The sequence below is a fragment of the Psychrobacter sp. CX18 genome (assembly GCF_057396215.1).
On the sequence record NZ_JBXYJH010000008.1, the window covers coordinates 115,344 to 230,686 of the forward strand.

Sequence of the window (115,343 nt, forward strand, 5' to 3'; positions counted from 1 at the left end):
ACTTAACGTACAACCCAAAACCATGCTTTTATTAGGTCCAAGTGCACTCTATATATAATTCCTTTATAGCTAAGGATAGTGAACTGTTCGATGTAAGTAAAGCAATTAGTGACTAAAATTGAACCCTTAATATTTAACCATTTAGTGGGATTAAATTTGCCGTTTTTGAACACTTGTTTTGTCGTTTAAGTACCGTGGTTATGTAGACCCTAATTTTAGATTTTAAGAAGACTATTTATGCCTAAGCCAGATTTATCTCGTCTTGACTCGACTTTATCCTCAAGTTCAGCCTTTGATGCAACTGATTATGAAGACGAGGAACTGATTGACCCCATTGATGATGAGCTTGAAAATACAGTACTCAGACTCAGTGATTATCTTAATGCCATTGAGCTTGTGGTAAAAGAAACCTTTCGCCATAGCGTGTGGGTAAAAGCGGAAATTCGCAATCTTTCTAGCAAAGGCGGTCATTATTATTTTGAATTGGCAGAAAAAGATGACAATGGAAAAGTCATAGCCAGTTGCCGTGGTAACTTGTGGCGTTTTAAGGCGACTCGTGTACTCACTAAGTTTGAGCGTGCCACCGGCATGAAGCTTGAGAGAGATGTGACGGTTTTGCTGAACGTCAATGCCACGTTTCATCCGCTATACGGCTTTTCATTAGCAATTAACGACATTGACCCAAGCTATACTCTAGGGGATTTGGCCCGTCAGTATGCTGCCATGCTTGAGCGTTTAAGCGGAGAAGGTCTTCTTGAGCTTAACAAACAACTGCCTACTCCATTTGATATTGAGCATGTATTAGTCATCGCTCCTGAAAAAGCAGCGGGACTGGGGGATTTTCGTGCCGATGCCGATAGGCTTCAACGTACCGGTGCTTGCAATTTTCATTACCATCATGCCACTTTCCAAGGCAATCATGCTCCAAAAGAGATTCGTCATGCTATTATCAAAGGTATGTTGACCTTTAAAAAGACATTTGATCGTCTACCCGATGTGATGGTGATTATTCGCGGCGGGGGTGCTGTCGGAGATTTGGCTTACCTTAATGATTATGAGCTTGCCGCCTTAGTTGCCGAGCAGCCGATACCGGTTTGGGTCGGTATCGGACATGAGCGTGATAATGTCATTTTAGATGAAGTGGCGCATACCAGCTTTGATACTCCCTCAAAGGTAATTGCCGGAATTACCAATCATCTAGCAAGCTTAATGCAGCGTACTCAAGGTTATGCTGATCATATCAAACAAGCCAGCAAGCAACAGCTTTCGCAAGCGTCACTGGCAACGGATCGGCAATTTACTGCTATTCAAAGTTCTAGCACTTATAATTTGCAGCGCTGGCAGCACCTTAGCGACAATCATTTTAATACCGTAAAACAATACACTAGGTTTAAATTACGCGAAGTCTCATTGACGACAGAAAGCAATATGCTTAGTATTCGCAAGCTGAGTTATAACAACTTAGGCCGTTTGTCCTCTGATATCGAACACAAATACCTCTCTATTCAAGACAATAGCTATAAGCAACTCAATGACATGTCTAAAGAGATACGCCACTACCAACAAATTGTGTTAATTCAAAATCCTGCACGTTTGCTAGATCAAGGCTATGCGTTTGTTAAGAATGAAGTAGGTCGTTATCTTAATTCGATGAAAACCATCGAAAAAGGAGATATGGTGAATGTTGAGCTTAGTGATGGGGAGCTCAGTGCAGTCGTCACAAAAGTTAAGCCCAAAGATGATACTAAAACTAATAATGACGCTACCTTATCACCATTATTGGATTAAACTCTAACTTTAAATTTTAATCTTATTTGTAATTTAATTATTATTTTCTAAGTCTTTTTTTTAATTTTCATTTTTAGTTCTATAGAGGATATTTTATATGGCAACCCGCAAAAAATCTGCTCCGAAATCATTCAAAGCCGCCTATCAGATTTTAAAAACCAATGCAGAAACATTGCAAAATTCTAATGAGCCAGACATCGATAACTTGATGAATACGGTTGAGCAGTCTATCGCTGCTTATAAGGTATGCCAAGCACGTATTGAAGCCGTGCAACAGGCTTTAGACGCCGCTTTTGACGAAGAAGTGGCAAAAGATCTAACAGATGACAACGAGCAATTAGCAACTAAAAGCGAAACCACTGCAAATAACCAATAGTATTTAGTAAAACCTATAAGTCAGCATAATGTCAGACGGCGTAAATCTATTAATCGTTTTGTGCCAAGTTTAGCTAGATATAGTCAAAAAAGTCTAAAATGGATACTAGGCAAACGAATGCAAGTAAATAGTAATAAGTGAGTAGGCTTAACGAGGTTAACGCCGTCCCTGTTTAGTAGTTCGCTAACTATAGTGCACAAACTAGTGCACAAACTGGCTTTTGGTTGGCTTATGTAGTGAAAATAGGGCAAAATGTTAATATCTAGATTTAAATAATCCTACTCAATATGTCAATAAACTATTGACCACGACAACAAACTGTCTACCACAAGGAAGTGAGAACTCTTATGATAAAACGCACGCAACACTCAAAATCAGCAAATCACTCTCATAATAATCCAATGAACTCAACAACTTTGAATATTATATACGGTCAAATATCAAATACGCGCAATAAATACTCAGCGCAAAAACAATATTCAATTCCAAGTAGCATTGGTTTGAAACGATTGTGTGTGCTACCTCTATCTGTTTTATTAGGTCTTAGCATAAGTAGTCTGACATTTGCTGAGACAACCACGATTCAGCAACCTACCGAAGTTTTGCCAACATTTGAAATTTCTGAGTCAAGGATTTCTGATCCTAATCTGATAACTCAATCTACACCTTCAGATTCGACAACAACAAATAATAACGCAGCTGACAGTAATGATGCAGCTATTTTTTCGGCAGATGCCATCCACCACCCCTTATGGGCTGAAAAAGGGATGGTTGCCACGCAAGAAGCTCTTGCCTCAGATATCGGTCTTCAGATCTTAAAAGATGGCGGCAATGCCGTTGATGCAGCGGTAGCGGTTGGTTTTGCATTGGCGGTCACTCTACCCCGAGCAGGAAATATCGGCGGTGGTGGATTTATGCTCATTTATGATGCCGACACCCAAAAGACAGTAGCGCTAGACTATCGTGAAAAAGCCCCTATTAATGCCTATAAGGATATGTATCTGGATAATGAGGGTAATGCAAATAGCGAGCTGTCACGCTTTCATGGTCTTGCCGTGGGTGTGCCAGGAACGGTAGCAGGACTAGTCCTTGCTCTTGAAAACTACGGAACCATGCCGTTAGCTGAGGTTATGGCTCCGGCTATTAGGCTTGCCGAGGACGGTATTGAAGTCACACCTGGATTATCAGAATCGTTGAAATCCCTTGAAAAGAGACTGAAGAGATGGCCAAGTAGCGCTAAGATATTTTTCAAGCCTGACGGTCGTGCTTATGAGGTTGGTGAGCGATTAAGGCAGCCAGAGTTAGCCGCATCCTTACGCCTTATTGCTGAACAAGGTGCTGATGGTTTTTATAAGGGAAAAACGGCAGAACAAATCGTCAAAGCGGTCAATAAAGCGGGCGGTATTATGAGCATGCAAGACTTTGAAGGCTATGAGGCAGTTGAGCGAGAGCCCGTTTGGGGTAATTATCGAGGGTACGATATCGCTTCTATGCCACCGCCTTCTTCTGGAGGGGCTCATATCGTACAGATTCTAAACATCTTAGAGGGTTATCCGCTAAAAGAGTATGGACATAATAGCGCACAAACCATTCATTTAATGTCAGAGGCCATGCAATTAGCTTACGCTGATCGATCGGAGTACTTAGGAGATTCGGACTTCGTAGATGTGCCACTATCTGGGCTCACGTCAAAGGATTATGCACTGCAACTTCGATCCAAGATTAACCCTAATCGGGCCACTCCAGCAAGCCAAATCAAACCCAACAATCCTCTACCTTTCACTCTACCTTATGAGAGTGATGAGACGACACATTTTTCTATCGTGGATAAATATGGTAACGCCGTTGCCAATACCTATACCTTAAATTTCTCATACGGCACTGGTCTTGTTGCTGAAGCCACAGGCATCTTACTAAACAATGAAATGGATGACTTCTCTGCCAAACCTGGCGTTGCTAATGCTTATGGTCTACTTGGTAATGAAGCCAATGCAATTGCTTCAAGGAAACGTCCCTTATCATCGATGAGTCCGACCATTGTGTTTAAAGACAGCAAACCTTATATTGTCACAGGCAGTCCAGGAGGTAGTCGAATTATTACGACAGTGACTCAAATAATTTCAAACGTTATTGACCATGATATGAATATTGCAGAAGCCACACATGCCCCTCGCATTCATGATCAATGGATGCCAGATGAAATTCGTATTGAAAAAGCGTTGAATATTGACACGATTCGTAAGCTTGAGTCTATGGGACACACAGTGACACCTAAAGCGACCATGGGATCAACCCAATCTATTATGGTGACTCCAAGTGGTAAGTATGGTTCGACTGATCCTAGACAAGTAGATTCTGCAGTCGTAGGCTATTAGTTGTACTGTAATAGTCGTGGGCAAACTAAAGAGCTACAACGTTAACCTCAAAGGCTACTAGTATAGTACTTCCGCTCGGTTGGCCTAGTACCTCATTTATTTGCCTATAACTATAGTAGTTTCGTGTGTTAATGAGAATAAGTAAGCTAGCTTGCTAGTAATTGTTTGTGGATGGCGGATAGTGGTTATATAGATGGATAGATAGGTGGGCGGATAGAAAGCTAAGCAGCCATCTATCCGCTAGTGACTTGAATGATTGTTAAAAAAAGCTCGCCTACTTATGCGAGCCCCCGGAACTATAACCCGTGCGTCCGCTACTACCGCTATTGCTATTGTTACTACCTCCACCAAAACCACCTGGTATGATAATAATACCACCGCCACCTCGAGTTGCCTCTTCTTGAGACGCTGGACCAGTAGGTGATGGCGCAGACACCGCACCCATCATCATACTTACGATTAGCGATATAATAATAATGATAATTGAAAAGCCTTGTACGCCCGTTGAGTGATAATTAAATGGGCCAACAGGCACCTCATCCGAAACATGGGCTTTTGCAGATTCACTGGCTTTGAAATAGGTAATAAATATAAGTATCGCACCAATAATACCGACCACAATTGAGCCGCCACTGAATAACCACGCGACAATTTGTAGGATGACATGCCACCCTAGCATTTTCTTTAAGCTGCCTTGTTCTGAGAAGCCATAACCTACTGCGACACTACTAGCTTCAAGATAAGGGCCAAACCACTCTTGGAGCTTAGCGAAGGGTATCGGCTTGGCATGAGTATAAGTAATCTCACGCTCTGTTTGCTCAGAAGTTATAAGCTCGTCGCCATTGAAATAGTCAATCAGCAAATCACTGTCATCTGTCTTAACTTGCCAATTAAATGCCCCAATAGCAAACATTACACGGTTACGGTACCCCGAGTCAACCTGTTGCCATTGCCGGTTATCATATATCAGATACCCCCTTTCAGAAGTTGGCATCTCACTAAGGACCCGCGCCACGAACCAACCTGAGGACTCCTCAGATAACCATAAGAATCCATCTGTTAAACTATAAAGCAAGTATTCAGTCCACGTCGAAAACTCACCCACTTCATTTAGCCGCATAATACCAATCACCACATAATCATGATGGGTATCTCCTACGGCTATAGCAGCTTTCTCGTCCTCATCTAAGGCAAACTCACTCACCTCTACGATATCGGAGGCTAAAATACGAGCTTTCGCACCCAAAGGTAGCGTACTGTCGAAATGCTGCATCGCTGAGTGCATTTTAATCAGCTCAGCTTTACTACCTGTCAGCTTACTTTCACTATGACACGCTGGACACATTAAGTAGTCGGTAGCACCTTCAACATAGGGTATAGGGCTACCACAGTTCGGACATTCAATCTTACTAATGTGAACAAAGTTATCCGAGTCTGCCAGACTAGATGGACTGCTGACCTGTTCGCTAACTTGCTGATCATTTTTAAGCAGTTGCATTTGCAGAGCATCTAGAGGTACAGACTCACCTATAAATACCTTTGGTGAACTATCGGGGCCGTTTTCGGCATAGTCTAAAGTAATAAACTCACGTTTATATTGCGCATCTATTACCCAAGTCTGCCATCCATCCCCCATGATGAAGGGCAACTCACCCTCACCTGCGATAGCATAGGCCTCACGGCGGTCATTAACCTGATAGATGACGCCTTGGTAGTCTACAGCATCATTAATCGCTAAGTTATCATACTCAGGAAGATTGGTTTCTTCGCTTTCTCCCAAGCTAATACTATACTGACCCAGTGCTTCAGAAAGCCATCCGTTTTTACCATTTGAAAATTGTAAATACCACTCGTTCCAGACGCCTTGACCATACTGCAACTGAATGCGACCAATTACCGCAAAGTCATCACCTGCAAAGCGGCCAATACTACCTATCTGTAAGGGTGAGTAGTCCTCAATCGTTAAAGACTGCTTACCCTGTGCTTTAAGCGCGTCACCTTCACGAAGTACTGTGGTTTGGCAGTATTCACATACCGCCATCACCGAACCCGGTGACGCGAACTCTACTAGAGCACCACAAGAGGGGCAAGCTGCTGTAAACGTCAAGACATCAAAGTTACTTGGTAATTTTGGCGCTGGCTGTTTTGAGCCCTTGTTTTGAGACGTATGGGTGTTTTCTATCATTGAGTCAACTGGGTTAGGATCTTGGTTTTAGCGTCATCATAATCAGCTTGGCTAATAAGACCTTGATCTAATAAGCCCTTAAGCTGAGTCAGTTTTGCCGTAAAGTCAGTCGCACCTGCATTCTGAGCATCCGTTACTTGATTTGAAGACTGAGGCTGTGATTGCTGGTTTTGCGGCGCTTGCTGATTTAGATTGTTTTTAGGCTGCATCGCCTCACTCATCACAGTACCCATATTCATGCCAACGCCTAGACCTGCGCCAATGCCTGCCATACCGCCTTCATTTTTGGCAGCATGCTGGATTGCTTCAGCCGTTTGATAGCGGGTATAAGCATCCATATCACCGATCATGCCCATTGAAATACGTTTATCCAACGTTTTTTGTAGCTCATCTGGCAAGGAGACGTTTTCAACAACAAACGACTCAACTGATAATCCGTACTTGGCAAAGTCAGGTTGTAATTCTTTTTTGATTTCATCAGCCATAATGCCTTGATTAGCAGCTAAATCAATAAATGGAATCTCGCTGCCACCAAGACCTGAAGCCAGATCTGAGATGATTAAATTACGTAACTGCGGCTCAATCTGCTCAGCACGGTAACTGTCATTCATACCAGTGATGGTCTGATAAAACTCAGTCACATCATTAATTTTGTATGAATACATACCAAAGGCACGGATACGTACCATACCAAACTCGGCGTCACGTACGGTTACTGGCTGAGCAGTGCCCCATTTACGGCCTTGTTGCAAACGCGTACTGAAAAATAGCACGTCAGATTTAAATGGTGAGTCAAAGCCCATTCGCCAATTTCTTAAATTGGTCATTACTGGGAGTGTTTCGGTGTTCAAAGTATAACGACCCGCGGTGAATACGTCAGCAATTTGACCTTCGTTAATAAACACTGCCACTTGCCCGTCACGAACGGTTAATGTGGCCCCATTTTGGATTTCATTATCCGCCATAGGAAATTTCCACATTAGCACATCATCATCTTGCCAATCCCATTCAATAGCATCAATAAATTGCTTTTTTATAAAACTTTTAAGTCCCATAATTGTTCCTATTTATGTTAGTTATGTTTACGTTAATAAAGGGTATGCTGGTAGTATTCGTACAATAATTGATGGTCAATTATTAATAAACATTCCTGATTTAAACCTTTACACGGTTAAATCTTTCGATGTATATTTATGAGTACCATCACTTTAAGAGCACTGTATGGTTAAGAGTACTAAGACAAGATACCTGCATTGATAATACCAAGTACCAAGCCGCTAACACCGATTAGTCCACCTACCGCCATATTATTGAGTCTGATATGCTCAGGTACATTGCCTATAATTTTAACCATGATGAAATATCCAACGATTTGGACAATCATTGCCACGGCGCTCCATATCAAAAACGCCATAAATCCTGTGTTATAAATGGCACTGGCCGCTAAAGTTAATGAAAAACCAATGACGGTACCGCCAAAGCTTAGAGCCGCTGCGCCTGAACCTTTTCGAATGAGAGCAATTTCATTGTAAGGGGTGATTGCCATATAAAGAATCGAAAATAATATCAACATTACCACACCCCCACCGAAATAGAAGGCATAGTAAAGTAATTCTGACTGCAAACTGTCTAGATTTTGCATTAATCTTATCCTGAGTTAAAGGGTCTTTAAAGTAGAGTTAGGTTGAGGGTCTGTTAAAACCGTTAATATAAACAGCTTAACATCGTCGTTTCATTTTTAGCAAATGAGTTTAGCGATAGTTTTACAGTTTTTTGTGATGCCATTTGTCAAGCAAACTAAATGTATACCGTGTCTAAAAATCAACCTGTGAGTGTAAACAAACCCAATGTCGTCAAAGTACTACCCCATTTGAGCTAAGCAGCTTTGATAAATTTACGTTTTATTATAGATACGTTTTATTATAGAAAAAATATTACTTGTTATTTGATGCTATGGTCTTGCTTAGAGGCAACGCTTGGTAATTGATGCTGACGAGACACACTATTCATATGATGCTGTTTTGGTTTGAATATTTGCAAACAAGACTCAAATATCGCCTCTGCTTTCATGCTATTGTCATGAGTTACATTACACACATACACATCCAAGGTTACCGTTTTATATTCGCCCCAAGTATGCAAACAAAGATGCGACTCGGCCAGAAGTAACGTTAAAGTAACACCGCTAATCTGCTGCTCCGCGCCATCTGCACCCTCTAATTCATTAAATTCATGAGCGGCTTGCCCTACAATAGTAAGACCTGAAGTATGTACAGCATCAGTTAATAAGCTTAAAAGGGGGTCTGTGCTGGTTAAAAGCTCTGAGTCGCACTCACACTCCCAGAATTCAGCCAAAATATGCTTACCTGCCATCGTAGAGGTCACCTTAACTGTTGAACCACCTTTCAATTGATTATAGTTATACGTGCTATTTTTACCATTCGTGCTGTGTATCATTCAATCACTTATTTACTGAATAAAGGGACAGGATGTGATGTATAGGATAGATTTATTCATCAGACCAATCTTCTAAATAATAATGAACCAGTATTTGCTGATCTAAGGTATTTGGTTTGACATCGATCGGTGTCATGTCAGGCGGAAACGTAAACATTTCGCGACTAACCGATGGGGTCAAAAACTTCATAGGTAGATCATACTGTGTGGGGGGAACAAATGGCGTGCCTTTATGTTGCCCCTGTGTCGGACTACCCACGATAAAGCCCCATTCGCCGAATGACGGTACATAAGCATGATACGGAGTGGTTTGAAACCCTGATATCTGCATGGTTTTATTGATTGACCAAAAGGATTTTGGTGCGTAATAAGGCGATGTTGATTGTACCACTACTAGACCTTCGGTGGTTAAGTGATCACGCACCAGATGATACATTGGCTCAGAATATAGTTTTGCTAAGCTATAATGTGACGGATCAGGTAAATCAATAATAATCGCATCAAAGGCATCATGATCATTTTCAAGCCACTTATAAGCATCTGAATTAATTACGCTTACTCTTGGGTTATTAAGTGAGTTGTCATTGAGTTTTTTAAACCTTGGGGTATTCGCAAAAAACTCGGTCATTTTCGGATCTAAGTCAACCAAAGTAATCTGTTTAACCGTTTTATATTTTAAGACCTCTCGCGCTGCCATACCATCGCCGCCGCCTAAAATCAGCACATTTAAATCAGGCTTAGTGGCACGAGTGCTATCGGTCAGCTTTTGCATTATCGGATGTACTAAAGCCTCATGGTAACGGTATTCATCACGTGTGGAAAACTGTAAATTACCATTTAAAAATAATTGTAGATACCCATTTTTCTCAGTGACTATCAATCGCTGATATGGGGAGTTAGTGGCAAAAATAACCGGGGCTTTAAATAGCTTTTGTTCTGACAGCCCGACCAATCGATCAGCAAATAGCCAACCCATCAATAATAGAACCAATGCCGTCAATATTCGCACAATCAAGCGGTTACGTATGACGCGGTGTTTACCACGCAATACTTTTTCTTGTTTACCGCTCAATGTGGTGTCGGTTATCAGCGCCACTTTAGGATAAAAATGCCACGCCGTCCAGCCCGCTACCAGTACATTTAATATACCAAATAGCACCGCAGAGCGAGCTAATCCTAACAGCGGTGATAATACGAGCGGAAACAATAACGACACAACTAATGCGCCCAAGTAATCAAACGTTAGCACCCGACTCACTAACTCATGAAAGGCTTGTTTTTGTGAGTTAAAGATTCGCATCACTAGCGGTATCTCCATACCCACTAGGGTACCGATACAAATCACCACGGCATACAAAATGGTCTTAAAAGTCGGCAACCATGCAAAGGCCAAAAACAGTCCTATGGCAGACAAACCGCCAATCAAGCCGACTAATATCTCAATTTCAACAAAGCGCTGTAGTACTTTATCTTCAGGCACATACTTCGACAAATGAGAGCCGATACCCATTGCAAATAAATAAGTACCAATGATAGTTGAGAACTGTAGCACCGAGTCGCCTAGTACATAGCTGGCTAGTGCACCGGCAATGAGCTCATAGGCAAGGCCGCAAGAGGCAACAATAAAAACGGACAGCACTAAAAGCGAGTCCGTTTGCAAACGTTTAAATGACAATTTCATACATGAGCTTCTCAGGGTCTGTGAAATATTCAAACATGGTACTGGCGGAGATCATTTTTTAGGCAATATGCAGTGAAATTTTAGACGCTTAGTCATTCTAAGTTAGATAATTTTGCAATATATTGGCAAAAAATAGTCCCGCCCTTGAGAACGGATTAAGCAAAGCAATGCTTTGCCTGTTCGCAAGGCGAGAGCTATGCTCAAGTTAGGCTGATGCTAAAACTGTCCCAGACAGTGTTATAAACCTAGCTAAGGTCTAGACATTATCGTCGGTTTACTCCTAGTCTGGAACAGTTTTAGCTATCAGCAGTCCTAATTTTTGAATGTTCCACAGACCCTATTTAAGTTGTAGTATTGCTCATAGTCATAAAGGGGTTGTTGGAGCATTAGAACCAATATTAACAACCTTTAATTATTTGACCATATCAACGAACACACCATAACCTGATTGCTTCATTTTATCCACTGGAATAAATTGTAACGCCCCGCCGTTGATACAATAGCGAAGACCTGTTTTGTCTTTTGGTCCATCATTAAAGACATGACCTAAGTGCGAGTCGGCCACCCGTGAGCGTACTTCAGTCCGTACCATATTAAAGGCGTTATCCGTATGCTCAGTAATCACCTCTGGTGCAATAGGTTGCCAAAAGCTTGGCCAACCACATCCTGAGTCATATTTATGGGTCGATAAGAATAAAGGCTCACCACTAACCACATCGACATAAATACCGGGTGCAAAAAGATGATCGTATTCATGACTAAATGCACGCTCAGTGCCTGCTTTTTGAGTAATTTCATACTGCGACTTGGTCAGCGTGTTTTTCAGAGCATTTTTATCATAGTTCGCATAGCGCTTTGGATCTAACGCTTCTTTAATAGTATTTGCAGGAGCAAGTTTGCTGCTACTGCGTACCACTGACTTGGGTTTGTCATCGGCTAAGCTTAGGTCAATATGACAATAGCCATTGGGATTTTTCGCTAGATAATCTTGATGGTACTCTTCCGCTAACGAAAAGTTTGATAAGGGTTTATTTTCAACCACAATAGGCTTGGTATACTTCGATCCAACCCCTTGGAGCGCCTCATCAATGATTGCCTTATCACTGGCATCCGTGTAGTAAACGCCAGTACGATATTGCACGCCTCTATCATTACCTTGCTTATTAAGACTGGTAGGATCTATCACCCTCAAGTAGTACTTAAGCAAGGTCTCTAAGTCTGTCTTATCCGCATCATAGACCACTTTGACGGTCTCGGCATGTCCAGAGCCGGCAATCACTTGCTGATAACTTGGATCTGATATATTAGGGTTGCCATTGGCATAGCCTGAGATGGCATCCACTACCCCATCAACCCTTTCCATATAGGCCTCAAGACCCCAGAAACAACCGCCTGCAAGATAGATAGTCTTGGTGTTTATTTGCGCACCATCTGAGTTATAGTAAACACCGTCTTTGCTTTTAGATCCAGATGGTTTTGCAGTCGCTGTTGCAGTATTCTCAGTGCTCGGCTTAGCTTTACTATTTTTTAAGTCTGCAAAGTCATTATCGGCATTTTCAGCTAACGCATAAGCTTGCTCTGGCGTTAAATTGCCTTTAATCAAGCGGACCAAATTGCCTTTTTTATCCAATATCGCCCAACTTGGGTACACCTGCACCCCTAATTGATTAATCAAACTTCCTGACTCATCAATCAGTACCGGAAGCTGTGGATAGTCATCTTGAACACCCGCATACCACTGTTTAAAATCAGCCGTTTCTTTTTCATTTAAGTGACCTGGACTGGCAACGGTAATCACATTCAAACCAGCAAATGCTTTATCAGTACGCCAGCTTTCCGTCTCCTCGAGTGTCCCTAGACATAAAGGGCACCAACTCGCCCAAAGCTTAACTAAAGTGGGTTTATTACTGTCTAGGACAGTACTGCCATTATTGCCTAAACGAGTATTAATCTGAGGTAGTGCGTTAAGTTGATTGAGCAAATCAGTGGGTAACATATCACGGCTGTTGGTAATGCCTGTATTTTGACTGTCTGATTGACTTAATGTATGCCCACTATCGTTAACCTCATTACCGCTATCGGCATTACTCACTTGACCGCACGCTATGAGCAGTAAGGTCGCTATGCTCAAGACACCTGTACGGTATATGACTTGACGTGGTGACTTGCTGTCTAATATTGACTCATTTTTGATATCTTGAATGGACTTGTCTTGAGCGCCTTGTGTGTGCGTACTAGAATATGCAGACGTAAGGTTAAATGTGGTGTTGATTTTGTTGAACATATAGATCTCGATAATAAAAATTGTCGTACTAACAGCCTAATCTTAGACCGTGTTATTCATATCTTATAATGCACAATTATAAAAGTCAGTTGCAAAAGCTTTACGAACTGGAATTATAAGAAATGCAATATTATATCATAACGTAAATAATCATTAATTCTACATTAATGTAATTATTTTAGAGCTAGGTAACATTAAAGATTATGCTCATATAATGTAACTTATTCATACTGCCTGAATTTTTACTACCTGAATCTACATTGTCTAAAGTCTTCTCTATATTAATAGTGACATATCTCGAAATGATAATTGAACTAAACAACTTAGGAGTTTGACACGATAAATCGTCTTACATAATCATCAGCAGGATTATCACGAAGCTCATCTGGAGTGCCGGTCTGTACCAACCGCCCCCCATTCAAAATACTAATGCGACTGCCAAGCTTAAAAGCCTCATCAATATCATGAGTGATAAAGACAATCGTTTTATTGAGCTTTTCTTGTAAAATTAGCAACTGGTCTTGAAGCTGGCTACGTATTAAAGGGTCTAACGCTGAAAATGCTTCATCCATAAGTATAATCGGCGTATCAACCGCTAGCGCACGGGCTAAACCGACACGCTGCTGCATGCCTCCAGAAAGTTCGTCAGGATAACTGGACTCAATACCCTCTAGCCCTACTTCATTCAGCCAGTGCCGAGCTATCTCATGACGCTCAGATTTTGACATTTTCCGAACTCGAAGCCCGTACGCTACATTTTGAATAACCGTCATATGTGGCACTAAGCCAAAGTGTTGAAATACCATACTCACATTATTTTGACGGAACTGTTGTAGCTGCTTGTCATTTAAAGTAAGGACGTTTATCACATTTTGTTGACCTGATAAATGCTCTACATTATTGGCATGAACGACATCATCCGGAAGATGCGCGTTATTCATCATATTAGCGCTATTCTCATGAGTACTTTTATCATAAAGGTTATTGTGACAATCTATCCAAATTTTCCCATACGTTGGGTCAATAAGCCTATTAATGTGTCGCACTAAAGTAGACTTACCGGAACCCGATAGACCCATAATACAATGGAGTTCACCGGTTTCAATACTCAGATTTACATCATATAAGCCCACTGAATAACCCGTTTGTTCACGCACTTCACTACTGCTCAACCCTTGTTCAAGAAGCTGAATTGCCTTACTCGCTTCACTAGGAGACACATCAAATATTTTACTAACCTTTTCTAAACGTATATGAGTCATAGCAAGATATCTTTAAGTAATTGAATTAAGTTGTCTTTATTTGCTTAGGCTATTTATTAATGGTCTAATGTATTGATAGACTTATTTATCATTGGCTCTGATATGTTGGGTTTTATTTAATAGCTTATTGCGAGCCCTACGACCTTTACCAAATGCCTGAGTAATACGGTCAATAATAATAGCCATGATAACAATAGCCGTACCTGCTTGTAATCCTTGACCGATGTTTAAGGTTTGAATAGATTGTAATACGTCTTCACCGAGACCTGGCGCGCCGATCATTGACGCCAATACCACCATGGATAAAGACATCATGACTGCCTGATTAACGCCAGCCATGATACTGGGCAAAGCCTGAGGCAACTTAATCCATAACAACAGCTGTTTATGATTACTACCAAATGAGCGTCCCGCTTCTACCATTTCGTGTGGAACTTGATTGATACCCAACATCGTCAATCGGATCAGAGGCGGTAGCGCATAAATAACCGTAGCAAATAAAGCGGGTACCTTGCCAATACCGAATAACATCAATACAGGGATCAAGTATACGAAGCTTGGCATGGTTTGCATCACATCCAGTATGGGAGTTACTACTCGTCGTAGCCGATTACTCGCTGACATCAAGATACCCACAGGGATGCCGATTACCATAGTCACCAATACAGATACGATCAGTAATGCTGTGGTCTGAACCAATGCAGGCCATAAACCAAAGGAACCAATTAAAAATAGCCCTAACCCGCAAGCTAACGCAAACCAAATACGGCGGGTTGCAAGCCAGCCTAATAGTCCAACGAGGGCTATTAGTAACCACGGCGGCGCTATGCTCAACACACGTTCAATTGGTAATAATAAATAGGTTAACGTGATATGGCTGATAGATCTAAAAATCGTACCATAGTGTTGAACGACATAGCTAAGGGAGTTATTTAATTGCTTTTCGAAGGACCATTCGGGGAACCAAGCCATTCCTTTTATCGCATTACTTTCAGTAGAGGCTGTACTATTATTTTGATTCTGACTGCTCTCTAGATCGCTCTTATTTTCAGAGTTCAATGTTTCATCTAAGTTAATATTTAAGGCTCTGGCTAGATTATCTGACGCATCAGGGGTTAACCATGCTTGCCAAATGTCAGGGTGCTGTTTTAAAAATAGCTCAGCTTGCACCTCGCCACTGCGCTTGTTTTCAGTCATTTCAAGTATTGCACCGTTCAGTGCATCGGGCGTAAACTGTACTTTCTTAAACGCATCCGCCAACTCAGGATGACTGTCCATAAAGGGTGTCGAAACGGCTATGCCAAGCTCTGATACTGGGAAACCTGAGACACAATCAGTTTGGCTATTGGCATCTAGCAGTTTATCCCAACACTCACTGTTATGCTCTGGGAAGGGTATTGGCGCGAAATCATACTTTGCCATTAGTCCGGTGGGTTGCCAGTAATAAAAAAGCAACGGCTTATGTTGCTCAAAAGCAGAAGAAATTTCTGCATCTAAAGCAGCACCAGTACCAGGGTGTACATTATTGAATGCAACCCCTTGAGCATTAGGACTGCTAAAACCCAAATTTTTAAGAAGATGAGTGTTAAATACCTCACAGGTCCAGCCTGTTGGGCAGTTTAGAAAGCGGGCGTTACTTGGGTTTTCAGGATCCGTAAATAAAGAGGCAAATTTGGGTAAATCTTTGACGCTATTAAGATCTGGATTATCATCTATTACATATTGAGGCACATACCAGCCTTGAGTCGCACCACCTTCAAGGGTACTGCCAATCACCGCAGCTTTATTAGCATTAATGGCATCTTGCATAATTGGCGAGCGTCCGACCCACTGCTCTCCAATGACTTGTATATCATCTTGCGACAACGCAGTCTCTAAGGCTGGGCCTGCACCGGGCACTAAGGACGTCTCACAACCGTACCCTTTTTCAGCTATCGTTTGAAGGACAGCAGAGATAAACTGACCACTCTCCCACGTCAAAGACCCAAATTTAATCGGGTTATTTTGACCGTCACCACAGGCTGCAAATACTTGTGAGGACACAAAAATGAGGCTAAGTAATAACCATTGTCTAAGCTTTAGTAGTAAGTGCACTTGATAGCCTGTTTATTATCATTATTTAGTTAGGGAATTATCTTTTCAAACTTGAGAAGTTTTGACTATAATTTATTCTAGCGTTATATGTATACATTTACCAATAAAAAACCCCTTTAATTTATTTAAAGGGGTTTGATTTTTTAGCCTGATATTTAATGAGTTTATTATATTAAGGTATTTTAAACTTAGTGAAAATAAAGAGCTTTAACCTACTCACGACATTAAAAGCAGTGTATTGAGTTAAACAGCCTACTTCATTAAAAAGTTTAATCCCTTTTTAAAGAGCTTACTATAAGGAGGTAACATCAGACCCATGCCATTAAACTTAGACTGCACAAATACCGCCTTCATATGACTCATACGCTCAAAGCCCCATTTGCCATGATAGGCACCAATACCTGAGTCACCGACACCACCAAAGGGTAAATCTTGTTGCGCAACGTGCAATATCACTTCATTGACAGCTACACCACCTGATACTGTGTATTCACGTACATAACTAATATCTTCTGCATCATCACCAAATATATATAAGGCCAGTGGACGTGGACGACTGTTGACAAATTCGACGGCATCTCGCAAACCATTGACATGCACTAAAGGTAAGATTGGTGCAAACAACTCATTTTGCATGACATCGCTGTCCGTATCTGGATTAACCACAATCACCGGCGGCAACAATCGCGTCTCTGGGTTAGCGGACACGGGCGTCAGAGGCACCACTTGCTCTTTAGGAAGTTGATCTAAATAGCCTTGTAGACGCTTAAAATGTTTATCGTCAATGATACGGGTATAATCTTTATTGCTTTCAATATTTGGATAATGCTTAAGTACCCACTCTTTAGCCAGTTTGACAAACTTACTGTGGTGCGCTGAGTCTATCAATACATAGTCAGGCGCGATACAGGTTTGACCTGCATTAAGTGTTTTACCCATCATCACACGATTGACCGCATTTTCTAAATCGGCATCATCCAGGACGATAACCGGAGATTTACCACCAAGCTCAAGCGTAACGGGTGTTAAATTTGGGGCAGCAGCTGCCATGACCTGCCTGCCAACTTGGGTTGATCCTGTGTATAGCAAATGATCAAAAGGTAGACCACTAAATTTAATCGCAATATCCACCTCACCTACCACAACAGATATCATATCGGGCGAAAAATGTTTTGCTACTGCTTGGGCAAACGCTTCAGCGAATAACGGTGCTGATTCACTCATCTTTACCATAAGGCGGTTACCGGCAGTGATCGCATCTATCATTGGACTAACCGCTAAAAACAAGGGGTAATTCCACGGCACCATAATACCAACAACACCTAATGGCTGTGGCTGAACTTCATTATGGGCTGGGCGGTAAATAGCAGATATGCCCATTCGACGTGTTTTCATCCAAGACTTACCATGCTTTTTCGCATGAGCAATGGCTTGAAATATTGGAAATAACTCTGCAAAATTAGTCTCATCCTGACTACGATTACCAAAGTCTTGATTGATTGCATCCGCAAATGTTTGTTTGTTTTCGGACAGCATCGCCTCAAGACTATCAAGCAACGCTTCTCTATCTATCCAAGAGTTAAGCGGTTTTTTTCTTGACAACGCATGCATATGGTCAAATTGAGACTTAAGTTGATCGGCCGTAGTTATAATACTTTGACTCATTCAAATTTCCTTATAATGATATGGATAATAGATTCTAGCTTTAAAAATTCCAAGCTTTCTAACTTTAAGCTTTTAAACTGTAAGCTCTTTAACGTTGACCCTAAGTGTTTAAACTTAAGATAAATGGTTTTTATACAAAATTTTATCATAACTGGCTATATTAGCATTTGCTTAAAACTTTATGGTAAAGCTTTTGCTAATAAATTTAACCAGTGAGTAAACAATACCATCTTACCTATAAATTGGGCATGCCAAAGCAGATAACAACCTACATTTAACTCTTCATGATTACTGATCGCTTAGTTTGATGTTTAATTATTTAAACAATTTATTTGTAAAATCAATTTATTTAGGCATTTTATTTAGATTTGCACATCTTTTGATTCAATGTTTATAGCTATTAATAGACACAATATACGGACTACGAACTTATACACACAACCTATCAACAATCTATAGCGAGCACTCTATCCACATGATATGCTATATCTAACCTAGATAACAACAGTAGATTATGAATTCCACCACAAATAGTTCTAATACCGCCACCCCATTATTAGACTTTAAAAACAGCAACTTAGTTGTCCATACCCTCATCAATGCAGACTATGAAAAAACGCATGCGCAAATGCTACAGCATACCTTGGCACGTATTGACAAAAAAAAGCAAGGTATTGTCACTCCTGATGAGTTATGGGTTGTTGAACACAACGATGTCTACACTTTAGGGCAAGCTGGAAAAGAAGAGCACATATTACAGCGTGGTAATACGCCTATTATTCATACTGATCGTGGTGGTCAAGTGACTTGGCACGGTAAAGGCCAGCTCGTCGTTTATTGGCTCATTGATTTGAATAATGTGGGCTGGGGTGTTCGAGATTTAGTGTCCCATGCCGAACAAAGTATTGAAGATGTTATCAATCATTCGCTAAATAGGCGCATTAATGACAACCAACAGGTTAACACTGTTCAGCATGGTAATGATAACGCTCAACAGCAAACGAAAGATATTAGCAAGCAAACCACCTTAGGTTATTATGCCAAAGCTCGTCAAGATGCTCCTGGTGTCTATATTTATAATCAGGATGGGCTAATGCTAGGTAAAATCGCCTCCCTAGGCTTTAAAATCAAACAGGGGTTTAGCTACCACGGCATTGCGGTTAATTTAACCTGTGATTTAAGTGCTTTTAATGCCATAAATCCTTGTGGTTATGCAGGTATGCAGATGCTGAAACTGGCTGATTTTGTTAACTTAACTACCCTTAAACTGAGTACAATAACTGAAGAGCAGCTTTGTGCTGGTTTAAATAGCTCTGATCTAAATTCTGCTGATTTGAATAGTACAGAACCAAATCCCCAACTTACTCACGTTAATAACTCTTATGCTAAACCGGCTAACATCGACGGGCTTGATATTGTTCAAGACTCGATTACACAGCTAGATGTTACTCAGCAACTGCTAATAAACATTATGCAGCGACAAGCAGGAATGATTAAACTACGTCAATAGAGTCTGTGGAAAGGGCTGAGGAATATCAAATTTTTAATATATGATTTATGACATTTGATTTATTCCCTTGTATTTATTGCATAAGAATATCGAGACGACATTCATGATTTCAGAACACACAAACATCTCAGAAGATACTAACATTGCTAACGTTAGCGCTATTTTAAAGGATACGATGATAGACCCTAGTAGTGTCATTTTGGACATCGATAAAAGGTCTGTCGTTGACACCAATAGTATCAATATTGAAGCTGAGCGAGTTGCTAACGAACTTATCGCTCACCCCAATCTCCTAACGCTGAATCATTTACTATCTAACAAAGACACCACTTGGCAAATTCACAATTGCAAAATTATTGACAAACGAGTGACTCAAGATGAGAAACTTGCGTTTATATACCATTACGATGCACTGCCTGAAGATGTAAAGAATCAACACCCCTTAAACCCAGCACTTTTAAAGCAGTTTCAAACCCCCATGTATAGTAAAGACGCAGCAGAGCTACTAAACCTTGATCCCAAGTTATTCAAAACGCCTTGGCAAGTAAAAGTAACCGGTACCCTTGTTATGTTTTGTGAGCCACAACAAATTGCCTTACGTTTGAAATTTACTAATACTGCCAAAGCGCTCGATCCAATATATACCAAAACTAAAGAAGATGCTTTAGCAGCATCAATGGATAACTGGCATTTTTATGGGGATGTTTTTATACTCAATAAAAGACGTGATCCTCTCATTATGACGCTCGGTGAACAGTGGATTCATATTCCACGTCTTGATGACTATCAAGTATTTCCTAAGGCGTATGCTATCGAAGCACTTGAATTGTTAGAGGAAGCCAAGACTGCCCTCCCCCAACTTAATGAGGCTATAAAATTAAGACTGATTTAAACCTCATAATGTGACTGCATGTGACTGCGCCTCAACGCTTTTTGTTAAAAATTTATTGCTATAACCATAAGCGTATTTATACGTTACAATAGCTAAAGTTACCTATCCGCTAAGTTAATAAAAGGACGATGTATGCAATACCGCTCTAAAACCTCTACTTCTGGACGTAATATGGCTGGTGCTCGCGCGCTTTGGCGGGCAACTGGCATGACAGATGGGGATTTTGATAAACCCATCATTGCTATTGCTAACTCATTTACCCAGTTTGTGCCTGGTCACGTCCATCTAAAAGACATGGGGCAATTGGTTGCTCGTGAAATTGAAAAAGTTGGCGGTGTTGCTAAAGAGTTCAATACCATTGCAGTCGATGATGGGATTGCGATGGGTCACAGTGGTATGTTGTATTCACTACCCAGTCGTGACCTGATTGCAGACTCAGTAGAATATATGGTCAATGCCCACTGTGCCGATGCATTAGTCTGTATCTCAAACTGTGACAAAATCACACCAGGTATGTTAATGGCTGCTATGCGCCTTAATATTCCCGTTATTTTTGTCTCAGGTGGTCCGATGGAGGCCGGTAAAGTGCTGGCATCAGACCTTGCACCCAGTCATAACCTAGATGCACCCGTTAATGCCGACGGCAAGGAGATTCGTAAACTTGATTTAGTGGACGCCATGATTGACGCTGCTGATGACAATGTCAGTGATGCCGATGTCTTAGAAATCGAACGCTCAGCCTGTCCGACCTGCGGCTCTTGTTCAGGGATGTTCACTGCTAATTCAATGAACTGCTTAACCGAAGCTTTGGGTCTATCGTTACCAGGTAACGGCTCTTTGCTCGCTACACATGCTAAGCGTGAAGCACTGTTCCTTGAAGCCGGACGCCGAATTGTCGATTTGGCCAAACGTCGCTATGAGCAAGATGACGAGTCAGTATTGCCACGCTCCATTGCAACCAAAGCCGCATTTGAAAATGCCATGAGTCTCGATATTGCTATGGGCGGCTCTACCAATACTATTTTGCATTTATTAGCCGCAGCGCATGAGGCCGAGGTGGACTTCAAAATGGCAGATATCGATCAGCTAAGTCGCCGTGTGCCTTGCCTCTCAAAAGTAGCACCTGCGACTCAAAAATACCATATGGAAGATGTGCATCGCGCTGGCGGTGTGTTTGCCATTCTCGCCGAGCTAAACCGTGCTGGACTATTGACGACCGAGATTCCTACTGTACATGCAAAATCCCTGCAAGAAGCATTAGAGATGTGGGATGTTATGAATACGGACCATCCAAATCATCAGGCAACTCGTGATCTATATATCGCGGCGCCAGGAGGGGTGAGAACCACTCAAGCCTTTTCTCAAGATAAAGAGTGGTCGAATCTTGATCTTAACCGTGAGTCAGGCTGTATTCGATCTGTAGAACATGCCTACTCGACGGATGGAGGCCTTGCAGTATTGTTTGGCAATATCGCTGAGCGGGGCTGTGTTGTTAAGACTGCTGGCGTCGATGATAGTATCCTAACCTTTACAGGACGTGCCCGTGTTTTTGAATCTCAGGATGCCGCGGTTGAAAGTATCTTAGCGGATCAAATAGTAGCTGGTGACATTGTTATTATTCGTTATGAAGGGCCAAAAGGCGGGCCAGGAATGCAAGAGATGCTCTACCCGACTTCTTACTTGAAGTCTAAAGGCTTAGGAAAAGAATGTGCACTACTGACGGATGGTCGATTCTCAGGGGGTACTTCTGGGTTATCGATTGGTCATGCTAGCCCAGAAGCAGCTGAAGGAGGCGCCATTGGGTTAGTTGAAGAGGGCGATACCATTCACATTGATATCCCAAATCGTAGTATCAACCTTGATATATCTGATGAAGAGCTTTACATCCGACGTGCCGAAATGGAGAAGCGTGGCAGTAAAGCATGGAAACCGGTAAGCCGAGATCGCCATGTTAGTGCGGCCTTACGTGCTTATGCTGCAATGACCACCAGTGCAGATACTGGCGCTGTTCGAGATGTTAGTCAAGTTGAGCGCTAATTAGTTAACGTTCGCATTGAATTTATTAAATGAATTCAAATCAATAGACTATGTGTTCTATTTGAACATTCAATGTTAAAAAGCTAGCTTCGGCTGGCTTTTTAATGTCGTTCTATTTAATAATATTCAATTCAGTTTCCTTGTATTGCAGTTTCCTTGTATATTAAAAAATTCTATTTTACTGCTTTCCTAGCTATTAACTTTTCGCGTACGAATTATCGTCCAAAGCTGAGGCTTTATTATATAGTCAGCCAACTACTAAACGGTTACAGTGTTAACCTCGTTAAGCCTACACTAGTAGTACTTGCACTCGGTTGTCTTATAAACATTTTAGACTTTTTTGACTTTTTTGACTTTTTTGACTTTTTTGACTTTTTTGACTTTTTTGACTTTTTTGACTTTTTTGACTTTTTTGACTTTTTTGACTTTTTTGACTTTTTTGACTTTTTAGATTTTAAATAGACAAACTGAGTAAGCATTTGAAAGTAAATCAAAATTTACTAAATTATAACGTTTAATAAATCTTACTTACCTAAATTTTATTTTAAATTTTTTAAAACTACGGCATTATCTCTGTTTTGTAATATCCAATTTGTAATAGCTAAACGATTCGTTGATGTCTTAATTTTTGCATTTAACTAAGTGTTCATACTCTTTAACTTGTGCTATGTGCAGTCTTAATTATTCATACCTATTCTAAAATTACTATATTCTGAAAGACAAACAATACTATTTCTGACAATTAATATAACGTAGAAGATAAACCCAACTATCGGATAAGTTATTTTAAAAATGGGATAACTGCCACTTCATTGAAGAAACACCCTAGCCTATGATTGAAAACTACAACCAACTTTTATTAGTCAGTGGCATCGCATTTGCTCTTGGAGCGTTTGCGCCATTTATACTTAAGCGAGTACCTGTGTCATTACCGATGTTACAGGTGAGTTTTGGTTTGATTATGGGCTATTTTTGGACCTCTCTTGAGTTTTTGAGCCCTATAGAAAACGGCACCGTTGTTGAGAAGTTGTGTGAGCTGGTTGTTCTGGTCTCATTGGTAGGGGCTGGTATTAAGATTGATACCCCATTTAAATACAAGTATTGGCGACCGACCCTACGACTGTTACTCGTTACGATGCCTATTTGCATTGCTGTTATGGCCGCACTTGGGTACTACGTATTTGGTTTTAGTCTTGCCGTTTGTATTTTGCTTGGGGCAGCCCTAGCTCCTACAGACCCTGTCCTAGCGTCCAGTATTCAAGTTGGACCCCCTAATACCGGCTCTGAGGATAAACCTCGTTTTGCACTGACGTCAGAAGCAGGATTAAACGACGGATTGGCCTTCCCTTTTGTATATTTAGCTATTGTTCTTGCCGAACACTTTGGTAAGGCTAACGGCTTTACATGGGGTCTTATATTTGAGTGGTTCTCTTTTTATGTCCTTTGGAAAATAGTTGCTGCACTTGCAGTTGGTTTTATTATTGGTAAGTTGATGGCTAAGCTAGTCTTTGCAGAAAACATAAAAAATACTACCATATCGCAGGGCTACGTCGTCATATCTTTAACGTTGCTGTCTTATGGAATGGCTGAATTCATTCATGCTTATGGTTTTATATCTGTATTTATAGCAGCGTGTGCCTTTAGACGTAGTGAGCTTGGACACAAGTATCATACCGAATTACATGACTTCTCTGAGCAGTCTGAAGGGCTACTGATGTCTCTAGTATTGGTGTTTTTTGGGATTGTGTTAGGACAGGCGGTCAGTTCGGGTATCGAACTTAAGTGGCAAGTTTATGCGGTTAGTTTATTATTCTTATTTGTGGTACGACCCCTTTCAGGCTGGATAGGATTAAGTGGACTAAAGTTACCTAATAAAGAACGTTTTATTATCTCAAGCTTAGGTATTAAAGGTATTGGTTCATTTTATTACTTAGCTTACGCCCTCAATAAGGATGTATTTAGCTTAGATGATGCTACAGATCTCTGGTTAATTACGGGCATTATTATTGTGATATCTATTTTTATACATGGGATAGTCGCACCATTTCTCATTGATCAGACAAAATCTGAGTAATGGGATCATGTCTGTCTTTAAAAATGTCTAATTGAAAGCAACATTGATAGCAACTATGAATCGATTTTGTTATCAGCCATCTCTAGTATGGCTTCAGTAATAGCAAACTGACGCATATCGGTACTCATGGTTACATCATAATTATGAACATACGCCACAGCGAGATCTCTATCCGTATCACACCAGGCAACCGAACCATTGTATCCCATATGACCAAAGGCATTATTCATATTTGACAGGTCTTGACATATGCTAAAAATACGATGATAGCCTAAACGCCAGAGCATGCTATTTGGATTTGCCGCTGGCATGATAGCATCACTACCCTCGACGTATATTTTTGAAAGCTCATCAAATACTTCTGGGCTGATTAACTGTCTTTGATTCCACATACCTTTATTGGCTAGCATAGCGTACATTCTAGCCAAAGCATCTGCTGTCGCCACATTATTTGCAGCCGGTATTTTAGACATGAGTGACTTGGCGGTATAATAATTAAAGGAGGAACGACCTTGCGGTAGAAGCGCATCTTTGAAGTCATGCAAATCAATATTTCTCATATCAAAATATAGATTAACGATATCTAAAGTTTTAAGTAAGTTATCAGAGTTATCCTTTGTTTTGACAATGTGTTGCCAACACTGATAGCTCGGTAGAGATTTATATGACTCTAATACAGAGGGTGTCTCTACACGAAGTTTTGGTTTACGGTTTCTTTGATTAGACTCTGGCGACTCAGAATTAGCCTTAGCCTTTAAACCAATTAAACTATCGAAATGATCAAAATTCTTTGCAAGCGTGGCCACTTGACTTAGTTTGGATTCTGGCACACCAAAATATACATCTCCTTTGATATCAAGAGGCTCAGCTAAGTAGGTGTCTAAAGCCGCGTTTAAAGTCATACCCGTCGCTCTTTCAATTAGACCACCTAGGACCCATCCAGACACCAACGCACTATAAGCACTTTCCACCTTTTTATTAAACGGCTGCTGGGGCTGCATCTGCTCTACTCTATTAAGCATTAAAGCCCAGTTCGTCATATCATCAGCATTATCTGTAATAGCTTGAATATTAAATAGCCCTGAACGATGCGTTAATACGTCTCTTAGGGTAATATATTGTTTAGCTGAGGTAGCAAACTCAGGCCAATATTTAGCAATAGCGTCATCATAGGCTAATATTTTATTTGAAACCAAAATATGAATTAAGGTAACCAATACCCCTTTACCCGTTGAGAAGTTTAACGATAAGGTGTCTTTATCCCATTCTTCATAAGGTGTGGCATTACCAACATTTGCCGCAGCAATGCGCTTGCCTTTATGATAAACAACCAAAGACCCACCGGCTGGCGCATCGTCAAGTTGCAAGGTTTGCATTATTTGGGTTAATTTTGTTTGAAGGTTGTGCATATGGTCACTCATTCTGTATTAGGGTCTACTTGACTTGCAAAAGACAATTAGCACTGAATGCTAGCGAGGTACCAGTAAACGCATTCGCACTTCTTCTTCCAGGCTATCTAAGCCATGGTCTTTACCCCGTTGAATAGCAGTATCCAGCTTTCGCCCACGCAGCCAGCCTGCTCGTAAGGCCACACATGCACCAACGCGATTTCCAGTGCCACAATGGATTAAGGTCTTTTTCCCATGATACGCACGTAATGCTTTATCAAACTCCAATAAATTAATCTGCTTTAAATCCTCAGCACCACTGATGGGTATATGGGTGTAGACAATTCCTTGAGCCTCAACAGCTGCTTTCTCATCAAACGTTAATTCTGACTCGGGCTGAAGATTGATAATGTGTTGTATTCCAACTTCTGCCGCTTTAACTACCATTTCTGGGTTAAGGCGTCCTGTAACCACTGTATTGGCATCTGGAAATCTAGCCCCTTCGAAAGCAGTTGCTAATGCCGCCTCAAGAGACTGGGGTTGATTGCTGTTATGCTCAATATTTTGGCTTTTATTATCGGTTGCAGTCGTAGTATTAGGTGTCTTCACCTGAACTTCATTCAGCGTACTGCTATGATTATTTTCTGCCATTATGGCTCCTTAATAGACTTAATAGCTTAACAAAACATATCCAGTTGATGACTTATATAGCCAAGTTAAAAACTTGATAGCGTAGAGTACTGCGATATTTAAAAGATACAGTTACTTAAGCCGAGACTAATACTCGGCTTAAGTAACTAATATTAAATTAATAAAAACGAGAACGTGTAGCGCTCACTAAGACTATAGTTTTTTGATAGTGCCTGCTAAATGCGGTTTATCATTTTTTGCACTATATAAATCAAACTCAACTAACTTAGAGGCATCCAGTTGGTTTAAATTTTCACCAATCAATTCAACTTCTGATGGCAGTAATATAGGCAACTTAAAGGCGACATCTACGGTGTATGCATCAGGTAAATCCATCAAACTTAAGCACTTGGCTTTAGACCACATTCCATGAGCGATGGCTCTAGGAAAGCCGAATGCTTTGGCAGTGAGAAGATGGATATGAATGAGGTTAAAGTCGCCTGATATCCTTGCATAGCGACGACCGATATCCTCTGGAACTGCAAATATACTGTGTAAATCGTCCTTTTGAGCCTCTGGCTTTTGATTGACGGTTTTAGGCTTGCTTGATTGGGTAGCTTTATCCGTTTTTTGGCGTGAAAGGTAGGTCGAGGTTCCCTCCCATACTAACTCTTCACCACTGTAAACCTTAGTCACAAAATCAAACTGTTTACCTTTATCATGATCACGAAGATTATCAAAGCTAACACTCATGTCAAACGTTTCAGTATCTGCAATACGGCGATGCTGAGTTACTGAATTTTCAACATGAACCAACCCTAACATCGCGAACGGAAAGTCCTCATCAACCATCATGTTCATTTGCAAGGATTGTGATAATACGGCAAAGTAGGTAGGCGGCACTTGTCCATTATCCGCAAACCCACAAATTCGACGATAGTCTTGTAGATTTGCTTTGTCGATCTTAAGTTCACTCACCCGATACGTAGCATCAGGTAAGGTTGATTTTTTTGCTTTTGCACCAGATTTTGACTTCTTACCTTTATTACCAATAATAGGGAGTAGAGACTTGATAACTTTGGGGTAGGTCTTTTTTGCTTCTGGCAAACGTTTAAATTCACGGGCTGAAGTTGTCATTTTTATTCCTTTATTAAAGTTATATTTAGCTTAAATTTGAGGACACGTTTAAAAGCTAATCTGTAAATCATACTCTTCAATGACAAAAAGAGCCATCGATGTGATGGCTCTTAATTGTAGGTGGTTGTAGTATCCGTAGTCTATGCCGGCTTTTTACTAGCTAGCTATGTATAACAGCTTATATACCAGCTATATAAAAAGCTTTCCATAAACTAAGTTAAGCGAATGCACCACGTCTACTCTTTAACAATTAAGCACCTAGTAAGCTTTGACCACAAACTCGTACGATGTTTCCATTAACACCGCCAGTGGCTGGAGACGCTAACCAAGCTGCAGTTTCCGCAACGTCGACCGGTAATCCGCCTTGACTCATTGAGTTCATACGGCGACCGGCTTCACGAATCGCCAATGGAATAGCAGCTGTCATTTGAGTTTCGATAAAACCAGGCGCTACTGCATTGATAGTAATACCTCTACCCTCGCCTTTAAGTTTCTTAGCAGTTGCTTGTACCAGACCTATGACACCTGCTTTAGAGGTTGCATAGTTTGTTTGACCCATATTACCTGCAATACCTGATATTGATGATACACAGACAATTCTTCCATTGTCATTTAGTACATTATGATCATCGAGATAATCGTTAATCATTGCAATACTTTGCAAGTTAATATTGATGACCATATCCCACTGTTTTTCATCCATCTTAGCCAATGTCTTATCGCGGGTTACCCCTGCATTATGTACGATGACATCTAGACCGTTTCGTTTTGCAGCAGCTTCTGCGATTTTTTCACCAGCGTCATCAGCGGTAATATCGACGGCTAATGTAGATCCCCCAATTTCGCCCGCTACTTTTTGCAAATCAGCTTGTTGCTGAGGAATATCGAGACAAATAACATGCGCACCATCACGTGCAAATACACGCGCCATTGATTCACCGATACCACGACTTGCACCGGTGACTAATACTGTCTTGCCGGCAAAAGGTTTTGACCAATCGATATCAACGTTAGTACCCGCGCTAACACGTACTACTTGACCCGATACATAAGCGGAACGAGCCGACATAAAGAAGCGAAGTGTAGAATCTAACTGTGCTTCTTCACCTTCACTAACATAGATAAGCTGTGCTGTGATACCTTTTTTGAATTCTTTACCGACTGATTTAACAAAACCTTCTAAAGATCGCTGCGATAACGTTTTACCGATGCGATCACATTCTTCAGGGGGACGTCCAATCACGATTACGCGACCAGACTTCTCCACTTGACGCGCCACAGGATGAAAAAACTCATACATCTCTTTAAGATCAGGCGCATGGGCAATATTACTAGCATCAAAAATTAAAACTTTATAATTTTCAGAATGACCCTCACTGTCTTTTGCTTCTAGGCCAGCATCCGTTAATGATGCTTTATGAGCATCAGAGCCGCTGGCATATACCTCAGCATGTAAGTCATTAAGTGTCGTTGCGATAGCATCACTAATGCTGCTATCCTGACCTGATGCTGAGCCAAACAGCACACTTCCACGTACAACCTTCTCTCCCGCTTCAAATCGATCTAACTTAACAGGTAAAGGTAGTCCTAAGTTTTTAGCAACTTTTTTTCCAAGGGGTGATTGGACAAACTCTCCATAACGATCTGACATAAAATCTCCTAATAGTTAATTGGTTAGAATTCAGGGTGGGTGAACGAAAATTAAGCCTTCTACCTTCTTATTAAACCTTCTAGAAGTATAAAAACTTCTTTATAATTCGATAAAAAACGGAGTCATAATCGATTCTAATTTAGTTTATTGTTTCATTTACAGTATTGATGGTGCCAATAAACACTAGTTTCAATTTAAATGCGTTAAATAGCGTCAAATATAACGACTCATCAGTTCATTTATTGCTTTTATTGTTTTTAAGCTTGTTTAGGAATTGACTATATAAACTACTCCTAAATTTATTTCAAATAGTCTATAAGATTATTGCCTTATATCAATGCCGACAATTTGGAATAGCCATTTAAATATAATTAATAACTCACTCTCAACTCTCAACGTAGCCTGTGGCTTTAATCCAGAATTTTTGATTAAAGGTCTTGATTTGCTGGGCTAAAAGCACCAGCCTACATTCCTACATTGAATTTCAATAAGTTGAGAACAGGTTTAAACATTCTCTTTTTCTAATGCTATATTTTGCGAAACATTTATATCATAAGTGAGCATGATATAGGATTGTCAATTATTAATGATATGATAAAATTAAACAGAAGGTTATGAATGTTCTTTTTAATGATAACATTATATTATTATAGAACAACTTTTGGCATATTGCTTGACCTACAATATTAAAAAGTAACGATGTTAAAAGTAACAGTGTTAAAAGTATCAATACTCAGTTACCATTGTTAAAATAGATTTTACCCTATATATTTAGTAGGGTTTTGAGTGAATATACTAGTTAAGCTTAAGATAGTTATATTGAACATACTTATTGCTGCTAAATAGCTAAAAAGCAGACAGTTATTCAACAATTATTTTATTTAACCTTTAGAAGTTTTGACTGCCCACTGCAGTAGACTGATAAAAACCTTCCATATTTCAAAGGATATAGATTTAATGAGCAACTCTAATAAAACAAATACCAATAAATCTGCCGAAACTTCTTCAACAGTAACATCAACTGTAGTTAGCAAACGTGGTGAGGCGTTACTTGAAGAAAATACGTCTCAATCAAACAATAACGATGCGGCTGTAGACTTTTCAAAACTTCAAGAGGATGTGGTTGATTCTCCTAAGTCAGAAGCGGATGCCGTCATCAGTGAAGATAAAGCCCGTAAACAAAAAATTCTTCAAGAAGCAAAGGCACAAGCAGAACAAGATGATAATCTTACGGCTACTGACGATCAGCCTAAAGCTAAAGATGAGTCAGAAACTGAAGTAAAAACTAAATCAGCAAATAGCGACAAAGCAGACTCATCTACTGATACCCAAGAGTCTTCCCCTAAAAGTTCTGAATCTACTCAATCAGACTCATCTTCTAAAGAAAATGCGTCTCAGTCTGCCAGTTCAACTCAGAAAGACACCCCTGCTAAGCCTTCTGCTTCAAATACAGAAGACTCATCTGGTGACAATAAAAAAACTGAATCATCACATTCTAACGACAATATTGCCTCTACCAATACTAAGGATAAATCTATGTCAAAATCATCTAACGAGTCAAAACTACCACGCCGTGTTGCAATCTTAGGGGGCAATCGTATCCCATTTGCACGCTCTAATGGTTCTTACTCAGATGCCAGTAATATTGATATGCTTAGTGCCGCCTTAAATGGTTTAGTAGAGCGTTATGAACTTCAAGGTGAAAGAGTTGGGGAGATCGTCGCTGGTGCAGTATTGAAACTTAGCCGTGACCTGAACTTGACTCGTGAATCAGCATTAAACACTGCACTTGATACTCATACACCTGCATACGATGTGTCACAAGCGTGTGGTACTGGCTTGCAAGCAACCTTTGCAGCATCTAACAAAATCGCATTGGGTATTATTGATTCCGCGATTACCGGTGGTGTTGATACGACTTCCGATGCGCCGCTTGCTGTTGGTGATGGCCTACGTAAAGCCCTTATTAAACTTGGCGCTGCAAGAAATAATAAGCAACGCTTAAGCGCATTAACCAGCATTAATCCAAAAGACCTTATCGAAGCGCCTCAAAACGGTGAACCTCGTACTGGATTATCCATGGGTGAGCATCAAGCGATTACCGCTTTAGAGTGGAACATTAGTCGTGAAGCACAAGATGAATTGGCGGTTAAGAGTCATCACAACCTTGCACGTGCTTATGAAGAAGGCTTTTTTGATGACCTAATTACGCCTTATAAAGGTTTAACTCGTGATAATAACTTACGCCCTGATACTTCATTAGAAAAGCTGGCCTCTTTAAAGCCTGTGTTTGGTAAGCGTAATGCGAATCCTACGATGACGGCAGCCAACTCTACCCCACTTACTGACGGTGCGTCATGCGTACTATTAGGTACGGATGAGTGGGCAGAAGCACATGGTCTAAAACCATTGGCCTATATCACTCATCAAGAAACTGCCGCTATAGACTTCGTTGGCAAAAGTGGTCCTAAAGAAGGCTTATTGATGGCGCCAGCTTATGCTGTACCTCGTATGCTTGAGCGTGCCGGCTTAACCCTTCAGGACTTTGACTTCTATGAGATTCATGAAGCCTTCGCCTCTCAAGTATTATCTACTCTTGCTGCTTGGGAAGATGAGACTTTCTGTAAAGAGCGTTTAGGTCTTGATGCTCCATTAGGCTCTATAGATCGTGACAAATTAAACGTTAATGGTTCTTCGTTAGCCGCAGGTCATCCTTTTGCCGCCACCGGTGGTCGTATCTTAGCTACGGCTGCTAAACTACTTGATCAAAAAGGATCTGGCCGTGCCTTAATCTCTATTTGTGCCGCTGGCGGTCAAGGTGTAACCTGTATCGTAGAAAAATAGGCATTTTTTATACTTTCTAAGATAGTACTGTTATTAGAAATAGTTAATGTTTCTAATACAAGTTACTAAGAATAAAAAAAGAGTCCAATTGGGCTCTTTTTTTTAGTTTAAAGGCTTTGATTTGCTAGGCTAAAAGCACCAGCCTACAATGAGTTTTAATAAGTTGAGAACGAGTTATAGGTTATTAAATGGCTGATATTAAAGTATAAGAATCTTAAATTAAATTATAAAGCCGCTAATATAGACATTAGCTGATCGAACACCATTTTATCTTGTACATTTTGCTGAATAGCCAATTTATTATCTTCTATCGCCGACATAACGATTTGAATATCGTCTACTTTAAGTTTAGAAATTGAGTCATACTTTTCTAGTCCAATATCTTGTTGCAATGGCTGAATACCGACACTTTGACGACTAAAATCCATTAGCATAAACTCTGATAGCTTCAAAAAGTCATCCAACGATAACGTTTTTTGCCAATAATCACTGGCAGCGATACTGCTTCGTTTACCCGCCCGTAGCGCCAACCAAGCTTTGATCCAAGTATCACGATACTGATACCACTCACTACTTAGCATATCAAGTGCTGCCAAAGGCGCGCCATTGGAAAGCTTTAATGCTTGTTCAATGTTAGCAGCTAAGTCCTCTCTATCCCTAAATTCAATTCTTGAATCAATGCGAGTGTCTGATGTAATAACGTTACTTAAATAGCCAATGACTTCCTCACGATTTATGCGATCTAGAGTCACTTGCTGTACTCGACTCTTAATAGTGGGTAGCAGTTTAGCGGGCATATCGGATATCAGCAGTAGGTGAATACCATCACGCGGCTCTTCAAGCGTTTTCAGTAAGGCATTAGCAGCTGCCACGGTCATCGTATCTGCATTATCAATGACGCACACTCTTCTACCAGTACTGCCCTGGCTTATAAAAGGTTGCAGCTCTCGTATATCATCAACTTTGATTGACGTTTTCGGGGTTTCTTTGGAATTTTTCTTAGCAGGTTTACTTTTAGTCGGTTTTTTCTTGGAATGAGCATTTTTTGAGCCTTGAGGCGTGTCCTCAGTAGACTGCATAGGCAAACTAGATTGGGGGAGAACTTTAAGATCAGGATGAGTTCCTGAAGATAACCATAGACAGCTTTGGCAGTGACCACAAGCACCTTGCTGGGCAGTTAGTTGATGCTCTTGCTGAGTATGTTGTTGGGCTCCTTGTAATGTAGTGTGTTCTGTAACACTTTGACTGTTCACATTTAAAGACTGCTCTCGATTATCGCAAAGTAGCCACGCCACAAATCGCCAGACAAACGCGCGCTTACCGATACCTTGCATTCCTGCAAATAAAAGTCCATGTGGCAAACGATCATAGCGCTTTAACAGATCATTCCATGATGTTTGCTGCCAAGGTAATACAGGGGCGAAGTATACTCCTACATGATTATCTAATTCCTGATTCATATTTTCTCTACTGCCCAGCCTGTTCAGATATTCAAATTTATTATTCGATATTAATGTTTTTAAAGCCCTATTAAGCCCTATTAAGCATAACACTCTGGGTCACTCAACACCCTAAAATAATGCCTATTAAGGTTAAACTATAACAACTCGCTAATAGGAAGTGCGTTCAATCGATCTAAATCTTGTTGTAGATCGACACCGGGTGGTAATCGTAGCGCCGCTTTGGCTATTGCAATCTTACCCCCATTTTCCAATACTCTTAACTGCTCAAGACTTTCAAGACGTTCCAAAACTCCTGGTGACCAGCGAACAAAGTTTTGTAATAATTTCACCCGGTAGGCATATATTCCCAGATGTCGATAAGCATTTTTAGGCAAACCTAAATGGTTATCTTGTTCGCTACTCTGGCTTTGTTCAAGTTCACTTTCATGAGTTTCTTGAGAGTTTATTGTTGTCATTGCCATAGCTTGGTCGCGGTCGCATGGAATTGGAGCACGACTAAAGTATAAAGCATGTTGCTGATTATCTGTCACTACCTTGACGACTGAAAGTCTTATAAACTCCTCATAGTCTGCAATAGGCTCATATAAGGTTGACATCACACAGTCAGGTTTTTCGACTAATAAATCATGGACTTGTTGTAGTAGTTGCGGGGGAACGAGTGGCTCATCGCCTTGCATATTGACTACTATATCAGACTCACCCCAGCCTTTAATCTGAGCGACTTCACTTAAGCGATCAGTACCTGACGCATGACTGGCATCTGTCATGACTACTTCATAGCCTGCTTCCCTGCATACTGTTGCAATTCTATCATCATCGGTTGCTATACACATGTCATCAGCAAACATCGCTTGGCTTGCCTTTTCTGCCACCCAAAGTATCATAGGCTTGCCATGAATAGGTAATAAAGGCTTCCCGGGTAAACGGCTACTTTGATAGCGTGCGGGAATGACGATATGTACTTTAGCATTTGAAGATTGAGCGTTTAAAGATTTAGTATTTGGTGACATAGTATTTGGTGACATAGTATTTGGTGACATAGTGTTTGGTGACATAGTATTTGGTGACTTATTTTATGTTATTTATTTTCTTGCGATTTATTTTGGTGAGCGTTCATTGATTTTTGATATAGTAAAAGAAGTCTAAAATGGTTACAAGGCAACCGTGTGCAAGTACTACTGCAGTAGGCTTAACGAGATTAACGCTGTAACCGATTAGTAGTTCGCTGACTATAGTTCACTGACTATAGTTCGCTCACTATAACTTAAAACCTGTATTCATAAGCTTAGGTTTTGAATACAGGCTCTTAAGGTTTAAGTTAAAGGGAGGTGACACCTAATTTATCCAATTGAGTTAATAAGGTAGCATAACAATTTTCAGATAATATAGCACGAACAGGAAGCACCCATATTGACAAACTATGAAGCATAGGATGTGCAGCCACCAAAGGGGCAACTTTCACCGCATCTTTGCTAGTAATCACAATAGGATAATCACTCAAAGATATAAAATCATTGACTGTAAACTGATGATGATCAGGCATCGGCTTTTCAATGACGTTATAACCCAAGGTTTTAAGCGTATTAAAAAAACGCTGTGGGTAACCTATGCCACTCATCCCATAAACTGTTTGTGGGCTTGAGTTAGTCTCTTTATTGACATTGCCACTGGTATTAATATTACCGCTTGCAACATTGTCATTTTTATTTTGATTAAAAAGAGGGACTAACTGGTCAGGTATAAGCGTCATTGTCAGTTTATTACTATCATCACTTGTATTTTTATCGTTTTTCTGTGGCGATTGCAAATGAGATAGGTTTGAAAAATGTGATGTCTTATCTGAAACAACTGTTTTAGAAGGGACTTGATTAGAAGAAGCATGACTAGAGGGGGCTTGATGATAAATAACAGTAGCGCCATTTAAGCGACTGATGGGCTCACGTAAAAAACCGGTTGGCAGAAGCTGCCGATTTCCAAACCCTCTGATGCTATCTACCACTATCCACTCTAGATCTCTTTGCAGTCTGTAGTGCTGAAGTCCATCGTCCGCTATTATTAACTGTGTCTCAGGGTAGTTTTTAAGTAAGCATTCAATCGCTTGTTGACGATTTGGACAGACACTCACCGGAGCCGATGTCTCACGAGCAATAAGGCAAGGTTCATCTCCGACATCTCTCGGTACGCTATTGACAGTTACCAATTGCGGCATCAAGACTGGATTACCCCCGTAACCACGGCTAATCACGCCGACGTTGATATTTTGAGAATTAAGATATGTCACCAGTTCAATAATTAGTGGGGTTTTGCCACTACCCCCTACTGTGATATTACCCACAACCAATACTGGTATAGGTGCATGATAGCTTTTAAACAGTCCGGATTGATACCCTATACGCCGAATATAGGTGACAAGCCCGTACAACCAACTCAGCGGCAGCATCAACCACAACCACCCACTCTGAGAGTGCCATGACTTAATCAGTCCCATCTCTACTTTTGAGCTGTGTGGTGATGACTTATCTTTCATTAGATTTATTTAGCATTAATAGCGTTATATTGTGCATCTGAGAAGTCTCTGGCATACATATGCGCATACTGACCTGACAACGCCATAAGCTCTTCATGACTACCTGATTCAATAATACGACCGCCATCCATCACTACGATTTTATCAGCCGATTCGATGGTGGTGAGACGGTGAGCAATGACTAAAGTGGTTCTATTTTGCATAACATTGTCTAGCGCTTGTTGAATATAATATTCAGATTCATTATCTAGTGCGCTAGTCGCTTCATCAAGCACTAATATAGGCGCATCCTTTAGTAAAGCCCGCGCTATTGACAATCTTTGACGCTGCCCACCAGACAATTGCAAGCCTTCTGCACCGATTGAGCTATCGTATCCCTCAGGCAGTTTCATAATGAAATCATGAGCGAATGCCGCTTTTGCAGCTTCAATGATTTGATCATCACTTTTATGTGCTAAGTCACCATAAGCAATATTGTGCCGTACCGTATCATTAAACAAGATGACTTGCTGATTTACCATAGCGATTTTAGATCTCAATGACGTCAATGAAATCTGATCGATGGGTATACCATCGATAAATATATTGCCGCTACTAGGGTCTAAGGTACGTGTTAATAAATTAACAAGAGTCGTTTTACCTGCCCCACTTTTACCCACAAATGCGACTGTCTCACCCGCTTTTATTGTTAGATTGAAGTTTGACAATGCTTGAGTACCATCTGGATACAGCATGGTTATATTATCAAAACGAATGTCGCCGTCTACCTTGTGTAAATTGCTTCCCGTATCTTCTTCTTCAGGCTCATCGAGTAATGCAAAGATAGAGTCTCCTGCTGCTATTCCCTTTTGTAGCTTCTGGTTAACATCTGTCAAATTTCGAACTGGCTTACTGAGTAAGCCTGCAGCGGTTAAATAGGCAATAAACTCACCGGCAGTGGTATTCGAGATAACTTCTGGACGTAAGGCTAGCCAAATAACGATAGACATGGCTGCTGCCATTAATAACTGTACAGCTGGCGTATTAATGCTGTTAGTCACAACAATTTTCATACCCTGCTTTAAGTTTTTTAAGGAAGCTTTCTCAAAGCGTGCTTGCTCATAAGATTGACCCCCATAATTTTTGACGACTTGATAGCCACCTATAATTTCATTAGTGATATGACTCACATCACCCATGGTCTTTTGAATACCTTTTGACAAATTCAGATAGCGTGACGATGCTTTTTGAATCAACCACAGTATAGGGGGCAACACTAAAAATAAAATTAACGTGAGACGCCAGTTTGAATACATCAAAAAGCCAAGTAATCCGAAAACCGTTAATCCATCGCGCAATATAGTTTTAACAGAGTCTGTGCTGGCCGCAGTTACCTGTTCAACATCAAAGATTAATTTGGATGAGATAGTCCCGGAAGGATTTTCTAAAAAAAAGGCGCTAGGTAGCTTTAAAAGCTTATCAAAAACTTCAACCCGCAATTGATACACTAAATTTCTTGAAATTAATGCTGAGAAATAGTTACCTAAAAAAGACCCTACTCCTCGTATAAAAAATAGAAGGATGATTAAAAAGGGGAATAAATTTCGTTGTTGTTGAGTACCGTTATTAATGGCATCAGTAATAAATTGAATTAACTTTGCGATACCAATTTCAGTTGCTGAATTGATTGAGAACCCAATAACTGTTAATCCAATAGCCCACCAATATTGTTTTACATAACCTAATAACCTAATATAGGTTTGTAAACCACTTGGCTTATCTAGACGATTCACAGCATTCGTAGATGGATTGCTTGAATTCTGATTAGAGGAAAACGTGGGCGATGCATCTGTGTCTGATGGTTTACTCATCATATGCCTTTTTTAGATTGCATTCTTAAAGCTATAGTTGCAGACGTTTATATTGACTAATATCGTTATGCTAGATAGATCAAACGCAGCAATTGAGGGTGATACTTGTTTAGAAAACAGTTATGATTCAAAATACTTTAAAAGGGCTTCTAACTCCTCAGGGCTGTGGAAAAATATTTCCATACTACCTTTGCCTCCCTTTTTTTGCTTTAACTTAACTGTCGCCCCTAAGTACTCTGATAGCTGCTGATTTAGTTTCTCAATTTCGATATTTGATGATGAAGACTCACGCTTATTATCTTTCTCTGGGTTCAAAATAGACTTAACCAATTTTTCAGCTTCACGAACCGTCATTGAGGCTTCGATAATTTTATGCGCGATAATAGGCTGTTGCTCTGAAGATAATGATAATAAAGCACGAGCATGCCCCATATCTAAATATCCATCATTTAATTGGGTTTTAACATCCTCATGCAAGTGGTTCAGTCTCAATAAGTTTGACACTGTGGTTCGCGCCTTCCCAACGACTTCAGCAATCATGGCATGGCTCATGCCAAATTCAGTATGAAAGCGCTGCAATGCGGCGGCTTGCTCAATAACCGAGAGATCTTCACGTTGTATATTTTCGATCAAAGCCAATGCGATGGCCAGCTCATCAGACAAAGCCCGCTCAATAGCGGGTATAGTAATCTGACCTGCCATTTTTGCTGCACGCCAACGCCGCTCGCCAGCAATAATCTCATGGGTTATTCGGTCCGAAGCTTTCTCTTCAGTTGCCAATAGTGGACGAATAACGATTGGCTGCATAACCCCATGTTGTTTAATAGACGACGCCAGTTCGCTTAGCGCCGTTTCACTCATATCCCGTCTAGGTTGATATTTTCCGGCTTGCAAACGCTCAACATCAATTTGCACCAATGTCATTTCATCTTCTGCATCGTCGTCATTCACTATCACGGAGCTAGACTCAAGATCACTATTTACAAGCTTTTTTCTAACGGGTGTTTTTTTCTGAGTATTAGCAACTTTAGTACTGCTTTTTTTGTCAGCCTGGTTATTATTAGCAGTTGGGGACTGAGCTGACGTTGAGTTGTCATCTTCAATACGCACATCATCGCGTAATGCAACCGCTGTAATTTCTTTTTCCTTTTTAATAGACCCGAGTAGAGCATCTAACCCTCGGTTTGCAGCTAATCCACGCTTTTTTGCCATGTCGGTTATCCTCTACTACCTGCTTACCTGATCTACAAATTTAAGTCTACAAATTTAAGATCACAAATGATGTCAATATTATTAAAAGAATAATTAAAAACTTAAAAAATATTTAAAAGCTGTTAAAAAAAGATGAGGTTAGATTATCATTCACTCATAAAGCGTATAACTATAGAATAAAACTAAAGTTAAAGAGTACAACTCGAACTAAATAGCCTTTAGATAAACGCTAATCTAGGGTCTGTTGAACACTCTAATGAGCCACCCTATTTAAGGGTTTATCATTTTAATGAATTGTGCAGCGCTTGCAAGCACAAACCTTGCTTATTCCATGAATTTATAAATCTGTACTCTATATAACCTTTAAGTCAATAATCTATTACATGAAAAAGATAATTAAAAGACGATAATTGAAAGGCAACAATTAAAACAACACCATTAACTATCCAATTTTAAGGATAATTGTCGACTTTGATTAACTATCTCCGTTGCCAACTTGCGATAAGCCTGAGCACCTTTTGAGCTTTTTTCATAGTCAATGACAGACATACCATGTGCGGGAGCTTCCGCCAAACGAACATTTCTTGGAATAATTGTTTTAAACATTAAGTCGCCAAAATGTGACTCAAGTTCAGCTGACACATCATTTGCTAAAGTATTGCGCGCATCAAATAACGTTCTTAATACGCCACGAATATGCAAGTGCGGATTGAGTTCTTTTAAGCGATCGATTGTTTGAGACAAATCTGCTAAGCCTTCAAGCGCATAATACTCACACTGCATGGGAATAATAACCCCTTGCGTGGCAACCATAGCATTGATGGTTAGTAAGTTTAAACTTGGCGCACAGTCAATTATAACGTAGTCATAGCCACCTAGGGACGTCATTGCCGTACTTAGCAGTAAGTGACTGTCACTTTTACCCATCAAAGTAATATCAATGCCCGATAGATCACGGTTTGCGCCAATAACATCGAATCCTGAAGGGCTAGAATAAATAGCTTTAGTAATATCAACACCATCTAATAAAACATCAGCGATACTAATTTCAAGACTTCTTTTCTCAAGACCGGTGCCTGATGTGGCGTTACCCTGAGGGTCTAAATCAATAAGTAATACTTTTTTGCGTCTGGCGTATAACGTTGCAGCCAGATTTACCGCTGTCGTAGTTTTACCCACACCGCCTTTTTGGTTTGCAATAGCCAGTATTTCCATAGGGGATACTCTAATACCTCAATAAAAGCAGGTTGTTTAAAATTATTTTATTTATCTCAGATTTAAATATGTCAGATTTATTTATGTCAGAATTTGTCGCAAATTAAACCAACGTATTCGGGGCCGATTTATTTATTTCAGTCTATACAGTTCAGTAATATGTCTGGTCTCATGCAAAAACGGCACCGTTAATGGTATATGACTGATCGCCCAATTTGTCTCTAAACTTTGAGTTTCCTTCTCATCTGGTACAAGCCCTTTCATTGCTTGCAAACAGCCATCTATAGCCATTCTAGGTGCCGCTGCTTCGACGAAGTCGTTCAAGCTTGCAAAAGCTCTTGACGTCACAACGGCAAACTTATCCGCTTCTTCAGGATTGAAGTTTTCAATACGGCTAGCGACAGGTGTTACATTACTGATATCAAGTTCTGTAATCAACTGTCTAATAAAACGAATCTTTTTTTGATTGCTATCAAGAACCGTCACTTCTCGATTTGGTTGACAAATTGCCACAATGACACCAGGCAATCCTGCTCCAGTACCGATATCTAGAAGACAACCTGTCCTAAGATAAGGTAAGATAGCCAAACAATCAAATACATGCTTGATTAAGGCCTCTTTCGGCTGCTTTATCGCAGTTAAATTATAGGCTTTATTCCAGAACAGAAGCTTATCTAAATATAATAGTAGCTGACGTTGTTGCTCAAAGTTGATATCTATCTTTAATTCTTCAATGGCCTGTAATAGCAACTCATTAAGCTCATTATATTGACTATGTATTACTTTAAATTCAGAGGTGTTCATCATTTATCGATACCATACTGTATTATAATATGGGCAAACTTTAAAATAATTTAGCCCTTTAAATTAGCAGGGCATTATAGCACGTTCCATATTTTTTGAGACGCAATCCCTACTTTATCCTGCGACAGTTTAGAATGAGACTGCGTAGCCATAACTCGGCTATTACTCAAATCAATGAGCGGTTCCCGAATCCACAGTTTGTATCTTAATTTGAGCCAATTATGCCTACCCCTAAATATACGCCTATTAAAGCGCCACACTCTAAAGACGCTACTAATAAGCAATTAAACAAAAAAACAAAGCATAAGTCGAAGCAAGTCCGCTCAACTCTTAATCCTGATATTGCTATCAATGAAGCACCCAGTAAAACGACATCGACTAAAAAAGCAATAGATATTCAAACGGTACAGCAAATCAAGCATAGCTGCAAAGTTATGTTTAAAAAACTAAAAAAACATACTGATGGTTCATCGTTGCCAACAACAACAGAAACGGCACCGAAATTAGATATCAGTTTTGGTCAAACCCGTGCCATTAATGCCTTAAAAACAGCGTTTGAAATTTCTGCAAATGGTTATCATGTTTTTGCAGTGGGTGAAAATGGACTTGGTAAACGCACCTTTATTACACAATATTTATCAAAACAGGGCCATAAACAAGCATCGATAGTGGACTGGATATATGTTTACAACTTTGCTCAGCCTTTAACCCCCCTTAGTATCGCATTAAAAGCAGGTAGCGCCGAGCAATTGGCTCAAGATATTATTGATATATGGCGAGAGCTTACTCAGGCTTTCGATCAGTTAAAAATACAATCACCTTTTATCTTTCAGTCAGTACATTTAAATTATTTAAACCATACCCATAGTGAAAAAATATCTATTTATAACGGTAAATACGGTGATAAGAATGATGATAACGAAACCAACTTAATACCGCTAAATCAAGCTGATATGACTCAAGAAATTGAGCGACTTCAACGCGTTGCCACCACTACAGCACAAGAACTTATTATACCTTTATTTGATAATTTAGTGGCTACCCATTTCGACAACCCCTCACTTATTACTTACTTAAATCAACTCAAAGATGACATGATTGCACATGCTTTCCCAATTTTGATGGGCAATGATGATCGTTTCCGTGTCAATACTCTTCAGTTGATCCCTGATCGCTACAATATTAATATTATTAACAGTCACTCTGCTTTTTATAAACTTAATGACCTTAATACCCTTAACAACCAGAGTTCAAGCAATTCAGTCACTCATTCCAAACCGCTTTACACCAAAGATGGGGCACCTATTATATTCGAAAATAACCCAACCATTAGTAGACTACTGGGTAATATTTATCAGACGACACAGTCAGGTACTGACATTTGCAATCATATGATGATTCAACCGGGTGCTCTGCATAAGGCTAATGGCGGCTATATCATCATTGATGCCCATCACTTAATTGAGCAACCAAAAGCATGGCATGAGCTTAAACTCATTATTCAAGCTGGCATCCTTTGTTTAGCCAATTACAATCAAAATAAAGAACAGACAACAATCCCTCTATTACCAGAACCTATTCCACTAAATGTAAAAGTTATCTTACTTGGTGATCCCGACTTATATGATCAGTTTGCTGAACATGATCCTGACTTTACAACTGTTTTTAAAATAAGAGCTGATTTTCATAACGAAGTGATTCGGAGTGCTGACAATGAGTTGAAAATGACCGGTAAAATGGCAGATATTATTCATAAATATCGATTAAAACATTTTGAAAATACTGCCCAAGCGTTAGTGATAGAACATTTGAGCTTGCAATGTGAAGATCAAAATAAACTGAGCCTGCATACTGATAGTATGATTCAGCTCATGCTGGAATCAAACCGGCAAGCCGATATTGACCACTCTACATTAGTGACTGCTCAGCACGTAAAGCAGGCTCTGACTGATATGCGCTATCGTTCAAGTTACCTAAAAGAGCTTTATTTACAAGAGATTACGAATGGTCAACAGCTGATTAGCACCTCAGGCACTGCCGTAGGTCAAATTAATGCGCTCACTATCATAGACTATGCAAATACTGAATTTGGCATGCCTGCGCTTTTAACAGCGGTCGTTCAACATAGTGTTGGTTCAGGAGATATATTAGATATTGAACGTGATGTTGAGTTAGGGGGTAGCTTACACGCTAAAGGAATGCTCATTATGAACAGCTACTTGCGTGCGTTATTTAGCCCTTACCAGCCTTTAAACTTTACAGCGTCATTGGCGTTTGAACAGAGCTATGCCCATATCGACGGTGACAGTGCAACGCTTGCCGAAGCTTGCGCCCTATTATCAGCTTTAGCGGACACTCCAATTACTCAGTCGTTAGGTATCACCGGCTCGATGAATCAGCTCGGTAGAGTTCAGGCGGTGGGCGGTATCAATGCGAAAGTAGCAGGATTTTTTGATGCCTGCTCCCATCAAGGGTTAACGGGTAACCAAGGCGTCATACTGCCCTATGCAAATATTACGCAATTGATGCTGCGCGATGATATTATTAAAGCTGTAGAAGCTGGGAAATTCCATATTTACGGGGTGAAAACGTTAAGCGAAGCGCTGACTATTTTGTCAAATAAACCGGTAGATACTACCAATAAAAAAGGCCACTATCGCAAATCCAGCCTATTTGGGAAGATTATTAACAACCTTAAAAAGTGGGAAGAGCAGCTCAACCCTCCTGAAGCACAAGAGGAGTCTGAACACGGAACTGAGGCTAAAAATAAGCGTTAAAATTAGCGTCTTTTGAGCAGATTGATAATAAGAAAAAGGACTAATTTCACATTTAATTTAATAAAATTGGCGTCAGCTATCGTATGCTATTGTAAAATGTGCTATTTTTTAGCTGTACTGTAATCACTATTACGAAATAGTCTATAAATTGATAATTATTCTTTTTGACAATGGGTAAGATATGGTCAGCAACATTAGAGCGGCAAATAAAACTACCAGTGCTACCAAAAAGGTTTCAAAAAAAGGAGCCAGTCAAGCATCAAGTAATAGTACTGCCACTACCGCTCGTCAATGGGAACTTCTTAACCAGTTGCAGCGAGGAAGCTGGCGAGGAACCCATCATTTGCATGAACAGTTAAGGTTGGCTAACTTTGATGTCAGTTTACGTACTGTGCAACGTGACCTAAATGCCTTAGCACAGCGCTTCCCCATTGAAAAAAATAATGCCAACCCACAAGGGTGGCGCTGGAAAGATGATGCGCCTGTCCAAAGCTTACCTCACATGAATTTGTCACAGGCAGTGGCATTTAGTATGGTTGAGGCCAATCTTTTACAGCTTTTACCGCCCGCTATATTAGATGAACTTAGACCTTGGTTTGATCTGGCACGGCGTCAACTAAAAAATAGTAAAATCACCCATAACTGGCTAGATCGCGTTCGTATCGAGCCTGCCACACAACCGCTAATCGCACCAAAAATACGCCGAGAATGTCAAGATTCTATTTATCAAGCTATCTTTTATGAACACCAAATTACCGCCAGCTATACCCGCCGCAATAATGATAACCCAGGCTTATACCGATTAAATCCCATCGCTATTATTCAACGTGGTGTTGTAATATACCTTTTAGCGACTAAAATTGGGGATCCTAAAGAAATAATTCGCACCTTTGCTTTGCACCGCTTTACAGACGTGACAGTAGAAAACTCTACCACTGTTATACCCGATGGCTTTGATTTAAACACATATCTGGACTCTGGAGGCATGGGATTTGCCCATTTCTTATTTAAAGACCTGCCTGATCACGGCAAAAATACCAAAGTTAAATTAGTGTTTGAAGGAAAAGCCGCTACCAGTTTAATTGAAAGTCGTCTCAGTGAGGATCAGGTTGTGATTGAAAATGAAGACGACAATACTCAAACTATCACGGCTACAGTCAATCTGACATCTCAAATAGTCTGGTGGCTTCGTGGATTTGGCAAAAAATTAATTCACATCGAACCCAAGATCTTAGCACAAGCTGTTAATGAGGATGATCCTGAAATCTAGTTAGGGCGTGTGGAACATTCGACCATGGCACTGGCGGAGACTATTTTTTAGTCAATATGCAGTGAAATTTTTGACGCTTAGTCATTCTAAGTTAGAAAATTTCGCCATATATTGGCAAAAAAGAGTCCCGCCCCTTCGGGCTGATACTAAAATCGCCCCAGACGTTGTTACAAACCTAGCCAAGGTCTAGACATTAGCGTCAGTTTGCGCCTAGTCTGGAACGATTTTAGCTATCAGCAGTGCTAATTTGCGAATGTTCCACACGCCCTAGTTTTTAACGTACTATTTTTTCACTCATCACTTATCTCGTAATTATTTTAGTATATTGATATGTCTATCTAAGACGGGTTAAAGCCGAAGACTTTGACGACGATTGATATATCTTAAATGACTCTTTGACAACTTCTTAACGGCAGAGATTAGGTGCAAAAATACTGTTTGGTGAATAAAATAGTCTCTAAGCTATTATTTAAATCACTTCTATAATGCTATAATCTTTAGCAGCCCCCTATTTACAAACTCATACTATATCAAATCTAAAATTAAACCCCTTATTATATTATTATTAATACGACATCTCATTGGTTTAGCGTGTCTGACCTAACTTAGCGATGAGATAGTTTTATTTCAGATTTGATATGTTTTAAGTCATTAACCACTAGGAGTTTCATTTGGCCTCTACATCCACCTCTACAGCTAAAACGGTTGACCTTAGTGATCCTAATCCCCCCTCTTTTGTAGATAACAGTATCGCTGAATCAAATCTACTTAGTGAGTTGCCGATACAAGGCAGCACATTATTATTTGGACTAAATTTTAAATATACTAAAATCCAAAAAAAGGGGTTAATTAACCGACTTAAAGGTAATAAACAAACGCTCGATATAGATTTATCATGTGTGCTTTATGACAAAAACCGACAAGTTGTAGATACTGTCTGGTTTAAACAACTAAGAGATGAGTCTTCCGCTATTCGCCATCAAGGGGATAGCTTAAATGGTAAAGACAGAGGCGCCTCTGCTGAATTAGACCGCAATGTAGATGTGGAAACGATCGAGTTACGATTATCACGCCTGCCAAAAACTGTCTCTCATATTGCGCTATTACTCTCTTCGTACTATGACTATCCTTTAAAATCTGTGGAACGAGGCAACGTCTATATCAGCGATGATGAAGGCAATGAAGTATTTAGCTCAGATTTAACCCTCCTAAATCACGATAGCTCTGCTTTATGTTTGGCGATATTAAGTCGAGAACTGGGTGAATGGCGACTAACAATAAAAGAACTTCGTTTAAACAGTCCTAAAATGGAAGAAATGACGCAGCAAGTATCGCATGAGCTATCTCGTCTATATGTATAACACCAATATGTATAACGACAATATGTTTAATGCCTTAATGTTAAATCGTCATTGATTTAAACAACCCATACTTAACATATCTGCTGAACGACTTCATTTCGCCCTACCTAACCAGTTGTTTCTAACATAAAATGAGACTACATGGGGCACCTTTAAGCTAAAAGATAAGGTAAAAGTTAATCTAAAAAAATAGGAATAAAAATAGGATTAAACACACCTTCTGTTTAATCCTATTTTTGTATAGCACTGTTCCAATAGAGGGTTTATTTAAGCAAAACATCCAAAGATATGGAGTTAATACAGGTTCTACGCTTGCCAACTATAGTTTTGAAGACTGAAGTTTTAAATACGGTCATTTAAGCACTGCTATTACAAATGTTCACCACAGTGTGGGCAATAATTCTTCTTATCAATTTCAGCGATTCTCTCTTCATACTCTTTTTCTCTGAGTAACTGCAAAATTACCTCATCTGCTTGTTCTTTCGTGAGTCCCAGCTCACGTCTAACTTTATCCACTTTGTATCTATCCTTAATAAGATCCATGTGTTCATCCTCAAGCAGTAACTCAAGAAATCTTTGCTCCATCTGCTCTCGTCTTTGCTCAAGCTCAGACGCCAATCCTGACGCTAAGATACCAGCAGGTAACGCCGCTAAACCTACGCCTAATATAGTAATCACGGCACCCAAAAACTTACCTAAGGTCGTTACTGGAATCACGTCTCCATAACCTACGGTGGTTAAAGTGACGACTGCCCACCACATAGACTTAGGAATAGACTCAAACACTTCTGGCTGAGCCTGATTCTCAACCACATAAATACCGCTCGAAGCCGTTACTATCATAATTATAAGAATAAAAATGACGGCTTTGAAAGATTCTTTTTCTTTATGAAGTACGACCAGCAAAATTCGCATCGCCGCAAAGTAGCGGGTCAACTTCAGCAGTCTGAATAGCCTTAATACCCTTAAAAAACGCAGATCGACTGTCAAGAAGAAATTTAAAAAAGCAGGTACGATTGATATTAAATCAATGATTGCACCAGGACTTCTCACCCAAATCCAACGCTTTCTCCAGTTAGATTTGTTTTGATACACTCCTGTGTCACGTTCCGCAATGGACCAAAGTCTTAATATGTACTCTAAAGAGAAAATCACAATCGATAAATCTTCAAAGGCAGCAAATAAATGCTGATTTGGAAAATACCATCGATCTACAGACTCCGCTATTACCGCAGAGACATTTAGTATAATGAGAAGAATTAAAAACTTATCGACAAATTTACTTAAATGGGATTGATATAACTCATTCTCAATAATATCGAAAGTCTTTGCTCGAAGTTGCTTATATATCTTACTATTAATCATAATGGCTTTTATTTCTTAAAGACTCAGGTCATATTATTATAGAGTACAGTTTATCGTTATACTATTCGGGTTTAAAATAATTAAAATAACAGGCGTGGTAAAACTAAAAAAGCTTTCAACCTGATGGACAGTTGAAAGCTTCATAGTATATAGGTTAGGGTTTATTATCGTTTATGAATTAAATCATAACCTGTCTATAACTCAGAATCTGACTATCAAATTAAAATACGTCTAGGATCTGCCAACAGCTTAGCAATGTAGCGTGTAAATACTGCTGCATCGGCACCATTGATGACTCTATGATCATACGATAGGGACAAAGGTAACATCAATCGTGGTTCAAAGTTTTGTGACTCTTCATTCCATCGAGGCTGCATAGAAGCTTCAGAAACGCCTAAAATGCCAACTTGAGGCCAATTTACCAAGGGTGTGAAGTATGTCCCACCAAGGTTACCTTGACTTGAAATGGTAAAGCTTGCCCCTTGAAGATCCTTAGTACCTAGTTTCTTATCCCGAGCCTTAGCAGCCAACTCGCCAATTTCAATAGCGATTTGCTTAATACCTTTATCTTGAGCATTTTTAATAACTGGAACTATCAACCCATCGTCTGTGGCCACCGCAATACCCATGTTGACAGTTTGTCTGATATGAATCTGAGTATTATCGTCACTAAGATGACTGTTAAACCTTGGATATTGCATTAAGGCATAGGCGGTTGCTTTAACAATAAATGCTAAAATCGTTAAACCAATACCTTCCGCCTTAAACTCTGCTTTAAGCGCTTTTCGTAACGTTTCAGTTTCAGTTATATCAGATAAATCAAACTGAGTAACTTGAGGAAGATAGGTATTGTAGTTTAGCTGAGGGATAGAGACCTTTTGTAGACGGCTTAAATCTTGAGTTTCAATATTGCCCCAAATCTCCGAATTACTCATGTCAGGTAAGTTAGGTAGACCAGAAACTGCTGCTTTAGAGGGAGCACTTGAAGCACTAGACACTGCACTCAAACGTGATTTTACAAAGTCAAAAATATCTTCTTTAACAATACGTTGATTAATCGCTGAGCCTTTGACTTGGGAGATATCAACCCCAAGTTGACGCGCCATTTTACGAACTGCAGGACCTGCATAGACATCAGCTAATTTAGAATTTACCTCAGACTCACTTAATTTAGATGAATCTTGGTTATTTGCACCATGATTATCCGACGATTTTGCATTAACTTTATTCGTATCACTTTGCGAGGCTTTAGCTTGACGATCACTTTGTTGGTCAGAGCTATTATTACCAGAAGTAGCATTGTCATCGTCGTTGTTGGACGCGGCGCCATCGTTTCCTTGTGACTGCTTTTTAGAGCGGGTATTATCACTGCCCTTAGTACCCTTAATCACAATAAAATCTTGCCCATTAGCAACCGTATCACCCGCTTTTACCAATAGCTTTTCGACAATGCCTGATACCGGTGAGGGCACTTCAACGGATGCTTTGTCTGATTCAATCAAAAGTAGGGACTGTTCAGCGTCAATTTCATCACCCACTTCGACCATTACTTCAGCGACTTCAGCCTCCTCTACCCCTAAATCAGGTAATGGGTAGGTTGTTGAGGTGGACTCTGATTGACGAGATTCTGAACGGTCATTAGACGACTCATTTGAAGTTTGGTCACTATCATCCTGTTGCTGTTCTGTTGCTTGACGCTGTGCTGCATCAGCATTGGATTGTTGGTTGCCTAACTTTTGATTGTCTGACTTTTGGATGTCAGACTGTTGAGATTGAGAAGACTCAGGATTGGCACTGTTAGCAGCAGTATTAGATGAGTTGTCCCCCTCTACATCAGCGTCAAGCTCAATCAATACGGAACCTTCTGATACTGTATCACCCACTGAAACCGAAATTTTAGTTACGGTACCACTGGCTGAACTAGGGACTTCAACTGACGCCTTATCAGACTCAAGCAAAACTATATTATCATCTTCAGTGATCTTGTCACCTACTGAGACCATTATCTCACTGACTTCGGCGCTTTCAACGCCTAAATCTGGGGTTTTAATTTCCATGTTTATTCTCCAGCTTTTATTATTTTTAGATTCGAGATTCTTAGATTAGTATTTATTTGAATATTGATTCTTAATTTACTGATTATTAATTGATTGATTGAAATAGATATCATCGTTTACAAAATAGTTTCTATTCATCAACATCATTGTCATTTAAGAACTTAGCATCAAATGAATCTTCAGCGCGTCCTTCATCTCTAATCTCGTCATCATCTTCTTCATCAATCTCTGGTACTGGATTTGGATTAATATTATCTGGAGCTGGAGCATCAGGGAAATGATCATATTGAGGCTGGGGCTGCCAAGCAGGGGGTTGATCAATATCAATACCGAGACTGGTGATGGCATCCTTAACCAAACGCATTTCAACTTCCCCTTCATCTGCCAGACGTTTTAAGGTCGCTACAACGATATGTTCAGCGTTGACATGGAAAAAATTGCGTAATTGAGCACGGCTATCAGAGCGTCCATAGCCATCTGTACCTAATGTAGAATAAGGACGATTGTCTGGCAACCAACCTCTAATTTGCTCAGAATAATTGCGCATATAATCTGTCGCAGCTACGATAACACCATCGTGCTTAGCCAACTGCTCAGTTACCCATGGCACCTTTTCTTCATCCATTGGGTGTAAGCGATTGTAGTCATCACATGCCATTCCATCACGAGTGAGCTCATTAAAGCTGGTGACGCTCCAGACATTTGCACTAACATTAAACTCTTCGAATAATATCTGAGCCGCTTTTTGTACTTCGCGTAATATTGTGCCTGAACCTAATAGCTGAACATGAGCGCTGGCTTGATCTTGACTATTGTCTTCTAACAAATACATACCCCGTTTTATACCTTCTTCCACACCTTCAGGCATAGCAGGCTGTTCGTAATTTTCATTCATTAAAGTAATATAGTAATAAATGCGCTCACCTTCAGCATACATACGGCGTAAGCCATCATGCATAATAACAGCCAATTCATAGCCGTAACATGGGTCATAACTAACACAGTTGGGCACTGTGCCGAATAGTATATGCGAATGACCGTCTTGATGTTGCAGTCCTTCACCGTTTAAAGTAGTACGACCAGCAGTCCCGCCTAATAAGAAGCCTTGAGCCTGACAGTCGCCTGCCGCCCAAGCAAGATCACCGACACGTTGAAATCCAAACATTGAATAGTAAATATAAAGCGGTATCATCGGCAAAGCGTTGGTCGAATAGCTGGTGGCTAGCGCAATCCAAGCACTCATAGCGCCTGCTTCGTTAATGCCTTCTTCAAGCATATGTCCATCTTGGGCTTCTTTATAGCCCATCAAAGCCTCATTATCCTCAGGGGTATATTTTTGGCCAGCAGACGAATAAATACCAAGCTGACGGAACAACCCTTCTAGACCAAAAGTACGGGCTTCATCGGGTACTATCGGCACGACGCGATCTTGAATATCTTTATTTTTGAGCATAGCAGCAAGTAAGCGAACAAATACCATGGTAGTAGACTGCTTCTTACCGTTACTGCCTTGCAATACCTTATCAAAAATAGATAAATCAGGAATATTTAGCGGAATATGTCCACTACGTCTATTCGGTAAATGACCCCCCAATGACTCACGGCGACCCCGTAAATACTTCATTTCAGGCGAGTTTTCAGCGGGTTTATAAAATGGTAGGGTTTCTAATTCTTCATCACTAAATGGCAAATCAAATCGATCGCGGAAATACTGCAATCCTTCTTTATCAAGTTTTTTAATTTGATGCGCTTTATTAACCGCTTGGGCCTGAGACGATAGTCCGTATCCTTTAACCGTCTTAACCAGAATAACTGTCGGCTGACCTTTGGTTTTCATCGCCTCACTAAATGCTGCATATACCTTGATCGGGTCATGTCCACCGCGGTTAAGTCTTTGTATGTCTTCATCCGTTAACTCTTTTGCCATGTCAGCCAATTCGGGATACTTACCAAAAAACTCTTCACGAGCAAAGCTTCCATCCCTAGCTTCATACAGCTGATATTCACCATCAACCGTTTCAGCCATGCGTCTTTTTAGGGCACCTGAATGATCTTTATCCAATAGACTGTCCCATCGACCGCCCCAGATGACTTTTATGACTCGCCAACCAGCACCACGGAATACAGACTCAAGCTCTTGAATAATCTTACCATTACCACGGACTGGACCATCAAGACGCTGTAAATTACAGTTGACGACCCATATTAGGTTGTCAAGTTTTTCACGACCTGCCAAGGAGATTGCCCCTAGACTTTCTGGCTCGTCAGTTTCGCCATCTCCTAAGAACGCCCAAATCTTACGACCTTCCTCCTCAAGCAGACCTCGGTTTATCATATAGTTATGGACGTGAGCATGATAAATTGACATGATAGGACCTAAACCCATTGAAACAGTAGGAAACTGCCAATAGTCAGGCATTAAATAAGGATGGGGGTAGCTTGATAAGCCCTTACCACCCACTTCTCGACGAAAGTTTTCTAATTGCTCTTCAGTAAGACGACCTTCTAAATAAGAACGGGCATAGATGCCTGGAGCTGAGTGACCTTGATAATAGATCATATCGCCGCCGAAATGATCACTTGCTGCACGAAAAAAATGGTTAAAGCCCGTTTCATACAAGGTAGCACTAGAAGCAAAAGTCGCTAAGTGACCGCCTAAGTCATCTTCATTTTTATTTGCACGCATCACCATGGCCAATGCATTGTAGCGCACTAACGCTCTAATTTTTCTCTCTATACCTAAATCACCTGGATAGACAGGCTCATCTTCCACAGGAATTGTATTTATATAGGCAGTATCTAGACGGTTAAAAGGTAATCCTTCTTGTACTGCCATGTTATACAATGCTTTAAGCAAAAACTGGGCACGTTCCTTGTCCGTATGCTTAATAACTGATTCAAACGCATCAAGCCACTCTTGAGTTTCAGTATGATCAGCATCATTATAATAATTCATATTTTATATCCTTTAATTTTATTTTAGATTCATTTTACCTTGCATGTCTTTAAACTCACTTATATATAATATAGACTTAACGTCTTTAATATGAGTTAACACTTGTAGCGCTTATTATAACGTTATTTATAATGGTTACCTATCTCTCAAATAAAATGGGGTTGATATCTGTATTTATATACTAAATAGTGCACGGAAAAATATGAAATATGGTATTAATATTGCACTATTGAGGTTAGGTTGCCCTAATACACTGCCAACTCTTTTTATTAAGAGGACGTTTTATTAGGGCGTGTGGAACATTCGACCATGGCACTGGCGGAGACTATTTTTTAGTCAATTTGCAGTGAAATTTTGACGCTTAGTCATTCTAAGTTAGAACCCTAAATTTTTAAAAGCCGCCATATATTGGCAAAAAAAGTCACGCCCTCACTCGAGCATAGCTCTCGCCTTGCGAACGGGCAAAGCAGTGCTTTGCTTAATCCGTTCTCAGGGCTGATGCTAAGTTGCGAATGTTCCACACGCCCTATTGTAATATCCTGCAGGATCTAAATAATATTTTTAATTTAGAACTGGTATATATTTTCGAGAGTTAGAAGATTATTAGTCTAATATTTAAACCTATATCAAATCTAAATTTGACCTATCGAAGATAGTCGAGTGTGACGACTATGACTACTGTGATATGAATAGTCGGTGCAGTGAATCTGACCGAGTCTAACAACGATAGGTTATTTTGTTGAAAAGGTATTATATAATCAGTAGTAGATGCTTATTAGTGTAAAGGGTCTAATGAATATTTTAAAAATGAGAACTCCACCAGTAACAGGTTTAAATACTCATTAGCGCTAAGCTCACAACAAGTCTATTAAGGAGTTTATTTTGACCCTAGTCAATTCAAGCAAAGTCTTATTTATTAAGGCACTATTTTGCAAGGCAATGCGGCTAAGTTTATCGCTAACTATGGCAGTTGTTATTAAAACCTGTCTTTTGGATTCGAGTGTTGTAAAAGAAAAGCTGCTAAACAAAGGGCTGCTTATTAAAATGTCATCTATTAAAATGTCATCTATTAAAATGTCATCTATTAAAAGGACACCTATTAAAAGGGCATTAATTAAAAGGGCTCCAAAATCATTGATAAACTTCGTACCTCTTTCCAGTCATATTTTATCAAGAGCGCTGCCCGTCAAGTGTTTTTTTCAAACCATTGTTTTGGGTAGCACCTTTTCATTGTTCATTCTTCCTTTGCCAGCAATGGCTGAAGATGCTTTAAAAATGACACTAACTGCCAGCAAAGTTATGGTGGATAACCAAGGTAATCAGGTATTTATTCCTGTTAATACTGCAAAAGTTGGCACACTTATTCAATATAAAGCAACGTATAGTAATACCTTGGATACCTCGCTTCAAAACACGATGATTACCTTACCGATTCCTGCCAATACTCAGTTTACAGGTGAGGCCTTCCCGCCAAGCGCTCAAGCTTCAATTGACTATTACAACTACCAAGATTTACCTTTGATGCGGAAGATCAATGGCAAGATGGTTGCTATACCTCTTTCAGAATACAAATCTCTGCGTTGGAACATTAAATATATACCGCCAAAAAAATCAGTCAAGGTAGCGTTCAATACCATTGTTAACTAGTCATTATTTGCTTAGCGTTATTAACTATGAATGGTTAGCTAGGAAGGTTAATATTTAGCGTTTTGGTTTCTTATACACAATCTTGAAGTTAACCTATCTTGAAATTAACCTATATAGGGAAATAATTATAAACGCTACAGACATTAGATGTGATGAACCTGATCGAACCTGTTATGGATAAGTCATGTATTAAAAGGGTTTATCCAAACAAAAATGACCTATCAATAAAGTCAATAGGTCATTTTCATGGGAATAAGTGATAACAATTTATTGAATATGATGATTTGAACATAATATAAACAATACACTCTAATCAAGACGATGCTCAAGCTTTAAGTAATCCTCAGATTGCATCTCTAATAATCTTGAACGGGTTCTCTCAATTTCAAAGGCAAGCTTCTCACCCTGATACAACTCCAAAATACTTTGTTCCGCTCTCACCAACAGCTTCACACGGCGATCATAAAACTCATCGACTAAATAAATAAACCGACGAGTAGGATCTCGCAGCAGATCAGATAATGCCGGTACATTATCGACCAATACCGTTGTAAAATTATTGGCAATTTCAATAAAGTCGTTTGCTGATCTGGGTTCCATACACAGTTGGCGGAAATCACAATAGAGTACGGTATTGGTTCGAGCATTCACTTTAATTTCACGACCATTAATAATAATAGGCTCTTTGGTGATCTTCTGATTATTGACAATAGTAGCAAAGCGGTTAGCAAGCCAATGACTGTTCTCTTTAGTTAGCGGATAGATATAAAGCTCTGCCTGTTGCAACAAACGTAAGCGATAGTCGATACCCGAATCTATATTCATTACCGTGGTATGTTTTTCAAGCTCTTGAATGGCTGGCATAAAACGATCTCGATGCAGACCATCTTTATATAATCCTGAAGGCTCGATATTTGATGTAGCGACTAGGGTAATTCCTCGTCTAAATAACATCGTGAACAAGTCACCTAAAATCATGGCGTCGGATACATTTGATACGAAGAATTCATCAAAACAAATAAGTATTGCTTCTTCATGAATAATATCAGCCACTTTTTCTAAAGGATCACTACTGCCCTGTAATTTGTTTAACTCTTTATGGACACGCTGCATAAAATGATGGAAATGCATCCGCATCTTGCGCCTTAAAGGAATAGACTCGTAAAACATGTCCATCATCCATGTTTTGCCACGCCCTACCCCGCCCCACATATATAAGCCTTTTGGGGGGACTGGGTCTGACTTTAAAAAACTAAATATCCCTTTTTTTTCTTTATTATTTTCGAGCAATTGGTGATACACGCCATCAAGATAGGACATGGCTTCATGCTGAATAGGGTCAGCGTTAAATTCATCAGTATCAATAGCGGCTTCGTATCGCTGTAACGGGGTTTTATTCATATTCGATCAATCACTTTTAATAGTATTTTTAATTGTATAAGGTCAACAAGTAACGTCTCTAAATTAAATCTAGGTGTATAACTTGTTGTTATTTATTTAAATTTTAAAATAATTTTTTGCACATTAGGAATGATATAACGTTTAACGGGCATATTGCTCTAGTAAAGATTTTATTTCCGTTAACCGGCCATGAAAAAAGTGACCAGCACCTTCGACAATATGAGTCTCTATATCTTTACTCTCTGCAAACTGTTTCATCGCACTTGGCTTAATGACATGGTCTTCATCGCCATAGATTTGAAGTGTTTTTATAGTTGGTAACATGACATCTGACGCATCATTATTCTCAACGGAAGGCGCCATAAGAACCACTTTGGCAATTTCCATATCACTAAGCCCCCATATATGAGGAGTCACTAATACTTGCTCAGCCACACGTGCTATCACATACCCCCCAAAAGAAAAACCACCTAACCATAATTTTCTAGCTGGCGTTTGCGCACTGATCCATTGTAGTACTGCCATGGCATCGTCAATTTCACCCTTAGCATAGTCATGCTCACCCGTAGACTTGCCTGCCCCTCGAAAGTTAAAGCGTACAGCATGCATACCTTCGTCTCGAGCAAACTGAAATAAGGTTGTAACGACTTTATTGTTCATCGTTCCATCGTAAAGCGGGTTAGGATGACATAATAAAGCAACCCCTTTAGTATTAGGGTCTTGTGGATCACCATTTTGCCATAAAGCTTCGACTTCAAGCTTACCAGCGGGCCCATCGATAAGTAATTTTTCTGTTTGTTTGGTCATATAGTAGTCACATCTGAATTATGGATTTTTTTAAGTCATAAAAACTGTCAAGCGTATGAAAGTGCGCTAAAAGGTGTCGCGCTCATATTAACAAAAGTAAGCGCTATAATCGGTTAACGTCTGTTATTTTAATAACATTTTAAAATGATTAAGTCGGTTAAACATAAGTAAGTAGGATAAATATAAATAAGTAGTTCAAAAATAACTAAGCACGTTAAACTTAATGAAGCATGATATAAATAACTAAGCATGTTATCCCATTAGAATTAAATAGGATAAATTTAAAGACCGGATTTCATTTATACTTTTGTTGTAATATACGGGTAACAAGATCAACATAACCCTTTTAAACGGTATAAGCTTTAGTGACACTACTATTTTATACTAAGTACTACCATTTTATACTAAGATAGCGGTGCCCACCTTCTAAGTAGTCGTATTTTTCGTCATTATCATGATATCTTAGTACTTAATGCTTAGTTAACCATTAGGTACTGATGGCTAACGACATAATTTTATATATTTAGAGGTTAAAAATGACATTATCACTTTCTCGTAAGGCAATGCAATCTTCGGCTCTAGGAATTTTAATATCTGCAACTATCGGATTAACAGCATGCCAATCAAACCCGTCTGGTCCTGTCATTCAAAGAGCGGACTCTACTTTTGAGACGACGGGTATCGGCAAAACTAAGGTTGAAGCGCAGCAAGGTGCATTAGACAATGCTAAGAAAACCTGTGGTATGCGTCAAGTTATCGTTATCGAAGATGATCTTAAGTACAATGGTGTTTTCGATGAGCGTACGGGTCGTATGATAGATCAAGTGGGTTCCATTGCAGGGGTAGTCCTTGGAACTGGAAAACCGAATTTATCCCGTGAAGACGATTTTGAATATGAGATAAGCTTCCGCTGTCAGTAGCTTTCTTAAATATAGATTAGGTATGGATCTAATATATATAAAAGTAGACAGTAATTAAGTTTGTTTACAATAATTAGCGTCTTGGATCAAAAGCATCACGCAATGCTTCTCCGATAAAGATTAATAATGATAAAACAATGGTTAAGCTAAAAAAGGCAGAAAGTGCGAGCCACGGTGCATCTAAGTTATTTTTACCTTGATTCATCAATTCCCCTAAGGAGGGTGAACCAGGGGGTAGTCCATATCCTAGAAAGTCCAGTGAGGTTAAGGCAATAATATTGGCGGTTAAGATAAAAGGCAACTGCGATAAGCTTGATGCTAAAGCGTTAGGCATAATATGTCGTAGCATGATACGAGTATCAGACACACCAAGGTTCCGAGCCGCTCGCACATAATCGAAGTTACGCGCTCGCAAGAACTCTGCCCTTACCAATCCCACCAAACTCATCCAACCAAATAGTAGCATTAACCCAAATAATATCCATACACTTGGGCTAAATAAGCTGACTAAAATAATTATCATAAAAAGCTGTGGAAGGCCTGACCATACTTCCATCATCCGCTGACCAATTAGATCTAGCCACCCGCCAAAATACCCTTGCAATGCTCCTAATATGATACCTATTAAAGACCCCGCAAAGGTTAAAGCTAAGCCGAATAAAAGTGAAATACGAAGCCCATATAAAATACGGGCTAATACATCACGTCCTGTATCGTCGGTACCAAGCCAATTACTTGAGTTAGGTGGCGCAGGATAAGGCATGCCTATTTCAACACTTGGCGTCTGATCAGCAAACTCAATCAGCGGCATAACCATATAACCGTGCTGGTTAATCAGCGCCTTTACAGCGGGATCTTTATAATCGGCTTCTGTCTCAAAGACACCGCCAAAAGCAGTTTCTGGATACGCTTTTATAACAGGAAAGTACAACTCGCCTTCATAGCTCACCCATAAGGGCTTATCATTCGCCACAAAATTAGCGGCGATACATAAAAAAAACACTAAGCCAAAAAGTATTAGCGATATAACCCCTAATTTATTTTTTTTGAACCTGTTGAGTCTTGCCTGCCAAATAGGATTTAATGATGGGATAGGAGAGAATGACATACTTTATCGCCCCTCAAAGTCAATACGAGGATCGATAAGATGATAACTTATATCGCTAATAAGCTGTAGCAATAATCCAACCAGTGTAAATATAAATAAAGTACCAAATATGACAGGATAGTCTCGTTGAACAATGGCTTCGAAGCCCAGTAGACCCAGCCCATCTAGTTTAAAGATAATTTCAATTAAAAAATTGCCAGTGAAAAATATACCCACTATAGCCGCAGGAATACCAGCAATAATAATGAGCATGGCATTACGAAAAACGTGACCATACAATACTTGATTGCCACTCAGCCCTTTGGCTCTTGCTGTTAATACATATTGTTTTGATAATTCTTCCAAAAAACTAAATTTAGTTAAATAGGTCAATCCCGCGAAGCCCCCCACTGTACTAGCCAATAATGGCAATGCTAAATGCCAAAAGTAGTCTTTTATTTTTGCGAGTGTGGAAAGTTGATCAAAGTTTTCCGATACCAAGCCTTGCAATGGAAAGATTTGCCAATAGCTACCGCCGGCGAACAACACCAATAATATGACACCAAATACAAAGACTGGCACGGCATGACCAACTGCTAATAATAGCGCTGTTAATTTATCTATCCCAGACGCATTGTGCATTGCTTTGTAAATTCCCAAAGGTATGGCGATTAAATAAATGAGGAGAGTGCTCCATAAACCGAGGGATATTGAGACAGGCAGCTTCTCAATGATGAGCTCTGTGACAGGTTTACCCTTAAAAAAGGACTCTCCAAAATCAAGTACGGCATAGCTTTTTAGCATAAGCCAAAAGCGCTCAGCCGGGGGTCTGTCAAACCCATATTGCGCCTTGATAGCCTCTACCATCTCCACTGATAAACCCCGCGATCCACGATATCCACCCTCTGTTGCAACGCCATTGCCACCACTTGCTACAGGGGCTTCACGACTAATCCGAGACTGCTCGATTTGAGCAATTTGCTGTTCAACAGGGCCGCCTGGTGCTGCTTGGACCAATATAAAGTTGGTCAGTAGAATCAAAAATAACGTCGGAAAGATAAGCAATATACGTTTTAATATATAACGACCCATGACGCTTATCCTTATCTATTAGAGGCTATCAGCTATTAAAATCTTCTTTTAAAATGCCTATTAAAAGTTATCTTTAAGTGTTCTTAATGCCGTAAATACAGTTAGTGGTTTCGTATCTGGCAACTCTACCTTACTTGTCACCCCATCAATGACAGTGCCCTCTTCTGTGCGCAAAAATACATTGACTGCTCTTTCATGCGCCAACGTAACTGGTAAAGTAGGTTTTTTCATGTCCCTTAAATAACTGACTTCCACTAACGTTTGTTTCATCACACCGTTTTCAGGTTCAATGGTCAAACCAAACTTTAGATTATTTGCTGTATATTCATGCGCAGGATAAAATAAGGTTTTTTTAGGCAGCTCATTCAGACGTTTAAGGCTATCAAACAGCTGCTCCATTGTGCCACTTAATACGCGTCCACAGCCGGCACTAAACAAGGTGTCACCGCAAAAGACGTGTTTATCTCCGTCAATGTCCATAATATAGGCTAAGTGCGACTTAGTATGTCCTGGTACAGACCATACCTGAGCAGCACAGCTCCAAGCATTCACTGAGCTCCCCTCTTTCACAACCTGATCGGGATCCACACCATGCTCAGAGCTTGCGACGACATGAGTCAGAGGATAAAGCTCTCGCAACTCACTTACCCCTCCAACATGGTCATGGTGATGATGGGTGATCCATATTGCAGTCAGTTCTAGCCCATGTTTTTGTATATAAGTATCTACAGGCTCTGCTTGACCCGGGTCAATCACTATGGCTTGTTTATTTTTATCATTAACCAATGCCCAGATATAATTGTCTTCAAAGGCTGGTATAGGGGTAATCGTTAAACTCATTTAATTTCCTATAATGATAAATTATGAATTAAAACTTTAAGTTAAAATAATTATAGTCACGTTTGTAGACTCAAAATTAACTGACTTAGGACTTTTATGAAAAAACAGACTTCAATGGTTTGTGCGATTGGGATTATTTATACAGCCTCAACAACTTATTTAAAAGAGACTAATAAGTGATGCCCAGTCATGATAAATATAAATAGGGTTAAGTCCTATTGCTTTTTGACAGTCTTACCGTTTTAAATATTTGAGTATTTTTGTTTCAGCTGATTTATCTACCCACCAATAATCCGTCCCTAAAGCATTATCAGGTAAGGTTTTCACATGACGGTAATGGTCCCAATAAACCACGCGAGTTTGAGTGGTCCCATACATAGGTACCATGTAATAACCTGCGCGTAGCAACCGATCTAATACCTTAGTGTACAGTACAATCTCATCACGATTTTCAGCCAAAATAATCTTGGAAATAAGCGCATCTACTGCTTCATTTTTGATACCACTGTAGTTTTGGTTACCCTGCTCATCAGCAGCTGCACTCCCCCACATATAGCTTTGTTCAGCACCAGGAGATAAACTTTGTGGATATCCTGCGACAATCATGTCATAGTCAAATCGGCGCAAGCGTTCTAGATATTGCGGTGAATCAACCTGACGAATAGAAGCGTCAAAGCCAAGTTTTTTTAAATTTCGCACATAAGGTAGCAGCACACGGCTCATTTTGTCATCATAAATCAAGACTTCAAGTTTGGCACGCTCACCATCAGCTTGATACAGCTGCATATTGTCATAATAAAAACCCGCGTCTAAAAGCTTTTGGCGAGCCCGTAAGAGTGCGTCACGGTGATAGCCATGACCATCCGACTTAGGCAGATGCCACTCCGTAAGGGCCGCTTGCCTTTGGATAGGATTAAGTTTAGCCAACAAGGGTGCTAATACTTGTTTTTCTTTAGCAGACGGTACGCTAGTTGCTGCTAACTCAGATCCATGAAAGTAACTCTCTAACCTTTCGTATTGTCCATAAAATAATGTTTTATTCATCAACTCAAAATCAAAAGCGTCTGTTAACGCTTGCCTAACCCTAATATCTTTAAACAGCTTATGCCTTAAGTTCATGACCACAGCCTGCATAACCACAGGATTTTTCATAGCGATCGATTCTTGTCTAATCATTCCTGCTTTCGCTGCAGGAAAGTTGTAAGCAGTTGCCCATTTTCGAGCTGAACCTTCTTGCCTAAAATGGTACTGCCCTACCTTGAAGCCTTCTAGCGCTACTTCGTCACTGCCATAATAAACGTACTTGATAAAATCGAAGTTAAAGCGCCCTTTATTGGCCATGACATTGCGTCCCCAATAATTTGGATCTCGCTTATAGAGCACACTTCGGCCCTGCTCTACATGGGCTAACTTATAAGGTCCACTCCCCATTAATGGTTTTAAACTAATCGTTTCAAAATCTTTATCAACGGACTCTTTTTTAAAGATAGGAAATTGACCGACGGTTAAAAGAATCTCTTTATTATCATTAGATTTGAAATGGAACTTTACACGATGTTTATCTAATACTTCAACACTATCAATGGCCGCAAGATAGCTGCGTATGTGCATCACGCCCTTATTCAATAAAGCATCAAATGTCGCTTTTACATCTTCACTTGTGACAGGCGTTCCATCCCAAAACTTCGCTTTTAGATTGATATCATAGATAATCCAACTGGTGTCTTCAGGATCAAAGGTAACCTGCTTGGCCAATTGTGGATACATGACAAAAGACTCATTTAATGAGCCGGTCATCAAGGTATCGTATAAAAACTCAGTTCCACGCATCGGTACACCAGTCGTCATCCAAGGATTGGCACTATTAAAGGTACCTGTCGCTGATAATGAAAAAGTCCCACCCTTTGGCGCATCTGGATTGGCATACGGTAAATAAGGTGACTCTATATAACTGGCTTCTACATTATGTCCTAAGGCTGTCACTGTAATGGGCTTGGCAGTCGCATAAGGCGTCACACTGACAAACACAGTAGAAAGTAAGACACTAACTAGACCTAACTTAGGATCTAATTTTCTTAACCATACTTTCATTCATTGCTCCCATGACACCTTAAGATTTTACCACTGATAGACAAATTAAGGAAAATCCTAATATGACCTAGCGATTTTTATTGGCAAAGTCAGTCATAAAGCGACATAGCGCCTGTACTGAATCGAGACTAACCGCATTATAAATACTGGCGCGCATTCCACCAACATCACGATGACCTTTAAGGTTGAGTAAGCCTGCCTGCTCAGCTTGCTCCAAAAATTGATCATCTAAATCACTGTCTTTTAAGGTAAAAGGTATATTCATAATTGAACGGTACTTAGGGTCTACATTATTGATATAAAAATCGCTTTCATCGATGGTGTGATAAAGTAGCTCTGCTTTTTGACGATTAACCTTAGCCATCTGAGCCAGCCCCCCTTTCTCCTCTAACCATTCAAACACAAGACCTGCTAGATACCATGAGTAAGTAGCGGGAGTATTTAGCATAGAGTCTTTTGTGACCTGATTTTTATAATCCAACACTGCCGGACACCATTCACTAGCCTTCCCTATAAAGTCTTCACGGATAATGACGATAACTAAGCCTGCGGGTCCAATATTTTTTTGTGCGCCTGCATAGATTAAGCCAAACTTAGAGACATCAATAGGCTCAGACAAAATACATGATGACATATCAGCAACTAAAGGCGCATTTACTTGTGGCGGTTCAAATATTTGTACACCATGAATGGTTTCATTCGCACAATAGTGAAAATATCGAGCACCTTGAGTCAATTGCCAATCACTTCGATCAGGTACTGTCACAAAGTTAGACTCTTTACTACTTGCTACCTCATTAATCTCACCTAATCCAAGAGCAGCATACCGCTTTGCTTCTTTTATAGCTTTGCTTGACCATGCACCGGTGGTTAAATAATCAGCCTTGATCTTTTGTTCAGGATTAGAGGCATCCGATGAATTAGCGAGTAAGTTTAGGGGGATGGCCGAAAACTGCAATGTCGCGCCACCTTGTAAAAATAGAACTTTATAGTTGTCGGGTATTTGCATCAAACGACGTAGACTTTGCTCCGCTTTTTGAGCCACTTTGACATAATCCGAGCTTCTATGACTCATCTCCATGATTGAAACACCCTTACCATGCCAATCTAACATTTCAGACTGAGCTTTAATAAGTACTTCAGTTGGTAATGACGCAGGGCCTGCACAAAAATTATGTAAGCGATTTACTTGAGTGTCTATAGTTTTAGCTTTTTCAGCAAATGAAGATGTCTGATTGTCGTTCATATACTTTCCTAATAAGACGTAGAGAGGGATAAGGAATTTAGATATGGTTATGTTGAAGTAATCTCTTTGGCATTACTTTTTGCGTCATTTTTGGAATCATTTTCGGCATAATTAATCCTGTGCCATAATTCTTTTTTGAGAAGACTATTGTCTAACATTTCTATTAAATAAGGTACTCTTTGAACGTTGCTGTGTGACGTTCCTTGAGGCATAGGGGTTAGTGCGGCCACGTTCACATGTTCACTTTTTGACAAACAAAATATAAAGCCCGCTACACTGGCATTGGCTGACTCTTGATCGCTAATACCTTCACATATAGGGAATTTTAAACGTTGAGGCGTGAGCGAAAGCGAATTAATTATATTTTCCCACAATTTTAAGGCCGCTTCATTCTGCAAGACCTTCGTATCGATTAATACGACCCAATCATGATAATGTGCACCAATAATTTCAAACGCTTCCACCTGTTTCAAAGTAGAATTAGCGACATAGTTAGGTTTGTCAGGTTCTGATACTAACCTTCCAGGCTCGTTGATCCTTCCAGGCTCGTTGATGTCGTTGTTATCGTCGTTATCAAGGTTGTCGTCATCAATATTACTATCATTAATGTTCAATGTTTGCTTTAAAACTTTTATAGGATTATGGCGCAACTCTTGATTTACGATAACAGGCTTGTCAGCAGAAATAGGCTGTTGTGGGTTTGATGTGTTTATCTCATTGCTGATATCAGTGTTGATATCAGTATGGTTAACAGTATTATCATCCAAACCTTTGAAAGCATTTGCCTCGAAGTCTTTATTAGACACTTGATCTAAAGTACGCCCACTATTCTCGTTATTTGTTTGCTCTAAGATAGAACTATTATGATGATACTCAGCAAACTCATCATAATTTATCACTCGTGTAGCGCGTTCTCTATTTACCCATATATCCAACCCCATTAATGCCAATATTTTTCTTTGTTGCACCACCACAGGTGAAATTTCAGAGGCTTCTAAAGCGTCTGAATTTGGGTTAGTAACAACTTCTCTACTGGCGTCTTTTACAGAGGTCATAATGATACAAGTGCTTTATGAATGGTAAATTGAATTTCATTAACGAACATGCAGATATAAAATGGACAGGTATAGAATAGTGTAACAAAGTTTGGCGGACAACTCGATATATTATCTTAGGACTAAAATATAGTCAGCGAACTACTAAACGGTTACGGCGTTTACCTCATTAACCCTACTGCAGTATCACTTGCACTCGGTTGCCTTATAACCATTTTAGACTTCTTCGACTATAGGATTAATAATAAACCATCTTATACAAAAAATCCTAGCTCTCCGGTTTAAGAAAGCTAGGATTTAACACAGTCAATCAAATGTCGGGGTAAACCATAAGTTTATATTTATCAAAGTTAACAATGCTTAGTTTTCTATTAGTGAGTTACTTTGACTCTAGTGGGTTACCTAAAGACTAGTTTGCAGTAGCCTCACCTTCTTGGTTTTCACCCCAAATTTTAGGGTATTTATAACCTGGAAAGGTTTCATGTGCATAGGTTTTGAATTCAGGTGAGTTATAAGCCTCTGTGACATCTTTTACCCATTTTGCATCTTTATCCGCCGTCTTAACGGCAGACCAGTTAACATAGGCAAAGCTTTTTTCTTGATATAAAGCATCCGTCAGCTTTATACCAGCATCAGTCGCATAGTTGCCATTGATCACCGCGAAATCAACTTCGTCGCGGGCTCGTGGCAATTGCGCAGCTTCTAGCTCTACAATATCAATATTCATAGGGTTAGAGGCAATATCAGACTTAGAGGCAGTCAAAGGGTCTACGTCATCTTTAAGGGTAATCCAGCCCAGATCATTCATCATTACCAATGCGCGGGCAAAGTTACTAGGGTCATTTGGCGCCGATACTTTCATACCATCGTAAGCCTCATCTAATGACTTCTTCTTACCGCTATAGATACCCAAAGGTGCTGTGGGTACTTGGAACACTTCAGTTAAATCAAGATTGTTTTCAGCTTTAAAAGTGTCTAAATAAGGCTTATGTTGAAACACGTTAATATCCAAATCACCTTCTGCTAATGCCAAATTTGGGCGAACATAATCCGTGAAGGTAGTAAGTTTAACCGTATAACCTTTCGCTTCAAGCTCCGCTTTTACTTCATCACGTACCATATCTGCGAAGTCACCTTCAGTGGTACCAATGACGATGGTTTTTTTATCTTCAGCCGATGCTTGATCTCCTGAAGTTGCTTCTTGCGCATTATCGTTACAGCCAACCAATACCAGTCCTGAAAGACCAGCTACTGCTGCTGCCGCTAGAATTTGTTGACGAATTTCGAATAGCTTCATTTAATTTTCCTTTAAACCTTATTGCAAATTGTGAGCACATTCTAACTTATTTTAGAATAATGACATCATGAAACTTTTAGCAGAGCTTATGAGTAAATTTCATTAAGCACTTGTAACTTGAATTTGATTATTAATCGTTTTTAAAATAACGCTTTTCAAGGAGCTTAGACCTAATCCCCTGAAAACTTAAACATTTAAACAGCAATATTTGAAAACTTTAAATAGTATCTGAGAGTTTATACACAAAACACTATAAAATTAATAAGGTCTCATTTAAAATTCAATTAGCGCTTATCCAGCTTGGTTGCCAACCAATTCCCAATACCCTGAATCGCAATGACCATTATGGACAACATAATGACAATAAAGATCATCACTTCGGTTTGATAGCGATAATAACCATAACGTATGGCTAGATCACCCAGTCCACCACCACCAATCATACCGGCAGCAGCAGAGTATGATAAAAGGCTGATACACAAAATAGTCACTGACAGCACTAACCCTGAACGCGCCTCGGTCAATAAAACCTTGATAATGGTCATTGGGCTTGCCCCCATTGACTCACTTGCCTCAACAATACCGCGTGGCACTTCACGTAAATTTTGCTCAACCAAACGCGCAAAGTAAAAGGAGCCTGCGATTGCCAACACTAAAGAAGCAGCAATTGGCCCAATACTGGTACCAATTAATGATTTGGTAAATGGGCTCATCGCGATCATTAAGATGACGAATGGGAACGCACGCATAAAGTTAGTAAAACCGCCTAATATCGCATAAACCGACTTATTTTGTAGTAGCTGTTTATCACTTGATAAAAATAAAAATACACCAAACAGTCCGCCAATAATAATAGCCGCAGTCGTTGAAATACCTAGCATGATAAAGGTATCTATAGTTGCTTGCCATATTTCTTTGCGTAGTTCCCAAAGGCGGGCGCTAGCACTGTTAAAAGTCATTGCAAACATCCCTTAATCCTCCTGAACCAATTCACGCCCAATATCAGTATTGGCCTCAATTTGACCCTCAGTTATTTCTGCCACTTCTAACAAATGCCCATTGTGCAATAATGCAGCACGATGACAAATACGGCGAATCACATTCATTTCATGGGTAACGATAACTATGGTTACACCTAATTTTTCATTCACTTCTTTTAAAGTTGTTAATAGGGTTCTAGTCGTAGCAGGATCTAATGCGCTTGTCGGCTCATCTGCAAGTAGTACTTTAGGGTTTGGTGCGATAGCACGGGCGATACCTACCCTTTGTTTCTGACCCCCTGACAACTGTGCAGGATAATGATTGGCTCTATCCGTTAGATTAACTATTGCCAAACACTCCATTACCCGCTCGTAGATATTATCCTTTGCATAGCCTGACACTTTAAGGTTAAATGCCACGTTTTCAAATACGGTACGGTTTGACATTAAGTTAAACTGCTGAAAAATCATGCCAACATTGTGACGGGCAACACGCAGCTGTTTTGGCGTAAGATCTGTCAATACCTCACCATCAATAGTCACTGAGCCACCATCTGGACGTTCTAACAAGTTCATAAGACGCAACAGAGTCGACTTGCCAGCCCCTGAATAACCCATTAAGCCAAATATCTCACCTTGTTTAATAGTAAGAGATATAGGCTCGACAGCAGTAAACCATTCGGCCTTACCATCTTTATGGGTCTGGAATTTTTTGTATACCTGATCTAGGACAATCATATCGGTCATGGCAGTCATCTTGAATAATAGTTAGCAGATTATGAAGGTGTCAGAATGAAAATTGATGACAGGAAAATCTTAAGAACATCATCTTTTGGGAAAATACAGATTAAGAACTTGCCTAATAAATATATCGAAATTACGAAAGGCGGTAATATAGCACAGTGCACTATTTATCGCATCAACTTATGGCTAATAAACTTATGCCATGACACGATATAAATTCGTCTTAAAGCTTAAAGGCTATCTCCAATCTAATAGCCCTTAGTGGCTAGTAAGTGGCTAATATAAAAATCAACTTAATTCTAAAGGTGTCGTGATCCCCTCTAACGACGAAAGATATTTAACAATATGCTTAGGGCAATACTAATAATAATCATGGTCACAATGGGAAAATAAAATCTTGTATTCCCGGACTCGTAACGAATATCTCCTGGCAACTTACCAAACCAAGTCAACGCATTTGGGAATAGGGCTAGAACGACCCCAATAGCAACAATGAACAACCCAATGGCTATCAATATTTTAGGCATAATTAAGTATCCTTTTTTTAACTACTAAACAGATTTCAAATATGATGTCTAATGGGTCATCTAACTGCCCCATTTTATTAGAATTTGGTAAAATAGATGAACTTTATCCAGAACTTTACCAAAGAACTGCTAAACCTTAATTTAAAATAAAAAAATTATCAATCATTCGAGTTAGCGATTGATGCATTTTGAATTTTTAAACGATATTTATGTCTTAACTCTATATAATGGCATCATAATAGAATAGATAGCGCATTATATTAAGCTATTTAAACTAGGGTATGTGACTATTATTTATGAAGCTACTTTCATTTATGGCTTGCGAATACATAATGCTTGCGAATACATAATGCTTAAAAATACTTAGTTCTTACGAATACATGTCGCTTGCCAATGAATGACACCAATAGCTATGTGTTTAATTGTGCATAAAGTCTATAAACACCATACTATTTGGTTTTATAAATATTAACTATTAAAACGGTCAAGTTATAAGCCTATAAACTCACTTGAAATCTATCAACAAACAAGGGATATCTATGAATATTTTAATTATTGGCTCAGGGGGTCGTGAACACGCTTTGGCATGGCAATGTGCTAAAGATGACGACGTTTCAACTGTCTATGTAGCAAATGGAAACGCCGGCACGGCTATTGAACCAAAATGTGAAAATATTGATCTAGATACCTCAAATCATAATGCTGTCATTGAATATTGTAGAGCCAATGATGTTAAGCTGATTATTGTGGGACCGGAAGCACCTTTAGTTGCGGGTTTAGTCGACGATTGTCAAAAAGCGAATATTGCCACTTGGGGACCTACTAAATTCTGTGCGCAACTTGAAGGCTCTAAAACCTTTGCCAAACAATTTATGCAAAACAATCACATTCCGACGGCAAAATATGAAACCTTTACGGACATTGAAGCAGCTAAGGAATATGTTAAGAATAACGGCGCGCCAATTGTCATCAAAGCGGATGGATTAGCGGCAGGCAAAGGCGTCATCGTTGCTGAAACTGTGGAGCAGGCTTATAGCGCCATTGAAGATATGCTCGGTGATAACAAGTTTGGTGAGGCGGGTAGCAGAGTCGTTATTGAACAGTTTTTGCAGGGTGAAGAAGCCAGTTTTATTTGTATGATTGATGGTGATAATATTTTGCCGATGGCGACCAGTCAAGATCACAAACGAGTTGGTGAAGGTGATACAGGTCCTAACACTGGTGGTATGGGTGCGTACTCCCCTGCTCCTGTGGTTACTGATGAGGTACATCAGAAAGTTATGACGCGGGTGATTCAACCTGTAGTGAATGCGATGAAAGAGGCAGGACATCCCTATACTGGCTTTTTATATGCAGGATTAATGATAGATGATAATAATGATCCTTATGTCATCGAATTTAACTGCCGCTTTGGCGATCCTGAGACTCAACCTATAATGATGCGCCTCAAATCGTCTTTAGTTAAATTAATACAACAAGGTCTGGAAGGCAAGCTACCTAACCAAGCTGAGTGGGACAATCGTGCAGCACTAGGAATTGTTTTGGCATCAAAAGGCTATCCTGAAAGCTCATCTAAGGGTGATATTATTACAGGACTTCCTCCCTTTGATGCAACAGAGACGACTAAAGTATTCCATGCTGGGACTAAAAAAGAGGGCGAACAAGTATTGACGAATGGCGGCCGAGTGTTATGCGTCACGGCACTAGGAGATACTATTGCCGCTGCCCAGCAGAGTGCATTGAAAACCATAGCTACTATCGAGTTTGATGGCGCACACTATCGTCGTGACATTGGCTACCGAGCCATTAAACGGCTGTCTTAATTTTATTGTTATTGCTTAAGTACAGAAACTTAAACTTAGAACCGATATTCATACGCTAAAGTGAGGTAATTTGTAGAATAAAATGCGACAATACAAGTCATCATTAAGTAAAAAGCTTGCGATGAACAGTCATTTTATTGAATCAAGTTATTTTATTTAATCCTAATGCTTATGACGTTTATTACGTCGTCGCTTATTTTAAGCAATTATAGCCTGTTATAGATTTTGAATTCAGGTTCTTAAGATACAGTATCATTATCAAATATGGTTAAAACATGGATAATTCTTCACCTTCTATACCTCAACAACCTGAATTACAAAATAGTAGCTCAGAAAATGAGATGAGTGAGCTTAAGACTTCTCGTTTAGATCGCCGTCTTTCTATGGCGAAAACATCTCTTAATTTGGGGAGACGTTGGGCTGGAAATAGTTTCAGTGGTCTTTTCTTAAGTAAAGAAGAGAAAGCCTCCCGTAATCAGGCTTTTATGAAAGAGCAAGCGGCCTATTTAGCAGATGAATTGGGTAAGCTTAAGGGGTCTGTGGTTAAGATTGGTCAGATGCTGGCTCTGTATGGTGAACATTTTTTGCATCCAGAAATTACAGAAGCCTTACATCGATTAAATGACAGTACCGCAAGTTTGTCATGGTCTGTTGTTGAAAGAGCGCTGATTACAGAGCTTGGCGAGCGCTTAAATGATTTAGATGTATCCCATACACCAGTAGGTACAGCTTCGCTAGCGCAAGTTCATCGCGCGACTATTAAATCAACTGGACAACAGGTTGTCTTAAAAGTCCAATACCCTGGGGTGGCAGATGCTATAGACTCTGACCTTAGCTTGTTTAAACATCTTTTGAAGGTTACCAATGCCGTACCCCAAACCAAAGCGCTAGATGAATGGTTTACAGAAATTAGTGATCTTTTGAAAGTTGAAGTCGATTATAATGCTGAAGCTCAAACGACTAAAAGGTTTTATGAGCGCTTAAAAGATGACGAGCGTTATATCGTACCCGAGGTAATAGAAGAGTTCTCAACTCAAAGAGTTTTATGCTTAAGCTTCGAAGAGGGTGTGCCCGTTACCAATGTTGATTTACAAACCCTTCCTCAAAGTCGTCGGGATATCCTAGGCAAAGCGGCTATAGATATTATGCTCAATGAGATATTTATCTGGGGTGAAATGCAAACTGACCCAAATTTTGGTAACTATTTAATCCGCTCCGAGCCAGCAGACAAACCTGATGGTAAAGATAAGCTCATTTTATTAGACTTTGGTGCAATGCGCCAGTTTGACGATCATCTGCTTAATATAGCTCGCAAGCTAATGTTAGCCGGTTTTAATTACGATAAACAGCAAATGATTGATGCTATGCAGGGTTATCCTTTCTTTGACTCAATGAGTCCAGAGGTTAAAGCTAATATGGCAGATGTGTTTTTATTAGCCACTGAGCCCTTTAGATCTCCGCAATTACAAAATAATTTGCAACAGTCGTCAGAGGATGTATTGGTTGATGAACAAGGCTACTATCATTGGGCCAATAGTAATTTGCATAAACGTCTTATGGAAAGCTCGAGCAGTGCTATGCAGTCTAGAGAGTTTAGCTTACCGCCAAAAGAGTTTATGTTTATAAGTCGCAAGTTTATCGGAGCATATACTTTCTTAACGGTGCTAGATGCACGCACCAATACTCATGATACCATTAGTAAATTTGTGCCAATCAATATGACGGCACACCGTTAAGAATAAGCTTCAGAATGAGTTAGTGTTGTGGGAACTATTCGAGCGTAACCAACGCAAAACATTTCAAACTTAAAATCTGGCGAATTTAAATAGTTTAAAGATATTAAATTTTAATATATCGGGGTTTAGGAACTAATGATTGTTTTTTAATATGGCATTCTGTAGCGTTAGCTGCTATTGGGTAATATCATTTAGCGATCGTACCAAGCAGCGATAGCACTCTAATGGATCACAACTGCACTACTCAAAGAGTAATTTGATTAATTAGTGTGTAAAGTTGAAGAATTCCAGTTGTCGAAGTTGGTAATATAGTCTTTAGGCTTCGTTAACTCAAGCTCCCAACACCTCTCTCCACGTGCTAAATATTTGACCTCAAAATGGGTACGCTTACTGTGAGTAGGTATAAGATACTTTTTGGTCGCTAAACCCCAGGTATTTAAGGACTCATCATAAGCAGAGTCTATATACTCTTGAATGTTACTTGCTAATACAACCTTCCCTTCAGGCTTTAGTCGGGATAATAAGAACTCAAAGAAAGGCATATTTAACCATTGTTGATTTGGATTTTTTGGTTCAGGATTTGGATAAAGAATAAAAAACTTGTCCACGCTTTGAGTAGTCAGAGCATAAACACAGTAAGGTATCGCATCAGCGTGAACGGCCAATAAGTTATTTAAAGGGGCACCCTCTTTATTAATAGAATCAACCAATGAATTAAATGCAGTAAATTTATTTTGAGTACGTTCTATTGCAATTAAATCGTGTTGGGGATTATCTTTAGCATATTGGCAAGCATGCAGCCCCTTCCCTGCGCCAATCTCAACAATGAGAGGGCGTGATTTATGCGGTTGTTGAATAAACTGAGGAACAAGAAAATTACGTGGCGCCTTAAGCTTTTCAGGTTTAAAAATTCTTGATTTATTGTGACTTAGTTTGTTTTTAGTCGATGTTGACATTGTTTACAACCACTTGTTGGATTAAAGGTTAACCATCTATTAAGAGCTGATTACTTGCTTATGCAAGCCCTTACATGAGCAAGTAAGTACTCGTGCTATACTCTAATAAGCAGCCTAATTTAACTTTATTGTTTTAAACCTTTGTAAATAACGTTATTTTAAAGCATACATCTCAGTAGTATATACCGGAAGTTCTTATTTTAAAGGTAAAACCTTTTCTTTAAAACAACCTATCTTTGTTGACTACGATTAGGTTAAATAAACCTACTATTTGGAAAGTTTGCATTCGCCTTCCTCGATAGGTTTATATCTAGATTTAGTATAAAATTTTCATAACACATTATAGTCAAAGAACTCTAAAATGGTTACAAGGCAACCGAGTGCAAGTACTACTGAAGTAGACTTAACGAGATTAACGCCGTAACCATTTAGTAGTTCTCTGACTATATAATCAATACGTTCCTAAAACTTATCATGACAGCCTAAGATACTCATATGACTCAGTCAAAATCAGATTCACCAAAACCTTCCGTCAGCAAAACTTACCCTTGCCCACAATGCCAAAAGCCCACGGTATGGCAGGACAACCCTTATAAACCATTTTGCAGTGATCGCTGCAAATTAATAGACTTAGGGGCTTGGGCTAATGAAGAGTATCGTGTTGCTGCGAATGATACCCCCTTTTCATCCAATTTTGACTAAATTATTAACTAGTTCATTTCATTAAAATCGTAAAATTAAAATAACTATCAATGTAAACATAACCTAATTAAGAACCTGATTTTAAAGGATTTATTATGTCACACTCCTACATCATGCCTACGTATAGCCCACAACCCATCAGCTTTATACGGGGACAAGGAAGCTGGCTATATACTGCTGATAATACGCCATATTTAGATGCTTTAACGGGTATCGCTGTTTGTGGATTAGGTCATTGTCATCCAAAGATTACCGAAGCCATTCAAGATCAAGCGGCTACTTTAATCCATACCAGCAACCTTTTTAAGATCGATTGGCAAGAAAAGGCCGCTGAGTCAATTTGCACCGCAGCAGGTATGGACAGTGTTTTCTTTGCTAATAGTGGCGCAGAATCAAACGAAGCTGCTCTTAAAATGGCTCGACTGTATGGACATAATAAAGGGTTTAAAAAGCCTAAAGTCATCGTGATGGAGCGTGCCTTCCATGGCCGCACTTTACTTACGGTTTCTGCAACCGCCAATCCTAAAGCGCGTGAAGGTTTTTATACGTTAGATGATGAATTTATTCGGATTCCGTTTGGCGATATCGAGGCTATAAAACAAGCCGCTAAAGACTATGATGAGATTACCGCTATTTTGGTTGAGCCTATACAAGGCGAAGGTGGTCTTAATACTGCAGAAAGCGGTTTTAGTTATTTAGAGCAAATTCAAGCTATTTGTGATGAGTATGACTGGCTATTTATGCTCGATGAAGTTCAAACCGGAAATGGACGTACTGGTAAATACTTTGCTTACCAACATAGCAACGCTCAGCCAGATGTGGTCTCCACAGCAAAAGGGTTGGGCAACGGATTTCCGATTGGCGCCTGTATGGTTCGCGGTCGTGCTAAGGATTTATTTCAAGTGGGTAGCCATGGTTCAACTTATGGCGGTACACCTTTAGGTAGCAGAGTCGTCCATAGCGTATATGACATCTTAACGAATACCAACGTTATGAAAAATGCAGTAACGGAAGGTGACTATATCCAAAAGACTTTATACGAAGAGCTCAAACCGTTAGGTATAACAACGAGAGGCTACGGAATGATGATGGGTATTGTATTGCCTGAGACGACTGACTGTAGCACATTGGTTGCAGACGCTAGAATAAATGAGAACCTTATTACCAATGTAACTGGTGGCCATGTTATACGTTTACTACCGCCACTAAATTTGTCTCGTGAAGAAAGTAATCAACTCATAGAGAAGTTAATTCGTATCGTTAAAGCTAAGTTAAAAGATTAAATATTTTTATATAGGAATATAAGAATATAGAGATTTGTCTTTAAAAGGGCTTATCTTCAACAGATTTTTGCTTCTAGAGACAAGATTATTAACAGCATATCTTTAAATTAACCTATCAAGAATAGCGGATGCCAACGAGACGAATAGTAGGTTAAGTGAGTCTGACCGAGGCTAAGATGGATAGGGTATTTTATAGAAAAGGTACAACTAGCGAATGAGTCTAATAGGTTCACTAAATAGAGTCTGCTATTAGACTATTCTATAAAACTAAAACGCCACAACACTAACAGTATACTAAAAGCTTGATAATTGCTGCAATGTCAGCTTTAATAAGCTTTGCGTATCGACAATTGTTTGTCCCGCCTCAGTATCCCGTGCTGCTTTAATGGCCTTCTGCGCTTCTTTATCTCGATATCCCAGACTAATTAAAGCAGACTCTACTTCTGCAAGTATTACGCCTTCGCTACCAGAAGCGTTCATTGGCATAACGTCACCACTTTCAAATAGCCCGCCTTCACTACTAATATGATCAAACTTGCCTTTTAGTTCAATTAATAAGCGCTGTGCGGTCTTTTTTCCGATACCAGGCACACGTACTAAAGCAGCCTCATTATCCGACTCCACATTGAGTTTAAGCTCGGAAGCTGAAAAAGTAGACATCATAGCGAGCGCCATTTTTGCCCCTACCCCATTGATGCGAATCAACTGTCGGAATACATCACGCTCACTTTGCTTTGAGAAGCCAAATAGTAATTGGGCATCCTCACGCACATGTAAATGAGTCCAAAGTACCACATTGCCCTCAAGTTGCAATTGACAAAAGTCGGGCAAAGGTAGCTCAACCTCATAACCTACACCTGATGCTGTCATAATACAGGCTACCGGAGCTGACAAATGACACACTCTTCCTTCAAGTAATCCAATCATAAATCTTCATCTATCACAAAAGTTAAGGGCTCTATTATAACAAAGTTCATTTTTTAAATTAGGCTATTCTCCTAATTAGCATTTAGAAAGTCTCATTTTTAATTAAACGCTGTATAGTTATATTTTAAAAGTTGAAGTATAAAAAAAGCCCTGAAATATCAGGGCTTAAATTGAACTGTCAAAATTTTAAACTTAATACTATGTAATTTAAAGAGGCTAGTAAATTATCCTGCTTTTTAAAGTTAGATAGTGTTCAAATTAGTATTGCTGATCAGCGTCTTTAACTTCAGCTTCAGCACCATCAGTAGCCTTTGAGGCCATATCTTTAGCACCATCAACCATTGAGTTTGCACCATCAGTAACAGTTTTAGCACCATCAGTAACTGCATTGGTAGTGCTATCAACAGCAGTGTTTGCGCCATCTGCTATAGATTCACCAGCGCTAGTTACAGCACCAGAAGCAGCAGCACCGGCATCTTTCGCACTGTCAAGCATAGACTCACCAGCATTTTGGGTAGTTTCAGCAGCGCTATCAGCAGCATTAGTAGCAGTTTCACCTGCATTTTCAGCAGCGGTATCTACAGTATTAGCATCAGTAGTATCATCAGCTTTTTGATTACAGCCTGTGACAGCGAATACACTAGCAACTAGACCTGCAACAACAAGTTTACGGTTTAACATAAGAACTCCTCACGTAATGTGGTATTAATTAACACTCAGCATTCTAAAGACATATTAAGGAAATAACAACTATTAATTTAAATAAATTTATAAAACTTAATTAAACCATTAAATAGTTTTAAATTTCCAAATACATCTTGCTAAGACGGGGTTGTAAAGGCAGCAAAACCTTAAAATCTAAGACACCAGCAACACAAAATAAAGGTCCAGCTGCCCTATTTGATAAATATCCGAAATATTTTTTACAAATACATTTAGGCATATTTTAACATTAGTGACTATTATTAACTTCTAATGCCGCAACAGCAGGCAAGGTTTTGCCTTCAACAAACTCTAAAAATGCACCCCCGCCTGTAGACATATAGCTCACACCATCTTCTACATTAAATTTATGAATCGCCGCTAGCGTATCGCCACCGCCTGCAATTGAAAACCCTTTACTCATCTTGACAGCTTCTGACAATAAACGAGTTCCTTCACTAAAGGCATCAACTTCAAACACCCCGAGCGGTCCATTCCATAAAATAGTAGCAGCATTTTTGACAGCAGTCGTAATATGTTCTGTGCCTTCAGAGGCGATATCTAAAATCATTTCACTATCACCTACTGCATCAATACTTCTAACAATAGGGGTCGCAGATTCTAATGATTTTAGAAAATTATCAAAATCAATCTGTGACTTATCAGCAACGACCACTTTTTTAGGCAATAGAATCTCAGTTTTACTCATAATATTAGTCGCAGTATCTATCATTTCTGCTTCATATAATGACGCACCTACTGAGTGACCTTTTGCCGCTAAAAAGGTATTAGCAATACCACCACCAACGATGATTTGATCACAAATTTCAGCCAAACTAATGAGTACATCTAATTTTGTAGATACTTTAGAGCCGCCGACTATAGCCACGACTGGCTTATTGGGTTGGTATAACGCTTTTTCTAAGGCATCGAGCTCAGCTGATAATAACGGACCAGCACATATAGGTTTACCCGCATTAGCTGCTGCCTTGATGACGCCTTCAGTTGATGCTTGAGCCCTATGCGCAGTACCAAAAGCATCCATCACAAATACATCACACAGTTCAGCATAATGCTTAGATAGTGTCTCACTATTCTTCTTTTCACCCTCATTAAAGCGAACATTTTCAAGAAGAATAACGTCTCCTGGCTTAACGCTGACATTCTGGTTAACATATTCTTTATTTAACACAACCGTCTGATTTAATTGTTCAGATAGATAGTCAGCTACTGGTTGTAATGAATACTTCTCTTCATAATTACCTTCGCTAGGTCGACCCAAGTGCGAGCAAACCAAAACTCCTGCACCTTTTTCTAAAGCCAACTTGATAGTCGGAATACTTGATCTTAGACGAGCATCGTTAGATATTTTACCATTTTGGATAGGTACGTTTAAATCTTCACGTATTAATACTGTCTTACCCTTAAGATCTTGGTTTTCCATTCTAGCAAAGTTCATGCAATTACCCTTTCAAGAGAAATATGGTTAAAATTTAAGTTTACGCTTACCATAAAATAATGTCTGTATTCGCCCGTTAATATTTTCGGACGCTATAAAATTTTAACCGATTTTATCATATTTAAAACCAAGGGCAGTACACAATTTAATAATGAATCGTATCATTCACTATATTTGACAGTTCATCACAACCATCCTTTAAAAGGTTTATAATGCTATTATATGATGAATCAAATTTCCTTTGAGAAATATTAAAGTAATTCCGGTTATAAATTTTATTAATAATAGGAATTAATGATTTAATTATTGAAAACACATACCTTAATATCTTAATCTTTGTAATAAAATTTAAATATGACATTAAAACACAGACAGTCATCAAGACATATTTATTAAATAACTGTTATTAAATAATAGTTATCTAAGAACAGTTATCTAATAACAGTTTTAAAAGTACAGTTTTAAAAGTACAGTTATCCAGCCTTGAATCAACACAAACAGAAGGATACCCTTTATGAGCAACGATTATTCAGAAGCTAAAACACGTCTTTTAGAGTTACAACAAGAATATCAAACTCGAATCGATAAAATTGAAGACCACATTCAACATCCTCAGGATGAACTTAATGAGCATTGGGACGATCAAGCCATTTCAATGAGAGAAAATGAGATGCGCAAATCACTTCTTGTTGAAGCTCAGCAAGGTCTAACCTATGTTAAAAATGCGTTAAGCCGCATTGAAAATGGAACCTATGGAGAATGTGCGGTGTGTGGTGAAGAAATTGAAGAAAAAAGATTACAAGCTATACCATATGCGACCTTATGTATGAAACATGCCTCGTAGAAGCTACGTTTATACCCTACTTTAGCGAGCTTTAAACACTATCAATAAAAACAAAAAAGATTGCCTTTATTAAAGGCAATCTTTTTTAGACTCAAGTCTTACACTAAAGTTAGAAAATAACCTAACGAAAAAGGCGAATGCAAACGCGACAAAAGTTAGGTTCAGTCAGCATGATAAATATACGCTATGTTAAAAATACGCTATGTTAAAAATGTACTACAAATTGATTAATACTCTCTTTAGAAGGTTATACCTATACCGATCGGCGCATCGCTAAGTTGGCTAAGATAGTTTCTGCATCATTCCAGCGTGTGCTTGAGCTATTAGCGCCTAAAATAACAATGATTGCCGGGCGGTTATTAACTCTAGTTTCCATGACGACACAACGTCCTGCTTCATTAATAAAGCCCGTTTTTGATATACCAATGGGATAATCCCCACTTCGTACCAATTTACTCGTATTATTAGCAGCATACTGGCGGTTTCCAACAGCATAATTAGCAACGAAAAAATCATAACTTTTGGTAGTGGAAAAACGACGAATGACTTCGTATTGCCCTGCTGCTTGTACCATTTTTGCCAAATCAACTGGTGACGCTACATTTCGCTTATCAAGACCTGTAGGATCTCCAAAATAAGCACTATTCATACCCAGTGCCCGTGCTTTTTGGTTCATTGCGTGCATAAAGGCATCATAACCACCTGGATAGTTTCGAGCTAGAGACTTAGCCGCTGGGTTTTCAGACTTCATTAAAGTCATTAGCAATAGCTCGGCGCGATTCATGCGATCGCCAGCTTTTAGACGTGAACTTGCACGTTTAGGACCGACGAAATCTTCAGGATCCAACTTGATTTCCTCACGCATATCAAGTCCAGCATCCAATACGACCATCGCGGTCATAAGCTTTGTAATTGAAGCAATTGGACGAGCAACATTCGCATTCTTTTCGTATAATGGTTTGCCAGTTTCAACATCCAATACTAGTACGCCACGTGATCCTGTAGTTATCGGTAGTGTTTCGTAAAAGGTTGAGTTATTGTAGTTATTGGTACTATCATAACTATAGCCATTTTGATTTGAGTACATAATAGTACGTGCTTCATATAACCCACCTGCACTACCCCATTGAACTTGTGAATTACCTGTCTTACTAGGTTCGACAATTGTTAACGCAGCATTTGATACTGAACTAACAGTGCCCAGACCCAATGCGATGCAAACAAAGATATACGATTTTTTAAAAGAATTGTTTAAGCTCATAAGTCATCTCACTTGAGTCAAAATTAATAGTATTAAGGTATTATATAGCGTTAAAAAGGCGAAGGTTTACCAACTCAGTTGCTTTAGCACTGGTAAATCATTTATATTTATTGGTCCATTTTATTAAAATATTTCAAAATTATTATTAAATAATATTTTACAAATGCACAAAGATCAGACTATCGAACAATCAAAAATTTTAGACTTTCAATTATTTTAGTAGTTGCTTACTTACCTAAATAGTTATTAATTAAGATAGTTAGTCATTTTGAAAATTATGTATTTAGTCAGCTGTATCTACAAATTAAGTTAACAAGTCAATTAGTAAATTTTTTTATTTAATGGTTTAGTTAGTTAATAATCGATAAATTACTTACCTAACTTTTAAACCTAACTTGTAAATTTATCATTTACTAAGAAGATATGCTATTTACATTTTTAAATATTAAAATAAAATTTTTACTTACTGTTTTTGACATTTATAGTGTCTATGTTATTTATCTTAACATCATTAACGCATCAGGTTAAGTACTAATTCCTTTGTTTTATAACGGGTTAAGATATGTTGTCAATTCAAAACATTAGGTTTACGATACAGTAACAATTAAATACTGTTATGATTGCTTTAACGTTCTATTGGGAAGTTGATATGATTAAAATAATAGTAGTTGATGACCATGACCTAGTTAGAATGGGTATCAGCAGAATGCTATCTGATGATCCAGAAATCGAGGTGATTGGTGAAGCAGATAGTGGGGAGTTGGCAATAAAAATGGTAAAATCGTTGAATCCGGATGTCGTGCTATTAGATGTTAATATGCCTAATATAGGTGGCGTAGAGGCCACAAAGCGGTTACGACAATTCAATAATACTGTTAAAATTCTGGCGGTTAGTAGCGTCTCTACTCAGCCATACCCTTCTATGCTACTTAAAGCTGGGGTAAATGGTTATATCACTAAAGGAACCCCTCTTGCTGAGATGATTAAAGCCATTAAAAAGGTGTACCAAGGCAGTAAATACTTTAGTAGTGATGTGGCTGAGCAACTAGCAGATATGCTCCTGACCGATAATGAAGAGTCACCTTTTGATAGACTGAGCGAACGCGAAAAACAAGTAGCTATGATGGTGGTTAACTGCCAAAGTCCTCAGCAAATTGCCGATCAATTATTTGTCAGCGTCAAAACCGTTAACACCTATCGTTATCGTATCTTTGAAAAGGTAGGGGTAGATAGCGATGTCAAATTAACCCACCTTGCGATGAGACACGGTCTCATTACTCCCTAATATTATAAACACGTCAACTTAACTTAACCCTTAATACACCTAACAAGATGAGTGGCATTTATCAACTTCACTGAGACTAAAAAGACTGGGAATATAAAAACTTGGACTATAACTATTAAATTAAACTGTTAATTATCTCCTATACACAGCTCTTAATAGTCGTAAATCTAATAGTCGTTAATCACTGGAAGACCTTCCAAGTTATTATTAAATTTAATACCTATAGGGCGATCTTGCGCTAATATTGTATTAACCGCCTGCTGCTGCCAATCAGAACCGTCATGCATTAGGGTTATGTCAGGCTTAACGCCAATACCATCGATCATGTCTCCTTTAATACTACGATACTCTGCAACCGTTAGTTTAACTGCGCCACCTGATTTTAAGGGAATCACCTCTTGAACCGTTCCCTTACCAAAACTTTGCTCACCTATAATTTTAGCGCGTTGATTACTTTTCAGACTACTTGCTAATACCTCAGCGGCTGAAGCAGAGTATTGGTTTTGCAATACCACAACGGGTAAGTCTGATAAATACGGGGTGCCATTGGGTTTAATAATCTGACTATGATTGGTCCTGTTTCTAACTTGTATCAACCCTTTATCAGCAATGAATAAACTAGCGATATCAATAGCCGCTGAGAGAACCCCGCCTGGATTATTCCTAACATCTAAAACCACTCCAGTGATTGGCACGCCTAGGTCTTTGAGTGCTTTGATTAACTGATCTTTTGACCCATTTTGAAAAACAGGCAATCGAATAATCGCAATGCTATCTTGCACGGTCACATCCAGCCTATTATTAGAGGCTAGATTACGTTGAAGAATGACATTGCGTTTCTGCCCAAAGTTGCTAGCGACAGTAACCTGAACTTGCGACCCTGCAATACCTGATAGGAGCTGAATAACATCTTGAGGCGTCATGTCAGAAGTCAGATCCGCTTTTTTAATTTTAAGTAGTCTATCACCAATATTGATACCCGCTTCCTTCGCAGATGAACGGGGTAAAACCTCAGTCACAATCCAAGCAGATTTTAAAGGATCAAAGTTAGCAATAATACCAACATGACCAATCTCTCCATCAGTGAAGTTTCGCAGACGCTCATAATTTTCTGGAGTTAAATACTCAGCATGACTATCTAGTTTCTCAAGCATTCCTGCAATAGCATACTGGAACAAGACTTCATCATTTACAGGTCGAACATAATCATTTCTAATAACATCAATTACCTCAACGAAGGTTTCAATGGTTTCCGGAGATATTGCATTTAAAGGAACATGTTCAACGCCTAAGCTTAACTCATTGTCATTAAGCACATTGTCATTAAGCGCATCATTTTCATCACGTTGACTACCATTGCTATCAAGGCTATCAATGTCACCATTATCAACGACCTTGTCTCCCTGACTTGCTTTCGCAATCATAATATCGCTAGAAGTGGCACTTTTATTAATATCATCTACACTAGGGTCATATTCAATGATAGCAGCTTCGTCGATGACGTCTAGATTGGCATTTGCATCGATATCATCACAGTCATCAGAACAAAGACTCTCATAACCTTCTATTGAATCAACGTCATCCTCAGAATTTTGAAATAAAGATGGTACAGACTTTGACTGCTCTTGACTGGCGATAAGTATTTTAGATTTGATGATAGGCTTAGGAGGTGTGCTTGATTTAGGAAGATAGGAGCACCCTACTACACTCAGGCTGACTGACAAAATGCTGAGATAAATGACGTTAGTTATTCTCATAGTAGACCTACCATCAGTCCTTGTATCCAACAATGACCCGTTAGATTGAGATTTCATAAGTGGGTGCTTATAGCTCATCATTTACCTACCGATAATAAAAATCTTCGCGAACTTTGATTAAGGTCTACAAAAAACTATTTATAAAGAAATTTTAAAACACCAACATCCTAAACACTAAAATTATGACCACTAATTATTTTAGTCGACTATTTTTCGAGAATAAATTAACCAACTCTTTCAATACTAACTTACTCAATACTTATTGAACACTTATGCAATAGCAGTTGTTTGGAAATACTACTTTGATTGTAACAAGGTTGTACCTGTCATCTCATCAGGTACTTTCAATCCCATCAGATCAAGTATGGTTGGTGCAACATCACTTAATTTTCCACCATCTCGAACAGTAACTTTATTATTTCCCACATAAATTAAGGGAACTAATTCAGTAGTGTGCTGGGTATGAACTTGACCACTTTCATAGTCTTGCATTTGTTCTACATTACCATGATCTGCCGTGATTAGCATATGCCCATTTGACTGAATTACTGCTTTCGAAACCGCGCCTATTGCATCATCTAAGCACTCTACCGCTTTGACAGCAGCATCAAAGTTACCTGTATGCCCTACCATATCACCATTGGCATAGTTGACAATTAGGACATCATATTTTCCAGAGTCTATCGCCTCAACTAACTTCTCGGTGACCTCAGGTGCACTCATTTCAGGTTTTAAATCATAAGTGTCAACATCTGGAGAAGGAATTAGAATACGAGATTCACCCTCATATTCATTTTCTTCTCCCCCACTAAAGAAAAATGTGACGTGTGCAAATTTTTCAGTCTCGGCAATTCTAAGTTGAGTTTTATTATTATTTTGAAGGTATTCGCCTAATGTGTTATGAAGCGCTGTTGGTTCATAAGCCACTGAAGTTTTTGGATTAGCCGCTAACTCGTCTGAATAGTGGGTCATCATTACAAACGCTGATAAATTGGGTTGTTTCTTACGGGCAAATCCAGCGAACTGATGATCTGGCAAGACAAAAGCCTGACTTAACTCGCGTGCTCTATCTGCTCTAAAGTTCATAAAGATTACCGCATCGTTGTCATCGACAGTGATCGGAGTTTCACCATGCTCGATGACATTAGTGGGACTCACAAACTCATCTGTCTCGCGGGACTTATAGGCCGCTTGTACAGCGCCATCTGATCGTGTCGCCATACGCTCAGCTTTACCCAGTGTCATTAAGTCATAAGCTTTCTGAACTCTATCCCAACGATTATCACGATCCATCGCAAAATAACGTCCAATAATACTAACAATTTGAACCTTACTTTCGTAATAAGCATTTAAATTATTTATATAATCGCGTAATCGCTTGATATATTTATCTGCCGATTTTGGCGGCGTATCTCGTCCATCTAAAAAACAATGCACATAGACACATTTAGCTCCATGAACGACTGCAGCGTGGCACATAGCTTCGATATGGTCTTGATGCGCATGGACACCTCCGTCAGAGAGTAACCCCATAATATGGACATTCCCATCAGCTTCGACAGCGGCTTTGATACCATTGACAATAGCCGGATTCTTATAAAAATCACGGTTTTTTATGTCACGGGTGATACGAGTTGAGTCTTGAAATAACACACGTCCAGCACCCAAGTTCATATGTCCTACTTCTGAGTTACCAAATTGACCTTCAGGTAAGCCAACATCTTCACCAGAGCCTGAGATAAGACCGTGTGGATAGGTATTCAAAATGCGGTCAAGATTTGGAGTGTTTGCAGCAGCAACTGCATTGTCCTGCTTATCCTCACGATAACCAAAGCCATCTAATATCATTAGTACGTGTGGAATCTTTTTATTACTTTCTGCTGCTACCATTGACGTTTTCTCCAAATATGTTTCTAAAAAACTTCTAAATATTATCCGATTATTAGATAGTTATATCTTAATCGGTAATTTCAATACTCTATATTTTAAAATAAAAATTAGGAGGTAATTGTACCACACTAGCGAATTTAACTATAATCAAGGTTAAATAATACATGGTTGTTTAATACATGGTTGTTTAATAGATGATTGTCTTATAAATGGTATGAATGGCTAATTCGCTATGACTACAGTTAATCTTCAATTAAAATTACTGTTCTACCACGCTTGCTAACTATCTACTACGCTTGTTAACAAACTTACTTAGCTAAGCATTTGCAACTAAACAGAATTTTAGTTATTATCTAAAGACTCTGAAGTGTTCGCCAGTGGATGATATTCCCTGAGCCGATAATGCACTAAATGGATGTGATATCTACTGTCTTATTGTGTATGCCTGCACTGCTTGCAGTGACTCAGGAAACCTTAAGAGACAGTGACACATCCGCCCTGAACTTGACGGTTCATGGGTTCCCATCTTACAGCGGCACTTCGGTCTTTAATTTTGTATTCAACTTTATAACATTCTATTTTAGTCTTGCTAAGCTGTCTTATAATTTTAGACTACTTATATTTTACATTAAGGGTTTAAATTATAGTTTTACAGTTGAAGATAATTTCATATCACTTAATTTGATTGACTAATATAATTGTCAAATTCGTATATTACAAAGTACTCTATAGAAAAAACCCTTTTATCTAAATAGATAAAAGGGTTTTATTTATTTGATGATTGAAATAACTTAATCTATTCATCATTTGCCGGTTTTTTTAACTTTTTAACATCTTTTATAACCGCTTTCGCAGAACCATCTACGGTAGTGTTATGCTTAAAACCATTCCCAAATGGATTACGCTTAGCGCCTTCAGACTGGGTATCAAACGGATTTTGATTGCCAAATGGATTCTGACCGCCAAAGGGATTACCCCCTGTACCGCCCATGCCGCCAAAAGGATTTTGACCACCCATTTGCCCGCCCATCTGCTTGGCCATAAGCTCCATCATTTTTTGCTGATTATTCATCACATAATTATTAGCCATATCTTTCAATTTCTTTTGAACCGGAGGCAATATCACTAATAGTGCTAATAAGTCGGATAGCAAGCCTGGAATCAAAAGCAATAACCCCCCTACTGCCATCCCCACAGTTTTCATAATTGTATTTTCTGGAGGACGCATAGCAGGGTTTAGACCTCCTGCTTTCATTTGTTGCGCCATTGGATTAAGCGTTGTCATTCCTCGACGAATTAAAGTTAAACCTATCACTGCAGCAACAATAAACCAGCCAAATACCCACCAGCCGCTTATGAACTGCGCAACTAAATACCATAGTAGCATTTCAATGATAAACCAAACGATGGCAATGCCAACTATCTGACCCATAATGTGTCATCCTATTTTGTTTACAAAGAGCTTTGAATATAAAAATTTAAATGTTTATTAGACCAACAAAGACGAGCTCTGTTTAATTATTCAACCTAAGTGCAAGCATGAAGGTTAAATCACCTTAGTACCTACATCCTAATTACTACACCATTCTTTTGAATAAGAGGTAAAAAATTAACAAACCCAATTTATTAATCTCGTTATATGTTATCTATATGGGGATTGCTTGGTATACTATCAAATCTTAATTTGGTTTTCTAAACAATTATTAGCGTCAATGTGACATATATAAGCAGCTAAACGATTTAACTAAATTTAGATTTGACAGGTTAACAATAATACAATCGGACTTAAAATTAAATTATGGCAATTATTATTGGTATAGATCCGGGTTCTAGATTGACAGGCTACGGAATTATTCATCAAAAAGGCGATACTCTTCGGTATCTTGATGCAGGCACAATTCGCACAGAGACGAAAGAGATGCCAGAACGTTTGAAACGTATCTTCAATGGTATTACTCGAATCACTCAATACCATCTAAAATATGCAGATGAGCCAATACATGCCGCAGTTGAGCAAGTATTTATGGCTGAAAACCCTGACTCTGCACTAAAGCTAGGTCAAGCACGTGGGGCTGCCATTGCCGCCTTAGTATCTTTAGATTTAGAAGTATCGGAATATACGGCAAGACAAATTAAGCAAGCCGTTTGTGGATATGGAGCAGCGGATAAAAATCAGGTTCAAGAAATGGTTTGTCGCATATTAAAATTAGACATCGCACCTCAACAAGATGCAGCAGATGGCCTTGCCTGTGCTATTTGCCATGCTCACTCAAGCCACTCAATGAATAAGCTGCTCATGAATACGACCTTACGTGGTCGTGGATCCTCAAAGAAAAAAGGGCGCTGGCGTTTATCTGAAGAGGACATTGCAGGTCTTAAGTAATGGTATAAAGATTTAAACTCTTACAATCAGTGCGAACCTTAGTTTACAATAGAGCTTTCGATAATACCGCCTAGGACATAAACGTACTGTTTCCCTTTGACGTCTATTGGATCTACGCTAAACCGTTTTAAACGTATAACTTGGTTAACATTATTATCATGGGTATAACCTTCAATCTCATCTACAAATAGATGCCATTCCCCTACACCAGTTTTCATACCTTTGAAATCATAATAAACGGGTCTGACTTCTAGACACCCTCCATTTGTACCATCGGGGCAAACGGGTTCTTTATTGCTGATTTCCCAATATACGATGTCCCCTACTTGTCCATATTTGACTTCAGGGGTCAATGTACCTTGCCAAACTAATGTATTGCCCTCCGACGTTTTTTGAGTTAACAAAGGCTTTTCAATAGCTAAATAACTTAATTCACTACGCCCTGCCATAGCTCTAGCAAGTAACTGTTCAACATCATACAGCTTGCACCCAATTTCAGTACTCATTATATTACTAACAATTAAATGATTATTACTAAGTGTATAATTACCGCCAATACTATTACAGCCTAGTCCAAAATACACGCTATCTAGTCCATTATCATCCAAAAAGCTTAAAGATATCTGATTCTTGATTGAGTTTAAACGCTTTAATGGATGATTGTTAGCATCTAATGCTTCAACTAATTCCCAAGAATAATTAACAAGATCCTTTTTTTTAATTTTTTCGAAGGTTGCCATTTCGTTACTGGTATTGTTAACTAATTCTATTTGGGATTCTTTTTGAATTCCAGCTTCTTGAGCGCTATTGTGACATCCTGAAAGTATCGATGCACCATTGATAATAGCAAGTGTCATCAGTAAAGTATGCGTTAAAGTTTTCAATGTCTACTTCCTTTGCCAATGTCATTAAATTATCAGGTATAATTCCACATCAGTATCTTTAAGTAATTATTACTATCTTAGCGACTATGTCATATAGACTCATTTTTTATATCCAATTATCTAACTCTAGACATCAATGAAACCTATAACTTACTTTTTGAACCCAAACCGTTCGTTCATATTCTTATAAAACCGAGCAATACCGTCACCATGTGCAGTCGGGTCAACTTTTAATAAACGGCCAAAATCTAAACCAATATAAAGCACTATATCAGCATAACTTAGCTGATTACCTACTAGGTAATCGTGGTCTTTTAGAATGTTATCGAAGTACGGCAAGATAGAAATAGCACGTTGAATAGATTTTTCGCTAAATTCTGGTACTTGATCGATTCTATCGGCCTTAGAAGGATGACTGTGTTGAAAAGCTAACATGAAATTATATAGCACCTCAAATTCAGCCGTTCGGCGTAGTGAACATACTTGAGCACGCTGAACCACATCATTGCCCATTATAGAACGCTCACCGTATACCCGATCTAAATATTCACAGATTGCTTGAGAATCATTAAGCACAGTACCATCTTCTAAGATCAATACAGGCAACAGCTTGAGTGGATTGATCTTCGCAAACTCCTGATTTAATTGCTCTCCCTTCATCATATCTATGTCAATAACTTCGATATCATCAATCTCGTCGATGTCTAAGCCTTTCGCTTGCATCAATACCACCACTTTACGTGGATTAGGGGCTTTACGTGCTAAATATAACTTTTTCATAACAAATTCCTTTTGCTGATTCTATCACTTCGAAGGTAGCTTAAATCATACCAAATTGTATACAATACGCCACACATATATTTGTTATTAGTTTTTAAAGCGCTTCACAATGAAAAACCTTCATAGTTATTAAGCTATGAAGGTTTACGCTGTCTAAAACCAGTGCAACGTTAATTGCCATAATTTTGAACTATTTATTAGGCTGAGGTGTCATACGTAAATATGGCTTAATTTCTTTAAAACCTTTTGGATAATCCTTATCAGAAATATCTTCAGTTTTAATACTTGGTGGAATGATCACATCATCACCATCTTTCCAATCTACTGGAGTCGCAATATTATACTCATCAGACAACTGCATGGCATCAATCACACGGATGATTTCATCAAAGTTACGACCACAGCTGGCAGGATAAGTTAGTATAAGACGAACCTTTTTGCTTGGATCAATAATAAATACACTGCGAACAGTACTGGTAGCGTCAGCATTTGGATGAATCATATCGTACAAGGTTGCGACCTTCCTATCTGGATCTGCGATGATTGGGAAATTCAAATCTGTCCCTTGTGTTTCACCAATATCTTTAGCCCAGCCGTTATGATCTTCTAAAGTATCTACTGAAATAGCAATTGGTTTAACACCACGCTTTTGAAACTCACCATTAAGCGCTGCTGTACGACCTAATTCAGTAGTACAAACCGGTGTGTAATCAGCTGGATGGGAGAATAAAACAACCCAATTATCTCCAGCCCAATTGTAAAAATTAATATCACCTTCCGTCGTAGGGGCATCAAAGTTTGGTGCAGTATCACCCAATCGTAAATTTGTCATAGTAAATCCTTATTTATTGTTAGTTAATGATGGTTAGAGGTAGTGAATTATTCTTTTATCCATTGACGAATTTTTTCACGTTCCTCAGGGCTAGCCTGTAACCAAATCTGCATAAACTTATCTAAGTTACTAGCCTGCGATTGATTGGTTGATGGGCTACTCACTGGTGCAATAGCACCTGAGTTAGAGGTTGTATTGGGTTGAGAGTTAATTGCTGCAATCGCTCTCTGATTGTCAGCCTGAGCATCATTTCCACCGAAGATTGAGGTAATACCTGAAAATAAACCACCACTGCTTTCTGAACCACGAGCTTCAGCGATAACACTTGACCCTTTTACAACTGCTAATGTTGGGGCTTTAGCATACTCCCTAGCCTCTTCATATTTCTCAGGTTGCCCTGGCATAGTCAAACGATAGGTTTGATTGTCCTGCATATCAGCTGTCACAGTGACGTTCGCTGAGTGCAGATAATCATGCTCATCATGGCGCAGCTCATATAACCGATCATACTTTGCTGTTATGACGTGTTTACCAGGCTGTAATGTATAGTCCTTTTTAATGGCTTGAAACGGACTTGAATTAAAGGTTTGTCCATTTATGGCAGTAACTTTAATATTTTCATCCACTTTTAAGGTAACTTCTGCATGTGCTACTGCAGCCGTTAGAATACTGATAGTACAAAATACTGATAATTGTTTAAACATAGTTTTATTTGCTTCGTTTATCATAATTAAAGACCTTAGGTTTCAATAATATTTGAGTCATTCGTTTATATGGCGTGTTTAAATAGCTTACTTATTTATAAATTTTGATTAAATTTTATTTATCTATAATAAGTTAAAATTAGTATAAAAGGAATAAAGCTGGCATTGAAGAAAAATATTAAAAGTTAAAGGTCATATTGTTCGGATAGGCACTGTTTTCTTCAGATTTTGATAATAGATCTTCTTGAGCCTCTTGATGTATATCCTCTAACTCAGCCATAAGAGTGTGTTCATCAATCATCGCTATTGCCTGACTAATCACTGTCTTAGAAATATAGGCACGATTTAAATTAGAAAATAGTGGTTGAATCACATTTAAGATATCAAGCATTCCGCCAATACGATGAGGACCTTCTTCAAGTAGGTGCTCGGTAATTCGAGGATCAAACTGCCATCCGCGTCGACGCATTACAGATTCAAGCATGGCTTTTCTATCCGCTATATCATGACCTTCAGGTACACGAAAAGCAGGTGACTGAATCAAGCGAGTCAATAAATCAGGTAATTCAAAAGGTAGCTCGGTAGCAGGAGTTTTGGCGGCAAAAATAAGCTGACCTTGACCCTCTTTACTTCGATTTATTAAATGAAAGATGGCTTCTTGCCAAGCACGGCTATACCGGATTGATTCTAAATCATCAATAGCCACTAAATCGAAGCTTTCAAGTGACGCCAAAACGCCCACATCAGTATTAACAAGCTCTTTTAGAGATAGACTTATCGCGGTCTTCTCCATCTCCATGTAGGACTCACAAATAGCAGACAGCAAATGTGTTTTGCCCGTTGCTGGGCTACCATAAATATACATCTGTCCGATGAGACCAACATGAAGTTGACGTACAGCGTCGATCAAAGTCGACCACCCAGGACCAGAAAAATCACTCAGGCTGGCATCTTTCCTTACTTCAAGATTTAAACTTAATTGATTTGTCATCAGGCTAGTATCTCGGCTCGATATAACTGTATAACGCTTATTTATACCACAATTTTAATGACAATAATATGGCATAAGTATCAAAGCTCATCAAAAGCCCTTTATCGAGAAGAATCATCAGGTATCAGACTGTGCCAAACATCTATATATGAATGATATGGACGCTAAAACACTCTCTATACCCCATTCTCAACTCTTAACGTAGGCTTTGGCTTTAGCCCAGCATTTTTAATGAGAGGTTTTGATTTGCTTGGCTAAAAGCAGCAGCCTACAATGAGTTTTAATAAGTTGAGAACGGGGTAATCTATTTTTACTGACATCATTACTCCTACTTAAATAATTTATACTGCTTACGGCCTTTATAAAAATCAGTTTTAGTATAAGCGTCATATGCATGTTGGAACAGAACATTTAAGATAGCTGAAACGGGTAACGCAATAAGCATACCGACAAATCCCATCAATGCTGCTCCTGCAAGTACCGCAAATATAACCCATAGGGGGGATAATCCAATCTTATCTCCCAACAATAAAGGCTGTAAAACATAACCTTCAATAGCTTGACCAAGCAGAAAAGCACCAACTATCAAACTCAGTTGTAACCAATCTAACCCAAACTGGAATAATCCGGCACCTATTGCCGCTATAAAACCGATACCAAAACCTAGATAAGGAACAAAGCTTGCCAATCCTGCTACTAAACCAATAATCAGACCCAGCTCTAACCCAATAAGCTGAAGTAAAACAGCATAAATAATACCCAATAAAATCATCACCAATAACTGTCCTTTAACAAACGCCATAAGGGCGTCATCACAGTCATGAGTGATCTCTAAGACTTTAGGGGCTATTGAAGCGGGTAAGGCATTCGACCATGTTTTAAGACGTTGATCCCAGTTAAATAAGAAGTAAAACGTTAAAATTGGCACTAATACCGCCAATCCTGCATTGTTAATCACTGTCATACCTGAGCTCATCAGTTGTATGGCTAAAGATTGTACATCCTCAACATTATAATTTTTGTTGAGATACTCAAGAAAAGTATTGGATACAATCTCGCTGTCAAGCGGAGGCAGACTTATCCGATCAAACTGATTTGCCCATGTTCTTATGTCTTCATTGTACCAACTGACCAGCTTAGGAACATAATTCCACGCCGCTTGTAGCTGAGACCAAATGGTCGGAATTAACCACCATAGTAAAAGCCCTAATACGCAACAAATGACAATATATACGAATATTATAGACAGCCATCTTGGCATAATTTTGGACATTTTAGTCACAAGCGGGTTAAACAAATACGCCAAAATAAAGGCACAGACAAACGGTATCATGACCGGGGTTAACAAATAAATAACATACAGTAAGAGGCTTACTCCTAATACGATAAGTAGCCGCTTGAAAAATGGATCTACATTTGCAACCTGCATAGAGACTCTCTTATTTGATACTAATGAATTTGAAACCAACTCGATTAAATTCATTATTGATAATAGTTAAATGGATACCAATCGTTGAGGGTGCTTAATCACTAAACAGACTCTATAAATTTATGACTATATTATGGCTTATTCTGACAAATATTTAATCATTTTTGGTCATTTTTTGTTCTATTGATATTTTATTATCACTTTTATTATTTTATTATCACTTTTATATAGAGGCTTAACTCCCTTTTACTACATTTTACAGTCTTTAAAGGTTAACTATCTTTGCGTATAATGCCCGTTTTTGCGTATAATGCACGCAAACGCTTAACATCACGTTGATACAGTAGTGTCGTCAGTTACCTTGAAGTTTTAACTTTCATTAATCCGAATGCTACTTAAGTAGAACGTTATTTTATTTGATAATTAGTATAATCGTTACTAGTTTAAAACATATACCTAATTCTTGTCTTTATACACTCGCTTAAAAGGTCTGCTTCTAACATGAGCCATCCAAATTCTAATGCATCCTCCAACCCATCAACTTCTAGCAAACCAACCTCGCTAAGCTATAAAGATGCAGGTGTGGATATTGACGCTGGAGATGCCCTGGTCCAACGCATTAAATCTGTCGCAAAATCAACCACTCGTCCTGAAGTTGTCGGGGGCCTTGGTGGATTTGGGGCATTATGTCGAATCCCTACAGGTTACAAATCGCCTTTATTGGTTTCAGGTACGGATGGAGTTGGTACTAAATTAAAACTAGCATTACAGCTAAATCGTCACGATACCATTGGTATTGATCTGGTCGCCATGTGTGTTAATGATCTTTTGGTCTGCGGTGCAGAGCCGTTATTTTTCTTAGACTATTATGCTACTGGCAAGCTTGATGTAGAGACTGCTGTTTCTGTTGTTAGCGGTATTGGTGAAGGTTGCAAACAATCAAACTGTGCGCTAATCGGCGGAGAAACTGCTGAAATGCCTGGTATGTATCAAGACGAAGATTATGATCTTGCTGGATTTTGTGTCGGTGTTGTCGAAGAGTCGGAGGTCATAACGGGTGAACAGGTGGCTGAAGGTGATGTGTTAATTGGTATCGCATCCAGTGGTGCTCACTCAAATGGGTATTCTTTAATTCGTAAAGTAATAGAGGTCAGTGGCATTGATATAACGAACACTGATGATACCCTTGATGGTCAGCCGATTGCTGATGCGTTGATGGCGCCTACCAAAATTTATGTCAACGCTATTCAAGCGTTGCAAAAAGAGCTTGGCAATGACAACTTACATGCGATGTCGCACATAACGGGTGGTGGATTTACTGAAAACTTACCCCGTGTATTGCCTGACACACTCGCTGCTAAAATAGATACCAATAGTTGGGAAATGCCAGAACTGTTCACATGGCTGCAAAAACAGGGCAACATCGAACCCTTGGAGATGTATCGAACTTTTAATTGTGGTGTCGGCTTTGTTGTAGTCGTGCCAGCCGATTTAGCGGATCAAGCGACTAAAGTCTTGAATAATACAGGTGAAAAAGCCTTTAAATTAGGCGAAGTAGTCTCACGTAACTCAATTAACTCATCTAACATGGATGCGGTGGTTTATTCATAATATGTTAGCATCTACATCAGTATTAAAAAAACCCCATACTGCGCAAGACTGTGTACCCAATAAGCCTTTAAAAGTTGCGGTACTCGTATCTGGTAGTGGTAGCAACCTGCAGGTGCTAATCGACGCCATGCGTGTGGGAAGCTTACCTATTGAAATCGTTGGTGTGATTAGTAACGTAAAAGAGGCGTATGCGGTCACTCGTGCGCAGCAAGCGGGAATTGAAACGGCTGTCCTTTCGCATATTACCGAAGGTGATAATGCAGGTAAACGGATGGGGATTAAAACGTTTGAACGTCATGCCACTACTAAGCTGAATGAATGGCAACCCGATTTGATCGTGCTAGCTGGTTTTATGCGGGTACTAAGCGCTGATTTTATCAACGCAGCTCCGGCGCCTATGATAAATCTGCATCCCTCGCTACTTCCTAAGTATAAAGGTTTAGACACGCATCAAAGGGTATTAGAGTCTGAAGACAAATACCACGGTTGTAGCGTGCATGTGGTGACAGCTGAGCTGGATGCAGGTCAAGTATTAACTCAGGCCTTACTGGCTGTAGATAGCACTGATTCAGCTGACAAGCTTCAAGGACGTGTTCAAAAATTAGAGCATCAAGTGCTTCCTTGGACGATATTACTCATTGCGCAGGGCGTGCTTGACCTAAATGAGATCGCAATTTCTGCTACTAAGCTTAACTCTACAGATCCAGAAACAAGCTTAGGTACAGAAACAGCCTCTTATCTGCCTACCCTGCCTCTAAAGCTATGGTTGGACAGTCTATAAAGGCATCCTTAAAGTAAACCTTAGATCTCTTCGAATTAAACCCCATAAGTTGCTATAACGTATGGGGTTTTTTGTTAAGCAAATTATATTTTTAATTTTGAATAGCAGACAAGATTTGTTTTTTCAATACTAAGAATTGTTGACTCTCTAAAAAACCTTCATATTTTGGTATGCTAAATTGATCGGTTAATTGAGCAGGCGACCCTTTTAGTACGTAGAGATAATCAGACAGATAAATAGCCTCATCGATATCATGCGTGATAATGAGACAGGTTAATTGAAGTTGCTTCTGCAGCTTATTAAACCACTGATACATCTCATCTTTGGTCACAAAGTCCAGAGCAGAAAAGGGCTCATCCAATAGCATAATTGGCTTATCACTTAGGTACGTCCTTAATAAAGCAGCGCGTTGTCTTTGTCCGCCAGAGAGATTTTGAGGATACTGTTGCTCAAGACCTTGAAGCCCAAAGTGCACCAATTGGGGCTTTACGATCTCAGCAATTTTTGACTTGCTATACCCTTTTAATGTGAGTGGCAATGCGATATTGTCAAAGACAGTTTTGAAGGGTAACAATAGGTCCTTTTGCAGCATATATCCGACAGTACCTGCCTGCCCTGTCGTGTTTACGCCATTGATCCATACCTGTCCTGAGCTTGGAATAAGCAGACCTGCCGCAATATTAAATAGCGTCGTTTTGCCAACACCACTTGCCCCAACGATGCTGACCACACTATTATGCTCAACTGTCATATTAAGATCTTCAAATATGAGGGTAGCATCAAATGCGTGAGAAATATTTTTTAAAACAAGCCGCTTTTCCATAGTGTATATTGCTCAGTCATTATCATCGTTAACGTCATCGTTAGCTATAGAATGTTGACTTATAGAAAGTCGTTAGTAACACCTGCTTGAGGTGGTAGAGGGGCTTCGATCAATCCCTGCTTATAAACCCAATCATAAAATCTATCCCAGCGATCATAATCAAACTTGCCCCATTCTCCATTATCATCTAAGTAGTAAGAGGAAACATATTTTTGACTTTCAATCGCCAATTCTTTATTCGTTTCAGGGGCATATTTGACTAAGATTTCAGCACTCTCTTCAGGGTTATTAGCGGCATAGACATACCCCTTTTTAATGGCGGCTAGTGCTTTTTTAACCAAATCAGGCTGATCTTTGAGAAGATCGTTATTGGCTATAATGACAGGGGAATAATAATCAAAAGCAGGCTCATAGTCCTTCAGATAGAAAAATTCTGTATCGACCCCTTGAAGGTCAGCATGTATGCCATCCCAACCATAAAACGCCAAAATGTAATCAAACTGATTCATACGTAGTGCTACGCTCGCATCGGTGGCTTCGCCTGGGATTTTCACTAAGTCATTACCCACAATATGCGCTACTGTCGCATCATCGATTGGGTCTTCCCAAGTCGAATAGCGTTTTCCATTTAAGTCCTTAGGAGACCGCGCCCCTGTCGATTTTAAGGCTAATAACCCTGCAGTATTATGTTGAAGAATCGCAGCAACGGCAGTTATAGGGACATCCTTTTCAAGACGCTTAACCATATTCGGCTGAAAATATATACCTAAATCAGCCCGCTTATGGGCTACTAGTGACGACGCACTGTCCTCACTTGGCTGCACAATTTTCACATCTATTCCCTGCTCTTTAAAGTAACCCTTATCTTCTGCCACATATAGACCGGTATGATTGGTATTTGGCACCCAGTCTAATGAGATAATAAGTTCTGTGAGCTGCTCGCCATTTTCTGCAGTTTTGGTTTCTGAATTGGGCTGACAGCCACTAAGGCCAAGTAGTGCAATAACGGCCAGTAATAACATAGCCATACCTATATAAGTACGGCTGTGCTTTTGCTGATTAAAAGAGATAAATGTCACAGTAAACTACCCTTATGAATGAAGAAAAACTATAAATGAAGAAAAACTATAAATGAAGAAAAACTATAAATGAAGAAAAAAGAAAAACCTATAAAAAATTATGTTTAAGTACCCGCTTCTCAAGCCATTTTACTAGGCCAATGAGAAGCACAGTCAAAAAGCTTATTAAAAAAATGACAGCGAACATGCTGTCCAAGTCATAGGACTTACGAACGCGGGTCATATATACCCCTAGACCATAATAGCCGCCTAACCATTCCGCGATTACCGCAGATATTAGAGCGTAAGATAACGCAACCTTTAACCCCGTAAAAAAAGAGCCCATTGCTGTAGGTATTTTTAAGTGTCGATAAATCTGATAATTGGACGCTTGCATAGATTTAAACAGATTTAAATGCTCACGGCTAACAGACTGATAACCATCAATCAAGGCAATGGTAATCGGAAAAAAGACCGCTAATATCACGAGCACAACCTTGGGCGTAATACCGTAGCCAAGCCAAATTATAAGCAGCGGTGCAATAGCAATGGTTGGAATGGTTTGATTAAGCAAAATAACCGGATAAACCAGCTCTTTTACCGTTTTTGATAAATCCATACAGACCGACAAAACAAAGCTTATAATTAGTCCGATGGCGGTGCCGATAAAGGCCGTTGCCAATGTATATTTGGCATGCTCCATCAATAAAGGCAAGTCTTCTACAAACGCCTGTGCAATCTGCAAGGGCGATGGTAATAGATAGTCTGGGATGAGCTCGAACTGCACACAAAGCTGCCATCCTAACAATATTAGGATCACTAAAATATAATTTCGCAGGGTACTGAGTAAAGTACGACTTACATAAGCTGTTTTTTTGATTAGATTACTCATTACCGCTATTCTCAGTTTGTCTAATAATCATTCTTTATAATGCGTTGAGTGATGGTTGTTGAGATTCTAGCAAAATTAGCACTAGGAGTTGAACTTAATTCACTGATGCCCATTTTAATGGCAAACCACACGAACTTACACTGAGTGATAGTCTAGAGATTATATACTTTACCCCATTCTCAACTTTTAATGTAGGCTGTGGCTTTAGCCCAGCATTTTAGATCATAGGTTTTGATTTGCTGGGCTAAAAACACCAGCCTACAATGAGTTTTAATAAGTTGAGAACGAGGTAAATTTTATAAAAAAGCCCCCGATAATGAGTATCGAGGGCTTTGCCGTCAAGAACTTTTATAAATCAATAAAGCTAAACCGAATGATTAAACAGGGGCTTTGTTAATCACAAACAATGTTTTCTCATTCACAAACTCTTTCATACCAGAGCCGCCATGCTCACGACCATAACCAGAGTTTTTAACGCCGCCAAATGGCAACAATGGATTAACTAGACCGTAACCATTGATGTTAACCATACCGGTGTCAAAGTACTTCGTAGCCAATTCGATAGCTTTGTCCTCATCTTTAGTGAAGATACCGCCACCCAGACCATAGCGGCTATCGTTTGCAATGCGCATAGCATCGTCTGTATCTTTTGCACGAATTAGCGCAACTGCTGGGCCGAATAGCTCGTCATCATAGGCAGGTTGGCCTGGCTCTACATTCTCTAGAATAGTTGGTGGGAAAAAGTTACCTTTTGAACCTTCGGGAACTTGACCACAAACGGTTTTTTTAGCGCCTTTGTCGACACTTTCTTGAACTTGTTTCTCGATCGTCTCAACTTGCTGCTGCATTGATAATGGACCAAGATCAGTTGAGTCATCCATTGGATCGCCGATTTTGTATGATTCAAACTCTTTAATCAGCTTCTCACGGAACTCATCATAAACGCTGTCGACAACCACAAAGCGTTTAGCGGCCACACAGGTCTCACCATTGTTATACAAACGTGCATAAGCACAGGTTTTAACAGTAAGATCTATATCTGCATCATCTAGTACGATGAACGCATCATTTGATCCAAGCTCCATCACTGTCTTCTTCAGTACTTTAGCTGCTTGCTGAGCAACGATTTTACCTGCGCCATCACTACCCGTTAGAGTAACGCCGCGAACTTTGTCATTATTGATGATTTTCTCTGACTGATCATGGTTAATGATTAGAGCACGGAATAGTGCGTTAGGTAAGTCAGAGTCATGCAAGATTTTTTCAATAACTTGACCTGATTCTGTGACGTTTGACGCATGCTTTAACAAAATAGCATTACCGGCCATTAAGTTGGCAATGGTATAACGAAATACTTGATACGCAGGATAGTTCCAAGGCTGAATACCATAAATGATACCGATAGGCTGATAAGTGACGATCCCCTTATCCATTCCTTCAACTTCACGGATATCATCCGCTAAGTGATCGGGACCTGTTTGAGCCGTAAAGTCGCAAATACCTTTACAAATATCGACTTCTTGCAAGCTTTGCTGATAAGTTTTACCACGTTCTTTTGTCATCACTTTAGCAAGCTCTTCTTTGTGCTTCATGAGTGACTCACCAATAGAGTTAATAACTTTTGCACGTTCATCTAATGATTTCAAACGCCAATCAAGAAACGCTTCATGAGATTCGTTAATAATCTGATCGACTTCGTCTTGAGACATATAATCATAAGATTTAATGTCTTCATTGGTATATGGGTTTACTGTTGTAATATCTGCCATGATTATTATCCTTACATTTAACGTATTTATTTATAGACAAGGTAGCTAGAGATAACGCAGCCATCATCTGATGACGCTGTCTTTAATTGTTTCAATAGAAAATAAATATCGTCCATCTAAATTACCATCGTGATTTTTGTTCTTGTTATTCGTGTGATGATAATTCGACAATATATTTTTATGGGCAATATTTTTATGTGCAAACCTTGTCATTGATAACTATTTAAAAGTTACGTTTATTAGGATAACAGCTAGGCTGATAATGTCATTAAATGAGCTGTAATCAACTGTAAGTACTGTGTTAATTTCCTTAACTTATTTCGGGCTCTGTAAAGAATTTAACCATAGTTAATATAAGTATACAGAGCACGTTTATCGGTAACTATTAAGACATCTATTAAGCTACTAAAACTAATAAGCCACTAAAATAAGTGGCTTATCATCGGAACCTCGTCTTCATTATTTTCTTCATCAGCGACCACCTGTCTTGCGACATGCATAATGAGTTGTCGCAACCATCTATGCGCTGGATGATGTTGAAGCAAAGGCGACCAAGCCATCGTTAATTCAAATTCGGGTATAAAGAACGGAGGTTCTTTTAATATAATACTGTCATTATTCGCCTGCATACGTGCCACCCTTGTGGGCAGTGTTGCAATAAGATCTTTATTAGCAGCTAACATCGCAGGCATTTGATAATGACGGGTAAAGACGCTAATTTGACGCTTTTGACCCAGTCTTTGAAGTGCCTGATCAATTGATCCCAACCCGCCTGACTTATCAGGATTAACACCAAAACCAACGCCCATTCCTGTTTTTGAGACCCAAACATGTTGCGCTTTAAGATAGTTTTTAAGATTAAATTTATTGACATAGGGACTTTCTGCGGACAATAAACAACTGAACGTATCACGCCATACTAGAACTTGGTGAAAGCTTTGGGGTATTTCATTAAAGCGGTTAATGGCTAAATCAACACGACCTTGCTCCATATCTCTATAAGACACATCTGACGGGGTTAAGAAGTCTAAAATAACGTTTGGGGCCTCAGATCGTAATGCTTTTACCAATCTAGGAACTAGCGTCGCTTCTGCATAATCCGAGGTCATAATTCGAAACACTCGTGATGTACTATAGGGACGAAACTCAGTTCTAGGCTCCAAAAGCTGTTGTAACTCTGCCAATATTTCGCGAACTCTAGGTTGTAACTCTAAAGCCCGTTCCGTTGGCGTCATACCTTCAGAGGAACGAACTAATAAAGGATCATTAAATAATTTGCGTAATCGACGCAATATATTACTCATTGCAGGTTGAGTGATACCCAACTGTTCCGCGGCACGAGTAACATTTTTTTCCCTCAATAAAACATCTAGATTGACCAATAAGTTCAAATCGACCCTTTGTAAATTCATAATACTCTCGGTAATTTATATTGATATAGTAAGCGGGTTGCCCCTTAAAATGGCAGCTTATACGGGTATATTTATTGAATAGCTTTGAGTTATAGTCTTTTAAACTAAATCATACAGCCTCTTGAATTTAAAGAAATTTCAATATCATGACTATTTATTGATATGGTCACACCGCACTGTCGTACACACACTGATATTGTTTGATATGACGCTTTTTTATTTTGATTTCATTTTAAGCTTAGATATTAAAGCATGACATTTCTCGGTACGCTATTGTTGGTATTTATCATCCTAGATGGTCTGGAGACGATATAACTATTGTACTATAATGTAAATAAATACCCAAGATAACCCTCATAAACTAGATAAATTTAACTAATGTCGTTATAGTGACCGCTAAGTGTTAAGGGCATAGTGTTTAATTACTATAAATTTGGTTAGTATAGCTTTGTGATATTTAAATAGTCATAAACCACTTTCACTAATTAAAATTTTAAGCATTAAGCAGTTATTATAACTATACGAGGTTTAACGCTTTAAGTTTAATCCTCTTTTTTAAAGTGCGTAGAATAAAAACTCCTTACTAATCATAAGAAGCATTTATTTCACTCAACCCATCCCAAAATCAAGGAGACAATTGATGTCAACTTATAAATCAGCTCTAGAGCATATCCGCGAAATTAAAGCGAAACATGGCAATTGGCAGAATATCAGCGAGTCTGATGCTGCCCGTATGATGGTTCAAAATCGTTTCAAAACGGGTCTTGATATTGCCAAGTATACCGCTGCTATTATGCGTAAAGATATGGCAGAGTATGACGAAGATACTTCTAAGTACACTCAGTCTCTAGGTGCATGGCATGGTTTTGTTGCACAGCAAACTATGTACGCTAAGAAGAAATACTTTGGCACTACTAGCAAAACATACATCTACTTATCAGGTTGGATGGTCGCTGCATTACGTTCTGAGCTTGGTCCATTACCTGACCAGTCAATGCATGAAAAAACAACTGTACCTCAACTAATCGAAGAGATTTATACCTTCTTACGCCAAGCTGACGCTAAAGTCTTAAACGACTACTTCCGTGAACTTAACGCTGCAAAAGAAGCCGGTCAAGATACTACTGAAATCGAAGAGAAAATCAATAATTTCGATTCTCACGTTGTGCCAATTATTGCCGATATCGATGCAGGTTTTGGTAATGAAGAAGCCACTTACCTACTTACTAAAGCCATGATTGAAGCTGGTGCTTGTGCTATCCAAATTGAGAACCAAGTATCTGATGCAAAACAGTGTGGTCACCAAGCTGGTAAAGTAACCGTTCCTCATGAAGACTTTATCTCTAAGCTTAATGCTATTCGTTATGCTTTCTTAGAACTAGGTGTAGACGATGGTGTTATCGTTGCGCGTACTGACTCTGAAGGTGCCTCTTTAACTCAGAAAATCCCAGTATCTGAACAACCTGGCGACTTAGCCTCTAAATACATCGACTTTATCGATGTTGAAGAAATTGACATCGCTGATGCGAAAGAAAACGATGTACTATTGAAGCGTGATGGTAAACTGGTTCGTCCAGTACGTTTGGCCAATGGTTTATTCCAGTTCCGTGAAGACACAAATATTGACCGTGTTGTTCTTGACTGTGTAACCGCTTTAGAAAACGGTGCTGACTTACTTTGGATTGAAACACCTACTCCAGACGTTCAGCACATCAAAATGATGGTTGACCGTATTAAAGAACAGCAACCAAAAGCGAAGCTTGTTTACAACAATAGCCCTTCATTCAACTGGACGCTTAACTTCCGTAAGCAAATCATCGCTCAGTGGGAAGAAGAAGGTAAAGACATCTCAGCATACGACAAGAATAACTTGATGAGTGCTGACTATGATGGTTCTGAGCTTGATGCTGCTGCTGACCAAGCTGCTAAAGACTTCCAGCGTGATGCGTCACGTGAAGCTGGTGTGTTCCATCACTTAATCACTCTACCTACTTACCATACTACTGCTCTTAGCGTTCATGAACTTGCTAAAGGCTACTTTGGTGAAGATGGTATGCTTGCTTATGCTGCTGGCGTACAACGTAAAGAAATCCGTGAAGGTATCTCATGCGTTAAACACCAAGCAATGGCTGGTTCTGATTTAGGTGATGATCACAAAGAGATCTTCTCTGGTGATAACGCTCTTAAAGCCGGTGGCGAGAAAAACACAATGAACCAATTCTAAGAACTATTTCTTAGTGCTTTCATTGTAAAACGTTACATAGAAAAGTATTAAAAAGTCGTCCTACTTTGGTAGGACGATTTTTTTTAGCTTTATTAGAATCAACTTCGATGGTATGAGTGTTTAAATATCGGTATTAATCATTAGAATTGACTGATTCATCTTTAACCACTCTTTTTGGTTTCTTGGTATAAACACGGCGTATAAGCTTCCTGAACACCCGGAAAATTATGAAAGCTATAGCTAACAATGTCCATAACCACCATAGGCTTATAATACCCAAGATAACAAATTTAATCATCTCCCAACCGTCAATAATAGACTGTTTGACCTGTTGCCAAAAACCAGGTTGCTCCGTTGCGAGCATATGGTCAATACTCTCTGTTGTTTCTTTATAGATACTATTCGGCTGAGTGAAGGTCAGCTCAATGGTGCTATATTTGACTTGATCGGCGATCATCATCCTTTCAAGCTCAGCCATTTGTTGACGCTGCTTGGCTGAATAAGTGGCTTTTATCGAATCTATATTACTCGCCTGCTCTTTCTCATTATCACTGTCCAAACGCTGCTCTGTTAAGTCAGAAGCCATTTGCGAATTAAGTTGCGCTTGGAGTTTTTCTCGATACAAGTCTAAGGTAACATCTTTAGCGCTATACTCTTGATGATTTAAGAACGTCACTTGTTTTTGCACTTGATTGAGAAATTCACTCACTTTTTGCTTAGGTATACGAACCTGCATGTTAGCTTGTCGATAATATGTGACTAAGGTTATGTCTTTATCTTGTTGCGTAAATGTCTGACGAGATACTTCGTTACTTTCGATGCGACTGGATGCTATATAGCCTTTATATTGACCTGTCAAGGTTTCGATAGTATTCCTAGTCTCCACCACATCGTCTACCTTGAAGTTAGCACTGGCATTGACCAACAACTCTTTTCCATCAATCTCTACATCTGTAACTTGACTACCTAAGGTAATGTTCGATGAGTCTCCGACGTTATCGACAACTAATTTTTTATTTTCTGCTATTGTGGCAGTATCATTAGAGACATCATAAGCTATTGTATCGCCACTCTCAGCGGTATCATAGGTACTAGACTGCTCTACTGTCTCGTTATAACTGTCTTCTTTCGCTGAATCACAGCTCGCCACGAGTCCTAAAGTGCCCGCTAGAGTGACTAAAAAACAGTATTTATAAACAGTAGGATATTTCTCTTTATTAATATTCATAGTTCCCTTAATGAGTGTTAGGACAAGTTGATAAGTTTTGATTGGCTTTCAAATAATTAACGCTGTCGATTTCCTAGCTTTGAATATCATAGCTACTAGCTTTTAATATCACAGCTAATAGTATCTATGCTACAGACTTTATAGTTTTACTAATTTGAATTATAAAGAAATTTATCAGGTTATGGGTAATTAATTTTCAACGATAGTATTGCAAACAAAGCCCTATAATAATTGACTATGATTTAACACTTTTTATTTGTATCATGGTAGGTCAAATACATTTATATTATTCAAATCTAATAGATAGAGCTTTGTTAAAAGGATAAATAATGCAAGAAATTGAACTTAAGTTTTTAGTGCCCGAATATAAAGTTGATTCGTTGATGCGTCAGGCAAAAGTTAAAACATCAACCACATCACAATTGGCGGCTCATTACTTTGATACGTCAGATAATACATTGGCAAATTCTGGTATGGCCTTACGGATTCGTAAAGAGGGCGACACTTGGGTTCAGACCTTGAAATCAACTGGAGATGGTCTAGCATCCCGTGGTGAGCAAAACAATATTATTAATGACGATAAGATTGAAGAAGCCTTACAAAGTGACGGTTTATATCCTGATTTATCAGTATACGAAGACTCAAAGTTATCTAAATTGTTGACCTCCTCGTCAAAGGGTGACCAAAGTCAACTTTTAAACCGCAAATATATCACCGACATTCAGCGTACAACTCGCCTTATAAAAAAAGATAATAACGTTATCGAAATGGCCTATGATGAAGGTCATGTTATCCATGGTAATGATGTGGATATATCCCATCCTATATTAGAGATAGAATTTGAGTTAATTAAAGGTGATCTTGATTTTTTATTTGCAACTGCTAAAACGTGGTGCAAACGCTATAATTTATGCATATCCACAGTGACAAAAGCTGAGCGCGGTGACCTTTTATTAGCCGGCAAAACTCATGCAGATGCCACTAAATCCGATTTAAAGCGTTTGAATGTCGATAAAAATATGAGCCAGCCTGAATTTTTGAGAGCGGTTATCCAGAACTGCATGATTCAAATCTTACCAAATGTGAGTGCGATTGCAGCAGGTAGTAGAGATGGTAATCATATTCATCAATTACGCGTTGGACTGCGCAGACTTCGTACTGCATTAAAGTTCTTTGAGGGTTTTTCAAGTCAAGTAAATCCTGAGTGGGTTCCCATTTTAAAACAAACGTTTAGTATATTGGGAGAATCGCGTGATCGAGAAATTTTAAGAGATCGCACCCAAGTTTCATTGGAACAACTTGGCGGTCCACATGTGGACTGGTCGTCAGAGTTTGAAAATATTGATGTGCAACCTATAGACGCCATACGAGCCAATGATTTTCAATTGACCTTATTAGAGTTAATTGAATATACAATGAGTCCCGCAGATGAAGATCATGCTAGTAATGATGCACCCTTAACGGAAGCCACCAGTAAAATACTTGAAAAACTTTATAAAAAAATTCGCAAAGCCAGTGTCAATTTTGCGACATTAGATATTGAAGCCCAACATGATGTCCGCAAGCGTTTAAAAAGTCTGCGGTATGTGAGTGAGTTTGTTAAGCCTTTGTATAAAAAGAAGAAGACCCGTGCTTTCTTAAAATACTTAGAGCCCGCTCAAGAGGTGTTAGGAGAGTATAACGATGATATTGTTGGTGAGGAGTTTTACCGAGCTAAAACGGATAAAGATCCCAATGCTTGGTTTGCAGTCGGTTACTTTAGCGCCCAAAAATACTTTGCGGCTCAAAAGTGTGCCGAAAGTTTAAAAAGTATTAAAGAAGCACCAGTATTTTGGTAGGTCTTCTAGTACTCAATTACTCACTTTCTTGCACTTTTAATACTAAATCTATCATTTAACTTAGCAATACTACCCTACCAAAGAAGGCGTGTTCGACCGCTATAAATTGAAGTATTTAAGAACGAGCCTGACTATAATAGGGTATTTTATAAGATATAAATACTTCTACACCCACTAATATTATATCAAAACAAAAAACCTTTCTAGCCAATGGTTATGAAAGGTTTTTTGTTTAAATAAAAGATAAAACGTATTTAAAGAGAGAAAGTGTTTAAGAAAATACGGCATAACTAACAGGGTTTTACTTTTCTAAGATCTCAACAGGTGTGCCTCCATCAACCTGATCAAATAACCAAATAATATCTTCATTGCGCATCCTTATACACCCATGCGACTTTGGTATACCCATCGGTTCAGTATCAGGTGTACCATGAATATAAATATATCGTTGATAAGTATCACAGCACCCTTTTTCGTTATTACCTTTGTTGATACCGTCTTCGCACCCTTGTAGCCATAATATACGAGTTAAAATCCAATCCCTTTCAGGATTGGTGGTAGCTAATGACTTATTGTAAATTTCACCGGTTGCCACTCTACCCACAAATACGGTATTAACCGGCATTTTATCGCCAATTTTGTCGCGGATATAATGTTTACCTAAAGGCGTACAGCCTGAATCTTCCTGACTACCTATACCATTTTTAGCTGTCGAAACTTTAAAGACCTTCTGAGGTTGATTGCGATCTGAATTAAAATCATAAAATGACAATTCCTGATCGGCTATATTTATGACGATCAAGTTGTCTGAGTTGTTTATATTTTTTTCATTTGCCATCTCTTCACTCTCTACAGTTGACTCACGACGTCCGAAGAGTCATTCTATACTTTATGAAATAAATAGTATTATAAAGAATAAAAGTAATATGAGTTTCAACTATTAATAGGTATTAAATTATTAAGGGGTTGTAACTATGGTCAATCGCCCTTATGATAATGTCAAATCGTAAAAAGTAGTACAATTTATGACAGCTCTCCTACCAACACGCGTATCGATTTATGATTTCCTATTTGAAGATACACAGCCGATAGATGCAGTATTTGCTGATGCTGGAAATATCTCATTACCTCAAGCTAGAATCCTAATTGAGAATGGAATTCAGGCATTTATCAGTGGTATATTAGCCTATTCACAAAGCTCAGGACCAGACGCCGTTCTTAGAAAACTACTTAATCGCAATCAAGTTAAAGAGTTACGCAAATTTAATGCATTTAATTTTGATACGATGCAGACCGCAATACAGCACGGTCAACAAATTTATGAAGCGGTGTTTAATAGACCGGAAGCACGTAAATCGGTTTGTATGGAATTGAGCAAAAGGGCACGTTTATCACCTAAAGAAACCCGTCCATTATTAGGAGCCCTAACTCTAATTTGCTTACGTGAAATTGCCATATTAGTAGACTTCGCCCAATTGAACGCGACAGAAGTTGAGGTATGGTTCAAAAAGCAACCTCAGTTCTTAACATTAGACCGCGATATTGCCAATTTAACACTCAATGAAAACGTCTGTGATGCTAACGCTTTTAGGATGCCAACTTATGACGCTTCATGGCATCAATTAACCGGTTATATGTTACCAGACACGAATATACATACACAATCCGAGCAAATGCCACATTATGCAAAGGTCATTGGTCGAACGACTCAATCTTACAATAATCCATCAACGGATCAAGGTCAAATTATCGTAGATATTGCCAATAATAGTGACATATTGACATTTTGTGACATGGATAATATCGCATTGCCTTATCAGCGATGGATGTTACAGCTGGCAAAAATATCAGATATATATCTTAGCCGCAATCGATTAAAAATTGGACCTGAACCTGTGCAACCCCCCTCTAGACCATTCGTCAGTTTCGGGTTTATGGAAAAGAACCAAACTTTAGCACCCCATAATCATACTAAAGATAATTCTTCTCACGCCCCTTTTTGGAAAAATCCAATTTTGATAATTTTAGTTTTAATCATTGGTGTCCTAAGCTTAATGGCGATTGGTAAGTATTATTACAAAAGTTTAGATATAACGGTAAGTTCAAAGTCTCACAGCACCCTAATATACAAAACCCATCATTTATAGTCCATACCAAATCTAGAAATCAACCTATTGAGTAAGTTGTTATTGGGTAAGTTGTTATTGAGTAAGTCAGTTGAGTATGTTGTTGCTGAGTAAGACGGTGTGGAGTTAGTCAGTTGAGTAAGTCTAGTGAAACCACAACATATAGTCGGCTCAGCGAGCCAATAACAGATAAGTTGTTTAAAAATGGCATTACATTTGATCAATCGCCATTTGAGTTAATACACGCCCCCTAGCCGTTCGAAGGACGTACCCTTGTTGTATTAAGTAGGGTTCAATAACGTCCTCTAACGTACCTCGATCTTCAGCCATGGCAGCGGCAATGGCTTCAACCCCAGCTGGCCCACCCTCAAAACGATCATGAACCATTTCAATGTATCGGCGATCAAGATGATCAAGCCCTCTTCTATCTACAGCAAGCATATCTAAAGCACTACCGGCAATAACACCTGTTACTTCTCCATTTGATTTAACTTCTGCATAATCACGAACACGCCGTAGCAGTCGATTAGCTATACGTGGCGTACCTCTCGATCTACGTGCGACTTCCACCGCTCCTTCAGGGGTCATAACGACATTCATTAGACTCGCTGAACGGCTCACAATAGTGGTCAAATCTTCAATGTTATAAAACTCTAAGCGCTGAACAATGCCAAATCGATCTCTTAGAGGCGAAGTTAGGAGACCTGCCCTCGTCGTTGCAGCAACCAGAGTAAATCGAGGTAAGTCAAGTTTGATTGATCGAGCAGCAGGCCCCTCCCCAATCATAATATCTAATTGGAAATCTTCCATGGCGGGGTATAATATCTCTTCAATAACAGGACTTAATCTGTGTATTTCATCGATGAATAATACATCCCCTTCCTCAAGATTCGTCAGCATTGCCGCTAGGTCACCGGCACGCTCAAGCACTGGGCCTGAGGTAGATCTTAGATTGCCACCCATTTCACGAGCAATGATATTTGCAAGTGTCGTCTTACCTAATCCTGGAGGTCCAAAAATTAGGGTATGATCTAGTGCCTCTTTTCTTCTCCGAGCAGCTTCAATGAATACTTCCATCTGTTCACGAACGACAGGCTGACCAATATATTCTGCCAATGTGCCGGGCCGAATATTATTATCTACCGTATCGTCACTACGCTCTAAAGGATTAATGAGTCTATTTTCCATATTTATAATTAACACTACTTAAAAAAAGGGGTTATCAAGTTGGTAAACTTTATTTAAAAGATGCAGGCTATTTAATACTGTTCTAAACGATAATCTTAGTAAACTAGACTTATAAAATGTACCATTAAAGACGCTTAAAAAAATTTAATTTATAGGCTAATGTTTAGGTTCAATATATTAATTAATCATAACCTTAAATAATAGGATATCTTTAATAAAAGATTATAAATTATACGTTAAATTTGGTCGGGTTTGACAATAGACTGCTTTAATAATCGTTTTTAACGAAAAAAAAACGCTCAAGTGGCATTTTACAATAAATATATCTATTGTAAAAAACCGCTAAAGCGTAATTTTATAAATTTTCAACTGCTATTTTCTAGTCTACTAATACTTCACTAATAACTATTATTTTTATAACAACTATCTATTAAAATATTAGGTGTTAGTAAAATATTAGGCGTTAGACTCATCTTTAAGCTGCGGCATGAAAATGCTTTTTAAGGACTTCGAGACAACGCGTAATTTTAGCCGGTTGTTGATCTCGATCTAGGGTTACCGCATAAAGCACGAAATTAGGTAACGAATATTCAGGTATAACTTCTACCAACTCACCAGAAGATAGTTCTTTTTGTACATCAAGAGACATGACACGCACTAAGCCATGACCTTCTTTTGCTAAAGTCGTCGCTAAGAAAATGTTGTTAGTTTGAATACGAGTATTCATCTTAACACGGTTTTTCTTCTTGGTTTCGATACTAGTGAAGTCTAATGTATTAGGATCTTTCATCAAGTCGATACCGATTAATTGATGCTCTGAAAGATCTTTTGGTTTAACAATCTTTTCATGCTGTCTTAAATAATGAGGTGACGCCACAAGCATCTGTTTAACTTCTGCCAACGGATAGGTAGCTACCGAACTGTCTTTAATTTGTGGGCTCATCCGAATAGCAATATCTGCACGCTCTTCAATTAAATCAATGTAATGATTATCAGCGATAAAATGAATACTCAAGTCATCGTGTGCCGCCATCCAGGTAGACAAGGCTGGTAATATATGATTTACCCCTAATTCAGGAGTCGTCGCAATACGTAAACTACCTGCTAACTCGTCTCTTAACTGATTTACTTTAATACGACCCTGATCTGCAGCAGTGACCACATCTTTCGCTGCCTCATAGAAGCTTGCCCCAGCTTCTGTTAAGCTAAGCTTTCGTGTAGATCTATGAAGTAAGACCACACCCAAATCTTTTTCTAAAGATCGAATCTGTTGACTTACTGCACTGGTTGTAATTCCTAACTGTCTAGCTGCACCGCTGAATGAACCATGACCAACTACGCTAGCAAAGACGGCCATTCCTCTTAAATTGTCTAACATAATAATTAACACCTAACTATGTAATATAAGAAGTACATTATACCTTATTTAAGCAGACAAATGTTGAGAAAATTTAATAAATATTCATATAAAATGAATTTTTTAGTGTGCTTTTGTTAAAGTATATTACAAACATGATACAGCAAAGCTGTAGAATAATAAACATAGCTTATTTTTATAATAATTTTAAATGGGTAATCTGCCCATTGTACTCAGAAATCAGTCTTTGCATCACTGAACTACTTGAAATAAGCTGTTTAGCATAACTTTTAGCCGTTGCTTCACGATGCTTTTGACGATTTTGTGGTAATAAATCAGCGTTATTTTTATTAAGCGAACTATCAATCCTAATAGTGACTTCAGCACCAAATTGTTCCGCTAAATGACTGGCTAACTGTCTAAAAATACTCTGCATATTTTTAGTATCAAAAGCAACTTTAAATTCACTTTTACCAGCAATATCTCCAACCATCACCCCTTGTCTTGCCATAGCCAGTTCATCCTGACCTAGTGCACCTGTTTCACGAGAGGTTTGTAACCAGTAATCCCATTTATCAGGTGTCCACTCACCTACTAGATCAATAGGTGAACATTTTAATAATAGTCGGGGATCTTGATCAGATAATTGTCCATTGTTGCTATCTTCAAGCTTATCATTTGAACCGATAATGCTTTCAACTTCGCTTACCTGAGATTCAAGCTGATTATTTATAGATATTTCCGTTTGAGTTAGACCCGTTTGAGTTAGAGTAACGTCATCATTTGCCAAAGCTTTAACATTCTTATCTAAAACATTCTTATCTAAAACATTCTTATTTAAATTATGACTACCTTGCTCACCTTGTGGTTCCTCAATATCTATCTCTGTGGACAACGTCGATTTTCTTTCATTATCTACTTCAGTTAAAGTATCGGAATCTTTTGATTTGTTACCCGAAATAAACTTGGAGTCTGCTATTGCTTCGCTCGAACCTTTAATATCTAATAAATTATCATTATCGTCGTAACTTAAGTTAATATCAGTTTTATTTTGCACTGAATGACTATCTTGTTCCAAGTTACGGTACTGATAGTTTTCATCTGATTCGTCAGTAAATGCTAGCGCTTCACCAGCTTTAGGATCTATATCGATATGAGCCGCATTATTTTCGCCAAATTCTAACTTTTGACTTTCTAGTTTTGAATTATCTTCATTAAAGATAGGTGTAGGATTATCGCTTAACTCTTCATTCTCTTCGGTATTAACAGCATCTACAGTATTATTTGCATCTGAAAGATTTTCAACTTGCGTATTATATTTTAAGACAGTGGATGTGGAAGAGTCAGATACTGAGAGGTTATCTGCTAATAGTGCATCTTCTTTTATATGATTATCTAAAACTTGATCATTTATAAGCTGACTATTTGAGACTTGCTTATCTGAATTCTGGTTAACAGGTACTTCCTGAGTAGCAAGCGGTCTAAAAGCCAATAAACGTAAAAGGCACATTTCAAGCGCTTGTAATGGCGTATTCGCAAGTTTAATTTGCTCACGCCCTTGGATTACGATGTGATAGTAAAGTTGCAACACGTCGGGCTCAATCTGATGAGCAAGTGTGTTTATCTGCTTTGACTGATTGTCATTGACATTAAGTGACACGTTAGGAAGTAATTGCACCATAGCAATTTGGTGTAGCAGCTCTGCTAGACCATCAAACATACTACCTGCATCCACCAGTTGCGCACGCATTTGTTCAATATGCGCAGCCACTGCTTCTTTTTCACCTTGATAAATATCAAGTATTAAACTCGCTAAGTCAGCACTATTTATAAGACCCAACATATCATTGACGGTCTCATCGGTTAATATCCCTTGTCCAAAAGCGATCGCTTGATCGGTTAATGACAGTGCATCACGTACCGAGCCTTTTGCGGCATTCGCCAGTTGCCAAAGTGCGGGATTGGTAAACTCTATACCCTCTTTCGTCAATAGATTGGCGATATGGTCGCTAATAGCTTGTTGTGGCAGTGGACGTAAAACAAATTGCAAACAACGACTGATGATAGTAATTGGTAACTTTTGGGGATCTGTCGTTGCTAATAAAAACTTAACATGCTCTGGGGGTTCTTCCAAAGTCTTTAATAACGCATTAAAACTGTGGGTCGATAACATATGTACTTCGTCGATTAAGTACACTTTATATCTGCCTTGAGTGGGCGCATAAGGCACGTTATCAATTAATTCGCGTGTATCTTCAACTTTGGTACGCGATGCGGCATCGATTTCGATTAAATCAATAAAACGACCCTGATCAATGGCAACACAACTGCTACACACTCCGCATGGTGTACTGGTAATACCTGTCTCACAGTTTAAACACTTTGACAAGATGCGCGCAATGGTAGTTTTACCTACCCCACGCGTGCCGGTAAATAAATAAGCATGGTGTAAACGATTATGATCTATGGCATTGATTAACGCCTTAGACACATGTGTTTGACCCACCAACTCATGGAAGTTTTTGGGGCGATATTTACGTGCTAAGACTTGATACTGCTGAGACATAATGGACAACCATACTTAAATTTAAAACCTATGGGGATAATATCTACTACCCAATCTAAAAATTTACCTTATGAGTGAAAGCACGACATATAGTAAGTTCAATGTGTCTGTTACAGAAAAGCGTATTATCTATTATAGCTATAGTGCTATTCCAGACTGATGGAATACATCCATTTCTACGGTTACATTGCCTTTACCATCATGATTTGACATATCAAACCCTAGTATAAAGAATTCATCCATAAAGGGCTCTTGTAGTTGGGCATTGATATCTAAAAGAATATCTTGATAATTTTGTTCAACATACTCACGGCTATAATCAGCGTCGGGCGCTAAACCATAAAAAATAATGACATAATGATGACCAAAATCATTATAAGAATGTTGGTGTGACAGATAACCCTGTAAACAGTCCTCTTTAGAACGCGTCTCATAAGCCATCATTTCCTCGATAATACTTAAACGAGTATACATTGACTCTGCAACTAAAATCTTTACTTGCTCTAGGGGTAGCGTGTCACCTGCATCATCTCGACGCTTCGTTGTTCCATTCAACAACTTTTGGAAGGTAGTTGAATAACTTTGGAGGTTCTGCTGCAACTCAGATTTTTTCTTTTCATACTCAGTATTATCATCATCTGCATGGCTAATAATATCAATTAATCGAGTTTCGACTTTAGACAGCAATCCTATTTCGACCAGCTTTTCTTGTACAGAAACGGCCCTTTGATAAAAATCTGCAGTGTTTAAAAATTGTTGAGCTAATTGTAGCTCACTCCCAAAGCTATCAAAACTTATTAAGTGTTGGAGATGATATCCATAATAGCTTATCAAATCACTTGGGGTTTGTAGTATCTTAATCATCTGGTAAAAGCTATTCAGACTAAATAACTGTAATACCTTGCTCTCATCATCTAAATC

General features: G+C 39.1%; 85 protein-coding genes and 1 other RNA gene (1 of these 86 only partly in view). 26 read left to right on the top strand and 60 right to left on the bottom strand.

The features are described 5' to 3' along the window. Positions 1-237 precede the first annotated feature (237 nt). From xseA to ggt, 3 genes are all read left to right on the top strand, one after another. The gene (xseA, locus tag AC2SLT_RS07975; protein ID WP_486547125.1) at positions 238-1,788 is read left to right on the top strand and encodes an exodeoxyribonuclease VII large subunit; all 1,551 of its coding nucleotides are present in this window, start codon (positions 238-240) and stop codon (positions 1,786-1,788) included. 97 nt (positions 1,789-1,885) lie between these two features. Next, positions 1,886-2,164 carry an exodeoxyribonuclease VII small subunit gene (xseB, locus tag AC2SLT_RS07980; protein ID WP_486547126.1) on the top strand — a complete coding sequence of 93 codons (279 nt, stop codon included), beginning with the start codon at positions 1,886-1,888 and terminating at the stop codon, positions 2,162-2,164. Between the two features lie 347 nt (positions 2,165-2,511). After that, a complete protein-coding gene (gene ggt, locus AC2SLT_RS07985) occupies positions 2,512-4,539 on the top strand; it encodes a gamma-glutamyltransferase (protein WP_486547127.1) in 2,028 nt (675 codons plus the stop codon). A 274-nt stretch (positions 4,540-4,813) separates the two neighbouring features. Here ggt and AC2SLT_RS07990 read toward each other — a convergent pair whose 3' ends face one another. The 9 genes from AC2SLT_RS07990 to AC2SLT_RS08030 all read right to left on the bottom strand — a co-directional run bounded on the left by AC2SLT_RS07990 (position 4,814) and on the right by AC2SLT_RS08030 (position 18,167). Continuing rightward, a complete protein-coding gene (locus tag AC2SLT_RS07990; protein WP_486547128.1) occupies positions 4,814-6,724 on the bottom strand; it encodes a DUF4178 domain-containing protein in 1,911 nt (636 codons plus the stop codon). Beyond that, complete coding sequence (locus AC2SLT_RS07995) at positions 6,721-7,779, bottom strand: SPFH domain-containing protein (protein ID WP_486547129.1); 1,059 nt, start codon at positions 7,777-7,779, stop codon at positions 6,721-6,723. The genes AC2SLT_RS07990 and AC2SLT_RS07995 overlap by 4 nt, the downstream gene beginning before the upstream one ends. Before the next feature lie 179 nt (positions 7,780-7,958). After that, positions 7,959-8,366 carry a DUF350 domain-containing protein gene (locus AC2SLT_RS08000; protein ID WP_486547130.1) on the bottom strand — a complete coding sequence of 136 codons (408 nt, stop codon included), beginning with the start codon at positions 8,364-8,366 and terminating at the stop codon, positions 7,959-7,961. A gap of 299 nt (positions 8,367-8,665) precedes the next feature. Beyond that, complete coding sequence (locus tag AC2SLT_RS08005) at positions 8,666-9,181, bottom strand: S-adenosylmethionine decarboxylase family protein (RefSeq protein WP_486547131.1); 516 nt, start codon at positions 9,179-9,181, stop codon at positions 8,666-8,668. Between the two features lie 52 nt (positions 9,182-9,233). Further along, a complete protein-coding gene (locus AC2SLT_RS08010; protein ID WP_486547132.1) occupies positions 9,234-10,862 on the bottom strand; it encodes a polyamine aminopropyltransferase in 1,629 nt (542 codons plus the stop codon). Between the two features lie 412 nt (positions 10,863-11,274). Then, complete coding sequence (msrAB, locus tag AC2SLT_RS08015; protein WP_486547133.1) at positions 11,275-13,146, bottom strand: bifunctional peptide-methionine (S)-S-oxide reductase MsrA/peptide-methionine (R)-S-oxide reductase MsrB; 1,872 nt, start codon at positions 13,144-13,146, stop codon at positions 11,275-11,277. A 323-nt stretch (positions 13,147-13,469) separates the two neighbouring features. Beyond that, positions 13,470-14,408: an ATP-binding cassette domain-containing protein gene (locus tag AC2SLT_RS08020; RefSeq protein WP_486547134.1), complete on the bottom strand. Its 939-nt coding sequence runs from the start codon at positions 14,406-14,408 to the stop codon at positions 13,470-13,472. An 81-nt stretch (positions 14,409-14,489) separates the two neighbouring features. Next, a complete protein-coding gene (locus tag AC2SLT_RS08025; protein WP_486547135.1) occupies positions 14,490-16,502 on the bottom strand; it encodes a glycine betaine ABC transporter substrate-binding protein in 2,013 nt (670 codons plus the stop codon). 252 nt (positions 16,503-16,754) lie between these two features. Beyond that, positions 16,755-18,167 carry a coniferyl aldehyde dehydrogenase gene (locus AC2SLT_RS08030; protein WP_486547136.1) on the bottom strand — a complete coding sequence of 471 codons (1,413 nt, stop codon included), beginning with the start codon at positions 18,165-18,167 and terminating at the stop codon, positions 16,755-16,757. 514 nt (positions 18,168-18,681) lie between these two features. On the opposite strand from AC2SLT_RS08030, the gene lipB reads away from it, so the two are divergent. From lipB to AC2SLT_RS08050, 4 genes are all read left to right on the top strand, one after another. Next, a complete protein-coding gene (lipB, locus tag AC2SLT_RS08035; protein ID WP_486547137.1) occupies positions 18,682-19,677 on the top strand; it encodes a lipoyl(octanoyl) transferase LipB in 996 nt (331 codons plus the stop codon). 103 nt (positions 19,678-19,780) lie between these two features. Next, positions 19,781-20,569, top strand: coding sequence for a hypothetical protein (locus AC2SLT_RS08040; RefSeq protein WP_486547138.1), 789 nt, complete (start codon positions 19,781-19,783; stop codon positions 20,567-20,569). Between the two features lie 132 nt (positions 20,570-20,701). Beyond that, positions 20,702-22,606, top strand: a complete 1,905-nt coding sequence (gene ilvD, locus AC2SLT_RS08045; protein ID WP_486547139.1) for a dihydroxy-acid dehydratase — start codon at positions 20,702-20,704, stop codon at positions 22,604-22,606. Positions 22,607-23,438: 832 nt separating this feature from the next. After that, complete coding sequence (locus AC2SLT_RS08050; protein ID WP_486547140.1) at positions 23,439-24,680, top strand: cation:proton antiporter; 1,242 nt, start codon at positions 23,439-23,441, stop codon at positions 24,678-24,680. A 53-nt stretch (positions 24,681-24,733) separates the two neighbouring features. Here AC2SLT_RS08050 and AC2SLT_RS08055 read toward each other — a convergent pair whose 3' ends face one another. The 4 genes from AC2SLT_RS08055 to AC2SLT_RS08070 form a co-directional block, all read right to left on the bottom strand. Beyond that, positions 24,734-26,089, bottom strand: a complete 1,356-nt coding sequence (locus AC2SLT_RS08055) for a serine hydrolase domain-containing protein (protein WP_486547141.1) — start codon at positions 26,087-26,089, stop codon at positions 24,734-24,736. A 60-nt stretch (positions 26,090-26,149) separates the two neighbouring features. Beyond that, entirely contained in the window at positions 26,150-26,719 is a 570-nt protein-coding gene (locus AC2SLT_RS08060; protein WP_486547142.1) for a protein tyrosine phosphatase family protein, read from the bottom strand. A gap of 192 nt (positions 26,720-26,911) precedes the next feature. Further along, a complete protein-coding gene (locus AC2SLT_RS08065) occupies positions 26,912-27,835 on the bottom strand; it encodes a MaoC family dehydratase (RefSeq protein WP_486547143.1) in 924 nt (307 codons plus the stop codon). A 250-nt stretch (positions 27,836-28,085) separates the two neighbouring features. After that, entirely contained in the window at positions 28,086-29,486 is a 1,401-nt protein-coding gene (locus tag AC2SLT_RS08070; RefSeq protein ID WP_486547144.1) for a 3-oxoacyl-ACP reductase, read from the bottom strand. A 957-nt stretch (positions 29,487-30,443) separates the two neighbouring features. Here AC2SLT_RS08070 and AC2SLT_RS08075 point away from each other — a divergent pair. Then, positions 30,444-32,330, top strand: a complete 1,887-nt coding sequence (locus AC2SLT_RS08075; RefSeq protein ID WP_486547145.1) for an acetyl-CoA C-acetyltransferase — start codon at positions 30,444-30,446, stop codon at positions 32,328-32,330. A gap of 224 nt (positions 32,331-32,554) precedes the next feature. On the opposite strand, the gene AC2SLT_RS08080 is transcribed toward AC2SLT_RS08075, so the two are convergent. The 7 genes from AC2SLT_RS08080 to rsmG all read right to left on the bottom strand — a co-directional run bounded on the left by AC2SLT_RS08080 (position 32,555) and on the right by rsmG (position 41,404). Continuing rightward, complete coding sequence (locus tag AC2SLT_RS08080; RefSeq protein ID WP_486547146.1) at positions 32,555-33,790, bottom strand: DNA polymerase III subunit delta'; 1,236 nt, start codon at positions 33,788-33,790, stop codon at positions 32,555-32,557. Positions 33,791-33,927: 137 nt separating this feature from the next. Next, positions 33,928-34,803, bottom strand: coding sequence for a 3-deoxy-manno-octulosonate cytidylyltransferase (kdsB, locus tag AC2SLT_RS08085; RefSeq protein ID WP_486547244.1), 876 nt, complete (start codon positions 34,801-34,803; stop codon positions 33,928-33,930). Between the two features lie 308 nt (positions 34,804-35,111). Further along, positions 35,112-36,320 (bottom strand): tetraacyldisaccharide 4'-kinase, encoded by a 1,209-nt coding sequence (gene lpxK, locus AC2SLT_RS08090; protein ID WP_486547147.1) that lies wholly within the window; start codon positions 36,318-36,320, stop codon positions 35,112-35,114. Positions 36,321-36,325: 5 nt separating this feature from the next. Next, positions 36,326-38,170 (bottom strand): lipid A export permease/ATP-binding protein MsbA, encoded by a 1,845-nt coding sequence (msbA, locus tag AC2SLT_RS08095; protein ID WP_486547148.1) that lies wholly within the window; start codon positions 38,168-38,170, stop codon positions 36,326-36,328. Positions 38,171-38,290: 120 nt separating this feature from the next. Beyond that, positions 38,291-39,382 carry a ParB/RepB/Spo0J family partition protein gene (locus AC2SLT_RS08100; protein WP_486547149.1) on the bottom strand — a complete coding sequence of 364 codons (1,092 nt, stop codon included), beginning with the start codon at positions 39,380-39,382 and terminating at the stop codon, positions 38,291-38,293. Between the two features lie 438 nt (positions 39,383-39,820). Further along, positions 39,821-40,597 carry a ParA family protein gene (locus tag AC2SLT_RS08105; protein ID WP_486547151.1) on the bottom strand — a complete coding sequence of 259 codons (777 nt, stop codon included), beginning with the start codon at positions 40,595-40,597 and terminating at the stop codon, positions 39,821-39,823. 132 nt (positions 40,598-40,729) lie between these two features. Continuing rightward, positions 40,730-41,404, bottom strand: coding sequence for a 16S rRNA (guanine(527)-N(7))-methyltransferase RsmG (gene rsmG, locus AC2SLT_RS08110; RefSeq protein WP_486547152.1), 675 nt, complete (start codon positions 41,402-41,404; stop codon positions 40,730-40,732). A 218-nt stretch (positions 41,405-41,622) separates the two neighbouring features. On the opposite strand from rsmG, the gene AC2SLT_RS08115 reads away from it, so the two are divergent. From AC2SLT_RS08115 to AC2SLT_RS08125, 3 genes are all read left to right on the top strand, one after another. Further along, on the top strand, positions 41,623-44,178 hold the full coding sequence (locus AC2SLT_RS08115) for a Lon protease family protein (protein WP_486547153.1): 2,556 nt from the start codon (positions 41,623-41,625) through the stop codon (positions 44,176-44,178). Between the two features lie 181 nt (positions 44,179-44,359). Further along, positions 44,360-45,448 (top strand): helix-turn-helix transcriptional regulator, encoded by a 1,089-nt coding sequence (locus AC2SLT_RS08120; RefSeq protein WP_486547154.1) that lies wholly within the window; start codon positions 44,360-44,362, stop codon positions 45,446-45,448. A gap of 671 nt (positions 45,449-46,119) precedes the next feature. Next, on the top strand, positions 46,120-46,809 hold the full coding sequence (locus tag AC2SLT_RS08125) for a TerD family protein (RefSeq protein ID WP_486547155.1): 690 nt from the start codon (positions 46,120-46,122) through the stop codon (positions 46,807-46,809). A 369-nt stretch (positions 46,810-47,178) separates the two neighbouring features. Here the strand turns inward: AC2SLT_RS08125 and AC2SLT_RS08130 are convergent, their stop codons facing one another. The 3 genes from AC2SLT_RS08130 to aceE all read right to left on the bottom strand — a co-directional run bounded on the left by AC2SLT_RS08130 (position 47,179) and on the right by aceE (position 53,187). Next, on the bottom strand, positions 47,179-48,174 hold the full coding sequence (locus tag AC2SLT_RS08130; protein WP_486547156.1) for an ion transporter: 996 nt from the start codon (positions 48,172-48,174) through the stop codon (positions 47,179-47,181). A 215-nt stretch (positions 48,175-48,389) separates the two neighbouring features. After that, positions 48,390-50,231, bottom strand: a complete 1,842-nt coding sequence (locus AC2SLT_RS08135; RefSeq protein ID WP_486547157.1) for a 2-oxo acid dehydrogenase subunit E2 — start codon at positions 50,229-50,231, stop codon at positions 48,390-48,392. Positions 50,232-50,361: 130 nt separating this feature from the next. Beyond that, positions 50,362-53,187 carry a pyruvate dehydrogenase (acetyl-transferring), homodimeric type gene (gene aceE / locus AC2SLT_RS08140; protein ID WP_486547158.1) on the bottom strand — a complete coding sequence of 942 codons (2,826 nt, stop codon included), beginning with the start codon at positions 53,185-53,187 and terminating at the stop codon, positions 50,362-50,364. Positions 53,188-54,069: 882 nt separating this feature from the next. On the opposite strand from aceE, the gene AC2SLT_RS08145 reads away from it, so the two are divergent. Further along, complete coding sequence (locus AC2SLT_RS08145; protein WP_486547159.1) at positions 54,070-54,834, top strand: hypothetical protein; 765 nt, start codon at positions 54,070-54,072, stop codon at positions 54,832-54,834. A gap of 309 nt (positions 54,835-55,143) precedes the next feature. On the opposite strand, the gene zapE is transcribed toward AC2SLT_RS08145, so the two are convergent. Both zapE and AC2SLT_RS08155 read right to left on the bottom strand, forming a co-directional pair. Next, positions 55,144-56,235: a cell division protein ZapE gene (zapE, locus tag AC2SLT_RS08150; protein ID WP_486547160.1), complete on the bottom strand. Its 1,092-nt coding sequence runs from the start codon at positions 56,233-56,235 to the stop codon at positions 55,144-55,146. 141 nt (positions 56,236-56,376) lie between these two features. Then, the gene (locus tag AC2SLT_RS08155) at positions 56,377-57,042 is read right to left on the bottom strand and encodes an alpha/beta hydrolase (protein WP_486547161.1); all 666 of its coding nucleotides are present in this window, start codon (positions 57,040-57,042) and stop codon (positions 56,377-56,379) included. A gap of 536 nt (positions 57,043-57,578) precedes the next feature. Between AC2SLT_RS08155 and AC2SLT_RS08160 the strand changes: the two genes are divergently transcribed. Then, entirely contained in the window at positions 57,579-57,962 is a 384-nt protein-coding gene (locus AC2SLT_RS08160; RefSeq protein ID WP_486547162.1) for a hypothetical protein, read from the top strand. A gap of 73 nt (positions 57,963-58,035) precedes the next feature. On the opposite strand, the gene AC2SLT_RS08165 is transcribed toward AC2SLT_RS08160, so the two are convergent. From AC2SLT_RS08165 to AC2SLT_RS08210, 10 genes are all read right to left on the bottom strand, one after another. Continuing rightward, entirely contained in the window at positions 58,036-59,070 is a 1,035-nt protein-coding gene (locus AC2SLT_RS08165) for an ABC transporter permease (RefSeq protein WP_486547163.1), read from the bottom strand. 3 nt (positions 59,071-59,073) lie between these two features. Further along, on the bottom strand, positions 59,074-60,141 hold the full coding sequence (locus tag AC2SLT_RS08170; protein WP_486547164.1) for a microcin C ABC transporter permease YejB: 1,068 nt from the start codon (positions 60,139-60,141) through the stop codon (positions 59,074-59,076). Between the two features lie 60 nt (positions 60,142-60,201). Further along, entirely contained in the window at positions 60,202-60,981 is a 780-nt protein-coding gene (gene gloB, locus AC2SLT_RS08175) for a hydroxyacylglutathione hydrolase (protein ID WP_486547165.1), read from the bottom strand. Between the two features lie 234 nt (positions 60,982-61,215). Then, entirely contained in the window at positions 61,216-63,072 is a 1,857-nt protein-coding gene (locus AC2SLT_RS08180; protein ID WP_486547166.1) for an extracellular solute-binding protein, read from the bottom strand. Positions 63,073-63,139: 67 nt separating this feature from the next. Continuing rightward, a complete protein-coding gene (gene serC / locus AC2SLT_RS08185; RefSeq protein ID WP_486547167.1) occupies positions 63,140-64,318 on the bottom strand; it encodes a 3-phosphoserine/phosphohydroxythreonine transaminase in 1,179 nt (392 codons plus the stop codon). A gap of 47 nt (positions 64,319-64,365) precedes the next feature. Then, a complete protein-coding gene (locus AC2SLT_RS08190) occupies positions 64,366-65,373 on the bottom strand; it encodes a hypothetical protein (RefSeq protein WP_486547168.1) in 1,008 nt (335 codons plus the stop codon). Positions 65,374-65,782: 409 nt separating this feature from the next. Then, entirely contained in the window at positions 65,783-66,670 is an 888-nt protein-coding gene (locus AC2SLT_RS08195) for a MetQ/NlpA family ABC transporter substrate-binding protein (protein ID WP_486547169.1), read from the bottom strand. Between the two features lie 284 nt (positions 66,671-66,954). Beyond that, positions 66,955-67,638 carry a methionine ABC transporter permease gene (locus AC2SLT_RS08200; RefSeq protein ID WP_486547170.1) on the bottom strand — a complete coding sequence of 228 codons (684 nt, stop codon included), beginning with the start codon at positions 67,636-67,638 and terminating at the stop codon, positions 66,955-66,957. A gap of 3 nt (positions 67,639-67,641) precedes the next feature. Next, a complete protein-coding gene (locus AC2SLT_RS08205; RefSeq protein WP_486547171.1) occupies positions 67,642-68,397 on the bottom strand; it encodes a methionine ABC transporter ATP-binding protein in 756 nt (251 codons plus the stop codon). A gap of 317 nt (positions 68,398-68,714) precedes the next feature. Beyond that, positions 68,715-68,921, bottom strand: coding sequence for a DUF2905 domain-containing protein (locus tag AC2SLT_RS08210; RefSeq protein WP_486547172.1), 207 nt, complete (start codon positions 68,919-68,921; stop codon positions 68,715-68,717). Between the two features lie 539 nt (positions 68,922-69,460). Between AC2SLT_RS08210 and purD the strand changes: the two genes are divergently transcribed. Next, positions 69,461-70,744, top strand: coding sequence for a phosphoribosylamine--glycine ligase (gene purD / locus AC2SLT_RS08215; protein WP_486547173.1), 1,284 nt, complete (start codon positions 69,461-69,463; stop codon positions 70,742-70,744). 275 nt (positions 70,745-71,019) lie between these two features. Next, a complete protein-coding gene (locus tag AC2SLT_RS08220) occupies positions 71,020-72,480 on the top strand; it encodes an ABC1 kinase family protein (protein WP_486547174.1) in 1,461 nt (486 codons plus the stop codon). Positions 72,481-72,740: 260 nt separating this feature from the next. On the opposite strand, the gene AC2SLT_RS08225 is transcribed toward AC2SLT_RS08220, so the two are convergent. Next, the gene (locus tag AC2SLT_RS08225; RefSeq protein ID WP_486547175.1) at positions 72,741-73,436 is read right to left on the bottom strand and encodes a class I SAM-dependent methyltransferase; all 696 of its coding nucleotides are present in this window, start codon (positions 73,434-73,436) and stop codon (positions 72,741-72,743) included. Positions 73,437-73,931: 495 nt separating this feature from the next. Here AC2SLT_RS08225 and AC2SLT_RS08230 point away from each other — a divergent pair, with 495 nt between their 5' ends. Both AC2SLT_RS08230 and AC2SLT_RS08235 read left to right on the top strand, forming a co-directional pair. Then, positions 73,932-74,138, top strand: a complete 207-nt coding sequence (locus tag AC2SLT_RS08230) for a DNA gyrase inhibitor YacG (RefSeq protein WP_486547176.1) — start codon at positions 73,932-73,934, stop codon at positions 74,136-74,138. Positions 74,139-74,233: 95 nt separating this feature from the next. After that, positions 74,234-75,421 carry an acetylornithine/succinylornithine family transaminase gene (locus AC2SLT_RS08235; RefSeq protein ID WP_486547177.1) on the top strand — a complete coding sequence of 396 codons (1,188 nt, stop codon included), beginning with the start codon at positions 74,234-74,236 and terminating at the stop codon, positions 75,419-75,421. A gap of 294 nt (positions 75,422-75,715) precedes the next feature. On the opposite strand, the gene ruvA is transcribed toward AC2SLT_RS08235, so the two are convergent. The 3 genes from ruvA to AC2SLT_RS08250 all read right to left on the bottom strand — a co-directional run bounded on the left by ruvA (position 75,716) and on the right by AC2SLT_RS08250 (position 78,509). Next, positions 75,716-76,348, bottom strand: a complete 633-nt coding sequence (gene ruvA / locus AC2SLT_RS08240; RefSeq protein ID WP_486547178.1) for a Holliday junction branch migration protein RuvA — start codon at positions 76,346-76,348, stop codon at positions 75,716-75,718. 258 nt (positions 76,349-76,606) lie between these two features. After that, a complete protein-coding gene (locus AC2SLT_RS08245; RefSeq protein WP_486547179.1) occupies positions 76,607-77,029 on the bottom strand; it encodes a hypothetical protein in 423 nt (140 codons plus the stop codon). Between the two features lie 271 nt (positions 77,030-77,300). Further along, positions 77,301-78,509: a phosphoglycerate kinase gene (locus AC2SLT_RS08250; RefSeq protein WP_486547180.1), complete on the bottom strand. Its 1,209-nt coding sequence runs from the start codon at positions 78,507-78,509 to the stop codon at positions 77,301-77,303. Positions 78,510-79,023: 514 nt separating this feature from the next. On the opposite strand from AC2SLT_RS08250, the gene AC2SLT_RS08255 reads away from it, so the two are divergent. Next, the gene (locus AC2SLT_RS08255) at positions 79,024-79,353 is read left to right on the top strand and encodes a TraR/DksA family transcriptional regulator (protein ID WP_486547181.1); all 330 of its coding nucleotides are present in this window, start codon (positions 79,024-79,026) and stop codon (positions 79,351-79,353) included. Between the two features lie 253 nt (positions 79,354-79,606). On the opposite strand, the gene AC2SLT_RS08260 is transcribed toward AC2SLT_RS08255, so the two are convergent. Beyond that, entirely contained in the window at positions 79,607-80,614 is a 1,008-nt protein-coding gene (locus tag AC2SLT_RS08260; RefSeq protein ID WP_486547182.1) for a serine hydrolase, read from the bottom strand. A gap of 649 nt (positions 80,615-81,263) precedes the next feature. On the opposite strand from AC2SLT_RS08260, the gene AC2SLT_RS08265 reads away from it, so the two are divergent. Beyond that, positions 81,264-81,899 (top strand): response regulator, encoded by a 636-nt coding sequence (locus AC2SLT_RS08265; RefSeq protein WP_486547183.1) that lies wholly within the window; start codon positions 81,264-81,266, stop codon positions 81,897-81,899. 167 nt (positions 81,900-82,066) lie between these two features. Here the strand turns inward: AC2SLT_RS08265 and AC2SLT_RS08270 are convergent, their stop codons facing one another. Next, on the bottom strand, positions 82,067-83,656 hold the full coding sequence (locus AC2SLT_RS08270; protein ID WP_486547184.1) for a S41 family peptidase: 1,590 nt from the start codon (positions 83,654-83,656) through the stop codon (positions 82,067-82,069). 297 nt (positions 83,657-83,953) lie between these two features. Continuing rightward, complete coding sequence (gene gpmI / locus AC2SLT_RS08275; RefSeq protein WP_486547185.1) at positions 83,954-85,546, bottom strand: 2,3-bisphosphoglycerate-independent phosphoglycerate mutase; 1,593 nt, start codon at positions 85,544-85,546, stop codon at positions 83,954-83,956. A gap of 356 nt (positions 85,547-85,902) precedes the next feature. On the opposite strand from gpmI, the gene ssrS reads away from it, so the two are divergent. Next, a non-coding RNA gene (gene ssrS / locus AC2SLT_RS08280) (6S RNA) lies at positions 85,903-86,097 on the top strand. Positions 86,098-86,342: 245 nt separating this feature from the next. Here ssrS and AC2SLT_RS08285 read toward each other — a convergent pair. Continuing rightward, complete coding sequence (locus tag AC2SLT_RS08285; protein WP_486547186.1) at positions 86,343-86,978, bottom strand: FxsA family protein; 636 nt, start codon at positions 86,976-86,978, stop codon at positions 86,343-86,345. A 366-nt stretch (positions 86,979-87,344) separates the two neighbouring features. On the opposite strand from AC2SLT_RS08285, the gene ruvC reads away from it, so the two are divergent. Then, entirely contained in the window at positions 87,345-87,929 is a 585-nt protein-coding gene (gene ruvC / locus AC2SLT_RS08290) for a crossover junction endodeoxyribonuclease RuvC (RefSeq protein ID WP_486547187.1), read from the top strand. Positions 87,930-87,967: 38 nt separating this feature from the next. Here ruvC and AC2SLT_RS08295 read toward each other — a convergent pair whose 3' ends face one another. From AC2SLT_RS08295 to AC2SLT_RS08320, 6 genes are all read right to left on the bottom strand, one after another. Beyond that, positions 87,968-88,813, bottom strand: a complete 846-nt coding sequence (locus AC2SLT_RS08295) for an META domain-containing protein (RefSeq protein WP_486547188.1) — start codon at positions 88,811-88,813, stop codon at positions 87,968-87,970. 150 nt (positions 88,814-88,963) lie between these two features. Beyond that, entirely contained in the window at positions 88,964-89,593 is a 630-nt protein-coding gene (locus AC2SLT_RS08300; protein WP_486547189.1) for a glutathione S-transferase family protein, read from the bottom strand. Between the two features lie 190 nt (positions 89,594-89,783). After that, positions 89,784-90,425: a peroxiredoxin gene (locus tag AC2SLT_RS08305; RefSeq protein ID WP_486547190.1), complete on the bottom strand. Its 642-nt coding sequence runs from the start codon at positions 90,423-90,425 to the stop codon at positions 89,784-89,786. Between the two features lie 47 nt (positions 90,426-90,472). Further along, positions 90,473-91,153, bottom strand: a complete 681-nt coding sequence (locus AC2SLT_RS08310) for a DUF2057 family protein (protein ID WP_486547191.1) — start codon at positions 91,151-91,153, stop codon at positions 90,473-90,475. Positions 91,154-91,307: 154 nt separating this feature from the next. Continuing rightward, on the bottom strand, positions 91,308-92,120 hold the full coding sequence (locus tag AC2SLT_RS08315; RefSeq protein ID WP_486547192.1) for a DnaA ATPase domain-containing protein: 813 nt from the start codon (positions 92,118-92,120) through the stop codon (positions 91,308-91,310). Between the two features lie 328 nt (positions 92,121-92,448). Beyond that, the gene (locus AC2SLT_RS08320; RefSeq protein ID WP_486547193.1) at positions 92,449-93,549 is read right to left on the bottom strand and encodes an AI-2E family transporter; all 1,101 of its coding nucleotides are present in this window, start codon (positions 93,547-93,549) and stop codon (positions 92,449-92,451) included. A gap of 501 nt (positions 93,550-94,050) precedes the next feature. On the opposite strand from AC2SLT_RS08320, the gene purM reads away from it, so the two are divergent. Next, positions 94,051-95,160, top strand: coding sequence for a phosphoribosylformylglycinamidine cyclo-ligase (gene purM / locus AC2SLT_RS08325; protein WP_486547194.1), 1,110 nt, complete (start codon positions 94,051-94,053; stop codon positions 95,158-95,160). A 1-nt stretch (position 95,161) separates the two neighbouring features. Further along, the gene (gene purN / locus AC2SLT_RS08330; protein WP_486547195.1) at positions 95,162-95,941 is read left to right on the top strand and encodes a phosphoribosylglycinamide formyltransferase; all 780 of its coding nucleotides are present in this window, start codon (positions 95,162-95,164) and stop codon (positions 95,939-95,941) included. 91 nt (positions 95,942-96,032) lie between these two features. Here purN and AC2SLT_RS08335 read toward each other — a convergent pair whose 3' ends face one another. From AC2SLT_RS08335 to AC2SLT_RS08355, 5 genes are all read right to left on the bottom strand, one after another. Next, complete coding sequence (locus AC2SLT_RS08335; protein WP_486547196.1) at positions 96,033-96,764, bottom strand: ABC transporter ATP-binding protein; 732 nt, start codon at positions 96,762-96,764, stop codon at positions 96,033-96,035. 59 nt (positions 96,765-96,823) lie between these two features. Next, positions 96,824-97,843, bottom strand: coding sequence for an ABC transporter substrate-binding protein (locus tag AC2SLT_RS08340; protein ID WP_486547197.1), 1,020 nt, complete (start codon positions 97,841-97,843; stop codon positions 96,824-96,826). An 88-nt stretch (positions 97,844-97,931) separates the two neighbouring features. Beyond that, positions 97,932-98,714: an ABC transporter permease gene (locus AC2SLT_RS08345; RefSeq protein WP_486547198.1), complete on the bottom strand. Its 783-nt coding sequence runs from the start codon at positions 98,712-98,714 to the stop codon at positions 97,932-97,934. Positions 98,715-99,091: 377 nt separating this feature from the next. Next, entirely contained in the window at positions 99,092-100,483 is a 1,392-nt protein-coding gene (locus tag AC2SLT_RS08350; protein ID WP_486547199.1) for an NAD-dependent succinate-semialdehyde dehydrogenase, read from the bottom strand. A 422-nt stretch (positions 100,484-100,905) separates the two neighbouring features. Then, on the bottom strand, positions 100,906-101,895 hold the full coding sequence (locus AC2SLT_RS08355) for a LysR family transcriptional regulator (RefSeq protein ID WP_486547200.1): 990 nt from the start codon (positions 101,893-101,895) through the stop codon (positions 100,906-100,908). Between the two features lie 640 nt (positions 101,896-102,535). Between AC2SLT_RS08355 and AC2SLT_RS08360 the strand changes: the two genes are divergently transcribed. After that, positions 102,536-104,119 carry an isocitrate lyase gene (locus AC2SLT_RS08360; protein WP_486547201.1) on the top strand — a complete coding sequence of 528 codons (1,584 nt, stop codon included), beginning with the start codon at positions 102,536-102,538 and terminating at the stop codon, positions 104,117-104,119. Between the two features lie 133 nt (positions 104,120-104,252). On the opposite strand, the gene AC2SLT_RS08365 is transcribed toward AC2SLT_RS08360, so the two are convergent. Then, entirely contained in the window at positions 104,253-105,347 is a 1,095-nt protein-coding gene (locus AC2SLT_RS08365; RefSeq protein ID WP_486547202.1) for a DUF4349 domain-containing protein, read from the bottom strand. A gap of 329 nt (positions 105,348-105,676) precedes the next feature. Between AC2SLT_RS08365 and AC2SLT_RS08370 the strand changes: the two genes are divergently transcribed. Then, a complete protein-coding gene (locus AC2SLT_RS08370; protein WP_486547203.1) occupies positions 105,677-107,185 on the top strand; it encodes a CYTH and CHAD domain-containing protein in 1,509 nt (502 codons plus the stop codon). A 301-nt stretch (positions 107,186-107,486) separates the two neighbouring features. Here the strand turns inward: AC2SLT_RS08370 and AC2SLT_RS08375 are convergent, their stop codons facing one another. After that, positions 107,487-108,023, bottom strand: a complete 537-nt coding sequence (locus tag AC2SLT_RS08375) for a L,D-transpeptidase family protein (protein ID WP_486547204.1) — start codon at positions 108,021-108,023, stop codon at positions 107,487-107,489. Between the two features lie 187 nt (positions 108,024-108,210). On the opposite strand from AC2SLT_RS08375, the gene AC2SLT_RS08380 reads away from it, so the two are divergent. Beyond that, on the top strand, positions 108,211-109,332 hold the full coding sequence (locus AC2SLT_RS08380; protein WP_486547205.1) for a hypothetical protein: 1,122 nt from the start codon (positions 108,211-108,213) through the stop codon (positions 109,330-109,332). A gap of 189 nt (positions 109,333-109,521) precedes the next feature. Here the strand turns inward: AC2SLT_RS08380 and ruvB are convergent, their stop codons facing one another. The 4 genes from ruvB to AC2SLT_RS08400 form a co-directional block, all read right to left on the bottom strand. Further along, positions 109,522-110,499, bottom strand: a complete 978-nt coding sequence (ruvB, locus tag AC2SLT_RS08385; RefSeq protein WP_486547206.1) for a Holliday junction branch migration DNA helicase RuvB — start codon at positions 110,497-110,499, stop codon at positions 109,522-109,524. Positions 110,500-110,974: 475 nt separating this feature from the next. Further along, positions 110,975-111,877: a LysR family transcriptional regulator gene (locus AC2SLT_RS08390; RefSeq protein ID WP_486547207.1), complete on the bottom strand. Its 903-nt coding sequence runs from the start codon at positions 111,875-111,877 to the stop codon at positions 110,975-110,977. A 175-nt stretch (positions 111,878-112,052) separates the two neighbouring features. Further along, a complete protein-coding gene (dnaX, locus tag AC2SLT_RS08395) occupies positions 112,053-114,422 on the bottom strand; it encodes a DNA polymerase III subunit gamma/tau (protein WP_486547208.1) in 2,370 nt (789 codons plus the stop codon). Positions 114,423-114,560: 138 nt separating this feature from the next. Further along, on the bottom strand, positions 114,561-115,343 hold the 3' portion of the coding sequence (locus AC2SLT_RS08400) for a hypothetical protein (protein ID WP_486547209.1). 636 nt of this gene lie beyond the right edge of the window; the window shows 783 of its 1,419 coding nt (coding positions 637-1,419); the start codon falls outside the window, past its right edge; its stop codon occupies positions 114,561-114,563.

Excerpts from the sequence above, each read along its gene's own strand:
- AC2SLT_RS08075 (WP_486547145.1), top strand. The coding sequence starts at position 30,444 with ATGAGCAACTCTAATAAAACAAATACCAATAAATCTGCCGAAACTTCT.
- AC2SLT_RS08105 (WP_486547151.1), bottom strand. The coding sequence starts at position 40,597 with ATGGAAATACTGGCTATTGCAAACCAAAAAGGCGGTGTGGGTAAAACT.
- ggt (WP_486547127.1), top strand. The coding sequence starts at position 2,512 with ATGATAAAACGCACGCAACACTCAAAATCAGCAAATCACTCTCATAAT.
- AC2SLT_RS08350 (WP_486547199.1), bottom strand. The coding sequence starts at position 100,483 with ATGGCAGATATTACAACAGTAAACCCATATACCAATGAAGACATTAAA.
- AC2SLT_RS08390 (WP_486547207.1), bottom strand. The coding sequence starts at position 111,877 with ATGTTAGACAATTTAAGAGGAATGGCCGTCTTTGCTAGCGTAGTTGGT.
- purD (WP_486547173.1), top strand. The coding sequence starts at position 69,461 with ATGAATATTTTAATTATTGGCTCAGGGGGTCGTGAACACGCTTTGGCA.
- AC2SLT_RS08260 (WP_486547182.1), bottom strand. The coding sequence starts at position 80,614 with ATGAGCTTAAACAATTCTTTTAAAAAATCGTATATCTTTGTTTGCATC.
- AC2SLT_RS08155 (WP_486547161.1), bottom strand. The coding sequence starts at position 57,042 with ATGACCAAACAAACAGAAAAATTACTTATCGATGGGCCCGCTGGTAAG.
- AC2SLT_RS08005 (WP_486547131.1), bottom strand. The coding sequence starts at position 9,181 with ATGATACACAGCACGAATGGTAAAAATAGCACGTATAACTATAATCAA.
- AC2SLT_RS08000 (WP_486547130.1), bottom strand. The coding sequence starts at position 8,366 with ATGCAAAATCTAGACAGTTTGCAGTCAGAATTACTTTACTATGCCTTC.
- AC2SLT_RS08135 (WP_486547157.1), bottom strand. The coding sequence starts at position 50,231 with ATGGAAATTAAAACCCCAGATTTAGGCGTTGAAAGCGCCGAAGTCAGT.
- ruvC (WP_486547187.1), top strand. The coding sequence starts at position 87,345 with ATGGCAATTATTATTGGTATAGATCCGGGTTCTAGATTGACAGGCTAC.
- ilvD (WP_486547139.1), top strand. The coding sequence starts at position 20,702 with ATGCAATACCGCTCTAAAACCTCTACTTCTGGACGTAATATGGCTGGT.
- AC2SLT_RS08160 (WP_486547162.1), top strand. The coding sequence starts at position 57,579 with ATGACATTATCACTTTCTCGTAAGGCAATGCAATCTTCGGCTCTAGGA.
- AC2SLT_RS08250 (WP_486547180.1), bottom strand. The coding sequence starts at position 78,509 with ATGAACTTTGCTAGAATGGAAAACCAAGATCTTAAGGGTAAGACAGTA.
- kdsB (WP_486547244.1), bottom strand. The coding sequence starts at position 34,803 with ATGTCACCAAATACTAAATCTTTAAACGCTCAATCTTCAAATGCTAAA.
- AC2SLT_RS08360 (WP_486547201.1), top strand. The coding sequence starts at position 102,536 with ATGTCAACTTATAAATCAGCTCTAGAGCATATCCGCGAAATTAAAGCG.
- AC2SLT_RS08020 (WP_486547134.1), bottom strand. The coding sequence starts at position 14,408 with ATGACTCATATACGTTTAGAAAAGGTTAGTAAAATATTTGATGTGTCT.
- AC2SLT_RS08065 (WP_486547143.1), bottom strand. The coding sequence starts at position 27,835 with ATGACAACTTCAGCCCGTGAATTTAAACGTTTGCCAGAAGCAAAAAAG.
- AC2SLT_RS08225 (WP_486547175.1), bottom strand. The coding sequence starts at position 73,436 with ATGTCAACATCGACTAAAAACAAACTAAGTCACAATAAATCAAGAATT.
- xseA (WP_486547125.1), top strand. The coding sequence starts at position 238 with ATGCCTAAGCCAGATTTATCTCGTCTTGACTCGACTTTATCCTCAAGT.
- ruvA (WP_486547178.1), bottom strand. The coding sequence starts at position 76,348 with ATGATTGGATTACTTGAAGGAAGAGTGTGTCATTTGTCAGCTCCGGTA.
- AC2SLT_RS08190 (WP_486547168.1), bottom strand. The coding sequence starts at position 65,373 with ATGACCTCTGTAAAAGACGCCAGTAGAGAAGTTGTTACTAACCCAAAT.
- AC2SLT_RS08180 (WP_486547166.1), bottom strand. The coding sequence starts at position 63,072 with ATGAAAGTATGGTTAAGAAAATTAGATCCTAAGTTAGGTCTAGTTAGT.
- AC2SLT_RS08315 (WP_486547192.1), bottom strand. The coding sequence starts at position 92,120 with ATGACAAATCAATTAAGTTTAAATCTTGAAGTAAGGAAAGATGCCAGC.
- lpxK (WP_486547147.1), bottom strand. The coding sequence starts at position 36,320 with ATGAAAGATAAGTCATCACCACACAGCTCAAAAGTAGAGATGGGACTG.
- AC2SLT_RS08070 (WP_486547144.1), bottom strand. The coding sequence starts at position 29,486 with ATGTCAGATCGTTATGGAGAGTTTGTCCAATCACCCCTTGGAAAAAAA.
- AC2SLT_RS08100 (WP_486547149.1), bottom strand. The coding sequence starts at position 39,382 with ATGGCAAAAAAGCGTGGATTAGCTGCAAACCGAGGGTTAGATGCTCTA.
- AC2SLT_RS08235 (WP_486547177.1), top strand. The coding sequence starts at position 74,234 with ATGTCACACTCCTACATCATGCCTACGTATAGCCCACAACCCATCAGC.
- msbA (WP_486547148.1), bottom strand. The coding sequence starts at position 38,170 with ATGAGTAAACCATCAGACACAGATGCATCGCCCACGTTTTCCTCTAAT.
- AC2SLT_RS08320 (WP_486547193.1), bottom strand. The coding sequence starts at position 93,549 with ATGCAGGTTGCAAATGTAGATCCATTTTTCAAGCGGCTACTTATCGTA.
- AC2SLT_RS08170 (WP_486547164.1), bottom strand. The coding sequence starts at position 60,141 with ATGGGTCGTTATATATTAAAACGTATATTGCTTATCTTTCCGACGTTA.
- AC2SLT_RS08380 (WP_486547205.1), top strand. The coding sequence starts at position 108,211 with ATGACAGCTCTCCTACCAACACGCGTATCGATTTATGATTTCCTATTT.
- AC2SLT_RS08335 (WP_486547196.1), bottom strand. The coding sequence starts at position 96,764 with ATGGAAAAGCGGCTTGTTTTAAAAAATATTTCTCACGCATTTGATGCT.
- AC2SLT_RS08255 (WP_486547181.1), top strand. The coding sequence starts at position 79,024 with ATGAGCAACGATTATTCAGAAGCTAAAACACGTCTTTTAGAGTTACAA.
- AC2SLT_RS08055 (WP_486547141.1), bottom strand. The coding sequence starts at position 26,089 with ATGCACAACCTTCAAACAAAATTAACCCAAATAATGCAAACCTTGCAA.
- zapE (WP_486547160.1), bottom strand. The coding sequence starts at position 56,235 with ATGAATAAAACCCCGTTACAGCGATACGAAGCCGCTATTGATACTGAT.
- AC2SLT_RS08080 (WP_486547146.1), bottom strand. The coding sequence starts at position 33,790 with ATGAATCAGGAATTAGATAATCATGTAGGAGTATACTTCGCCCCTGTA.
- AC2SLT_RS08205 (WP_486547171.1), bottom strand. The coding sequence starts at position 68,397 with ATGACCGATATGATTGTCCTAGATCAGGTATACAAAAAATTCCAGACC.
- AC2SLT_RS08200 (WP_486547170.1), bottom strand. The coding sequence starts at position 67,638 with ATGTTTGCAATGACTTTTAACAGTGCTAGCGCCCGCCTTTGGGAACTA.
- gloB (WP_486547165.1), bottom strand. The coding sequence starts at position 60,981 with ATGAGTTTAACGATTACCCCTATACCAGCCTTTGAAGACAATTATATC.
- AC2SLT_RS08060 (WP_486547142.1), bottom strand. The coding sequence starts at position 26,719 with ATGGCAGAAAATAATCATAGCAGTACGCTGAATGAAGTTCAGGTGAAG.
- AC2SLT_RS08040 (WP_486547138.1), top strand. The coding sequence starts at position 19,781 with ATGATTTCAGAACACACAAACATCTCAGAAGATACTAACATTGCTAAC.
- AC2SLT_RS08285 (WP_486547186.1), bottom strand. The coding sequence starts at position 86,978 with ATGGGTCAGATAGTTGGCATTGCCATCGTTTGGTTTATCATTGAAATG.
- AC2SLT_RS08195 (WP_486547169.1), bottom strand. The coding sequence starts at position 66,670 with ATGAAGCTATTCGAAATTCGTCAACAAATTCTAGCGGCAGCAGCAGTA.
- AC2SLT_RS08030 (WP_486547136.1), bottom strand. The coding sequence starts at position 18,167 with ATGAGTCAAAGTATTATAACTACGGCCGATCAACTTAAGTCTCAATTT.
- AC2SLT_RS08375 (WP_486547204.1), bottom strand. The coding sequence starts at position 108,023 with ATGGCAAATGAAAAAAATATAAACAACTCAGACAACTTGATCGTCATA.
- AC2SLT_RS08010 (WP_486547132.1), bottom strand. The coding sequence starts at position 10,862 with ATGAAATTGTCATTTAAACGTTTGCAAACGGACTCGCTTTTAGTGCTG.
- AC2SLT_RS08270 (WP_486547184.1), bottom strand. The coding sequence starts at position 83,656 with ATGAGAATAACTAACGTCATTTATCTCAGCATTTTGTCAGTCAGCCTG.
- AC2SLT_RS08230 (WP_486547176.1), top strand. The coding sequence starts at position 73,932 with ATGACTCAGTCAAAATCAGATTCACCAAAACCTTCCGTCAGCAAAACT.
- dnaX (WP_486547208.1), bottom strand. The coding sequence starts at position 114,422 with ATGTCTCAGCAGTATCAAGTCTTAGCACGTAAATATCGCCCCAAAAAC.
- AC2SLT_RS08245 (WP_486547179.1), bottom strand. The coding sequence starts at position 77,029 with ATGTTAAACCGTAAACTTGTTGTTGCAGGTCTAGTTGCTAGTGTATTC.
- aceE (WP_486547158.1), bottom strand. The coding sequence starts at position 53,187 with ATGAATTATTATAATGATGCTGATCATACTGAAACTCAAGAGTGGCTT.
- lipB (WP_486547137.1), top strand. The coding sequence starts at position 18,682 with ATGAATTCCACCACAAATAGTTCTAATACCGCCACCCCATTATTAGAC.
- rsmG (WP_486547152.1), bottom strand. The coding sequence starts at position 41,404 with ATGATGAACACCTCTGAATTTAAAGTAATACATAGTCAATATAATGAG.
- AC2SLT_RS08120 (WP_486547154.1), top strand. The coding sequence starts at position 44,360 with ATGGTCAGCAACATTAGAGCGGCAAATAAAACTACCAGTGCTACCAAA.
- AC2SLT_RS08220 (WP_486547174.1), top strand. The coding sequence starts at position 71,020 with ATGGATAATTCTTCACCTTCTATACCTCAACAACCTGAATTACAAAAT.
- AC2SLT_RS08165 (WP_486547163.1), bottom strand. The coding sequence starts at position 59,070 with ATGTCATTCTCTCCTATCCCATCATTAAATCCTATTTGGCAGGCAAGA.
- AC2SLT_RS07995 (WP_486547129.1), bottom strand. The coding sequence starts at position 7,779 with ATGGGACTTAAAAGTTTTATAAAAAAGCAATTTATTGATGCTATTGAA.
- AC2SLT_RS08365 (WP_486547202.1), bottom strand. The coding sequence starts at position 105,347 with ATGAATATTAATAAAGAGAAATATCCTACTGTTTATAAATACTGTTTT.
- serC (WP_486547167.1), bottom strand. The coding sequence starts at position 64,318 with ATGAACGACAATCAGACATCTTCATTTGCTGAAAAAGCTAAAACTATA.
- AC2SLT_RS08300 (WP_486547189.1), bottom strand. The coding sequence starts at position 89,593 with ATGAAAAAGTTATATTTAGCACGTAAAGCCCCTAATCCACGTAAAGTG.
- gpmI (WP_486547185.1), bottom strand. The coding sequence starts at position 85,546 with ATGGTAGCAGCAGAAAGTAATAAAAAGATTCCACACGTACTAATGATA.
- AC2SLT_RS08310 (WP_486547191.1), bottom strand. The coding sequence starts at position 91,153 with ATGATAAACGAAGCAAATAAAACTATGTTTAAACAATTATCAGTATTT.
- AC2SLT_RS08265 (WP_486547183.1), top strand. The coding sequence starts at position 81,264 with ATGATTAAAATAATAGTAGTTGATGACCATGACCTAGTTAGAATGGGT.
- AC2SLT_RS07990 (WP_486547128.1), bottom strand. The coding sequence starts at position 6,724 with ATGATAGAAAACACCCATACGTCTCAAAACAAGGGCTCAAAACAGCCA.
- ruvB (WP_486547206.1), bottom strand. The coding sequence starts at position 110,499 with ATGGAAAATAGACTCATTAATCCTTTAGAGCGTAGTGACGATACGGTA.
- AC2SLT_RS08210 (WP_486547172.1), bottom strand. The coding sequence starts at position 68,921 with ATGCCTAAAATATTGATAGCCATTGGGTTGTTCATTGTTGCTATTGGG.
- AC2SLT_RS08050 (WP_486547140.1), top strand. The coding sequence starts at position 23,439 with ATGATTGAAAACTACAACCAACTTTTATTAGTCAGTGGCATCGCATTT.
- xseB (WP_486547126.1), top strand. The coding sequence starts at position 1,886 with ATGGCAACCCGCAAAAAATCTGCTCCGAAATCATTCAAAGCCGCCTAT.
- AC2SLT_RS08345 (WP_486547198.1), bottom strand. The coding sequence starts at position 98,714 with ATGAGTAATCTAATCAAAAAAACAGCTTATGTAAGTCGTACTTTACTC.
- purM (WP_486547194.1), top strand. The coding sequence starts at position 94,051 with ATGAGCCATCCAAATTCTAATGCATCCTCCAACCCATCAACTTCTAGC.
- msrAB (WP_486547133.1), bottom strand. The coding sequence starts at position 13,146 with ATGTTCAACAAAATCAACACCACATTTAACCTTACGTCTGCATATTCT.
- AC2SLT_RS08355 (WP_486547200.1), bottom strand. The coding sequence starts at position 101,895 with ATGAATTTACAAAGGGTCGATTTGAACTTATTGGTCAATCTAGATGTT.
- AC2SLT_RS08370 (WP_486547203.1), top strand. The coding sequence starts at position 105,677 with ATGCAAGAAATTGAACTTAAGTTTTTAGTGCCCGAATATAAAGTTGAT.
- AC2SLT_RS08115 (WP_486547153.1), top strand. The coding sequence starts at position 41,623 with ATGCCTACCCCTAAATATACGCCTATTAAAGCGCCACACTCTAAAGAC.
- AC2SLT_RS08130 (WP_486547156.1), bottom strand. The coding sequence starts at position 48,174 with ATGATTAATAGTAAGATATATAAGCAACTTCGAGCAAAGACTTTCGAT.
- AC2SLT_RS08305 (WP_486547190.1), bottom strand. The coding sequence starts at position 90,425 with ATGACAAATTTACGATTGGGTGATACTGCACCAAACTTTGATGCCCCT.
- purN (WP_486547195.1), top strand. The coding sequence starts at position 95,162 with ATGTTAGCATCTACATCAGTATTAAAAAAACCCCATACTGCGCAAGAC.